Origin of the sequence: Burkholderia cepacia, from assembly GCF_001039005.1 — a bacterium.
GTDB classification, from domain to species: domain Bacteria; phylum Pseudomonadota; class Gammaproteobacteria; order Burkholderiales; family Burkholderiaceae; genus Burkholderia; species Burkholderia theae.
Genome location: NZ_LDWR01000033.1, coordinates 57672 through 159403, shown reverse-complemented (window position 1 = coordinate 159403; position 101732 = coordinate 57672). Strand labels below are relative to the sequence as shown.

The 101732-nt window shown below is 65.7% G+C and carries 96 protein-coding genes and 1 tRNA gene (1 of these 97 only partly in view); 47 read left to right on the top strand and 50 right to left on the bottom strand.

What is annotated here, in order from left to right:
- Positions 1 to 498: 498 nt before the first annotated feature.
- Together VL15_RS19920 and VL15_RS19915 are read right to left on the bottom strand one after the other, a co-directional pair.
- Positions 499 to 1029: a cytochrome b gene (locus tag VL15_RS19920; RefSeq protein ID WP_048248017.1), complete on the bottom strand. Its 531-nt coding sequence runs from the start codon at positions 1027 to 1029 to the stop codon at positions 499 to 501.
- The gene (locus VL15_RS19915; protein WP_048248016.1) at positions 1029 to 2120 is read right to left on the bottom strand and encodes a catalase family peroxidase; all 1092 of its coding nucleotides are present in this window, start codon (positions 2118 to 2120) and stop codon (positions 1029 to 1031) included. Before VL15_RS19915 ends, VL15_RS19920 begins: the two co-directional genes overlap by 1 nt.
- Positions 2121 to 2277: 157 nt before the next feature.
- On the opposite strand from VL15_RS19915, the gene VL15_RS19910 reads away from it, so the two are divergent.
- On the top strand, positions 2278 to 2799 hold the full coding sequence (locus VL15_RS19910) for a sigma-70 family RNA polymerase sigma factor (RefSeq protein WP_048248015.1): 522 nt from the start codon (positions 2278 to 2280) through the stop codon (positions 2797 to 2799).
- Positions 2796 to 3554, top strand: a complete 759-nt coding sequence (locus tag VL15_RS19905) for an anti-sigma factor family protein (RefSeq protein WP_048248014.1) — start codon at positions 2796 to 2798, stop codon at positions 3552 to 3554. The genes VL15_RS19910 and VL15_RS19905 overlap by 4 nt, the downstream gene beginning before the upstream one ends.
- A gap of 815 nt (positions 3555 to 4369) precedes the next feature.
- On the opposite strand, the gene VL15_RS19900 is transcribed toward VL15_RS19905, so the two are convergent.
- The 8 genes from VL15_RS19900 to VL15_RS19870 form a co-directional block, all read right to left on the bottom strand.
- Entirely contained in the window at positions 4370 to 4585 is a 216-nt protein-coding gene (locus tag VL15_RS19900; RefSeq protein WP_230684487.1) for a hypothetical protein, read from the bottom strand.
- A gap of 117 nt (positions 4586 to 4702) precedes the next feature.
- The gene (locus VL15_RS40365; protein WP_329955955.1) at positions 4703 to 4966 is read right to left on the bottom strand and encodes an Imm72 family immunity protein; all 264 of its coding nucleotides are present in this window, start codon (positions 4964 to 4966) and stop codon (positions 4703 to 4705) included.
- 47 nt (positions 4967 to 5013) lie between these two features.
- Positions 5014 to 5331 carry a hypothetical protein gene (locus VL15_RS19895; protein WP_048248029.1) on the bottom strand — a complete coding sequence of 106 codons (318 nt, stop codon included), beginning with the start codon at positions 5329 to 5331 and terminating at the stop codon, positions 5014 to 5016.
- A gap of 44 nt (positions 5332 to 5375) precedes the next feature.
- On the bottom strand, positions 5376 to 10121 hold the full coding sequence (locus VL15_RS19890; protein ID WP_053077677.1) for an RHS repeat-associated core domain-containing protein: 4746 nt from the start codon (positions 10119 to 10121) through the stop codon (positions 5376 to 5378).
- Between the two features lie 50 nt (positions 10122 to 10171).
- Positions 10172 to 13342 carry a type VI secretion system Vgr family protein gene (tssI, locus tag VL15_RS19885; protein WP_048248012.1) on the bottom strand — a complete coding sequence of 1057 codons (3171 nt, stop codon included), beginning with the start codon at positions 13340 to 13342 and terminating at the stop codon, positions 10172 to 10174.
- A 191-nt stretch (positions 13343 to 13533) separates the two neighbouring features.
- Positions 13534 to 14088, bottom strand: a complete 555-nt coding sequence (locus tag VL15_RS19880; protein ID WP_155420262.1) for a hypothetical protein — start codon at positions 14086 to 14088, stop codon at positions 13534 to 13536.
- A 234-nt stretch (positions 14089 to 14322) separates the two neighbouring features.
- Entirely contained in the window at positions 14323 to 14577 is a 255-nt protein-coding gene (locus VL15_RS19875; protein WP_048248010.1) for an Imm74 family immunity protein, read from the bottom strand.
- An 18-nt stretch (positions 14578 to 14595) separates the two neighbouring features.
- Positions 14596 to 15036: a hypothetical protein gene (locus VL15_RS19870; protein WP_048248009.1), complete on the bottom strand. Its 441-nt coding sequence runs from the start codon at positions 15034 to 15036 to the stop codon at positions 14596 to 14598.
- A gap of 562 nt (positions 15037 to 15598) precedes the next feature.
- Between VL15_RS19870 and VL15_RS19865 the strand changes: the two genes are divergently transcribed.
- Positions 15599 to 15675 (top strand) — tRNA-Val (locus tag VL15_RS19865).
- A gap of 306 nt (positions 15676 to 15981) precedes the next feature.
- Entirely contained in the window at positions 15982 to 16497 is a 516-nt protein-coding gene (locus VL15_RS19860) for a DUF2628 domain-containing protein (protein ID WP_048248008.1), read from the top strand.
- Between the two features lie 100 nt (positions 16498 to 16597).
- On the opposite strand, the gene VL15_RS19855 is transcribed toward VL15_RS19860, so the two are convergent.
- Both VL15_RS19855 and VL15_RS19850 read right to left on the bottom strand, forming a co-directional pair.
- Positions 16598 to 17479 (bottom strand): sigma-70 family RNA polymerase sigma factor, encoded by an 882-nt coding sequence (locus VL15_RS19855; RefSeq protein ID WP_048248007.1) that lies wholly within the window; start codon positions 17477 to 17479, stop codon positions 16598 to 16600.
- On the bottom strand, positions 17479 to 17955 hold the full coding sequence (locus tag VL15_RS19850; protein ID WP_048248006.1) for a carboxymuconolactone decarboxylase family protein: 477 nt from the start codon (positions 17953 to 17955) through the stop codon (positions 17479 to 17481). The genes VL15_RS19855 and VL15_RS19850 overlap by 1 nt, the downstream gene beginning before the upstream one ends.
- 562 nt (positions 17956 to 18517) lie before the next feature.
- Here VL15_RS19850 and egtB point away from each other — a divergent pair.
- The 5 genes from egtB (at position 18518) to VL15_RS19825 (ending at position 22205) form a co-directional block, all read left to right on the top strand.
- Complete coding sequence (egtB, locus tag VL15_RS19845; RefSeq protein ID WP_048248005.1) at positions 18518 to 19744, top strand: ergothioneine biosynthesis protein EgtB; 1227 nt, start codon at positions 18518 to 18520, stop codon at positions 19742 to 19744.
- Entirely contained in the window at positions 19728 to 20741 is a 1014-nt protein-coding gene (egtD, locus tag VL15_RS19840; protein WP_048248004.1) for an L-histidine N(alpha)-methyltransferase, read from the top strand. The genes egtB and egtD overlap by 17 nt, the downstream gene beginning before the upstream one ends.
- A gap of 286 nt (positions 20742 to 21027) precedes the next feature.
- Positions 21028 to 21333: a hypothetical protein gene (locus VL15_RS19835; RefSeq protein ID WP_048248003.1), complete on the top strand. Its 306-nt coding sequence runs from the start codon at positions 21028 to 21030 to the stop codon at positions 21331 to 21333.
- A gap of 37 nt (positions 21334 to 21370) precedes the next feature.
- Positions 21371 to 21625, top strand: coding sequence for a glycine zipper 2TM domain protein (locus VL15_RS19830; protein WP_048248002.1), 255 nt, complete (start codon positions 21371 to 21373; stop codon positions 21623 to 21625).
- A gap of 205 nt (positions 21626 to 21830) precedes the next feature.
- Complete coding sequence (locus tag VL15_RS19825; RefSeq protein ID WP_048248001.1) at positions 21831 to 22205, top strand: hypothetical protein; 375 nt, start codon at positions 21831 to 21833, stop codon at positions 22203 to 22205.
- 257 nt (positions 22206 to 22462) lie between these two features.
- On the opposite strand, the gene VL15_RS19820 is transcribed toward VL15_RS19825, so the two are convergent.
- The 17 genes from VL15_RS19820 to VL15_RS19740 all read right to left on the bottom strand — a co-directional run bounded on the left by VL15_RS19820 (position 22463) and on the right by VL15_RS19740 (position 40340).
- On the bottom strand, positions 22463 to 25489 hold the full coding sequence (locus VL15_RS19820; protein WP_048248000.1) for a type III restriction-modification system endonuclease: 3027 nt from the start codon (positions 25487 to 25489) through the stop codon (positions 22463 to 22465).
- Positions 25489 to 27507 carry a site-specific DNA-methyltransferase gene (locus tag VL15_RS19815; protein ID WP_048247999.1) on the bottom strand — a complete coding sequence of 673 codons (2019 nt, stop codon included), beginning with the start codon at positions 27505 to 27507 and terminating at the stop codon, positions 25489 to 25491. The genes VL15_RS19820 and VL15_RS19815 overlap by 1 nt, the downstream gene beginning before the upstream one ends.
- Positions 27508 to 27842: 335 nt before the next feature.
- A complete protein-coding gene (locus tag VL15_RS19810; RefSeq protein WP_048247998.1) occupies positions 27843 to 28973 on the bottom strand; it encodes a porin in 1131 nt (376 codons plus the stop codon).
- 282 nt (positions 28974 to 29255) lie between these two features.
- Positions 29256 to 29933 carry a response regulator gene (locus tag VL15_RS19805; protein ID WP_048247997.1) on the bottom strand — a complete coding sequence of 226 codons (678 nt, stop codon included), beginning with the start codon at positions 29931 to 29933 and terminating at the stop codon, positions 29256 to 29258.
- Positions 29934 to 30020: 87 nt separating this feature from the next.
- Positions 30021 to 31388 (bottom strand): sensor histidine kinase, encoded by a 1368-nt coding sequence (locus VL15_RS19800; protein WP_048247996.1) that lies wholly within the window; start codon positions 31386 to 31388, stop codon positions 30021 to 30023.
- 88 nt (positions 31389 to 31476) lie between these two features.
- Positions 31477 to 32334, bottom strand: coding sequence for an ABC transporter permease (locus tag VL15_RS19795; RefSeq protein ID WP_129513323.1), 858 nt, complete (start codon positions 32332 to 32334; stop codon positions 31477 to 31479).
- A 38-nt stretch (positions 32335 to 32372) separates the two neighbouring features.
- Complete coding sequence (locus tag VL15_RS19790) at positions 32373 to 33170, bottom strand: ABC transporter ATP-binding protein (protein WP_048247995.1); 798 nt, start codon at positions 33168 to 33170, stop codon at positions 32373 to 32375.
- A gap of 113 nt (positions 33171 to 33283) precedes the next feature.
- Positions 33284 to 34288 carry an ABC transporter substrate-binding protein gene (locus tag VL15_RS19785; protein WP_048247994.1) on the bottom strand — a complete coding sequence of 335 codons (1005 nt, stop codon included), beginning with the start codon at positions 34286 to 34288 and terminating at the stop codon, positions 33284 to 33286.
- A 165-nt stretch (positions 34289 to 34453) separates the two neighbouring features.
- Positions 34454 to 35236: a flagellar biosynthetic protein FliR gene (gene fliR, locus VL15_RS19780; protein WP_048247993.1), complete on the bottom strand. Its 783-nt coding sequence runs from the start codon at positions 35234 to 35236 to the stop codon at positions 34454 to 34456.
- Positions 35237 to 35259: 23 nt separating this feature from the next.
- Complete coding sequence (gene fliQ, locus VL15_RS19775) at positions 35260 to 35532, bottom strand: flagellar biosynthesis protein FliQ (RefSeq protein WP_048247992.1); 273 nt, start codon at positions 35530 to 35532, stop codon at positions 35260 to 35262.
- Between the two features lie 19 nt (positions 35533 to 35551).
- Positions 35552 to 36313: a flagellar type III secretion system pore protein FliP gene (gene fliP / locus VL15_RS19770; protein WP_048247991.1), complete on the bottom strand. Its 762-nt coding sequence runs from the start codon at positions 36311 to 36313 to the stop codon at positions 35552 to 35554.
- A 36-nt stretch (positions 36314 to 36349) separates the two neighbouring features.
- Complete coding sequence (fliO, locus tag VL15_RS19765; protein ID WP_048247990.1) at positions 36350 to 36907, bottom strand: flagellar biosynthetic protein FliO; 558 nt, start codon at positions 36905 to 36907, stop codon at positions 36350 to 36352.
- The gene (gene fliN / locus VL15_RS19760) at positions 36904 to 37395 is read right to left on the bottom strand and encodes a flagellar motor switch protein FliN (protein WP_048247989.1); all 492 of its coding nucleotides are present in this window, start codon (positions 37393 to 37395) and stop codon (positions 36904 to 36906) included. Before fliN ends, fliO begins: the two co-directional genes overlap by 4 nt.
- Positions 37388 to 38386: a flagellar motor switch protein FliM gene (gene fliM / locus VL15_RS19755; RefSeq protein WP_048247988.1), complete on the bottom strand. Its 999-nt coding sequence runs from the start codon at positions 38384 to 38386 to the stop codon at positions 37388 to 37390. The genes fliN and fliM overlap by 8 nt, the downstream gene beginning before the upstream one ends.
- A gap of 22 nt (positions 38387 to 38408) precedes the next feature.
- The gene (gene fliL / locus VL15_RS19750) at positions 38409 to 38945 is read right to left on the bottom strand and encodes a flagellar basal body-associated protein FliL (RefSeq protein ID WP_048247987.1); all 537 of its coding nucleotides are present in this window, start codon (positions 38943 to 38945) and stop codon (positions 38409 to 38411) included.
- 182 nt (positions 38946 to 39127) lie between these two features.
- Positions 39128 to 39850, bottom strand: coding sequence for an LrgB family protein (locus VL15_RS19745; RefSeq protein WP_048247986.1), 723 nt, complete (start codon positions 39848 to 39850; stop codon positions 39128 to 39130).
- A gap of 13 nt (positions 39851 to 39863) precedes the next feature.
- Positions 39864 to 40340: a CidA/LrgA family protein gene (locus VL15_RS19740; protein ID WP_048247985.1), complete on the bottom strand. Its 477-nt coding sequence runs from the start codon at positions 40338 to 40340 to the stop codon at positions 39864 to 39866.
- 139 nt (positions 40341 to 40479) lie between these two features.
- Between VL15_RS19740 and VL15_RS19735 the strand changes: the two genes are divergently transcribed.
- On the top strand, positions 40480 to 41406 hold the full coding sequence (locus VL15_RS19735) for a LysR family transcriptional regulator (RefSeq protein ID WP_048247984.1): 927 nt from the start codon (positions 40480 to 40482) through the stop codon (positions 41404 to 41406).
- Between the two features lie 60 nt (positions 41407 to 41466).
- Here VL15_RS19735 and VL15_RS19730 read toward each other — a convergent pair whose 3' ends face one another.
- On the bottom strand, positions 41467 to 43029 hold the full coding sequence (locus VL15_RS19730) for a DHA2 family efflux MFS transporter permease subunit (RefSeq protein WP_048247983.1): 1563 nt from the start codon (positions 43027 to 43029) through the stop codon (positions 41467 to 41469).
- A 177-nt stretch (positions 43030 to 43206) separates the two neighbouring features.
- The gene (locus VL15_RS19725; protein WP_048247982.1) at positions 43207 to 43695 is read right to left on the bottom strand and encodes a MarR family winged helix-turn-helix transcriptional regulator; all 489 of its coding nucleotides are present in this window, start codon (positions 43693 to 43695) and stop codon (positions 43207 to 43209) included.
- Between the two features lie 174 nt (positions 43696 to 43869).
- Between VL15_RS19725 and VL15_RS19720 the strand changes: the two genes are divergently transcribed.
- The gene (locus VL15_RS19720) at positions 43870 to 44154 is read left to right on the top strand and encodes a multidrug ABC transporter ATPase (protein ID WP_080970892.1); all 285 of its coding nucleotides are present in this window, start codon (positions 43870 to 43872) and stop codon (positions 44152 to 44154) included.
- A 258-nt stretch (positions 44155 to 44412) separates the two neighbouring features.
- Positions 44413 to 45957 (top strand): efflux transporter outer membrane subunit, encoded by a 1545-nt coding sequence (locus VL15_RS19715; RefSeq protein WP_048247979.1) that lies wholly within the window; start codon positions 44413 to 44415, stop codon positions 45955 to 45957.
- Between the two features lie 21 nt (positions 45958 to 45978).
- Here VL15_RS19715 and gspN read toward each other — a convergent pair whose 3' ends face one another.
- Genes gspN through gspG form a run of 8 tightly spaced genes read right to left on the bottom strand, consistent with a single transcriptional unit; the run spans position 45979 to position 51958 of the window.
- Complete coding sequence (gspN, locus tag VL15_RS19710; RefSeq protein WP_048247977.1) at positions 45979 to 46767, bottom strand: type II secretion system protein N; 789 nt, start codon at positions 46765 to 46767, stop codon at positions 45979 to 45981.
- 31 nt (positions 46768 to 46798) lie between these two features.
- A complete protein-coding gene (gene gspM / locus VL15_RS19705) occupies positions 46799 to 47305 on the bottom strand; it encodes a type II secretion system protein GspM (protein WP_048248026.1) in 507 nt (168 codons plus the stop codon).
- Complete coding sequence (gene gspL, locus VL15_RS19700) at positions 47302 to 48681, bottom strand: type II secretion system protein GspL (protein ID WP_048247975.1); 1380 nt, start codon at positions 48679 to 48681, stop codon at positions 47302 to 47304. The genes gspM and gspL overlap by 4 nt, the downstream gene beginning before the upstream one ends.
- Positions 48682 to 48707: 26 nt before the next feature.
- Positions 48708 to 49838: a type II secretion system minor pseudopilin GspK gene (gene gspK / locus VL15_RS19695; RefSeq protein ID WP_048248025.1), complete on the bottom strand. Its 1131-nt coding sequence runs from the start codon at positions 49836 to 49838 to the stop codon at positions 48708 to 48710.
- A gap of 2 nt (positions 49839 to 49840) precedes the next feature.
- Complete coding sequence (locus VL15_RS19690) at positions 49841 to 50530, bottom strand: PulJ/GspJ family protein (protein WP_048247973.1); 690 nt, start codon at positions 50528 to 50530, stop codon at positions 49841 to 49843.
- Complete coding sequence (gspI, locus tag VL15_RS19685; protein WP_048248024.1) at positions 50508 to 50909, bottom strand: type II secretion system minor pseudopilin GspI; 402 nt, start codon at positions 50907 to 50909, stop codon at positions 50508 to 50510. The genes VL15_RS19690 and gspI overlap by 23 nt, the downstream gene beginning before the upstream one ends.
- Positions 50910 to 50911: 2 nt before the next feature.
- On the bottom strand, positions 50912 to 51466 hold the full coding sequence (locus tag VL15_RS19680; protein WP_048247971.1) for a GspH/FimT family pseudopilin: 555 nt from the start codon (positions 51464 to 51466) through the stop codon (positions 50912 to 50914).
- Positions 51467 to 51505: 39 nt separating this feature from the next.
- Positions 51506 to 51958 (bottom strand): type II secretion system major pseudopilin GspG, encoded by a 453-nt coding sequence (gene gspG / locus VL15_RS19675; protein ID WP_048247969.1) that lies wholly within the window; start codon positions 51956 to 51958, stop codon positions 51506 to 51508.
- A gap of 177 nt (positions 51959 to 52135) precedes the next feature.
- Here gspG and VL15_RS19670 point away from each other — a divergent pair, with 177 nt between their 5' ends.
- Positions 52136 to 52546: a general secretion pathway protein GspC gene (locus VL15_RS19670; RefSeq protein ID WP_048247967.1), complete on the top strand. Its 411-nt coding sequence runs from the start codon at positions 52136 to 52138 to the stop codon at positions 52544 to 52546.
- A 31-nt stretch (positions 52547 to 52577) separates the two neighbouring features.
- On the opposite strand, the gene gspF is transcribed toward VL15_RS19670, so the two are convergent.
- From gspF to gspD, 3 genes are read right to left on the bottom strand one after another with little or no spacing between them, the layout of a single operon-like run.
- Positions 52578 to 53795, bottom strand: a complete 1218-nt coding sequence (gene gspF / locus VL15_RS19665; RefSeq protein ID WP_048247965.1) for a type II secretion system inner membrane protein GspF — start codon at positions 53793 to 53795, stop codon at positions 52578 to 52580.
- Between the two features lie 4 nt (positions 53796 to 53799).
- The gene (gene gspE, locus VL15_RS19660) at positions 53800 to 55299 is read right to left on the bottom strand and encodes a type II secretion system ATPase GspE (RefSeq protein WP_048247963.1); all 1500 of its coding nucleotides are present in this window, start codon (positions 55297 to 55299) and stop codon (positions 53800 to 53802) included.
- The gene (gene gspD / locus VL15_RS19655; protein WP_048247961.1) at positions 55296 to 57614 is read right to left on the bottom strand and encodes a type II secretion system secretin GspD; all 2319 of its coding nucleotides are present in this window, start codon (positions 57612 to 57614) and stop codon (positions 55296 to 55298) included. The genes gspE and gspD overlap by 4 nt, the downstream gene beginning before the upstream one ends.
- A 366-nt stretch (positions 57615 to 57980) precedes the next feature.
- On the opposite strand from gspD, the gene VL15_RS19650 reads away from it, so the two are divergent.
- Together VL15_RS19650 and VL15_RS19645 are read left to right on the top strand one after the other, a co-directional pair.
- Entirely contained in the window at positions 57981 to 58430 is a 450-nt protein-coding gene (locus VL15_RS19650) for a lytic transglycosylase domain-containing protein (RefSeq protein WP_048247960.1), read from the top strand.
- A 146-nt stretch (positions 58431 to 58576) separates the two neighbouring features.
- Positions 58577 to 59890, top strand: coding sequence for a GTP-binding protein (locus tag VL15_RS19645; protein ID WP_329955956.1), 1314 nt, complete (start codon positions 58577 to 58579; stop codon positions 59888 to 59890).
- A gap of 117 nt (positions 59891 to 60007) precedes the next feature.
- Here the strand turns inward: VL15_RS19645 and VL15_RS19640 are convergent, their stop codons facing one another.
- On the bottom strand, positions 60008 to 60286 hold the full coding sequence (locus tag VL15_RS19640) for an HU family DNA-binding protein (protein WP_006401505.1): 279 nt from the start codon (positions 60284 to 60286) through the stop codon (positions 60008 to 60010).
- Between the two features lie 388 nt (positions 60287 to 60674).
- Here VL15_RS19640 and mnmC point away from each other — a divergent pair, with 388 nt between their 5' ends.
- From mnmC to VL15_RS19605, 7 genes are all read left to right on the top strand, one after another.
- Positions 60675 to 62627 (top strand): bifunctional tRNA (5-methylaminomethyl-2-thiouridine)(34)-methyltransferase MnmD/FAD-dependent 5-carboxymethylaminomethyl-2-thiouridine(34) oxidoreductase MnmC, encoded by a 1953-nt coding sequence (gene mnmC / locus VL15_RS19635; protein WP_048247955.1) that lies wholly within the window; start codon positions 60675 to 60677, stop codon positions 62625 to 62627.
- Positions 62628 to 63299: 672 nt separating this feature from the next.
- A complete protein-coding gene (locus tag VL15_RS19630; RefSeq protein ID WP_048247953.1) occupies positions 63300 to 64514 on the top strand; it encodes a cation:proton antiporter in 1215 nt (404 codons plus the stop codon).
- A 14-nt stretch (positions 64515 to 64528) separates the two neighbouring features.
- Entirely contained in the window at positions 64529 to 65644 is a 1116-nt protein-coding gene (locus VL15_RS19625) for a YbdK family carboxylate-amine ligase (RefSeq protein ID WP_048247951.1), read from the top strand.
- 507 nt (positions 65645 to 66151) lie between these two features.
- The gene (locus VL15_RS19620) at positions 66152 to 66790 is read left to right on the top strand and encodes a MarR family winged helix-turn-helix transcriptional regulator (RefSeq protein ID WP_043184842.1); all 639 of its coding nucleotides are present in this window, start codon (positions 66152 to 66154) and stop codon (positions 66788 to 66790) included.
- 28 nt (positions 66791 to 66818) lie between these two features.
- Positions 66819 to 67529 carry a glutamine amidotransferase gene (locus VL15_RS19615; protein ID WP_048248023.1) on the top strand — a complete coding sequence of 237 codons (711 nt, stop codon included), beginning with the start codon at positions 66819 to 66821 and terminating at the stop codon, positions 67527 to 67529.
- Between the two features lie 209 nt (positions 67530 to 67738).
- Positions 67739 to 68851 carry an NADH:flavin oxidoreductase/NADH oxidase gene (locus tag VL15_RS19610; RefSeq protein ID WP_048247949.1) on the top strand — a complete coding sequence of 371 codons (1113 nt, stop codon included), beginning with the start codon at positions 67739 to 67741 and terminating at the stop codon, positions 68849 to 68851.
- 179 nt (positions 68852 to 69030) lie between these two features.
- Positions 69031 to 69561 carry an SET domain-containing protein gene (locus VL15_RS19605; RefSeq protein ID WP_048247948.1) on the top strand — a complete coding sequence of 177 codons (531 nt, stop codon included), beginning with the start codon at positions 69031 to 69033 and terminating at the stop codon, positions 69559 to 69561.
- Positions 69562 to 69702: 141 nt separating this feature from the next.
- Here VL15_RS19605 and VL15_RS19600 read toward each other — a convergent pair whose 3' ends face one another.
- Together VL15_RS19600 and VL15_RS19595 are read right to left on the bottom strand one after the other, a co-directional pair.
- The gene (locus VL15_RS19600) at positions 69703 to 71187 is read right to left on the bottom strand and encodes a sensor histidine kinase (RefSeq protein ID WP_048248022.1); all 1485 of its coding nucleotides are present in this window, start codon (positions 71185 to 71187) and stop codon (positions 69703 to 69705) included.
- Positions 71188 to 71303: 116 nt separating this feature from the next.
- The gene (locus VL15_RS19595; RefSeq protein ID WP_006401494.1) at positions 71304 to 71996 is read right to left on the bottom strand and encodes a response regulator transcription factor; all 693 of its coding nucleotides are present in this window, start codon (positions 71994 to 71996) and stop codon (positions 71304 to 71306) included.
- 121 nt (positions 71997 to 72117) lie between these two features.
- On the opposite strand from VL15_RS19595, the gene VL15_RS19590 reads away from it, so the two are divergent.
- On the top strand, positions 72118 to 72348 hold the full coding sequence (locus tag VL15_RS19590) for a DUF3717 domain-containing protein (RefSeq protein ID WP_034183818.1): 231 nt from the start codon (positions 72118 to 72120) through the stop codon (positions 72346 to 72348).
- 92 nt (positions 72349 to 72440) lie between these two features.
- Here the strand turns inward: VL15_RS19590 and VL15_RS19585 are convergent, their stop codons facing one another.
- Positions 72441 to 72749, bottom strand: a complete 309-nt coding sequence (locus VL15_RS19585; RefSeq protein ID WP_048247945.1) for a 4a-hydroxytetrahydrobiopterin dehydratase — start codon at positions 72747 to 72749, stop codon at positions 72441 to 72443.
- Between the two features lie 145 nt (positions 72750 to 72894).
- Positions 72895 to 73821, bottom strand: a complete 927-nt coding sequence (gene phhA / locus VL15_RS19580) for a phenylalanine 4-monooxygenase (RefSeq protein WP_080970885.1) — start codon at positions 73819 to 73821, stop codon at positions 72895 to 72897.
- Positions 73822 to 73927: 106 nt separating this feature from the next.
- Between phhA and VL15_RS19575 the strand changes: the two genes are divergently transcribed.
- Entirely contained in the window at positions 73928 to 74413 is a 486-nt protein-coding gene (locus tag VL15_RS19575; protein ID WP_006408082.1) for an Lrp/AsnC family transcriptional regulator, read from the top strand.
- 51 nt (positions 74414 to 74464) lie between these two features.
- Here VL15_RS19575 and VL15_RS19570 read toward each other — a convergent pair whose 3' ends face one another.
- Entirely contained in the window at positions 74465 to 74998 is a 534-nt protein-coding gene (locus tag VL15_RS19570) for a class IV adenylate cyclase (protein WP_048247943.1), read from the bottom strand.
- 162 nt (positions 74999 to 75160) lie between these two features.
- Entirely contained in the window at positions 75161 to 76060 is a 900-nt protein-coding gene (locus VL15_RS19565) for a LysR family transcriptional regulator (protein WP_048247941.1), read from the bottom strand.
- A 355-nt stretch (positions 76061 to 76415) separates the two neighbouring features.
- On the opposite strand from VL15_RS19565, the gene VL15_RS19560 reads away from it, so the two are divergent.
- From VL15_RS19560 to VL15_RS19535, 6 genes are all read left to right on the top strand, one after another.
- Entirely contained in the window at positions 76416 to 78101 is a 1686-nt protein-coding gene (locus tag VL15_RS19560) for a GMC family oxidoreductase (RefSeq protein ID WP_048247940.1), read from the top strand.
- Between the two features lie 449 nt (positions 78102 to 78550).
- Positions 78551 to 79330 (top strand): ABC transporter ATP-binding protein, encoded by a 780-nt coding sequence (locus VL15_RS19555; protein ID WP_021160426.1) that lies wholly within the window; start codon positions 78551 to 78553, stop codon positions 79328 to 79330.
- Positions 79327 to 80082: an ABC transporter ATP-binding protein gene (locus VL15_RS19550; RefSeq protein WP_048247938.1), complete on the top strand. Its 756-nt coding sequence runs from the start codon at positions 79327 to 79329 to the stop codon at positions 80080 to 80082. Before VL15_RS19555 ends, VL15_RS19550 begins: the two co-directional genes overlap by 4 nt.
- Positions 80083 to 80160: 78 nt before the next feature.
- Complete coding sequence (locus tag VL15_RS19545) at positions 80161 to 81360, top strand: ABC transporter substrate-binding protein (RefSeq protein ID WP_048247936.1); 1200 nt, start codon at positions 80161 to 80163, stop codon at positions 81358 to 81360.
- Between the two features lie 128 nt (positions 81361 to 81488).
- On the top strand, positions 81489 to 82373 hold the full coding sequence (locus tag VL15_RS19540) for a branched-chain amino acid ABC transporter permease (RefSeq protein WP_031397096.1): 885 nt from the start codon (positions 81489 to 81491) through the stop codon (positions 82371 to 82373).
- Positions 82373 to 83347 (top strand): branched-chain amino acid ABC transporter permease, encoded by a 975-nt coding sequence (locus VL15_RS19535; protein ID WP_048247934.1) that lies wholly within the window; start codon positions 82373 to 82375, stop codon positions 83345 to 83347. Before VL15_RS19540 ends, VL15_RS19535 begins: the two co-directional genes overlap by 1 nt.
- A gap of 494 nt (positions 83348 to 83841) precedes the next feature.
- Here the strand turns inward: VL15_RS19535 and VL15_RS40345 are convergent, their stop codons facing one another.
- A complete protein-coding gene (locus VL15_RS40345) occupies positions 83842 to 84240 on the bottom strand; it encodes a hypothetical protein (protein WP_155420260.1) in 399 nt (132 codons plus the stop codon).
- Positions 84241 to 84468: 228 nt separating this feature from the next.
- On the opposite strand from VL15_RS40345, the gene VL15_RS19530 reads away from it, so the two are divergent.
- The 17 genes from VL15_RS19530 to atpD form a co-directional block, all read left to right on the top strand.
- Complete coding sequence (locus tag VL15_RS19530) at positions 84469 to 85626, top strand: ABC transporter substrate-binding protein (RefSeq protein WP_048247932.1); 1158 nt, start codon at positions 84469 to 84471, stop codon at positions 85624 to 85626.
- A 199-nt stretch (positions 85627 to 85825) separates the two neighbouring features.
- The gene (locus VL15_RS19525; RefSeq protein WP_048247930.1) at positions 85826 to 86881 is read left to right on the top strand and encodes a branched-chain amino acid ABC transporter permease; all 1056 of its coding nucleotides are present in this window, start codon (positions 85826 to 85828) and stop codon (positions 86879 to 86881) included.
- A 4-nt stretch (positions 86882 to 86885) separates the two neighbouring features.
- Positions 86886 to 88670 (top strand): ABC transporter permease subunit, encoded by a 1785-nt coding sequence (locus VL15_RS19520; protein ID WP_053077676.1) that lies wholly within the window; start codon positions 86886 to 86888, stop codon positions 88668 to 88670.
- Positions 88670 to 89425: an ABC transporter ATP-binding protein gene (locus tag VL15_RS19515; protein WP_048247928.1), complete on the top strand. Its 756-nt coding sequence runs from the start codon at positions 88670 to 88672 to the stop codon at positions 89423 to 89425. Before VL15_RS19520 ends, VL15_RS19515 begins: the two co-directional genes overlap by 1 nt.
- A gap of 594 nt (positions 89426 to 90019) precedes the next feature.
- Positions 90020 to 91990 carry a tRNA uridine-5-carboxymethylaminomethyl(34) synthesis enzyme MnmG gene (gene mnmG, locus VL15_RS19510; RefSeq protein WP_048247926.1) on the top strand — a complete coding sequence of 657 codons (1971 nt, stop codon included), beginning with the start codon at positions 90020 to 90022 and terminating at the stop codon, positions 91988 to 91990.
- Positions 91987 to 92673: a 16S rRNA (guanine(527)-N(7))-methyltransferase RsmG gene (gene rsmG / locus VL15_RS19505; RefSeq protein ID WP_048247924.1), complete on the top strand. Its 687-nt coding sequence runs from the start codon at positions 91987 to 91989 to the stop codon at positions 92671 to 92673. Before mnmG ends, rsmG begins: the two co-directional genes overlap by 4 nt.
- A 50-nt stretch (positions 92674 to 92723) precedes the next feature.
- Positions 92724 to 93503 carry a ParA family protein gene (locus VL15_RS19500; protein ID WP_048247923.1) on the top strand — a complete coding sequence of 260 codons (780 nt, stop codon included), beginning with the start codon at positions 92724 to 92726 and terminating at the stop codon, positions 93501 to 93503.
- Between the two features lie 31 nt (positions 93504 to 93534).
- On the top strand, positions 93535 to 94428 hold the full coding sequence (locus tag VL15_RS19495; RefSeq protein WP_048248019.1) for a ParB/RepB/Spo0J family partition protein: 894 nt from the start codon (positions 93535 to 93537) through the stop codon (positions 94426 to 94428).
- Between the two features lie 10 nt (positions 94429 to 94438).
- The gene (locus VL15_RS19490; protein WP_048247921.1) at positions 94439 to 95569 is read left to right on the top strand and encodes an SLC13 family permease; all 1131 of its coding nucleotides are present in this window, start codon (positions 94439 to 94441) and stop codon (positions 95567 to 95569) included.
- A gap of 564 nt (positions 95570 to 96133) precedes the next feature.
- Positions 96134 to 96670: an ATP synthase subunit I gene (locus VL15_RS19485; protein ID WP_048247920.1), complete on the top strand. Its 537-nt coding sequence runs from the start codon at positions 96134 to 96136 to the stop codon at positions 96668 to 96670.
- A 113-nt stretch (positions 96671 to 96783) separates the two neighbouring features.
- On the top strand, positions 96784 to 97635 hold the full coding sequence (gene atpB / locus VL15_RS19480) for a F0F1 ATP synthase subunit A (protein WP_048247918.1): 852 nt from the start codon (positions 96784 to 96786) through the stop codon (positions 97633 to 97635).
- Between the two features lie 78 nt (positions 97636 to 97713).
- On the top strand, positions 97714 to 97983 hold the full coding sequence (gene atpE, locus VL15_RS19475) for a F0F1 ATP synthase subunit C (protein ID WP_025990054.1): 270 nt from the start codon (positions 97714 to 97716) through the stop codon (positions 97981 to 97983).
- 127 nt (positions 97984 to 98110) lie between these two features.
- Positions 98111 to 98581: a F0F1 ATP synthase subunit B gene (locus tag VL15_RS19470; RefSeq protein ID WP_048247917.1), complete on the top strand. Its 471-nt coding sequence runs from the start codon at positions 98111 to 98113 to the stop codon at positions 98579 to 98581.
- 2 nt (positions 98582 to 98583) lie between these two features.
- On the top strand, positions 98584 to 99123 hold the full coding sequence (locus VL15_RS19465) for a F0F1 ATP synthase subunit delta (RefSeq protein WP_048247914.1): 540 nt from the start codon (positions 98584 to 98586) through the stop codon (positions 99121 to 99123).
- A gap of 48 nt (positions 99124 to 99171) precedes the next feature.
- Positions 99172 to 100713 carry a F0F1 ATP synthase subunit alpha gene (atpA, locus tag VL15_RS19460; protein ID WP_048247913.1) on the top strand — a complete coding sequence of 514 codons (1542 nt, stop codon included), beginning with the start codon at positions 99172 to 99174 and terminating at the stop codon, positions 100711 to 100713.
- Between the two features lie 71 nt (positions 100714 to 100784).
- Positions 100785 to 101660, top strand: a complete 876-nt coding sequence (atpG, locus tag VL15_RS19455; protein WP_048247911.1) for a F0F1 ATP synthase subunit gamma — start codon at positions 100785 to 100787, stop codon at positions 101658 to 101660.
- 66 nt (positions 101661 to 101726) lie between these two features.
- Positions 101727 to 101732: the start of a F0F1 ATP synthase subunit beta gene (gene atpD / locus VL15_RS19450; protein WP_048247909.1), read on the top strand. It continues 1389 nt past the right edge of the window; 6 of the gene's 1395 nt are visible here — the first part of the coding sequence; the start codon lies at positions 101727 to 101729; its stop codon lies off the right edge, out of view.

Sequence of the window (101732 nt, the reverse complement as noted above, 5' to 3'; positions counted from 1 at the left end):
CCTGACTTACTTTAGTGTGAGACTCTTGATACTTTTGCTATCTGATCCGAGGATCAGCTCGCTTCCATCAAGCGCCCACACTTATCGGCTGTTAATTTTTAAAGAGCAATCTGCGAGGAACTTCGTATTTCCCGGCAGCGCTGCGTTTTCAGCAGCAGAGAAGCGAGATTATTAACCGTTTTTTAAAACTCGTCAATAACTTTTTTTAACTACTTCGTTTCGACGACTGCGGTTTAATTTCGTGTGCGCCAGGGTCGCTATAATCGACCTCAACAGCACCGCTTCCCTTCTTCCCCCCGCGCCGTGTTTCCGTTAGCGCGAAAGAGGCGAGATTCTAAGCATCTGCCCCGATCTCCGCAACCCCCTTTGTGAAATTTTTTTGACGTGCAGTTCCGCGGGCCGCCGAGCCTCCCTCGCGGTCATATATAAGCGACACGACAGGAGTGGCCTCGGTCGCCCGTGAACAGCCCCGCCGTATCGAAACCAACCCTCCATCGCTCACCGCCCCACCATCGCCCTCACCACGCCGTCACGCCGGATCAACCCGTGATACAGGGCGGCCGCGAAGTGCGCGAGGAACGTCGCGAAGAACAGGTAAGCCAGCACCCGATGCGCGACCCTGAGCCAGGCGAACGTCACCGGGTCGGCCGAAACGAGCGCCGGCAGCTGCACACCACCGCCCAGCGTCACCGGATACCCGCCGGCCGAAAGCATCGCCCACCCGATCAGCGGCATCGCGACCATCAGCGCATACAGCACGAGATGCGACCCATGCGCGGCAACCTTCTGCCACCACGGCAGATCCTCAGGCAACGCCGGCGGCTTCGACACCATCCGCACCACGATCCGCACACACACCAGCACCAGCACGGCCACACCCAGTGGCTTATGAATCGCCACCAGAAACGCATGTCGCTCGGAGACAGACGACACCATCCCCACCCCAATAAACAGCATCGTGACAATCATCGCGGCCATCACCCAATGCAGCACCCGCGCCGGCAAACCAAACGTCGTAGAAGTCTTCATCACCGCCCCTCCGAACTCAACCTGGCCACGCCTGCCACCCCGGCCTCTTCACTCGTCCTGCGCAGATACGAATCCGCATAAGCGGCCGACCGCGCCGCCAGCAACGGATCCCCCGATACCTGAATTCCCTGCGGCAGCACCGTCGGGTCGTAATTCACGTCCCGGCACGGCCCGCTGTCCTGCGCCTCCACCCGGTCGAGCACGAGCGTCCCCGCATCGATCGTCGCCCGCTGCGCGGGCCAGACCTTCGTCGCGTCGTCCACCGGATCGCCAGGCTCCGCCAAGGTGACCAGCAGCTTCCACTTCTGCGCACCGGCCGCGATGCGCTGCGTCACGTCCTGCTGCAACACGTTCGGATCCGCGGCCGTCGCGACATCCCCGGCGCCGGCCGTCTGCTCCGGCACGACGCGCCACCGCACCGGCTGCCGCTTGCCCGTCGCGTCGACGAAGTAAAACGCGTTCAACCCGTAATAACTCTCGGTGACGTAACTCGCGCTCGGCTTCGCACCCTTCACCCACTGCAGGAACGCGGCCGTCTCCGGATGCGCGCCGAAAAACGCCTTCACCTTCGCCGGATCGGGCTTGCCCGTCTTCGGATCGGGCCGGGTCGCCAGCGTCTGCTGATAAAACGCCTGCGGCGTCGCCACCGGAAACACGGGCATCGCGTTCATGCCGGTCCGCCATTGCTCGCCGTCCGGCGCGGTGAGCTTCAGCGCGAGACTGCGGATCGGCACGCTGCTGTCGGGCGCATACGGATTCCCGCCCGGCAGCGCGAACCGCCCGACCACCGGCGTGCGCACCGCCTTGAAGAACGGCGCGACCGAATACGCGCTCGCGGCCCCGTTGCCTTCGAAGTAACCGGTCACGCACACGCCCTTCGCGTGATTGCGCCGGTAGCCGGGATGGATGCCGCTGTTGGTCTGCAGCGCGTCGACGAGCCGCTGCGGGGTCAGACGCGCCGGCGCGAGCCACCCGCCGGCATACCCGAACGCGACGGCCACGCCGGCCACCGCGCCGCCGATCGCGGCCCAGCGCCACCACCCGCGCCCGGGCTCGCGCTGCGGCGAAGAAGAGGAAGAAGATCGCTCCATGAATGTGCTCCCGATCGTCAGATCATTGTCGAACCCGCGTAGGACGCCACCCGCGCCGCTTTATTCCACGAAAATTTTTTTCCTATGCTTGATGGAATAATCGGTGCCGACCGGCGTCCTACGCGGCATCTCGACCCTTTCGGCAACCGGCCCGGCCATGCCCTCCACCGCCCTCGACGACGACGCGTTGCGCGAACTCCTCCCCAGGCTGCGACGCTTCGCGCTCTGGCTGGCGCGCGACGTCCACGCGGCCGACGATCTCGTCCAGTCGACGCTCGAGCGCGCACTGTCGCGCTGGACGAGCCGTCGTGACGACGCGTCGCTGCGCAGCTGGCTCTTCACGATCCTGTACCGGCAGTTCCTCGACGGGAAACGCAGCGCGAAGCGCTACAGCTGGCTGCTCGGCCGCATTCGTGACGACGACGAAGCACACTGGCCGTCCGCCGAACGCGAATTCACGGCGCGCGCGACGCTCGAAGCGTTCGGCCGGCTCTCGGACGAGCAGCGCAGCCTGCTGCTGCTCGTCGCGGTCGAGGGCTTCACCTATCAGGAAGTCGCCGACCTGCTCGAGGTGCCGATCGGCACCGTGATGTCGCGGCTCTCCCGCGCGCGCCAGGCGCTGCGCCAGCTCAGCGACGGCGAGCTTCCTGCTCCTTCTTTGCGCTTGATGAAAAAATGAACACGCCTCCGAACGAACACGACCTTCAGGCCTATGTCGACGGCCAGCTCGACGACGAGGCGCGCGCCGCGGTCGAGCGCTATCTCGCGCTGCATCCGGAGCGCGCGGAACAGGTGAAGCGCTGGCAGCAGGATGCGCAGCGGTTGCGGGCCGCGCTCGAAAGCGTGCGGATGCCGGCCGATAACCCTGCGCTCGATCCAGCGGCGATTCGCGGCCGGCAGGCGGAACGCTCGCGGATGCGGTTCGCGATGGCGGCCTCGTTCGTGTTCTGCGTCGGGCTGGGGACGTTTGGCGGGTGGCAAGCGCGTGGGTGGAATGCGGCGCCGGCTGTCGCGCCGATGAGCGATGCGGTCGAGGCTTACCGGATGATGGTGGTCGATCAGACGGCGAAGGTGGATTACCGGCCGACGGGTGCGGGTGATTTGCAGGGGTGGCTCACCCAGCGCGTCGGCGCGTCGGCGAAGCTGCCGGATTTGAGCACGGCGGGGTTCAGGCCGGTCGGCGGACGGTTGTTCACGACGGACAGCGGGGCCACGGCTGCGATGGTGCTCTATGAGGACGGTGCCGGGCGAACGCTGAGCTTCTATCTCCGGCCGGCGGAATCGAAACATCGCCTGCTGCCGGCCGGGCAACGCGTGGATGGTGCGTTGCTGGCACGGTATGGGTCGGTGAACGGGCTCAACTATGCGGTGGTCGGGCCGGCCGGGAGTCTTGGGGAGAAGGCGGTCGTACAGGCGCTCGATCAGCAGACTTGAGTGGTACGATGCGCGCCGCGGTGGGGGTCCTCGGTTGCCGCCAGGGCCTCTGATCGCGGGGCTTGGCCGGCTTGAGCGTGCTCACGCTCACCGCTCGAATGCACAGCGTTTCGAGTGACTTTGCTGGGCGGTTGTCCACATCGATACGATGCTCGGCGCCCTCACCTTGGAAATCACAGGGTTTTGAGTCGGCGCGGAACAGGATATCCACATCGGTCATGGCGATGACGCTTGCCGCCATCGGTCGACTCGCTCACCCTTGGTCAGCACAGTGTTTCGGGTTGTTTTGGCGTGCGATATCCACAACCCGTGAGATAACGCGAACATCTGCACCGAATTCAATTACCCTCACCCATTGGGTGCACAGGCCTTCGAGTGCTTTGACTCCTCGATATCCACAAGGCATTCAATCACGACGGATCGCTCGAAAACTATCCGCATCAACTGCTCCGTTCCGGCAAAGCCCCACCAGACAAGGCATTCGGGCTGATTCGTGTGGTCGAATGCAAGGTACTCACCTGTTCAGCGCACAGCGATTCAACTGATTGGGTGTGCGAGTTGTCCACATGTGGCCCGCAGGCAATTGCACGAAACGCGATGCACATTCCGCAAACGCTCACGTCATAGAGCCTGCTGCCCTCCGCCCAGTCGTGTGCTTACGCATTCGGATCGGCTTGTCACGGTCCGAATTCGCGGGGATCCGCACCCAGCTTGCGATCCGGCCGCATGCTCACCTTTTGCTCGCACAGCGTTTCGTGTCGCTTTTTGCCGGGTTATCCACATACGAAGGCTGACCACCTTCACCGCGTCCGAAGTCACTTGGTCAGATAAACCTTGGGAATTTCGCCGGTTTCCGGCGAAACAACATACTCGATCGACGTTCCGAGCGGACTCGCGTTGCCGAGCCCGCGCATGCCGGGAGGCATCTTCGCCAGGAACGTCACGCCGATGACGGCATTCTCGGGCTTCGGATCGACCCTGGCGGCACTTTCGTCCGTGATGCAGATCTCGAAGTTGCGCAGATCCTGCACGGTCTTCGCAAAATCCTCATAGGCGGCCTTCAGGCCGAGCAGCGTCGCGGTATCGAGCTGGACGGAACATCGCTCGATCGCGCCGAAACTCAGCTTGCTCTTGGTGTTTTCCAGGTATCACGGGTTCATGCTCGTCTGCGGCGCTTGCCGCGGCTCGAGGAAATACTGCGATTCGTCGGGAACGACGCCGTTCACGTAACGCCGGTCTTCCCACAGCAATCTCCAGCACGTCGGGATGAGCAATCCCGGGAAATCATCCGTGAGATTCGGCGCACGCGTGCCCCGGGTGAAATAATTGAAGCAACCTCCATTACGCAGCAAGGCGCCGTGGACTTGCCTCCAATGTATTCGCGGATGAGCAATCCTTCGGCCACCATTCACACGACGCGTTGAATTCAGATCAACAAAATACGTTCATTGCACGATCGCTACTTGATCCCGTAGACCCTGAGAATCTCTCCGCTCTCCGGCGAAATCACGTAGCCAACTGACTCGCCAAGCCTATTGGCGTTGCCGAGCCCTCGCTTTCCCGGGATCAGTTTCGCGATGAACGTCACGGAAATGGCATCTTTTCCATCTTGCCCTTCCCCGTCAGCCGCTTTCCGTTCGTCGATACGAATTTCGAAATTTCCGAGATTCTGTCCGCTTTTCGCGAAGTCCTCGTATGCGGCCTTCAAACCGACAACCGTCGCAGTATTGAGGGTGACGCTACTTCTTTCTGCTGTACCGAAAATCGATTCACTCATGGCAAATATAGGAAACACAAGTAGGAAAAACAGTGCGCCGTATCTCATAGACGATAGACCTTGTCCGTCGCGGCTTCGTAGCCCTTATGTCCGTCACTCGGTGTGCCGACATACCCTCGATAGTCAGGATCTTCGTCCAGCCCCATCTTGGCGGCATCCTTGTCCGGCTGCGAGAAGTTGTTGCTGTCGTAGTAATCCTTGTCCTTCGTTGTCCGATTTCCGCGTCGGTCTGAATGATCTCCGTGCGTGTGCCAATATCCGACTTCCTGCGAGCATGCCGGCGGTTGCGGAGCACGCGGATCCCATGGGTTCACGGCGTCCCCCTCACCCTTGATCGCCTTCGTATAGTCGTATCGACCGTCCGGCGTTCGGTATATCAGGCCACCGTATTCGACGTTGTCACGAATCGACTTGTCGTTATATCGGAGCAAGGCGGCCTTTGCCGCACCATCCGGCGTCGCAAACCGGCCGGACCTGAACTTCTTGCAGGTCGTGCCCAACGGATCGATCCAGCCCGTGGGATTGGGGCCGTACCGATACGTATTCAGTCCTCCCTGCAAGCCGACAGGATCCTTCGAAATGAAACGTCCGCTCTCTGGAGCGTAGTAACGATGCCGGTTGTAGGCAAGCCCGGTCTCGTCATCCAGCTGCTGCCCCTGGAACCGGATCGGATTGCGCACTGTCAAGCCCGTGGCACGCGATACGCGCTCGATGACTTCTCGCGCGTCACCCCAAGCCTTGTAGCTGGCCTCCCACACCACGTCCCCAAGCTCGTCGGTCAACAACTGCGGCGTGCCGATCTGATCGCAGTGGTAGTAGTACACCCCCGCCTTCGACTTCGGTTCCGGAATTCGCCGCAGTGGATCATCCTCAGGCGTATGACGCATCACGGCATCGTGGCTCGGCGTTTCCACACCCTCGACCGCCGCGCCGACATACTGGGCGAGCGGCACGAACGAATCAGCCTCGTACACGTAATGCGTACTGCTCGTGGCGCCGCTTTCGTATGCGAGCGCGTTGCCTTCCCAGCCATACGTCGTCACAACTCCATCGACTTCCTTCGCGATTCGTCGCCCGAACGCATCGTAGAAATAACGTGCCTCGCTGCGGCGTGCCTCGGTTTCAGTCAGGGCCCGTGCCAGTCGATTGAATCCGTCCCACTCGAAGCGCTGCAGGCTGCCCACCGCTCGGGTTTCGACGAGGTTACCCTGCGGGTCATACTCGAGTTGCTTGCCCGCATACGCACGAAGCAGGTTGCCGAGCACCTTCGACACCTGCGGTGGCAACGTGCTTTCAGGCCGAACCGGGCTCGCCGGCGTGCGCGCTTGACGATGATCAGGACTCCGTGCGTCGATCACATTGCTCGCCGGATCGAACGCAAACCGCTCCGTGCCTCCGGGCCCGATCGACTCGATCAATCGTCCGATCGGATCGTATCGGTAATCGCTCAATCCGCGCCGACTGTCTTCGACATGCGTCAGCTGACCCGCGAGATCGTAGCGGTAATGTCTGCCGCTCAGCGGCGCGGGCGCATGTTCGCGCCGGAGAGTCTGGCTCCGGATCAGGCCCGCCGGATCGTAATCCGTGCTCTGGATCAGTTTGCTCGGCAGCACACGCCGGACCTCACGGTGCAGATCGTCCCGCTCGAACTGCATCCGTTCGTCGCCATCGAGCAGCATCCCATGGACATGCCCGGAACCGTAGGTCAACCAGTCGATCACGTGGCCATCGGGTCGGATCGTCCGCTTGCGGTTGCCCAGCTCGTCATACGTGTGATGCCATACGTAGCTGCGCTTGACACCGAACAAGTCGTATGCATGATGTTCGCGAACCAGATTGCCGACCGGATCGAAGAAATGCTGCACCCGGCTGAATGCATTTTGCGCGTCGGCCAGACGACCGAACGCATCGTAAGCGAAGCGCTCGTCGGCATCGCCGCTTGCGCGGCGTGTCAGCCGGCCTGCTCCATCGTATTCGACCCGTGTGACCTTTCCCGCAACGTCGATGGTCGACAGGCGACTCGTTTCGTCATCGAAGCCGTAACGCGTCACTATCCCGTCAAAATCCACCGTTTCGAGCAGCCGGCCGACAGGGTCATAGGTGAATCGATAGCTGGCCTGATTCGCATCGATCAGACTGACCAGCCGGCCGAGGCGATCGTGGCCGTAGTTCAGCGTGTGGCCGAGGGCATCGCTGCGCGTATGCAACCGGCCCGCCGCATCGTAGCCGTAGCGCGTCGTGCGGTTCATTGGATCGGTGTAATTCAGCAGGCGCCCTTCGGCGTCGTATTGAAAGCGTTCGACGCCCGCTGGCGTCCGCACCTCACTCAGCCAGCCGTTTGCGCCATAGCCGAACGCTGTCGCGATACCCATCGCATCCGTGGCTTCGACCAAACGACCTTGCGCGTCATATTTCCACTGCGTCGTCTTACCCGAACAATCGGTATGCGCAGTCAGTCGTCCAGCCTCATCGTATGCCATGACCGTCGTGCCGCCCTTCGCATCGGTCACTTCACTCGGCAGCCCCTGCGCGTTGTAGCTGTATTTCGTCTCGTGGCCGAGCGGGTCCGTCTCCAGCTCGACGTTCCCCGCTTCGTCATAGCCGCGTTTCCATGCATGCCCCTGCGGATCGACAATGCGGATCATCTGATCCTTCTCGTCATATTCCATCTCGATCACGCTGCCGTCGACACGCTGGTGGCGCACCATATTGCCGCGGGCGTCGTACGCCATCTTCTCGTTGCCGCCATCCGGATACGTATGCTGCACGAGATTGTGGTGCACATCGCGATACATCCACTCCTCGCGGCCTTCCGGATAGATGATTCTGAACGGATAGCCGTAACGGTCGTAGTAGTGTCGCGTGACGTTGCCGAGCGCATCGGTCACGCTCACCATCCGGAAGTCGGGGTGCCACGCGAAGCGAGTCTCATCGCTGCCACCATCCGCGTATTCGCGAACACATTTCGCCTTCGGTCCGGTTCCGTTCCATTCAAGATTGGTGCCACGACCGGTGCGGTCCGTATAGCGCGTGATCAGATGATGACGGTACGCATATTCACGGCGGTTGCCGTTGCGATCCGTTGCTGCGACGAGATCGTTGTCCTCGCCGTATTCGTAGCGCGCAAGCGTGCCGACCCGTGTTCCTTCGCTATCGTGATGCAGCACCTCGGCGATGCGATGCTTGTCGTCGTATGCGAACGCAACAATCGCTTGTGGCGCGATGATCCGAGAGAGGCGTTGCTGCGCGTCGTAGTCGAGTGTCAGCTGATTGCCGGAGCGATCCTTGATGAATGCGAGACGAAACGCGTCGCCACGCTTCTCGTATGCTTCAAGCAATTCGTGGCCTCGCGTGACAGTCATCCACGACTCGTCCAGCCGCAACAAGGTCAATCCTTCGCCGCGATCATCGTGCGCGTCGCCCGGGGAAAGCAGCGGATAGTCGATGCTGCGACCGGTCGCATCGTGATACACGAGCTTCGATGCATGCATGTCGATGCGCGTCGTCAATGATGTGATCCATCGGGCGCCGAGCTCGCCATGCACGTCATTTGCGTCGAAGAAAGACCGATAGGTGCGGCTCCATATGATCGGCATCACGCCGGGAAGGACGAAATCCTGATGGGTCACCCGTTCGTCGCCCAGCGCAAATCCGACTGAACGTCTCGTCGCCGCCGCGGGCGTCGACGCCGGACATCCGAGCTTGCAGTCGTTCGGGCCGGGATGCTGCGCCTCTTCCGTATGCCGGACCGATTCCTTCTGGCCTTCACCCTCCTGGCGGTGCACCTTGGTGCTGCCTTGCTCCTTGATTCCGGTCTGGTGTTTGCGCTGACGATGCAAAAAGTCGCGCTTCTTGTCGATGGCGACCTGGATAAGGTTGATCAACCAGCCGATCTTGCCGGCATCGATGCCGCCCAGCGCGAGGATTTTCTCCTTGACCACCGGGATCATCGTGCGCAATGTCTTCGCCATGTTCAGCAGCGGCTCGCGATACTTGAGATCGAGCACTTTCGCCGCCTGCGTCCCCGTGTTGATGAGCTCTTTCGCCTCGATCTTCACGAAGTCGACGATCATATGACCGAGCCCGGCAAATGTCTTGCGAGCGTCATGCGCCGCGAAGCCCGATGCAACCTGGCCCGCATGCTGCCCAACCGCCCGCACATTGTGCGCGACGCTCAATTGCTTCTCGCCCGCCACCTCCTCGAACAGGCGCGCGAAGCCGACCATGAATTTTTCGATGTAATCGGCGCAGGTCTTGAGCAGGTTGTCCAGCTCTTTCTTCACGCCATCGACGAAACTCTGAATACGGCCGGCGAACTGCTCGCTCAGACTGTCGATGAGTGCCTGCAGCAGTGCGGTCTGCATGACCTGCAATGTCGCTTCACCAAGTGCCTTGCCGCTTTCGACGACCTTCTGCCGCACGAGCTTCATCACCGGGCGCACACCCATCCGGAATTCGGCAGTACCGGGTGGAATCGGGATGATGCCGATCAGGTCGAGACCGAGGTTCAGATAATCGAACACATCGGGATGCTTGCCGCTCTGCCCATGCTCGATCATGTCCTTGATATCGAGCACGAGATCGACGGCTGCCATGATGTTCGCCACCACCGGCAGCGCATTGGCAACCATTTCGAGCCGCTCGATGGTGATGAAGTCGTGGCTGATCGCACGCAACCAGCGATCACACGCCTTGACGCCCGCCTTGACGTCGACGGTTTCGATTTGCAGCAGCGGCGCGACGTAGACCTCAGTCGGCTTGGGAAGAATGACGCCCGAAGAAGCGGTCATGGTTGTTCTTTATTCGAAAGTGATGGGGCGCGCCTTGCGCGAGCGGATACTCAGAGAACCTTCAGCGCAGGTACGGCACTTCGCGCGGCTTGGGCGAGCGCACCGACCTGCTGGGCTGCGGCGCCGAGTTGGCCGGCCTGCGAAAGGGCCGCACCGGCACCAGACGGCAACGCGCTGGCAAGGGCACCTTTGGCGAGGCTCATCGCCTGACCGCTCAACGCCTGACCAACACCTCCCTGGGCAACCTGCCCCGCCATGCCGGCCAGTTGAGTCGCCCCCGATACTGCCTGCATCGCGCCCGACGGCAACACGTTCGCGAGCGCCCCCTGCGCGAGCCCCATCGCCTGTCCGCTCAACGCCTTCCCGATGCCGCCTTGTGCGGCCTGCCCCGCGATGGCCGCCAACTTTGTCGCACCCGGTAGCGCCCCGGGTGGCAACAGACCGCCGAGTTGAGACATCGCCGTCGCGGTCGGATCCGCTTCCTGCATCGGTTTCGCTGGCCATTGCGCCGTCTTGAATACGCTCGACGGATCGTACTGATTGCGCGGATCCTCGCCGAACTGGACCTGCACAGCGCCGGCCGGCAAGCCGCTCACGATCGTATGCCCCTTTGCATCCAGCGCACCTTCTCTCAACACGCCACCGCTGGCGTCCAGCACCGTGAACTTGCCGCCCTTGAAACCCTCGCCATTCGCATACTGGTGCAGCAATTCCAGTTGCCCCGGCTGATCCGGCCGCGGACTCGGCAACGGATACCCCATGCTCGCCGGCCCCGCGAACGTATGCGACGCGCCCTTCACATCGATCTTCCCGGGGGCATGAACTTCGACGTTTCCATCCTTGATCCGAATGTATGCCCCACCGCTCGTCAGCAGAATCCCCTGATCAGCCGCGATCTCGATCCGATCCGTCGCCGACACGACCTTCACCGCCTTCTGCGCGGTCACCTCGACGTTGTCCGACTGCGCCTGGATCTCGACCTTGCCCTTGCCCGCGAACAGCTTCATCCCCGCGTTCTGCGCGAACAGGCTCAGCTTCTGCCCGATACTCGCCAGCAAAGACTTGCCCGCGGCAACGTGCACGCTCTGCCCGCTCGCAACGTTCACGTGATCGTTCGCGACCACATGCACCGACTGCTGCGTCGACATCCCGATCCCCGACGGGCTGCCGAACAGCATCACCGGCTCCTTGAACGCGTTCGCGTTGCCGGTGCCACCACCTGCCGTACGTCCGCCGGACGCGCTGCCCGATGCGCTGTCCTGCGTCGCGTCGGTGAACGCGCGCATCGTATCCTGCGCGTCCTTCAGGCTTTCCGCCTGATGCTGCTCGCTCACGCCCGACATCGCCTCGACGAGGCTCTCGCCCGTCACGAGTTGTTGCTGCGCTTCCTTCACGTCGAGCGGCTGGCTATTGGCCGACTTCGGATGCGTCGTCACGTACAGGCCCTGGCTCGCCCGCACCGCGCCATACGCATCGGAGCGCAAGTCGAACCCGCTACCGAGATACGACCCGCGCGAATTGCCGCTGTGGTCGATGATGTAGCCGAGATGCAGCAGGCTGTTCGCGCTACTGCTCATCAGCTGCACGCGGTTCTGCCCGGTCGCGTCGTCCATCACGAGCTGGTTGTAGCCGCCGCCCGAATACTCTTTCGACCGATATCCGGACAGGATCCCGTCGGTATGCCATTGCGGCTGGTTCGCGCCGTTGTACACGCGCCCGACCGCCAGCGGCCGGTCGCAGTCGCCGCCGACGTAGTCGATCAGCACTTCCTCGCCGATGCGCGGCACGTGCACGCCGCCGTAGCCGCCGCCCGTATCCGACTGCACGACGCGCACCCAGCACGACGCGTTCTCGTTACCCGGATTGAGACGATCCCACACGAACTGCACGCGAATCCGGTTCAGTGCGTCGGTATAGACTTCCTCGCCCTGCGGCCCGACGACGATCGCCGTCTCGAGATGCATCTCGGGCTTGTGATGTTCGAACGGGCTGCGATACGGCACGTTCACGCGTTGCGCTTCGACTTCGACGAGATAGAAACCGACCGAACCATCGTCATGTGATACCTGAAGCCCAGGCGTGTTTTCGTAACGTGCTCGCGTCCGGTCAAGCGAGCGTTTCAAGCTATGCGGGAAATCCGAATCGCTACCGGGTACGGGCAGGTTGTTCTCGATCCACCACGCCACCTCGATCGCCGCAAACTCGCGCTGATCGGCGGGATCGCGATCGTGCTCGGGATGGTCTGCCAGCGTGAAGCGTCGGCCGGCATCGATCGCGCGCCCGCCGCCCGCGGCATGGAAGCGCTTTGCCTGCGACTCCCACCCCTCCATCTTGACCTTCGCCAGATGATCACCACGGGCTTGGTCCAGATACGTATAAGCGCCGGTGTACTCGTAGACTTCGAGTTGATCCGGCAACTCGCCCTGGCCGGCCATCGTCGGCAACGACGTGCCCTTCGGGTTCGACGGCTGTGCAGGATTCTTGTAATCGAATGTGCGCGTCGTGAGCGTCACACTCTGCAGCGTGCGCGTGCCTGACCATTGCGTGAACGCGTCCGCTTCGCCTGCCGTACCGCCGCGGTAGAAGCGCACGATTTCCGGCGACAGCGGCGCGAACGCCTGCAGGTTGTCGGTGATCACGAGCGTATGCGACTTGCCGTCATCGGCCTGCTGCCATGCGCAGTAAAGCCCCTCGTCTTCCATCAACCGATGTACGAGGTTCCAGTCCGTCTCGCTCTGTCGCGTGTACGAACGGTTCGCCAAAGGCTGAGACAACGCAAAGCGGAACCGCCCGCGCGCTTCCGGATGCATGCCAAGTACGTCTGAAATGATTTCCTCGACGTTCTTGTCGATCCAGATCTTCTCGTCCCGGCGAAACCGGAGCACGTGCATCCAGGCGCGCAACTCGAGCTGATAGGTCGTCAACCCACCGTTCGCGCCAAGCCGGCGCGCGGTGTAGACGTAGCCGCTGACCGGCCGATATGCCTTGTTCCCGAGCTGAATCCAGAGCGTCGCAGGCTGAGCGATCAGCTTCTTGAGTTCAAGACTGTCATTGCTCGATACGACGTCGAGCGTGAACGAATAGTCCCTGCCGATCTGCGATCGGCCGACCACGCGCTGTACGGCAAGTGCGTTGCCCCCCAGCGGGGTGTCCAACTTGAGCAAACGATCCTGCTGAAGCAAGCCGCCGCGAAGCGCGGCGCCGATGTCCGGCATGTTCATGATGCAGCCCTTTTTTATTTCAGCACCCTCGGATGGTGTCTGTGACTCTGTCGGGCGAGATTCTACCGTTTAATCAAGGCACTAAGATTATTCGTCCGATCATGAGAAAGGACACGGCTGGAACACGCGCTCTGCGATCCGTCATGCGGATCAGTCGACCGTCGTCGTGTTGCTGCGTTCACGCCGGCGTGTCATCGATCATCGCTCAAGCCACTTCGCTTCAACACCTCCCGCAGGCACACCGGACACACGTACTCACCGGCATCCCACAGCTTCACGAACGTGGCCCGATCGTCGATCCGGAACGCCGATTCGACGATGTCGATATCCGGCCCGAGCACCTTGCGCAAAAACGCTTCGTCAAACCAGTGCTTCGGTTCGTGCTTCATCGTGCCATCGGTCACCTGCACGACGTGGCAATCGCGAATCACGTCGATCGTCAGGATCGCGGCCTCGATATCCGGCGACGTGCGCGTCGGCCAGATCAGCCCGTGAAGCTCGCATCGCGCGTGATTGCGAGGCCACTTTGCATTCGCCGCGACGACGGACGTGTCGAACGCCTGCTCTTTCGTCGTCGGTTGATAAGGCGTTTCGCCGGAGCGCACGAGCAGTTCGTCCAGGCACGCCAAACACTCATACGCACGCAAGCGCTCCAGCGCCGCGATCTTCGGAAATGCCTTCACGTGCGCGACCTGATCGACAAAGGTCGCATCGACCTCGTGCTCGTCGAGCTCGGCGCGCAACATCCACATCTCCCGGCTGTATCTCGGCCGGTCGAGCGAGACCTTCACGAGTTCGCCGGGCACACACTGCCCGCGCAGCCTGATGCGTGCGGCAACGCCCGTCGACGTTGTCGCCGTGGAAGCACGTCCGTGCCGATGGCAAACGATCAGTCCCATTACTTGCCCCAGTTGCGAGCGCCGCTCGCATCACCCTGCTCTTTCTTCGGTTTCATCGCGTCGGTTTTCATCGTCGCTAACTCAGGATTCAAAGTCGACCGTCGTCCGTCGCGACGAGAAATGCGCAGTAATCGCCGAAATCACGGCCTGTCGCGTGACGACATCGATCGCCTCGTCGTGTCTCGGCTCCGCGTACTTCATTGAATCGACGTAGACGACGAATGCGGGACCGTTGTCCGCGACCGGCAGCAGCGCTTCGCCAAGCACCCGGACCGGCCGCTCGCCATCGGACAGCTCAATCGCACCGCGCGACACCGTCAGGACCTTGTACGTCATCGCTTTGCCTCGCGTGATTCAGTCGTTACGGAACTGCACCTCGAAACTCAAATCCCCTTGCCTCGGATCGTAGCGAAACTCGGCAACTCCCCACGCACGCGGTTCAAGCTGTGCTACCGCAGGATGCTCGCTCACCACCGTCAAGCCCGCTGACTTCGCAATCGACCGCACGATCTTCGACTCGGTGATGCTTTTGTCGAAAAAGCGGATCGTATCGAACAGGATCGTCACGCTCGCGAGTCGCCCTTCATTCACGTCGATCACGCATTCGCCTGCGTGACCGCCGAAGGTGACCTTCTCCGACACGCGATAACGAACCGCACCGTTCGCCGCTGGCTGCGCCGACGAACACAAGCGACGAATGTCCTCACCCAACTGCCCGTCGCTTCCGACCTCGATGCGAGCACGGTCCGCATGAACCGCACCGCTTTGCCAGTCAACCCGAATCGCCAGTGCCATGTCGCGAGGCCTTCACATCCTGAATGCCGGCGATTCTACAGACACGACGGTTCGCGCCTCGTCCGCATCCCTCACGGCCTGCCGCTTCGTCCATCCGTTCACCGCACGCAGTGCATATCCCGCGCGAATCACAGTCGATGGACTGTGCTTATCCAAAGGTGTTAACAGGGTTCGTATACATACGTAGTGATAGTTAACAAGCCCTGTGCCTCACAGTGGATAACCTCCGTAACGCACTGAATTATCAACACGAAGCAGGATGCATAACCATGGGCACCTCACGTGAACAGCTCCGCGGAGCACAGAACAACTTTTCGTTGATTCGCAGTCGCGACGACATATCCTCAATCGCTCCACTGTGAATCCAGAGGCTTGCAAGACGGTTATCCAGAGGGGAATGTGGATAACTTCGCCACACCGACACGTTTCGCTGTGACACGAGACATCACGCCCGCGCAGCAACAAACACGATCGCTCGCCCGCACCTGCGCCCCCGATTCAAAAAAATTTCACGAAGGGGCTTGTGCTCCTCAAAAACCCTCTCTATAATTCGCGGCTTCTTAGGCTCGTAGCTCAGTTGGTTAGAGCACCACCTTGACATGGTGGGGGTCGTTGGTTCGAATCCAATCGAGCCTACCAACGAACAAAATGAAGGGGTCCGGCAGCACACATTGCCTACAGGTAATGCGGCTCGCCAAACATACAAACGCCACGCGGCAACCTCGCGTGGCGTTTTTCTTTTTCCGGCCGAAACAGCGCATGTTGCCCCGATGTGTTGCGCGATCCACGGCATCGCATCCTTACCCGCCTATCGACCCGCAATTCACACCGAGTAGAATCGTGTGCGCATCGAAGCGCGCTGCGCGGCAAGCCTCCTGATCTCCAGCGCACCCAAACCGCATCAGAACAACGACGCGCGATCCGCGCGACTGAGAGCAAACGACCATGTCCGAGGTCACGACCACCACGCCGTCCGCGAGCAACGACGAAATTGCCGCTTACGTCGGCAAGAAAGCCGCCTGGTACGAGCGGAAATGGACGATCGCCGAATCGCGCAAAAGCCGGCAGTCGTGGAACTGGGCAGCGTGCTTCCTGGGTCCGGTCTGGATGGCGTATCGATGCATGTACTGGCAAGCGGCCGCCGTGCTGGGCGTCACGCTCGGCATCACGCTGGTCGAACTGCTGTACTTCCCGAAATACTTCGAATCGAGCACGCTCGACCCGGTCACGATCGCGATCGCGGTCTCGCTCGGCTGGTACGGGAACGGCATCTACAAGACACACGTCGAACGCAAGATCGACAAGCTGCGCCCGAACGCGACGTCCGGCGAATCGTTTCTCGCGCTGCTGGAGGCGCAAGGCGGCACGAACTGGCTCGCGGCAACCGGGTTCGCCGTCGCAACGCCGCTGCTCGGTTTCCTGATGATCATGGTCCGCAATCTCGTGGTCGGGACGTATTGATTACGGTAACCGGCGACCGGGAAAGCAGGGCGGAAAGAAGCGGGCGGAGAGCGCCGTCGCCATGCATCCGCACGGCACGCGGCGCACGATTCCGCCGCCTTCAATGCAGATGCTTCAACTTGTCAGGATTCCGCACGACATAGATCGCGACGATCTTCCCGTCCTCGATCTCGAGCGCAGTAGTCTGCAGCTCGCCGTCGGATTCCAGCGTGACGAAACCCGGCAGCCCGTTGATGAACCCTGCCCGCACGAGTTTCGACGCGTGCGTGGCGAACAGCTCGGCCAGATATTCGTGCACCTTCATCACGCGCTCGAAGCCGAACACCGGCTTGCCGGCAGCCGTGCGCTTGCCGCCGCCGTCCGAATGCAGGCTCACGTCCTCGGCGAGCATCGCGCCGAGCGCGCGCATGTCGCCGCTGCGTGACGCCGCGAAGAATGCTTCGGCCAGCTCGATCCCGCGTTGCTTCTCGACATGAAAACGCGGCCGCGCCTCGCGCACATGCGTGCGGGCCCGCGCGGCGAGCTGCCGGCACGCGGCCGGGTCGCGCTGGATCGTCGTGGCGACTTCGTCGAATTCGAGGCCGAACACGTCGTGCAGCAGGAACGCCGCGCGTTCGAGCGGCGAGAGCCGTTCGAGCGCGAGCATCAGCGGCAGCGTGACGTCCTCCTGTTCATCTTCCTCGACGACCGGCTCGGGCAGCCACGGGCCGATATAGGTCTCGCGCTGGTGCCGCGCGGACTTCAGCTGGTCGAGGCACATGCGCATCACCATGCGGCGCAGGAACGCCTCGGGTACGCGCACCTCGGTGCGGTCAACGTCCATCCAGCGGATGAACGCTTCCTGCACCGTGTCCTCGGCATCCGCGACGGAACCGAGCATCCGGTACGCGACGCGGATCAGCGTGCGACGCAGCGGATCGAAGCTCGCCGCCGCGTCGGCCCGTTCTTCAGGGCTGCCCTTGGCCGGATCGAGGTTGGTCATCAGGCCACCATCTGCGCGGCGGCGGCCTTCGCGTCGGCCGGATCGATCCACAGCCCGAAGCCGACGGCAAGCCGGTTCCAGCCGTTGATCACGTTGATCATCAGCGTGAGTTTCACCTGTTCCTCCTGGCTGAAGTGGTCGTTCAGCGCCGCATACGCCGCTTCGTGCGCCGCGTGGCCCTCGGACAGCCGCGTCAGTGCATCGGTCCAGCCGAGCGCCGCGCGTTCGCGGTCGGTATAGCAGGGCGCTTCGCGCCACGCGGACAGCAGATAGATGCGCTGCTCGGTCTCGCCTTGCTCGCGGGCTTCGACGGTGTGCATGTTAATGCAGTTCGCACACGCGTTGATCTGCGATGCGCGGATCTTGACCAGCTCGATCAGCGTCGGCTCGAGGCTCTTCGCGGCGGCGACCGACACGGTCATCCAGTTCTTCATCAGTGCGGGAGCGGCAGCAAACGGATTGAGTTTCGCAGTCATGGTTCCTTCTCCTTTCGTGTGGGTTCCGGTGATATGACGAGCGAGCCCCCCGCGTGTGTGACATCGACGCAAAAAAATTTTTCGAAGTGCGCGTGGATGCGGATCGCGGGTGAAGGGTGGGGCGGTTGCCGCGCCGATGACGGCGCACGGTCGCGTTCGTCAGACAAACTGCGCGTCGCGGAGCCGTCGCTCACGATCGCCGCATGGATGTCATGGGTCGTCAGTAGCCGTGCGCGCGGGCAAGCGCGTTGTGAACGCCTTCATCCGCACGCCCCGACAGGCATCGCCGGCTTGTCACGCATGCGACACGCGCTCGGTCGACACTTTCATTTTTCTTTCGAACGCGCTGCATCGACATCCCGATTCGCAGCATTCACATTTCTGGCCCATACTGTTCTGCACGGGCAGATGAAGTGACGCCGCATCCGCGGCCCGGCGCGCGCGCCGGCTGCCCGACGACGCAGCAGCAGGTCGCACGTCAGCCGCGCGCATCACGCGCAAGGCTTTCCTTTTTCCGGCAACGCAACGCAACGCAGCGAATCGCGACGTGGACGGTTAACCGATGAGCCTCCTTGCATCACGGCTTCAGCGCCGTTTCCAGGACGTGCGCGCCCATAGCGTCGCATTGACCGCGACGCTGTCCGCCGAAGACCAGGCCGTGCAGTCGATGCCGGATGCAAGTCCGACGAAATGGCATCTCGCGCATACGACCTGGTTTTTCGAGACCGTCGTGCTGATGCGCCGCGTGCCCGGCTACGCGCCGTTCAACGACGCATTCCAGTTCCTGTTCAATTCCTATTACGAAGCGCTCGGCCCGCGCCATCCGCGGCCGCAACGCGGGTTGCTCACGCGTCCGTCGCTCGACGACGTGCACGCGTACCGACAGCACGTCGACGACGCGATGCTGCGTGCGCTGGCCGGCGCCGATCCGGCGCTGCTCGATGCGATCGCGCCCGAGGTCGTGCTCGGCCTGCATCACGAGCAGCAGCACCAGGAATTGATCGTCACGGACATGCTGCATGCGTTCTCGTGCAACCCGCTGAAGCCGGCGTTCCGGCCGCGCAACGGGACGGACGGCAACCAGGCGATGGCCGCGGGCGATGCCGGCGCGTCGCGCTGGCTGCATCAGCCGGGCGGGCTCGTCGAGATCGGCCACGACGGCGACGCGTTCTCGTTCGACAACGAACGCCCGCGCCACACCGCGCTCGTGCAGCCATACGAAATCGCGAACCGCCTCGTGACGAATGCGGAATTCGCGGCGTTCGTCGCCGACGGCGGCTACACGCGCCCCGAATACTGGCTGTCCGACGGCTGGGCGACGGTGCAGCGGGAAGGGTGGCAAGGGCCCGCGTACTGGATGCCCGACGACGACGATGCGGCAGCCACGCGCGTGCGGCGCACGTTCGGCCTGCACGGTGTCGAACCGCTCGCACCCGACGCGCCGGTGTGCCACGTGAGCTTCTACGAAGCGGCCGCGTATGCGGAATGGGCCGGCGCGCGGCTGCCGACCGAGTTCGAATGGGAAACCGCGTTCGCGGCGGAAGGCATCCAGCAGATGCTCGGTCACGTGTGGCAGTGGACGCGCTCGTCCTACGAGCCGTATCCGGGCTTTCGGCCGCTCGCGGGTGTCGCGGCCGAATACAACGGCAAGTTCATGGTCGGCCAGCAGGTCCTGCGCGGCAGCAGCATCGCGACGCCGCCCGGGCACGAACGGCCGACGTACCGTAATTTCTTTCCGCCGGCCGCGCGCTGGCAATTCACGGGGGTGCGACTTGCGCGAGACGTCTGACCTCACGGCCACGAGCGGTGGCCAGCAACCCGCCCGCGATTCGCGGCCGAGCGCGTTCGAGCGCGACCTGATCGACGGACTATCGCGCACGCCGCGCAGCATTTCGCCGAAATACTTCTACGATGCGGCCGGCTCCGAGCTGTTCGACCGCATCTGCGAGCTACCCGAGTACTACCCGACGCGCACCGAGCTCGGCATCCTGCGCGATCGCGCGGCCGAGATCGTGCGGCGCGTCGGCCCGCATGCGGACATCGTCGAATTCGGCGCGGGCTCGCTCGAGAAGATCCGCGTGCTGCTCGACGCGTTCGCGGGCAACTACGCGAACGCGCCGGCGCGCTACGTGCCGGTCGACATCTCGGCCGACTACCTGCACGGCGCGGCCGCGCGGCTGCGTTCCGCCTATCCGTGGCTCGACGTCGCGCCGATCGCGGCGGACTACACGAAGGCCGAGCAGTTGGCCGAGCTGACCGCAACGCCGCGGCGGCGCATCGGCTTCTTTCCGGGCTCGACGATCGGCAACTTCTCGCCGGAAGAGGCCGACGCGTTCCTGCGCGACGCCGCGCGGCTGCTGCGCGGCGGTGGCCTGCTGGTCGGCGCCGATCTCGTGAAGGACGACCGCACGCTGCATCACGCATACAACGACGCGCAGGGCGTGACCGCGCAGTTCAACCTGAACCTGCTGGTGCGCGCGAACACCGAGCTCGGCGCGGATTTCGATGTCGACGCGTTTTCGCATTGCGCGTTCTACGACCGGGAGCGGCAGCGCATCGAGATGCATCTGGTGAGCGACATCGCGCAAACGGTACACGTGCGCGGCCACGCGTTCCGCTTCGAAGCCGGCGAGCGCATCCACACGGAGAACTCGCACAAGTTCACGATCGACGGCTTCCAGGCGATCGCGCGCCGCGCGGGATTCGAGCCCGATACCGTGTGGACCGACGCCGACAACCTGTTCAGCGTGCACTGGCTGCGCAGCGTCGACGATATCCGCGCGTAACGCCCGCTCTCGCGAACCGCTCGCGGATGGTGCGGGCGGTTCGCTTCCCGCGCACGCCGGTGCGTTCCGACCGCCCGGTTTCGTGCCGAAAATCCTCGTTTTACCGGCTCGATGCGCCGTTGCAACGGTGCGTGGAGTGCTGTCTCCGCCTTGTCCCGCAAGGCTTTGCGGACGGCCGTAAACGTCCGTTACCGGTCTCGCATACCGGTTTCACCTGTGTCGGCACCGCGTGCCTAGACTCCGAACCGTATTCACATGACGCACGACACGTGCAGGGAGTCGCGAGATGAACAAGAAACTTATTCTCGGTGCAGTTCTCGGTGTAGCGGCGCTGGCAGCTTCGGGCGTCGCATCGGCCCACGTCGACCTGTCGGTCGGCATCGGCGTGCCGGGCGTCTACGCGGCGCCGGCACCGGTCTACGTGGCGCCGCCTCCGCCGGTCATGTATGCGCCGGTCGGCTATCGCGACTATGGCTATCGCGATGACGGCTGGCGTGCGCGCGAATGGCGCGAACACGAGTGGCGCCGCCGTGAATGGCGCGAACACGAGTGGCACGATCGCGGCGGCTGGCGCGGCGGCCGCTGGGACTAAGCGGTTCGGCTGATCACAACAAGGGGAGAATGAAAACATGATGCCTATTCGACACATCAGGCTGTGCGCAACCGCCGCCATCGTTGCGCTCGCAACGATCGGCAGTGCGCACGCGGCGGGCTGCATGAAGGGTGCGGTGGTCGGCGGTGTTGCCGGCCACTACGCCGGGCACCACGCCGTCGTCGGCGCGGTCGGCGGCTGTATCGTCGGCCACCACATGGCCAAGAAGCACGCGGAAGAGCAGGCCGCGCAGCACAAGGCCGCCGTGCAGGGCATGCAGCCGGCGCAGTAAGCGCCATCGCCACCGGGGCGGCGCTGCGGCGCCGCGCCCGCCTGCTTCGTTTCCCTGTTCACGCATGACCGGATCGAGGTGTCGTCCGGATTGATCTGACGAATGCATGCCGCGCGCATCGTTACGATCATTTACAACGTCGTGTGGCGCGAAGGCCGCGCGTTCTTAGAATGCAATCACACGAACGCGCTCCAGGGAGCACAAGATGAAACATCAACGATATCTGTCCGTACTGACGGCCGCGCTGCTCGCGCTCGGCACGGTTTCCGCGTATGCGGCGGCCGGCGGCAATGGCGGGGGCAACGGCGGCGGTCATGGCGCAGGCGGCTCGGGCGGCAATGCGGGCGGCATGTCCGGCGGCCACATGAGCAGTTCGGCATTCGGCAACTCGAACAGCATGCATGCGGGCGACCGCGACAAGGGCCTGTCGCGCGCGGCCGACCGTTCCGATACGATCGCCGATCGCGCCGGCGTGCAGCCGGGCCACGGTCACACGCGCGGGCATGCGCATGGCCATACCACGCATGCATCGACATCCACGCATCATTCGCATCACAACGCATTCGGCCGCACGCTGTAAGCGCGGCATGCGAATGCGACAGAAGGGCGCTTCGGCGCCCTTTTTTCATGGTGGCGGCGTCACGCGGCTGTCGCGCGAAAACATCGTGCCGACCCGATTTGCAACCAGCCGTAACCGCGCCGCAAATGCGCGAGAAGACGAATCGCTTTCACGCGGTTAACAGACGGAAATTCGACGCGTGGAGCAGGTGTCGCAACGATGCCCGCGCACGGTCCTCCGGTCGATAAAAAAAGGGCGGCTCATCGCCGCCCTTCGTTTCAGCGCCCGGCGCCCGCCAGCGGCGCCGCAGGTTCGAACAACGCGTCCGCCTGCCTGACGCGCACGAAGCGCGCCGCGCCGTCGCCGTCCACCAGCGCGCGGAAATGCGCTTCGCCGCACGCGAGCTTCGCCCGCTCGTGCTCGCTCGGCACGTTGCCGTCCGCATTCGGCGTATCGACGACGAAGTACAGCCGCTCGCCGCCGTCCTGTTCCGCGAGCACGGCCCAGTCCGGGTGATAACTGCCGAGCGGCGTCGGCACGCGGAACCACGCGGGCAGCTTCGCGTACAGCTTCACGCCGTCGTGCGCTTCGAGCGCATCGGCGAACGCGCGCTCCGCATCCGTCTCGCACACGACCGCTTCGTGGATCGACTTCCGCGCATCGGGCCGCAGGTTGCGCAGATAGCCGGTCAGCGCCTCGCTCTCGAACGATTCGAGTGCATGCACGTGGCGCTCGCCGAGCCTGCGGTACGCGATGCCCGCGACGAGCGCGAGCCGCTTGCAGCGGTTGATCGCCTCGGCCGCGACCGTGATGAACTGCTGCGGGTTCACGCGGAAATCGTCGAGCCGGCCGCTGTCGGCCAGGATCGTCGCGAGAGAACGGCGCGTGAGCTGCGTGCGGTCCTGCAACTCGGTGAGCAGGTCGGGCAGCGGCAGCTCGCCTTCGTCGATCAGCACCGTGCCAGCGCCGGCCACCTCGATCGCCTCGATGCCGGCCTTGCCGATGTCGATCTCGGCCTTGCGCCACTGCAGCCGCGCACGCGCGATATCCGGCGCGTCGTGCAACGCGGCCGTGCAGTCGCGCACGAGCTTCGCGTTGTCGAACTCGACGCGGTACACGGTGCGATGGCGAATCCGGTCCCACAGCGCGCGGAAGTCCTCGCCGAACACGACGGCCTTGCCCGACGCATCGCGCCGCAACGCGATCTCACGGCGCTCGTCCGCGTTGCGCACCGCGAAGCGGCCCGACAGCTTGCGCAGCGTCGCGACAATCGGCGCGCGCAGCATCTCGAACGCATCCGGCAGCACGAGCGCGCTCTGGCGCAGCGCATCCTTCAGCCGGTCGAGCACCTTGCCTTGCGCGTCGACGTAGCCCTGCTCATGCAGATGGGTCCACAGCACGCGCGACAGCTCGATGCCGAGCGCATGCGCGGGCCCGTCGCCTTCCTGCACGGGCAGCGCCGCGAACTGGTGTTCCTCGACGATCCCGAAACGGATGCCCGTATCGGCCTCGATTTCCTTCTGCAGGTTCTCCGCGAAAGACTCGTAGCGCTCGGTCGCGATCACGGTGAGCGTGTTTACGCCCGCATCGCGCACGCGGTCGCCGTCCTGGTCGACGGCGAGGCGCAGCCCGCGGCCGAGCGTCTGGCGGCGCTCGCGCTCGGTCTGGATGTCGCGCAGCGTGCAGATCTGGAACACGTTCGGGTTGTCCCAGCCTTCCTTCAGCGCCGAGTGCGAGAAGATGAACTTCAGCGGCGTGTCGAACGACAGCAGCGCTTCCTTCTCGCGCATGATGAGGCCGTACGCGCGCTCCGCGTTCTCGCGGGCCGCGGCGCTGCTCTCGCTCGTGTCGGTCCAGCCGCCCTTGCGGTCGATCGAGAAGTAGCCGTTGTGCGCGCGCTCGACCTCGAGCGCCACGTCGACGCCGTCGAACAGCGCACGATAGGCCGGCACGCGTGCCGCGCGCGCATATTCCTCTTCGAAGATCAGCGCATAGTCGCCCTTCACGGGCATCCCGCTCTCGTCGTACCGGCGATAGCGCTCGACCGAATCGACGAAGAACAGCGACAGCACCTTCACGCCGCGTTCCGCGAGGCGCAGTTCCTTGTCGAGATGCTCGCGGATCGTGCGGCGGATCATTTCGCGCTGCACGGCGAGCGTATCGATGTCGCCGAACGCTTCCCCAAGCGACAGGAACGCCTCGCCTTCCGGATGACGCAGCTCGACGTATTCGGCGCCCTTCAGCGCATGGACTTCGCCGACCCGCAGCCCCGCGTACAGCACGCGCTTGGTCAGGCGCTCGAGGTCGTCGCCGTCGGTAACCGACACGATCTGGCGCTTCACGCCGGCCACCGTCGCCACGTCGAGCTCGACGCGCGCACTGATCGCGCCGCGCCGGTTCGACACGCCGACGAGCCGCACGTACGGCTTGTTGTGCGCATCCTCGACGATCGCGGACGCAATCTCGATCTGCTTGACGAGCTTGCGCTCGTACGCGTCGACCGCGTCGAGCCGGTACACCATGTGGTGACGGTCGACGTGGGTCGCCGAATAACGCAGCGTGCAGAGCGGCGCCATCGCGGCGAGCGCTTCGCGCCCGCGGCCTTCGAGCCCGCCGTCGACGCTTTGCGGCTCGTCGACGATCACGATCGGCCGGGTCGCGCGGATCAGGTCGATCGGCTTTTCACCGCCGGTCTTCTCGCTGTCCTTGTAGAGGTTGTTGATTTCCTTCTTGTTGATCGCGGCGACGGTCATCACCATCACCTGGATCGCCGCGCTCGCCGCGAAGTGGCGCACCTGGCCGAGCTTCGCGGAGTCGTACAGGAAGTAGTCGTACGGGACACCCGCGTACAGCGCGCGGAAATGGTCCTCGGTGATCGCGAGCGTCTTGTGCACGCCTTCCTTGATCGCGATGGACGGCACGACGATCACGAACTTCGTGAAGCCGTAGCGGCGGTTCAGCTCGAAGATCGTGCGCAGATATACGTAGGTCTTGCCGGTGCCGGTCTCCATCTCGACGGTGAAGTCGCGCGAGCCGGGCAGGCCGGACGGCGGCAGCCCGCCGCGCAGCTGCACGTCGGCGAGATTGCGCGCGAGCGCGTCGTCGGTCAGCGACAGCCGGTTGCCGACCCCCTGTTCCGACACCGCGAAGCCGAGCGAGCCTTGCGCCGCGGCAGTCGTGCCGGGCGCGGCGTTCGCGAGCACGCTGAAATCGCCGCGATACGATTCCTGGCCGCGAAACAGGTCGCAGACGGCGTCGATCGCCTCGCGCTGATAGTCGAGATCCGCTTCGAAATGCAGCCGCATCACAGGCTCCGCACGCGCTTCACGCCGTGCTGTTCGAGCAGCGCGGCGAGATTGAGCTTCGCGACATCGTCGACGAAACCGCTGTCGCGGAACAGGCACGTGACGTCGCGCGACGCGCCGGTCGCGTCGAGCAGCGCGACGATGCCGTCGGCGAGCGGGCCCGCGTCGTCGCGCGAGATCCGCGCGTCGAAGCACGCGACGATCGCGCGGCCGATCAGGTGCACGGCCTTGCCGGCCACCTGGTGATGCTCGACCGGCGTGCACAGGTCGAGGCCGAGCTTCAGCGTCAGCTCGGCGAGCAGGTCGTCCTCGGTGCGGCCGGTCTTCACGTGCTCGACGGACGCGAACAGCGCATGGTCGAAGTCGTCGCGGCGCGGGTCCCACTCGATCACGTTGGTCGTGTCGAGCCGGTACACGCGGAAGCCGAGGTCGCCATAGCTTTCCGGATAGTCGCGCGCGACCTGCTGCGCGGCGCGGCGCAGGCGCTCCTTGGTGACTTCGGCGAGCGTCGCGGGCTTCTTCAGCTTCGCGCAGAAGTCGGCCGCGCTCTGCTGCGTCTTGTCGCGGCGGTCGAGCGCTTCGGGCAGTTGCACGAGCACGTAGCGGCGCGCGCCGCCGTCGGTCGCATTCACCTGCATCACCGCGTGGCCGGTCGAACCGGAACCCGCGAAGCAGTCGAGCACGATGTCGTCGCCGCGCGTGCACCAGCCGATCACGGCCGCCGCGAAATCGACCGGCTTCGGCAGGTCGAACGGGATCCCGAGCGTCTTCAGCAGCGCATCGTCGGAGCCGGCGAACGGCAGCACCGACGGCACGTTCTCGTACATGTTCTCGTCGAGGTAGTAGATCCGCTGCGGCTGCGTGCTTTCGTCCGCGCCGAATTCGATCTGGCCGCGCTCGATCAGCGCCTGCATCGTCGCGGGCGGGTTGCGCCAGCCGCGTGCGGGCATCGCGCACGGCTTGCCGGTGACCGGGTGGATCAGCGGCGTGAAATACTCTTCCGGCGCCTTCTTCTTGTTCGGCCAGGCCATCGACACGAGGCGGTACACGCGGCCGTCTTCCGACAGCCGGTCGTACATCACCTCGCCGCCGGACAGGTTGGTCTGCGCCTTCATCCACGCGCGATACGCCTTTTGCGCGTCCTTCGGGTTGCCACTGCGGTACACGGCGTCGTGCGCGGCGTCGAGCATGCGCTGCGCATTGCGCTTCGGGCGCTTGAGCGGCGCCTGTTCGAGCAGCGTCTCGGCGTTGCGCGCGAACAGCACCAGCGATTCGTGCTGGTACGCGACGCCGCGCGCGTCGCCCTTCGGGTTGCGCTTGTCCCACACGGCGACGCCGAGCTCGTTCTCCTCGCCGAAGATCTCGCGCAGCATCAGCACGAGCGCATGCACTTCGTGCTCGTCGATGTGCACGGCGATCAGCCCTTCGTCCGACAGCAGCGCGTGCGCGAGCTTCAGGCGCGGATACATCATGTTCAGCCAGTCGGTGTGGAACCGGCCGTTCGCCTCGGTGTTGGTGCTGCGCTTCACGCCGCCCTGGGTCTGCCCGGTCATCGCCAGGTAGTGGCGGATGCTGTCGCTGAAGTCGTCCGGGTAGACGAAATCGCTGCCCGTGTTGTACGGCGGGTCGATGTAGACGAGCTTCACCTTGCCCGCGTAGCTCTTGTGCAGCAGCTTCATCACGTCGAGGTTGTCGCCCTCGATCACGAGGTGGCGCGTGTCGTCCCATGCGACGCTGTCGTCGGGGCAGGGCCGCAGCGTGCCCGTCGACGGCGTGAGCGCGGCCTGGCGCGCGCTGCGCTTGCCGTGCCAGTGGAAGCCGTAGCGCTCGTCGGCGTCGCCGACCGTGCGTTCGCCGATCAGCGCCTTCAGCACGTCGACGTCGACCGACGCGCCGCCGGGGCCTTCGGTCACGAGTTCGGGGAACAGCGCCTTCAGGCGCGCGACGTTGTCGGCGGTGAAATCCGTCGACATCGCCTGCGGGCTGGCCGCATCGAGTTTCTGCATCGTCTTTTCCATCGGAGCCCGGCCGCGCGCGCCAGGACGTCGGGCGCGCTCACGGCACCGGCGGCAATGGCCACCCGGGCAAACCCGAAACGCTATCGAGTCGGTCGGCGCAGGTCAAGCGCCGATATGAGCCGAACGCGTGCGCATCGGCCGCGATCGCCCGTCCCACGGGCCGCAAGCGGCTTCGGGCCAGTTCTCGCACGGCCGGCCGGCGGCGGTTTTCCGGGCATCCCGCGGCGCCGCGGAAAGGACGAAAAAAAGGGCACGGTCGGCGCAAAGCGCCGGCGTGCCCGCATGGAGAATCCCGGACGGAGGGAATGGCGGGGCGCAACCCGCCCCGCTTTACGTCAAAAGCGCGTACGGATGCCCGACGTCAGTTCGAGCTGGTTCTTCGCGCCGAACGTCGACGACACCGTGTAGCCGCCGTGCAGCTTCATGTAGTCGCCGGCCAGGTACACCTCGGTGCGCTTGCTCAGGTGATAGAACACCGACCCGTAGATCGTCTCCTTGAAGCCGTTGCTGACGCCGTTGGTCAGGCTGAACGCGCCGAGGTTCGCGTTCGGCGTGAAGCCGTCGGCGTTGTTCGCGGCGTTCTTGATGCGCATCTGCTGGTAGCCGAGCTCGTAGTCGAGCGCGCCCTTCGGCGCGATCTTCATCGACACCGTCCACGAATCGTCGTGACGCTGGCCGAGCGCGCCCTGGTCGCCGTTGTAGCGGAAGTAGCCGGCATTCAGGCGCACGATGTCGAACGTGTAGTTGCCGCCGACCGAGAACGTCTGGTTCGTGTAGCCACCGTTGTTCACGTGGTTGTAGAAACCCGACACGTTGAACGGCCCGCCGTTGTAGCCGAGCGCGAGCTGGTACGCGGAGCCGGTCGCGAACTGCGTCGAATTGCTGAACTGGTAGCCGGCGCTCGCGAAGATGCCGTTGTTGAACAGCTTCTTCCACGCAATGCCGTTGTTGTAGCGCGTGCCGGTCGGGCCGGCCGCGTAGAAGATCATCTGCTTGAAGTTGTTCGAGTTGGTCCAGCCGCCTTCCTCGGTCGTCAGTTTCGCGGTGCCGTACGGATCGCCGTAGATCGCCGCCGCGTCGCGCGCGATCGTGTTCTGGAAGCCGGCCGTCAGCTTGCCGAAGCGCTCGTCCTCGACGCCGACCCATGCATCACGGTCGAAGATCTGGCCGCTGTCTTCCATCTGGCCGTTCGCGACTACGAATTCGCTTTCGAGGCGGAAGATGATCTTCGTGCCGCCGCCGATGTCTTCGGCACCGCGCAGGCCCCAACGGCTGCCGCTGAACCACGGCTCGCCTTCGTTGCCCATCCCGATGACGTGATTGCCGTTCGCGTCGGCGTGGGTCCGGTAGGTCGGAAAGCTCAGGTCCATCAGGCCGTAGAGCTGCACGCTCGACTGCGCATGCGCCTGGGTGCCGGCGCACAGGCCTGCCGCCGCGATGGAAAGGGCAAGGGTTTTTCGTTTCAAGATCGTCTCCTCCGAGCTGCCGCATTGAAATCTGGTCGTTGGCAGTACGCAATGTATGCCGACTCTTGCCGGCCACAGCGAGAGGGCCGACGCGTAGCATCGTAGAGCGTGCAATCCTTCACGACGCTTTCCCGGACGCAAGAATCGGATCGGTGAAAACACCGAACGCGCAACAATCACGAATCGTGCAGGCGCGAGAAAGCGCACCCGCCGGGCAGCCGGCAGGCGTCCGGGGGCATTTCGTGCTACGAATCGACGATCGGGACTGCGGAAGAACGCCGGTCAGTCCTGCGCGCTCTTCATGCGCAGGATGTAACCGAGCCCGCGCAGCGTGATGATCTCGGCCGTGCTGCCGGCGAGATGCTTGCGCAGCCGGTGGATGTAGATGTCGATCGCGTCGGCGCTCGGTTCGTCGTCGAGCGCGAACACGCTGTCCATCAGGCGCGCCTTCGACACGGTCTTGTTCTGCTGCAGCATCAGCGTTTCGAGGATCGCGTGCTCGCGACGGCGCAGCGCGAGCACCGCTTCGCCGCAACGGAATTCGCGCGTGCCGAATGCATAGACGAGATCGCCGCACACGAGCTGCGTTGTACCGACCCCGGCCTGCCGGCGGATCAGCGCGCGAATCCGCGCGACCAGCTCGCGCGACTCGAACGGCTTCACGACGTAATCGTCGGCGCCCGCGCCGAAGCAGTCGACCTTGTCGTCGACCGAGCCGTGCGCGGTCAGCATCAGCACTGGCACGTTGTCGTTGCGGCGCCGCAACCGCGCGAGTACTTCCTTGCCGCTGATGCCGGGCAGCCGCATGTCGAGCAGCACCGCGTCGTAGCGCTCGGTCTTCAGCACCGTGTCGGCGCGTTCGCCGTCGCCGACGCAGTCGACCGCGAAATCCTCGCCGCGCAGCAGGTTCACGATCCAGTGCGCGAGTTCGGCGTTGTCTTCGACCAGCAGGAGTTTCATGACGACATCTCTATGGGGCCGTTCTCGTGGCAACCCCAAATAAAAAATTCATGTCACGGGAATGCCCGCTCCATATGGAAACAGCCCCTAATCATAGGCGGGCAACCGCACAGTTACGACGATACCGCGATTGCCGGGCCCCGGCGCAAGCGACGCGCTGCCGCTGTGCGCCTGCGCGATCTCGCGGACGATGGCAAGCCCGAGGCCCGAGCCTTCGGTATCGGCCGACACGCGGTAGAAGCGCTTGAATACGTGCGGCCGCGCCTCGGCCGGGATGCCGGGGCCGTTGTCGACCACGTCGAGCACGATCGCATCGCCGTCGCGTCGCGCGGCCACCGTCACGCAGCCGCCCGGCTGCGTGTAGCGTACCGCGTTGTCGACGAGGTTCATCACCAGCGCGGTCAGCAGGCTGTCGCTGCCCGCGACGTCGAGCCGTTCGCCGAGATCGGCGCCAAGGTCGATATCGCGCCGCTGCGCGAGCACGATCGTTTCCTCCAGCACGCTCGACACCACGGCCGCGAGATCGACGCGATGGGTCAGGAGCGTCGACGGCGTCGCTTCCGCATGCGCGAGCAGCAGCAGCTTGTCGGTCACGTCGGCCATCTTGCGGCTGCTGCGCTGCATGCTGTCGAGCACCGACGCGAGTTCCGGATCGTCGTGGTCGCGCCGCTGCGCATACTGGATCTGTGTGTCGAGCACCGCGATCGGCGTGCGCAGCTGGTGCGCGGCGTCCGCGATGAAGCGGCGCTGCGTGGCCGTGTGCATGTTGAGCCGTGCGATGCACTGGTTGATCGCGTCGACGATCGGCCGCAGTTCGTGCTGCAGCCGCTCGGGGCGGATCGGCTCCAGCTCCATCGGCCCGCGGTCGGCGACATCGTCCTTCAGCTTCATCAGCGGACGCAGCTCCAGCGTCAGGCCGAGGTAGACGAGCACCACCGCGAGCATGAGCATCAGCGACAGGCGCACGAGTTGCGGCCGCCAGATCGTGTCGACCATCGCGTTGCGCGAGCCCATCGTCTTCGCGACGACGACCGTGACCGTCTCGACCTGACCCTCGTCGTACAGCTGGCGATCGTAGGCCACCGCGCGCAACGGCACGCCGTCGAGCGCCGTGTCGTACAGCGTCGGCTCGACGCCGTGGCGCGCGGGCAGGTCGAGCGCCGGCGTGCCGGCGAGCAGGCGGTCGTGGCCGTCGATCACCTTGTAGAACACCGAATCGCGCGACGGCGATTCGAAGATCTCCAGCGCCGCCGGCGGCACGTCGGCGACCGGCAGCCCGTTGCGCCATTCGACGTCCTCGCCGATCGTGCGCGCGGACGCGACGAGTGCGCTGTCCTGCACGAGCCCGGCCGTGCGCCGCGCGGTGTCGTACGACATCGCGCCCGCGATCAGCACAAAGGCCGCGAGCGGCAGCAACAGCCACCACAGCAGCCGCCCGCGCAGGCTGTGCGCCATCCTGTTGCGCTCCTTCTCGGAAATGCCGAACCGCGCCGGGGGCGCCGGCGCGGTCGGGGGTGTCATGTCATGCGTCCGGCGGCCGCGTTCAGAACGCGGCGGGGCGCCACTTCAGAAGCCGCTTCTCGAGCCAGGTCAGCAGATAGTCTGCGGCCAGCGCGACCACGGCCAGCACGATCATCGCCGCGAACACGCCGCTCGCGTTGAACGCACCCTGGGCGGTGGAGATTAGCAGGCCGATGCCCTGCTTGGAACCCAGGAATTCGCCGACCACCGCGCCGACCAGCGCGAAGCCGAAGCTCACGTGCAGGCTCGCGAGAATCCAGCTCAGCGCGGACGGGATCACGACCGCCGTGGTGATCTGCCGGCGCGACGCGCCGAGGATCTGCGCGTTCGCGATCAGGTAGCGGTCGGCTTCGCGCACACCCTGGAACGCGTTGCCGAACACCACGAAGAACACCATCACGACGGCGAGCGCGATCTTCGACGCCATTCCGAGGCCGAGCGCGATCACGAAGATCGAGCCGAGCACGACACGCGGAATCGAGTTCGCGATCTGGATATACAGGCCGAACACGTCGGCCATCAGCTTGTTGCGGCCGAGCACGATCCCGCAGATCACGCCGGCAACCGAGCCGATCACGAAGCCGATCCCGGTTTCCTCGAGCGTGACCCACACCTGCGTGAGCAGCGGGCCTTGCGATGTGCCGTTCACGAACCAGTCCTGGATCTGTTCGAAGATCAGCGACGGCATCGAGAAGAAGAACGGATCGATCCACTTGAGCCGTGCGGCGAGTTCCCACCCGCCCAGCACCAGCACAAGCACGGCGATCCGCAGCCCGACGATCAGGTTGCGCCGGCGGCGCAGCCGGCGTTGCGCGGCGCGCTCGTCGTCCTCGAGCGTCGTCGCCGGAAGGGCGGTGGGGGGAAGCGTCATGTCGGTCATGCTCCTGTCCTTGCTGTTCTTTGCGTGCGGCGTATGCGTCAGCCGATCTGCACTTCTTCGCGCAGGTCGTGCCAGATGTCCTTGGAAATTTCGATGAAGCGCGGGTCGTAGCGAATCTCCGACGTGACGCGCGGGCGCGGCAGGTCGATCTCGTACACGCGCTTGAGCGTCGCGGGGCGCGCGGTCAGCACGAACACGCGATCGGCGAGCGCGATCGCCTCCTCGAGATCGTGCGTGACGAACACGACCGAGCCCTTGTTCGCCGACCACAACTGCAGCAGCTCGTCCTGCATCAGCGTGCGCGTCTGCATGTCGAGCGCGGAAAACGGCTCGTCCATCAGCAGGATTTCAGGCTGGTTGATGAAGGTCTGCGCGAGCGCGACGCGCTTGCGCATCCCGCCGGACAGTTGATGCGGGTAGTGCTTGGTGAACTTGTCGAGGCCGACCTTGCGGATCCATTCCTCGGCCTGCGCGTACGCGACGTCCTTCGAGCGGCCGCGAAACAGCGGGCCCGCCGCGACGTTGTCGATCACGTTGCGCCACGGGAACACGGCGTCGGCCTGGAACACGAAGCCGATGCGCGGATCGATCCCGTCGACCGGACGGCCCATCACACGCACTTCGCCCGACACGGGCTTGAGCAGCCCGGTGATCAGGTTGAGCGTCGTCGACTTGCCGCAGCCGGTCGGCCCGACGATCGCGATGAACTCGCCGCGCGCGACGCTCATGCTGAAGTCGCGCAACGCGACGGTGGCCTTGCCTTCCGGCGAAATGAAGCGGCACGACACGTTGCGAAACTCGATCGCCGGTGTGCTCGGGGAGACTGCCTGATTCATCTCATTCGTCCTGCGGGTGAGGAAGGCGTCGCGTCGTGACGCAACGCCGGGCCGGTCAGCGGGCCGGAACGGGGAGCGCCCGGCGGCGGGATCGCCGCCGCCGGCGCCGATGCTTACTTCGCGTTCACGAAATCGTTCGTGTAGGTACGCGCCAGGTCGATGTGCTTGCCCTTCACCGACGGGTTGAACGCCGACAGCACCTTCAGCACGGTCGCCGGGCCGTCGGCCGGCATCTTCGCGTCGGCGGTGTACATCGGCAGCGACGCCTTCAGTGCCGTGACGTACAGCGCCTTGTCCTTCTGGTAGTCGGCCGGCATCTTCGCGGCGATGTCCTCGGCGCTGTGCGTGTGGATGAACTGCATCGTCTTCGCGAACGCGTGCGCGAGCTTGGTCGCCTGCTCCTTGTGCGAATCGGCCCATGCCGACTGCACGTACAGGCTCGCGGCCGGGTAGGTGCCGCCGAGCGCCGCACGCGTGCCGTCGACGGTGCGCATGTCGACCAGCACCTTCGCGTCGCCCATCTTCTCGAGCGCGGACACCGTCGGTTCGGTCGTCATCCCGGCGTCGATGCGGCCCTGCTTGATCGCGGCGATGAAGCTCGCGTCGGCGCCGACCGGCAGCATCGTGTACTGCGTCGACTGCACGCCGTGCGCGAGCGCGAGGTATTGCGTGAGGAAGCTCGTCGACGAGCCGAGGCCCGTCACGCCGAGCGTCTTGCCCTTCGCGTCGGCCATCGACTTGAAGGTCGGTGCGGCCTTGGTCGACACCATCTCGACTTCGCCCGGCACCTGGCCGAACACGGCGATCGCCTTGACGTCCTTGCCCTTGCTCTGCAGATCGATAGTGTGGTCGTAGAAGCCGACGACGCCCTGCACAGCGCCCGCGAGCAACTCGTTCTCGGCGTCGACACCGGCCGGCTGCGACAGCAGCTCGACGTCGAGCCCTTCGGCCTTGAAGTAGCCGAGTTCCTGCGTGAGCCGCGCGGGCAGGTAGATCAGCTTCGCGATCCCGCCGACCATGATCGTGATCTTGCCGCCGTCGTCGGCGAAAGCGGGGGCAGCAGCAAGCGCGCAGCTCAGGCTGGCTGCAACGGCGAGGGTGCGCAGGATGGGTCGCATCGGGTCGTCTCCGTTCGTTGTATTCGTATGGCGCGATGCTTGCTGCATCGTCACGACGAGTATAGGGAGACGAAACCTTCTGCAACCTTTCGCGGGGTGGTGGTTCCTTTAGGGGTTTTCCAGCAACGGGGGGCCGGAACGGGCGGGGTACGGGGCCGGACTCGGCTAGCGCCAACCGATCAACACGCGCCCCATCGCGTCGAGCCCCATGTCGTACAGGTGCGACACGAACGGCACGAGGTTCGGCACCATCAGTTGCACGAGCAACAGCCCGACCAGCATCGTGACGGGAAAGCCGATCTGGAACACGCCGATCTGCGGCGCCGCGCGGTTCAGGATGCCGAGCGCGAGGTTCACGATCAGGAGCGCCGCGACCACCGGCAGCGCGAGCAGCAGCCCCATCTCGAACACGGCAGTGCCGAACGCGGCGAGCGTGCGCCAGCCGGGCGCATGCAGCAGGTCGGCCGACACCGGCAGCGACTGGAACGACGCAGCGAGCGCGGCGAACACCTGCAGATGGCCGTCCAGCGCGAGGAACGCGAGCATCGCGACCGCGTTCAGGAAGCGGCCCATCACGGGCGTCGCGCCACTCGTGTGCGGATCGAAGAAGGTGGCGAAGCCGAGGCCCATCGACAGCCCGATGAAGTCGCCGGCCGCCTCGACGGCCGCGAACACGATCTGCATCGTGAAGCCCATCGCGACGCCGATCAGGAACTGCGTGACGACGATCCAGATGCCCTGCGCGGAGAACACCGTGACGTCCGGCATCGCGCCGAGGGTCGGCGCGACGACCAGCGCCATGAACGCGGCGAGGCCGATCTTCACGCGCACGGGCACCGCCGCGTGGCCCACGACCGGCGCGGTCGCGACGAGCGCGAGCATCCGCACGAACGGCCACAGGAAGGCGGTGAGCCAGCCATTGAGCTGCGCGTAGGTAACCGAGAACATCGCCGCCGGGGGGTGAGCGCGGCTCAGCCGACGCCGAGCGTCGCGACGTGCAGCAGCGTCTGCCGCAGGTAGTCGAGCATCGTCGTCAGCATCCACGGGCCGGCGATCACGAGCGTCGCGGCGACCGCGAGCAGCTTCGGGATGAACGACAGCGTTGCCTCGTTGATCTGCGTCGCGGCCTGGAACAGGCTCACGACGAGGCCGACCGCAAGCGCGACCAGCAGCAGCGGGGCGGAGAGCAGCAGGCCGACCATCATCGCCTGGTGCGCGAGGGTCATCACTTGTTCGGGCGTCATCGCGCGATTCCTCCGCGGCTCAAGTAAAGCTTTGCGCGAGCGAGCCGATCAGCAACTGCCAGCCGTCGACCAGCACGAACAGCATCAGCTTGAACGGCAGCGACACGGTGGACGGCGACACCATCATCATCCCCATCGACATCAGCACGCTCGCGACGACCATGTCGATGATCAGGAACGGAATGAAGACCGTGAAGCCGATCTGGAAACCCGTCTTCAGCTCGCTCGTGACGAACGCGGGCACCAGCAGCGACAGCGGCACGTCCTCGGGCCCCTGCATCGGCGCGGCCTTCGAGATCTTCGCGAACAGCGCGAGATCGGTCTCGCGGGTCTGCTTCAGCATGAAGGTCTTGAACGGCGCGACGCCGCGCTGCACGGCCTGCTCCATCGGCATCGAGCCGTCGGAGAACGGCTTGTAGCCGTCGTTGTAGGCACGGTCGAGCACCGGCGACATCACGAAGAAGGTGAGGAACATCGCGAGGCCGACGAGCACCTGGTTCGGCGGCGTCGTCGCGGTGCCGAGCGCCTGGCGCAGCAGCGACAGCACGATGATGATGCGCGTGAAGCTCGTCATCATCAGCAGCATCGCCGGCAGGAACGACAGCATCGTGAGCAGCAGCATCGTCTGCACGCTCAGCGAATAGGTGGTACCGCCGTGCGGGCCGGGGCTCGCGTTGAACGCGGGCAGGCCGTTCGCCTGCGCGCATGCGAGCGCGGGGGCCAGGCAGAGGATCAGCGCGGGCGCGAAACGCGCCGCGCGACGCAGGAATTCGTGTTTCATCGGAATGCGGGAACGGAAAGAGGGCGCGGCGCCATGTCAGCGGTCCTTGCCGCGACCGAGGCGTTTCGCGGCTTCGCCCGCGAGCGCGTCGCGGAACCGCGAGCCGAACGTGCCGGGCAGGCCGGCGCCGGCGGGTGCGTCGGCCGATGCCGATGCCGCCGTCACGGTGGCCGCCGCCGTGCCGGCCGGCAGCGTATGCAGCAGCCGCACGTTGCCCGGCGCGACGCCGAGCACGAGCCAGGTGTCGCCGATCTCGACGATCGTCGCGCTTTCCTTCGCGCCGAGCCCGACGCTCGACACGACCTTCAGCGGGCCGCCGCGTCGCGCGGGCTGGAAACCGAAGCGGCGCGCGAGCCACGCGCACGCGAACACGAGACCGATTACGACCGCGAGCCCGACGAGCGTCTGCAGCACCGCGCCGATGCCGAGCGACGGCGCGGCCGAACCGACCATCACGCTCGACGCGATCGAACCGGCGTTGTTCACCGCGTTCATGTCGGCGGCGCCGGCCGGCGCGCAAGCGAGCGGCGCGACGACGGCAGCAGCAGCCGCGATCGCGATGCGCACGCGGCGGCCGGGCTTCGCGACGTTCATCGATTCAGCTTCCGGATACGTTCAGCCGGGGTGATGATGTCGGTGAGACGGATGCCGAACTTGTCGTTGACGACCACGACCTCGCCCTGCGCGATCAGGCAGCCGTTCACGAGCACGTCCATCGGCTCGCCGGCCATGCCGTCCAGCTCGACCACCGAGCCCTGCGCGAGCTGCAGCAGGTTGCGAATCGCGATCTTCGTGCGGCCGAGTTCCACGGTCATCTTGACCGGGATGTCGAGAATCATCTCGATGTCGTTGTGCGTCGAGCTCGCCGCGGCCTTCGACAGCGGCTGGAACACGCCGGCGCCCGTCGCGCCCGGCTGCACCGGCTGCTGGTTCTGCTCGGCGAGCGCGGCGGCCCAGTCGTCGATGCCCGGATCCTCTTCCGCCGCGGCCGGTGCCGCCTGAGCGGCGGCGGCCGATGCCGCGAGGGCCGCATCGGCCATCGCTTGCACGTCGTCCTCGGGCGTCTGGTTCAGCTCACTCATATCCACCTTCCTTCATCGTATCGCCCGCGCTGATCATCTTCTGCACGCGCAATGCATATTGACCATTGAAAATTCCGTAGCCGCATTCCATCACCGGCACGCCGTCGACCTTCGCGGTGATCGTGTCGGCGATCTCCAGCGGCAGCACGTCGCCCGCGCGCAGGTTCAGGATCTTCTCGAACGTCGACGAGATCTCGGCGAGATTCGCGCTCAGCTCGACCTCGGCGGCCTGCACCTGCTGCGACAGCACGCGCACCCAGCGGCGGTCGACTTCGAGCGCCTCGCCCTGGATCGGCGAACTGAGCACGTCGCGGATCGGCTCGATCATCGAGTACGGCATGCAGATGTGCAGCGTGCCGCCCGTCGGCCCGAACTCGATCGAGAACTGCGTGACGATCACGATCTCGTTCGGCGTCGCGACGTTCGCGAACTGCGTGTGCATTTCCGAGCGCACGAATTCGAACTGCAGCGGCCGCACGCTTTTCCACGCGGTCGCGTAGTGCTCGAACACGAGGTTCAGCAGCTTGCCGATGATCCGCTGCTCGGTGGCCGTGAAATCGCGGCCCTCGACGCGCGTGTGAAAGCGCCCGTCGCCGCCGAACAGGTTGTCGACGACGAAGAACACGAGGTTCGGGTCGAACACGAACAGCGACGTGCCGCGCAGCGGCTTCACGTGCACGAGGTTCAGGTTCGTCGGGATCGGCAGGTTGCGGGTGAACTCGCTGTACTTCTGCACCTTCACCTGGCTCACGGAGATTTCCGCCGTGCGCCGCATGAAGTTGAAGATGCCGATCCGCAGCAACCGCGCGAAGCGGTCGTTGATGATCTCGAGGCCGGGCATCCGGCCGCGGACGATTCGCTCCTGCGTGGCGATGTTGTAGGGGCGGACGCCCGATGTGTCGCGCTGCTCGTCGACTGCATCGGTTTCGCCCGTGACGCCCTTGAGGAGGGCATCGACCTCCTCCTGGGACATGAACTCCTGGTGGCCCATGCGCGCTCCTTTCGCGGCCGCGTTACTGGACGACGAATTCGGTAAACAACACGTCGTCGACCTTCGCGCGCTGGTTGCCCGGCTGCGTCGGCTGCTCGATCAGGTCCCGCAGTTCCTTCGCGAGCGAACGTTTGCCGTCCGGCGTCGCGAGTTCCTCGGGATGCTTGTTCGACAGCGCGAGCAGGATCCGGCTGCGGATCTCCGGCATCCGCGCGGTCAGTTGCTCCTGCGCCTTCGGGTCGGTGAGCTTCAGCGACAGGCCGACGCGCAGGTAATGCTGCGCGCCGTCGTCCGACTGCAGGTTCACGGTCAGCGGGTCGAGCGGGAAGAACACCGGCGCGGCAAGCGGTGCCGGCTCGGCGGGCGCGCTCGCACGGCCGACGCCTTCCTTGCTCAGGAACACGTACATGCCGCCGGCGGCGGCAGCGGCCGCACCCAGCGCGATGACGGCGATGAGCGCGATGCGCTTGAACTTGCCGGAGGAAGCCGGCTTGTCGGCGGTCGGGTTTGCGGTCGTGGAGGCCATGTGAATGCGTGCGTGATGTCTCGTAGCATGCATTGTTCGGCATCCGGGCCGAGCCCGATGGGCGGAAAAGAGGGGGGATTTGCGGCTATCTCAGCCGATTGTCGGCCGCGTGTCGGCTCGATGCAGGGTGCGGGCGGCGGCGCAACGCGTCATGCCGGGCGCGGCCGAGGGCGGCCCGGCATGCCAGGCGGGCGTCGGCCGCCCGGCGCGGGCCGTCAGATCGGCAGCAGCGTCAGCAGCGGCGCGATCAGCACCATCGCGACGCCGGCGATCATCATCGTGAGGCTCGACACGACGCCTTCCTCGTTGCCGATCTCGCGCGCCTTCGCGGTGCCCACGCCATGGGCGGCCGCGCCGAACAGCGCGCCGCGCGCGAGCCGCGTGCGCATCGGCACGAGCGCCAGCACGATCTCGCCGAGCAGCATCCCGCAGATGCCGGTCGCGATCACGAACAGGGCCGTGAGGTCCTTCGGCGCATGGATCTTGTCGGATACGGCGAGCGCGAACGGCGTCGACACCGAGCGTGTCATCAGCGAGCGCTGCAGCTCGGGCGACAGGTGCAGCAGCTTCGCCAGCAGCAGCGATCCGCACACGCCCGCGCCGATCCCGACCGCGACGCCGACCGACAGCGACAGCCAGTGCCGGCGGATCAGGTCGCGATATTCGTAGATCGGCACCGCGAACGCGATCGTCGCCGGGCCGAGCAGCCACATCAGCCAGCGCGTGTCGCGGAAGTAGACCGAATACGGGATGCCGGTCAGCAGGACGAGCAGCACCAGCACGCCCGGCACGAACACGAGCGGCGAGAACAGCAGCGTCTTCTTGTACGCGTAGAGCCGCTTCGACGCGACATACAGCACGACCGTCAGCACGAAGCAGCCGAACGAGATCGCTGTATTCACGTGGTCGGCGGACAGGTTCGACAGCAAGGCAGGCATGCGCGGCTCCGGCTCAGTGGGCGGGCGCGGCGCTCAGGCGCGCACGGCGGCGTTCGGCGAACACGCGCTGCACGGCCAGCCGGCGCTCGAGCTTCGCGGCGAGATCGACCGCGACGGCCACCGCGACCATCACGAACGCGGTGCCCGCGAGCATCACCAGCGCGATGCGCCAGCCGTCCTCGCGGAACAGCCCGCCGTACTGGACGGCCGCGACGGCGGCCGGCACGAAGAACAGCAGCATGTCGGACAGCAGCCAGTTCGCGCCGTCCTTCACCCACGCAGGCGCGACGCGGCCCGAGAACAGCAGCACGAGGAGCACCGCGAGGCCGACCACACCGGACGGAATCGGCAGCCCGATCGTCCGCACGGCCCAGTCGACGGCCATCCACAGCGCGCCGAGCGCGGCGGCCTGCAGCGCGATCCGGCCCGCGCGCGTCATGCTGCCCGAGGCGGCGGGGCGGGCGGCGGCAGTAGCGGTCGGCTTGGTCATGGCAGGCTCCATACAGATATTCCGTTGATGGTGCGAGTATAGGGTTTCCCCTAACCATAAATAAAATGACTTGTCTCTATCCTTTACATTCCAGTTTGGAATTCCGTTTGGATCGTTGCACCAACTTGGGGAGTTTTCGATGGAATTGCGCGCGCTGCGGTACTTCGTCGAGGTGGTCCGCCAGCAGAGCTTCACCGCGGCGGCCGACCGGCTGTTCGTGACCCAGCCGACCATCAGCAAGATGGTGAAGGCACTCGAGGACGAGATCGGCTCGCCGCTGCTGCTGCGCGACGGCCGGCAGATGGTGCTCACCGATGCGGGGCGCATCGTATTCCAGCGCGGCCAGGACGTGCTCGCCGCGCAGGCGCAGCTGCAGTCGGAGCTGAACGATCTCGGCACGCTCGGGCGCGGCGAACTGACGATCGGCGTCCCGCCGCTGGGCGGCTCGCTGTTCACGCCGATCATCGCCGCGTACAAGCAGCGTTATCCGAACATCGAGCTGAAGCTGTTCGAGCAGGGCGCGCGGATGATCGAGGCCGCGCTGATGTCGGGCGAGCTGGAGCTTGGCGGGCTGCTGGAGCCGGTCGACCCCGGCACGTTCGAGCGGCTGCCGATGGTGCGCGCGCCGCTATGGCTCGTCGCGCCGCGCGAGTCGCGCTGGGAGGATCACGCGGCCGTGCCGCTCGCGGATCTCGCGCGCGAGTCGTTCGTGTTCTATGCGGAAAGCCTCGCGCTGCACGACGCGGTGCTCGATGCGTGCCGGAAGGTCGGCTTCACGCCGTCGATCGTGAGCCGCAGCGGCCATTGGGATTTCATGGCCGCGCTCGTGCATGCGGGGGTCGGCATCGCGCTGCTGCCCGAGCCGTATTGCCGGCGGCTCGATGCGGGGCAGTTCACGTGCCGGCCGATCGTCGAGCCGGAAATCACGTGGGCGATCGCGCTCGGCTGGCTGAAGAAGGGTTACCTGTCGCACGCGGCGCGTGCTTGGCTCGACGTCGCGCGGGCGACGCTGCCGGTCGCGCCCGTCGACGATCTCGCGTTCGGCGGGTTGCGGGCGCGGGAGTGACGGCTGAGGCGCCCGGCGGGCACGCGGAACGGACGGGCGCAATGGCCGCCCGCCACGCGTTCAATGCCCCATCGCCGGCCCCGCCCCCTTCTTCGGCTTCGTGATCCACACGAGCGCCGCGAGCGCGCCGAACATGAACGCCGACAGCAGGAAGAAGTCGTTGGTCGCCATCATGAAGCCCTGCTGCGTGACGAGCTGGTTGAGCTGCGCGTTGGCCGTCTGCCCGACGATGCCGAGCTGCGCCAGCGCGCCCTGGTAGTCGGTCGTGTTCTGCGCGTAGATGCTCACCGATTCCGAGAGCCGCGCGTGGTGGTAGATCGCGTCGTTCTCCCAGAACGTCGAGCTGGCCGCGGTGCCGATCGCGCCCGACAGCGTGCGCAGGAAGTTCGACAGCCCCGACGCGCTCGCGAGCCGCTCGTCGGAGATGCTCGACAGCGTGATCGTCGTCATCGGCACGAAGAAACACGCGACGCCGATCCCCTGCACGAGCCGCGGCAGGATCACGTGGTTGAACGGCACGTCGAGCGTAAACGTCGAGTTCCAGATCGACACGCCGGCGAACACGATGAACGCGAAACTCGCGACCATTCGCAGGTCGAGCCGGTGCATGTTGCGGCCGATCAGCGGCGACAGCACGAGCGCGAGCAGCCCGACCGGCGCGGTCGCGAGGCCGGCCTTGCCGGCCGTGTAGCCCATCACCGTCTGCAGCCACAGCGGGAAGATCACGACCGAGCCGAAGAACGCCATGAAGCCGAACGAGATGATCAGCGCCCCGAGCGCGAAATTGCGGTCCTTGAACAGCGACAGGTCGACCACCGGCTCCTTCTCGGTCGTCTCCCACACCAGCATGAACGCGAGCGACACGACCGCGATCAGCGCGAGCGCGACGATGAACGACGAGTTGAACCAGTCGCGGTCCTTGCCGAGGTCGAGCATCATCTGCAGGCACGACACGCCGATCACGAGCAGCGCGAGGCCGACCGCGTCGATCCGCTGCTTCGTCGTCTTCGTCTCGCGGCCGCGCAGCAGGAAGTACGCGCAGACCGCCGAGAACACGCCGATCGGCAGGTTGATGTAGAAGATCCACGGCCATGTGTAGTTGTCGCTGATCCAACCGCCCAGCAGCGGGCCGAAGATCGGCGCGACGATCACCGTCATCGCCCATAACCCGAGCGCAAGCCCGCGCTTCGCGGGCGGGTAGCTGCGCATCAGGATCGTCTGCGACAGCGGCACCATCGGCCCCGACACGAGGCCCTGCAGCAGCCGGAACGCGATCAGCGTCTCGAAGTTGTTCGCGAGGCCGCACAGTGCCGACGCGATCGTGAACGCGAGCACCGACAGCGTGAAGAGCCGCACTTCGCCGACGCGCCGCGCGAGCCAGCCGGTCAGCGGCACCGCGATCGCGGACGCGACCGAGTACGACGAGATCACCCAGGTGCCTTCGCTCGTCGCGACGCCGAGGCTGCCCGAGATGGTCGGCACCGCGACGTTCGCGATCGACGTGTCGAGCACCTCCATGAAGGTGCCGAGCGCGAGCCCGACCGTGAGCAGCGCGAGCGCGCCGCCGGTGAGCGGCGCGGGTTGGGCGGCGGGGGAGGCGGCGGATGCCGTGGTGGCGGACATCGGAATCTCCTAGACGCGGCGCGCGCGACGCGCCGGCGCAACGCACGGGTGCGCAACGCAGCGCGGCCCGGCCGGGTGGAACGGATAAGGAAAAAAGTGAAGCGCGTGCCTTGTCATCTTCTGCCCAGACAGAGAAATAAGCGAATGCTTAACCTAGACATGGGGCCTCCGCGCGCATCAGTTGTCCGCGTCGTCGGGTTTCGGGCAATCGGTCGTGCCGGGCCCGTTGGCGATGAAGCGCTGCAGCAGGCCGGTGAGCGTCGCGAGTTCGTCGGCCGAGAAACCGTCGAGCTGCGCGTTGAGCGCGGTCGCGATCAGCGACGGCAGCGCGCGGGCCGCCTCGGCGCCGCGTTCGGTCAGCGTCAGCTCGATCATCCGGCGATCCTGCTCGCTGCGCGAGCGCGCGACCAGCCCCTTGCGTTCGAGCCGGTCGAGCATCCGCGTCATCGACCCGCTGTCGTACGACATCTTGCGAGACAGCTCGAACGGCGTGCTCGCGTAACCGCGCGACAGCAGCAGGATCACGCCGATCTGCTGCGCGGTGAGGTCGAGCGGCTCGAGCGCGCGATCCATCCGCTCGACGAGCGCCTGCTTCGCCTTCGACAGGTAATAGCCGAGGCTCGTTTCCAGCGCGATGTTCTCGGGATCGTAGAGGCCGCCGGTCATGCGATTGCGCACACAGCAATAGTGCGTTTCAGGTTAAAACGCGCCCAGTATCTTGAAAAATGATTGCTTAGTCAATATTATTTGAGGCAACCAGTTACGACGTGCATGTTGCACTGCCGGAGACGATGTTCTGACCGATTCGCCCGCACTGCCGGGCCCCCGAGGATGTTCGCGATGCTGTTCCTGAAAAATGCCGCCGGCGCGCTGCGCCGCAACCTGACCGATACCGCTCATCATGTGTTTTCCGGGCCGCACCGCGGCTGGAAGATCGCGCTGTACGTGACGATGCTGGTCGTGCCGGGCGGCTCGCTCGCGGCGCTCGGGTTCGCGTGGTTCGATCATCGCCGGCAGCGCAACGGGAAGGGCGGCGCACGCCGCACGAGCCAGCCGGCCGCGACGGAGCCGTCGTCATGGCGGTCCGCCGCCGAACCCGTCCCGGTACCCGTGCGCTGCCACTGACGCCGCACCGCTCCCGCCATCCCGACTGACCGCCGGCCGCGCCCCCCGCGGCGGCCGGCACGCACCTGTCTCCGCGCAAGCGATCCGTAATGGCCGGTAAACCGGCCGCTCGCACCGGTAACACATTCAGGCCCCCTGGCACCGTACCCTTAGGGCTGCGCAGCTTCCCCACCGTCAGTTACCATTTGTCCGCCAGCGGCAACGACCGCATCGCGCGGCGCCGCCCGCCGGCCGTCGCGCCCAGACAGGAAAACCACGATGCCGTACGCCTCCCTCCCGCGCGCCCTTCGCCCGCTGAGCGCCGCCGTCGCCGTTGCGACGGCCGTGCTGCTCGCCGGCTGCGCCGTCGGGCCCGACTATCACCGGCCCGACACGTCGATCCCTGCCGCATTCAAGGAAGCGCCGGCCGGCTGGAAGGTCGCGCAACCCGCCGACCGCACCGACCGCGGCGCGTGGTGGACGGTCTACAACGATCCGCAACTCGATGCGCTGATCGGCAAGCTCAACGCGTCGAACCAGACCATCGCGCAATCGGCGGCCGCCTACCGGCAGGCGCGCGCGCTCGTGACCGAGGCCCGTGCCGCGTATTTCCCGACCGTCGGGCTGACCGCGTCGGGCTCGCGCGCCCGCACGCCGCGCACGTCGCTGTCGTCGGGCTCGTCGTCGAGTTTCGGCAGCGGTTCGTCCGGATCGATCAACAACAGCTACAGCGTCGGCCTCGACGCGAGCTGGGAACCCGACCTGTGGGGCAAGGTGAGCCGCACCGTCAGCGCGCAGCGCGCCGGCGAAGCGGCGGCTGCGGCCGATCTCGCGAACGCGCGGCTGTCGCAGCAAGCGCTGCTCGCGCAAACCTATTTCCAGCTGCGCACATCCGATGCGCTGCAAAAGCTGCTCGACGACACCGTGAAGTCGTACCAACAGTCGCTGCAGCTCACGCAGAACCAGTATGCGCAAGGTGTCGCCGCGCGCGCCGACGTGATCCAGGCGCAGACGCAACTGCAAAGCGCGCAGGCGGCGTCGATCGACAACGGCGTCGCACGCGCGCAGTACGAGCATGCGATCGCAACGCTGATCGGCGAACCGGCATCGACCTTCTCACTGCCGACGAACCCGCTCACGGCCGAGCCGCCGATCACGCCGGTCGACGTGCCGTCCGCGCTGCTCGAGCGCCGGCCCGACATCGCGGCGGCCGAGCGCCGCGCGGCGGCCGCGAACGAGCAGATCGGCGTCGCGATTTCCGCGTTCTTCCCGACGCTCACGCTGTCGGCCACCGGTGGCGTCCAGAGCTCGGTGTGGTCGCAGCTGTTCACGCTGCCGGCGCGTTTCTGGACGGTCGGCCCGCAGCTTGCGGCGACGCTGTTCGACGCGGGTCTGCGCGCCGCGCAGACCGACGCCGCGCGCGCGACCTACGACCAGGATGTCGCCGCGTATCGCCTCGCGGTGCTCACCGCATTCCAGGACGTCGAGGACAACCTCGCGTCGCAGCGCATCCTCGCGCAGGAAATCGACGTGCAGCGACAGGCCGTCGACAGCGCCGAGCACGCGCTCGCGATCGTCACGAACCAGTACAAGGCCGGCACGGTGGCGTACCTGAACGTGCTGACCGCGCAGACCACCGCGTTCACCGCGCAGCAGAAGCTCTCGACGATCGCCGGGCAGCGGATGGCGTCGTCGGTCGGGCTCGTGAAGGCGCTCGGCGGCGGCTGGGATGCGTCGGACATGGCGCGCGAGAACGGCGACATGGCAGCGCCGGCACCCGTGCCGGCGTCCGGTGCGGCTGCCGCGCCGCTCGCGCAGAAGTAACGGAAGAGGGCGCCGCGCGCGTCAGCGCTGCGCGTCGCCGAAGACCAGCGACACCTCGTTGTTCCCGATCGGGTGGCCGAGCAGGTTCAGCAGCCCGGCGAGGTTTGCCTGCTGCTCGGGCGCCGCATGCGCGGTGCCGCGGAACGATCCCTGACCGGCGCCGAAGTTGCCGTGCCCGTCGAGGAACAGCGGGCCCTGCGTCGTCGACAGATCGAGATCGGCGCCCGCCCCCTTCGCCTGCAGCACCGCGCGATACGAGCCGAGCGGCTTCACGCGCGACACGCGCGAACTCATCGAATCGATCGTCACCGTCAGCTGGCCGAACGCGTTGTTGCCGAACAGTCGCCAGTCGCTCCAGCCGACCCGCACGTCGCCCTGCAGATCGAGCGTATTGAACGGCGTGCCGAGCCCCGCAAGCAGCGACGCCGGCACGGCCATCGTGCCCGCCGACAACACCGCGCCGCGCCACGTCGCATCGAGCGTGACGGCGTCGGGCATCGCCTCGGTCTGCCGCATGCGCATCTGTACGCGCCCGGTCAGCAGCGGCCAGAAGCCCGTGGTCCATTCGACCCGGCCCGGCAGCAGCGTCGCCGCGCCCTGGTCGGCGCCCGGCGCGAGCATCAGCGTGCCCGAGCCGTGCCACAGCGACCCGTCCGGATCGACGAGATTCACGTGCCCGTCGGTCGCGCGTGCGAATTGCGGCGCGATCCACGCGGCCGGCGCGAGCGCGACGAGCGTCACCGCCGTCGCCAGTCCGCCCGCCAATACCCACGGCAATGCGGTGGCGAGCCGCTTCGTCCACGGCCTCATCGGCCGACCGCCACTTGCGTCATCCACTGCGTCATTTCTGCGTCGACGGCTGCATCACGGCCGTCAGGTCGACCTGGCCATCTTCCTTCAGCGCGGTCGCGTGCGACTCGCCAACCTGCACCTTGAACTGCCGGCGCGCGTCGTCGAGCCACTGCGTCCACGCCGGGAACGACACGTTCTTCATCTGGACCTGCACGCCGTTGCCGACGATCTGCACCTGCGCGCCCTGCAGCCCATGATCGGACAGCGACGCGGTCAGCGCGTCCTTCAACGCCAGGCCGGTCGGCGCGACGCCCTGCGCGGCAGCGGTCAGCGACTTCGCTTCGTTCGCCTGCGCGGTCATCTGCGCGAGTTCGCGGCGCATCGTCGGCAGCTCGCGCTGGATCCGCGCGCGGCCTTCCTGCGCGGGCGACCACAGCACCGAATAGGCGATCACGACGGCCAGCACGGCGCCGCCCCAGCCGAGCAGCATCTTCTCGCGCTGCGAGCGCTCACCCCAGAACTGGGCCAGCGTCTGGTTCAGTTGTTCGGTTTTCATGAGCGGCTCCGGATCGTCCATTTGCCCGTGTTGCTGTCGACTTCGCCGGACAGTCCGTTGCGCGCGAGGCGCTGCGGGAAATCGGGATCGACCTTGACCTCCGGCTTGAAGCCGACGTCGAGCCGCCGGTCGTGATAGTCGAGCGACGCGATGCCGTTCAGCGGCAGCGCGCCCATCGAGCGCGTCAGCCCGCTCGACAGCGCGAGGAAATCGTTCGGCGACAGCTCGCCGGCCGCGAGGCGCAACTGGTCGAGCTGGCGCTGCATCTGCGCGGGCGGATCGAGCACCGTCGTCGTCTTCGGGAACGCGGACAGCAGCGTTTCGGTGATCTGCGCCGACAGTGCATCGCGCTCGCGCGACAGCTTCCACCAGTGCAGGTTCATCCCGATCACCGCGACGCCGAGCGTCGCCGCGACGAGTGCGAGCGGCACGCGCAGGCGCTTCACCGTCGCGCGGTCGAAGCGCCACGGCTGCGACTCGAATTCGAACTGGCACAGATCGAACCGCTCGGTCAGCGCGCGCCGTGCGAACGTGTCGAACGACAGCGGCGCGGCACCCGGCAGCAGCGGGCCGTCGGTGCGGCCGACCGACGCGAGGCGCGGCTCCGCGCCCGGTTCGCCGAGTTCGTACAGTTCGACGTCGCCGCCGCCCGCAAGCGCGGCCAGCGTGCCGGCCGCGCGCGACGCGGGCGCCGCGAAGCCTTCGCCGAGCGCGCCGCGCGCGACCGCAAGTTCGAGGCGCGGCGCACCGGCCGCGGCCGGCAGCGCGCCGGCCTCGACGAGCGCCGGTTCGACCGCCGCGGCGAGCCCGAGCACCGCGGCAACCGCGGGCGGGTGGGCAGGCGGCTCGACGGCGCCCGCGGCTAGCGCGGCATCGGCAAGGTTCGCGACCTCACCGTCGGCCGGCGCGGCGGCTGCGGCCTCGGCCGAAGTGCGCGGCGCCGGCAGGCAGCGGGTCGCGGGCACCGCGCTCAGGTGCCGGTGGCCGGCCGCCGTGAACGCGTCGCAGATCGTGCGGAACCACGCGCGATCGACGATGGCCAGCACGCGGCGCCCGTCGGGCAGCGCGGCCGGATCGAGCGCGATGTGGCAGCCGAGCGGATCCTGGATCAGTTGATCCTCGACGATGTTGGGCAGCGCCTGGCGCAGCTTCGGTCCCTTGAGCGGCGGCACCATCGCGGCCAGCAACAGCACGTCGCGCGCGGCGACGATCAGTACCGTCGCACTCGCGCGCGGCAGCAGCGCAAGCGCGGCGCGACCCGCGCGCTGCACGTGGCCGGCCTTGTCGACGAGCGTGAACGGCAGCTCGGGCCACTGCCATTCCTGCAACGGCACGGCAGGCTCGCGCGGCGGCAAAGAAACAATCAACGTGCTCACAAGAGCTCCTCTCCCGAATGGCGTCGTTATAGCTGGTCGCGGATGCGCACGACCCGCGTCGAGTGCGTGGTCGGATCACGATACACGAGCGAGGTGCGGTCGACCTCCGCGCGATCGTGCTGGATCCGGCCATGCACGATGAAATAACTCGAATTGACGTCGACGAGGTTCGAGTCGATCGTCACGTTCGGCGCGCCGGCACCGCGCAGCGCGAGCTGCACGTCGCCGACGTTGCGGAAAAACACGGTCTCGCGGCGCGACACGAGCGCCTGCGCGGACGACACGCTCATCCCCGGCACGAGCGCCGCGATCACCTCGGCCGGCGCGGTATTCATGTTCACGGGCGTCGTGGTCGGCAGCACGGTGACGAACGGGCGCAGCCGCGCGACCATCTCGGGCGTCACGCCGTCGACGTCGAGCAGGCTGTCGACACCCGTCATCATCAGCGGCGCGGGCCCGCGGTCGCCGCCGGTCATGCCGGGATCGTCGGTGAAGCCGCCGCCGCCCTCCTGGTCGGTGGTCACCGGCGCGATGGCCGGCGCCGTGCCGCCGCCGCCCGGCAGCGTCGGCATCTGGAAGCGCGTCGCCGAATGCATGAGGCCCGCGCGCACCTGCAGCGCGATGCGCTTCGCGAACGCGCCGTCGAAGCCGAGCGTCGTCAGCAGGCGCTGGAACGCCTGCAGCTGCGTGACGTTCAGTTGCAGCACGCCGGGCGCCGGCGACGCCACGAGGTTGCGCAGGTTGAACTTCGCCTGCGCGTCCTCGATCGAGCCGGAGATATAGGTGTCTTCGCCGCCGTTGTCGTTCGGCGCGCCGATCCGGCCGAGGAAGTCCGACAGCTTCGTCTTCGCGATCGGCACGCCCCAGATCCCGCCGAGATACGTGATGCCGGGTGCGGTGTCGCCTTCCGAACGCAGGATCATCCGCGTCCAGTCGAGCGCGCCGCGCGCGACCCACTGCGCCTGCGCGATCACGCGCTGGTTCTCGATGCGGCGGATCTGCACCTGCTGGCGCCACAGCATCCCCGAGACGAGGATCGCCGACAGCGCGACGACGAGCAGCGCGGTGATGATCGCCGCACCGCGCTCGCGGCGGCGTTCACGTGTGCGCACGGCAGCGCGGTTGGTGAGCAATGAATGGTGACGGCGCGCGCGCATCGTCATTCCCCGACGAGGAAGATGCGCGTGACCGGCACGCGCAGCGACGTCGCGCCGATGCTGACCTGCAGCCCCGTCACCGCACGCGCCGGCGGCGCGTTGCCGATCTGCGGCACCTTGAGCGCATCGTTGTTCTGCGCGAGCGCATCGTCGGCCGTCTGCAGGTTGGTGGTCCAGCCCACGCGCGGCACGTACAGTTTCGCGTCGATCGCGCCGACGCCGCCCATCAGCGCGACCCAGCTCCAGCCTTCGACGCTGCTGTCCTTCAGCGTGCTGCGCAGCCGATTCGCGTCGTCGATCGGCGGCGACGCATAACGCACGACGCGCCCGCCGGCGATCCGGTAGCGGACCACCTGTAGCCGCGGCGCGGCGCCCGGCACCTCGAATTCGCGGACGATCTGCAGCGTATTGCCGGCGACGCCGATCGCCGGCTGGCCGGCCTCGTCGTCGGTCGCGGCAAGCCGCGCGTCGATGCGCATCTGGTCGAACATCTGCGCGAAGACGCGCTCGTCTTCCATCGCGGCCGCCACCTTGTCGCGGCCGCGCATGATCTGGTCGAGCCCGCGCCACGCGAGGATCGCGACCACCGCGAGGATCGCGATCGCGATCATCAGCTCGATCAGCGTGAAGCCGCGGGCGGAGCGGGTGGGCGAGCGTCGCATCGGCGCGTCAGAGCGGACGGCTGGTTTCATTCGCGACCACCGTCACCATCTGCGCGAGCACGCCGGAACGCCCGGGCATGCTCACCGAAACCCGGACGCGCCGGAACACGGGATTCGGCGTGGTGCTCACGCGCTGCGTGCAGACGAGCTGCACGTTGCCTTGCGAGCAGTCGAAACTCTGCTCGCCGATCTCCGGCCACGCATGCGTGAGCCGCAGTTGCGCGAGCGCGTTGTCGGCGCTCCAGCCGGCGAGTAGCCGGCGATGGAGGTCGGACGCGTTGGTTGCCATCGTGCCGACCGCGCGGATCGACGCGGCGAGCGCGACCGCGATGATTGCGAGCGCGACGAGCACCTCGATCATCGTGAAACCGCGGGATGAGGAAACGGGGAAGGGCAGGCGACGACGCATCGTCATTGCACCTCGTAGCGGCCGTTGCCGGTGCCGACGATCGTCGCGCTGCCGACGGCCGAATGCAACGTCACGCGCACCGGCGTGTCGATGCTCTCGGTACCGAACACGACCCGGCTCACGCGCGTGTCGGAACCCGGGTAGTCGATGTCGGCGCCCGTGACGCCGCCATCCCAGTCGCGCGGGCGCAGCAGGTCGTCGCGCAGCGTGCGCCAGCCGTCGGGCGAACTCACGTCGAACCGGAAGCCGTGCGCGGTCGGTTGCCACGCGATCGGGCGCGCACGCACCTGCGCTTCGTCGCCAGCGGTCTCGAACAGCAGCGCGACGCGTTGCGCTTCCTCGCGCAGGTCGGTGCGCGGATTGCGCGTCAGCGACAGCGACGCGAGCGACACGAGCAGCCCCGCGATCACGAGCACGACCAGCATTTCGAGCAGCGTGAAGCCGCGCGCGCCGCGCTTCAGCGGCCCACTATCGGCACGCGCCGGGACGAACGGCGCCGCACCGCGACGCACACGGCAATCGCGGCCGCAGCGGGAGGTCGTGCGAATGGCGAGCATGAAGAACGGGAACGAAGCGGCGGGCCGATCAGCGACGGCTTATTGCCACGACCCGATGTCGGTATCGTTGCCTTCGCCGCCTTCCTTGCCGTCGGCGCCGTAGCTGAACACGTCGATCTCGCCGTGCACGCCCGGGTTCAGGTACTTGTAGCCGTTGCCCCACGGGTCGTTCGGCAGGCGCTCGAGGTAACCGCCGTCCTTCCAGTTATTCGGGATCGGATCGGTGGACGGCTTCTGGATCAGCGCGTTCAGGCCCTGCTCCTGGGTCGGATAACGGCCGTTGTCGAGACGGTACAGCTTGAGCGCCTGCATGACCGTACCGATGTCCTGCTTCGCGGCGATGCGGCGCGCTTCGTCCGGGCGGCTCATGATCTTCGGCACGATCAGTGCCGCCAGGATCCCGAGGATCGCGACCACCACCATGATCTCGATCAGCGTGAAACCGCGCTGACGACGCACGGCCGCGTTGCGGCGAGTGATCCACGTTTGCATGACTGACTACCTCTTTCCAAAAAAATGTCGTTGGTTGAGTGACGCACCCGGCACACCCGGACGATGACCTGACGGCAACCTTCCGAACCCGCGGGCGCGGAGCACGCATTGTAAGGCGCGCATTGCCGAGGGCTTTCACCCAACGCAAATTTCATATACATCCGTACAATAGCGCGCATGAACGCGCTCTCGATCCGGATCCTTTCCCTAGCCCTCTTCGCGGGTTTGTGCGCGACGGCCACCTACTGGGTCGTCACGCTATCGGCCCGCGAAGCGCCGCTGCCCGCCGCCGCCGCGCGGCTGCCGATCCGCACCGAGGACGCCGCGGCGCTCTTCGGCGGTCAGCTCGACAAGAATCCCGTGCAGGACATCCACCTGTTCGGCATTCTCTCGCTCGACCGCGGCGCCGCCGCGATCGTCGGCATCGGCGGCGAACCGCCGCGCGCCGTGTCGCTCGGCGCGGACGTCACGCCCGGCGCGAAGCTCGCCGAAGTCCGCCCCCGCTCGATCATCGTCGACCGCAACGGCGCCCGCGCCGAAATCCAGCTCCCGGCGAACACGCCGTCCCCCGCGATCTACATGCGTTGAACGGTGACGGCCCGACCCACTGGTCAGGCCGTTACTGCACCATGTTGTTCAGCTCGATGATCGGCAGCATCACGGCCAGCACGATCACGAGCACGATGCCGCCCATCGCCAGGATCAGCAGCGGTTCCAGCAGGCTCGTCAGGAACATCGTGCGGCGTTCCAGCTCGCGCGCCTCGCCTTCGGCCGCGCGGTCGAGCATCGTCGTCACGTCGCCCGTCGCCTCGCCGGAACGGATCAGGTGCACGAGCACCGGCGGAAACGTCTTCACGTTGTTCAGCGCGCGCGACAGCGCGGAGCCTTCGCGCACGCGCACGATCGCGTCGTCGATGTTCGCGCGCATCGCACGGTTCGACAGCGTCTCGCCGGCCGCCTGCAAAGCGCGCAGGATCGGCACGCCGGCCGCGGTCAGGATGCCGAGCGTGCTCGCGAAGCGCACCGTGTTGTAGCCGCGCACGAGCTTGCCCGCGAGCGGCGCGGTCAGCACCCAGCGGTCGAACGCGAGCCGCGGCCCGTCGCGCGACAGCGTCGCCTTCACGAACCACACCACCAGCGCGACCGCGATCAGGATCGCCCACCACCAGTGCCGCACGAAATCCGACAGCGCCATCATCACGATCGTCAGCATCGGCAGCTGCTGTTTCGTGCTCGCGAACACGTTGACGACCTGCGGCACGACATAGCTCAGCAGGAACGTGACGATGCCGAACGCGATCAGCGTGACGATCCCCGGATACGTAAACGCCAGCAGGATCTTCTGCTTCAGCGCGTTGCTCTGCTCGATGTAGTCGGCGAGGCGCGACAGCACGATGCCGAGCTTGCCCGTGTGTTCGCCGGCCGCGACCAGCGCACGGTAGATTTCCGGGAAATCGCGCGGATGCTGGCCCAGCGCATTCGCGAGCGAATGGCCGCCGAGCACCTCGGCGCGGATCGCGGCCATCAGTTCGCGGATGTAGTCGCGTTCAGACTGCTCGGTCAGCACGCCGAGCGCCTCGTCGAGCGGCAGCCCGGCGATCAGCAGGCTCGCGAGCTGGCGCGTGAGGATCGCCTGTTCGCGCTGCGACAGCTTGCGGCCGAACGCGAGCCGCTGCGAACGCGCGCCGCGCGTCGCGCTGGCGGCCGGCTCGACGACGAGCGGCGTGAGCCCCTGCGTGCGCAACTGGCCACGCGCGGACCGCGCGCTGTCGGCATCGATGACGCCTTTCTGCGCGCGTCCCGCCGAATCGATTGCTTCGAAACGGAATGCCGGCATCGCGCTATGCGCCTCCCGTCACGCGCAGCACTTCCTCGAGCGACGTCGCACCGGCCGCAAGCCAGCGCTCGGCGTCGTCGCGCAGCGTGCGCATCCCCTCCGCGCGGCCGGCGGCCAGAATCTCGGCATCGGCCGCGTTGCGATGGATCAGCGCGCGGATCGAGTCGTCGACCAGCAGCAGTTCGTATACGCCGCGCCGGCCCGAGTACCCGGAATGCCCGCACTTGTCGCAGCCGACCGGATGCCACACGGTGCGGCCATCCTCGTGCCGCTCTTCCTTGCAGACGGGGCAGAGCTGCCGCACCAGACGCTGCGCGAGCACGCCGAGCAGCGACGACGCGAGCAGGTAAGGCTCGACGCCCATGTCGGTCAGACGCGTGACGGCCGATGCCGCATCGTTCGTGTGCAGCGTCGCGAGCACGAGGTGGCCCGTCAGCGACGCCTGCACCGCGATCTGCGCGGTTTCGAGGTCGCGGATTTCGCCGATCATGATCACGTCCGGATCCTGGCGCAGGATCGAGCGCAGCGCACGGGCAAAGGTCATCCCGATCCGCTCGTTCACCTGCGTCTGGCCGATGCCGCCGAGATCGTATTCGATCGGGTCCTCGACGGTCATGATGTTGGTCGTCGCGGTTTCGAGCCGCGACATCGACGCATACAGCGTCGTCGTCTTGCCCGAACCCGTCGGGCCCGTGACGAGCACGATACCGTGTGGGCGGGCGATCAGCTTGTCGAACTCGCGCAGCGTGTCGCGGCCCATCCCGAGCGCTTCGAGGTTCAGGCGCTGCGCATCCTTTTCCAGCAGACGCAGCACCGCGCGCTCGCCGTGGCCGGTCGGCAGCGTCGACACACGCACGTCGACCGGCCGGCCGCCGACGCGCAGCGTGATGCGGCCGTCCTGCGGCAGGCGTTTCTCCGCGATGTCGAGCTGCGCCATGATCTTGATCCGCGAGATCAGTGCGCCGTGCAGCGCCTTCTTCGGGCGCACGACGTCGCGCAGCGTCCCGTCGACGCGAAAGCGCACGACCGACGCATTCTCGAACGGCTCGATGTGAATGTCCGATGCGTGTTCGCGCGCCGCTTGCGTGAGCAGCGCGTTGATCATCCGGATGATCGGCGCGTCGTCTTCCGATTCGAGCAGATCCTCGACTTCGGGGATGTCCTGCATCAGCCGCGACAGGTCGACTTCGCCTTCGACCTCGCCGACCACCTGCGCGGCGCTGCCGTCATGACGCGAGTAGGCCTGGTTGATCGCCTGCGCGAGTTCGTCGACCGGCACGCGGTGCACGGAAATCGAGCCGAAATTGCGCGCGATTTCCGCGAGCGCGGCGTCGCTCGTGCGTTCGCTGATCCACACCTCGAGCGTGTCGTCGAGCTGATGCGCGATCAGCACCTGGCCGCTCTTCGCGAAGCCGTACGGCAACAGGCGCGCGGCGAGCGGCGACGGCGGCTGCCGTTCGGCCGGCGCGCCGTCGTGGGCGGAAGACGCGAGCACGTCGCTCACTGCGAGGCTCCCGGCGTGGCGGTCAGCGGCTGTTGCGGCACCGCCTGCAGCGGTACGCCCTGCGGCTGCGCGGGCGCCTGTTCGGCCGGCGGTGCCACCTGGCGCTGCATCTGCTGGCGGCGCATCTTGTCGAGATCGAACAGGTTTCCGGCCGGCGTGCCGCCCTGGCTCGGGCCCAGCGGCATCGGCGGGACGACCGGATCGTCCTTGTCGCGGATCACGTTGTTGTCCGACTTGTATGCGCCCGTCACACCCTGGATGTAGTCGTAGCGGTTGGCCGTGACTTCCTGCGCGGTACTGCGATCCGAAATGATCACCGGACGCAGGAACACCATCAGGTTGGTCTTCTGGCGCTGCTTCGATTCCGAACGGAACAACTGGCCGATCCACGGGATGTCGCCGAGCAGCGGTACCTTGCTGTTCGCCACCTGGTAGTTGTCCTGCATCAAACCGCCGAGCACGATGATCTCGCCGTTGTCCGCGAGGATCGTCGACTGGATCGAGCGCTTCGTGAAGGTCGGGCCGGTCTGCGCGTTCGTGGTACTGCTGACGACCGCCGAATCCTCCGTGTAGAGCTGCAGCTTCAGGATTCCGCCTTCGGTAATTTGCGGCTTCACGTGCAGCGTCAGGCCGACGTCGCGACGGTCGTAGGTATTGAACGCATTGCTCGTCGTGCCGCTCGTCAGGTTCGAATACGACCCGGTCGCGATCGGCACGTTCTGGCCGACGACGATCTTCGCCTCTTCGTTGTCGAGCGTGATCAGGTTCGGCGTCGACAGCACGTTCGCGTCGCTCACGCCCGCGAAATATTGCAGCAGCGCGCCGAGCCCCTGCACGCCGAACATGTTGTGCAACCAGCCGATGTTGAGGCCCTGGTTCAACCCCGCGATGTTGGCCGCCAGCCCAGTGGTGGCCGCCGTACCGCCGGTCGTCAGGTTGATGATGCTGTTGCCCGCCACGCTGCCCGCCGTGGCCGCCAGGTTCGTACCGCCGAGAAACTGGCCGCTCGCCACCTGCCACTGGATGCCGAGGTTGCCCTGCGTCGTCGAGTTCAGCTCGACGATCAGCGCTTCGATATAGACCTGCGCGCGCCGCGCGTCGAGCTGGTCGATCACCGAGCGCAGGTTCCGGTAGACCGGATCGGACGCGGTGATGATCAGCGAGTTGGTCGCCGCATCAGCCTGGATCATCCCGCCCGGCTGGTTGTCGTCGCCCTTGTCCTTGTCGCCGCCGAGCAGGCCGGCGGTGCCGAGACCACCGCCGCTGCCCGACGAACCGCCGTACCCGGACGACGATGACGACGAGCCGCCGAGGCCGCCCGACGGCAGCGGCGGGGTGCCGGACGTGCCGGTCGAGAAGTTGCCGCTCGACGACGAGCCGCCGCTCTGGTTGAAGCTGTTCGCATCGTTCGACGACGCCGACGAGCCGCTGTCGTTGCCGCCCTTGCCGAGCATCCCGCGCAGCGTCTTCGCGAGCTTGGTCGCATCGGCGTTGCGCAGCGGCACGACGTGCATGTTGCCGGGCACCGCGCTCGGTGCGTCGAGCTGCTGCACGAGGCGCTTCGCGGCCGCGAGGCGCGCACCGTTCGACGCGCGCAGCATCAACGAGTTGGTACGCGGATCGGCCGTGACCGACACCTTCAGCGTCGCGTCGCTGTTGCCGATCGCGCCCGGGTCGAGCATTTTCTGCAGTTGCGCGGCGAGGTCGATCGCGTTCGCGTTGCGCAGCGGCACGACCTGCACCTGCGCACCCGCGGCGCTGTCGACGCCCGCGATGATCTGCGCGATGCGACGCACGTTGTCCGCGTAATCGGTCACGACGAGCGTGTTGTTCGCCGGGTAGGCCGTCACCGTGTTGTTCGGCGAGATCAACGGCCGCAGCACGGGCAGCAGGTTGTTCGCCGATTCATTGTGCAGCTCGAACACCTGCGTGATCACCTGGTCGCCGCGCGCCTGCGGCGCATTGCCGACATAGGTCGGCACGCCCTGCAGCTTCGCGTCGGCCTCGGGCACGACCTTCAGCACGCCGTGATCCTGCACGAGCGCGAAGCCCTGCATGCGCAACGCCGACTGCAGCGTCTTCAGCGCCTGGTCTTCCGGCACCGGGCGTTCGGCAACGAGGTTGAGCTGCCCCTTCACGCGAGGGTCGACGATGATGGTCTTGCCGGTCGCGGCGCCGATCGCCTTGGCGACCTGGTCGATATCCGCGTTGACGAAGTTGAGCGTGACCTGAGCGTAGGCGGCCTGCGAGACGATGATGCCGGCGACGATCAGGGTCGTGGCAACGCGCCGCATAACGAAGCGATTTCTTGTCATGGATGAATGGGTCGATGCCGGCTCAGGCCACTTCCGGCGGTAGTGCTGGGATCCAAGTCCGAAAGAGGCGACATTAGCAGTTTTTCATGTCCGAAATATCACATTGATCAGAGGACTGTCTCACATACGACATGTGATCGGCCAACCGTATGCAATATGTAATATTTTGAGCTACCCTCGGCATGCCGGCCATCGCCCCGTTTCTCGATGAACCGACATGGAAATACGGTATAACCGGACTGCTGCATGCATGCCTGTCGCAACCTGACGGACTGTCGGTATGATACGGGCGGCGCGTTTCTCGCCGTACTGGTAATAGACACGGGTTTTCCCGACCTTCGCGCAATTCCTTTTCGTTTCCGCACCATGAACAGACGGTTCGCTTCGATCGTGTTGATCGCCGCCGGCGCGTGGTTCGCCAGCGCAAACGCACGCGCGGATTGTTTCGACGAGGCGGCCAAATACCAGCAGGTCAATCCGCTGATCCTGCGCGCGATCGCATGGCAGGAGTCGCATAACCGGCCCGACGCGCTGAACAAGAACACCAACGGCTCGGTCGACTACGGCCTGATGCAGATCAATTCGATCCATCTGCCGACGCTGTCGCGCTACGGAATCGGCCGCGACACGCTGATGGAACCGTGCAAGAACGTGTACATCGCCGCGTGGCATCTCAAACAGAAGATGAACCGCTACGGCAACACGTGGCAGGCCGTCGGCGCCTATCATTCGGAAACACCGTCGCTGCGCGACAAGTACGCGCGGCAGATCGCCGGCATCCTGTCGCAATGGAAGCTGCTGCCGCCCGTGCAATGACGCTGCGCCGCATCGCGGCCTGACGCCGTGCCGGCCGGCCGGCGCGCGTTTGATGCACAATGCGGGCTCACGCCGCAACTTCGCCCGTTCGCGGGCCGATCGCGCCCCGGAAGGGCGCCGCGGCCGCTTTTTCATTTTTTCCGTTGGTGCGTACCGCAATGAACCAGCCGTTGCCCGTCACCGTGCTGTCCGGCTTCCTCGGCGCCGGCAAGACCACGCTGCTCAACCATATCCTCGCGAACCGCGCGGGCCTGAAAGTCGCCGTGATCGTCAACGATCTCGCGGCGGTCAACATCGACGCGTCGCTCGTGCGCGACGCGCAGGCGCTGTCGCACGTCGAGGAACGCCTCGTCGAAATGTCGAACGGCTGCATCTGCTGCACGCTGCGCGACGACCTGCTCGTCGAGATCCGCAACCTCGCGTCCGAGGGCCGCTTCGACGCGATCATGATCGAATCGACCGGTATCGCGGAACCGATGCCGATCGCCGAAACCTTCACGTTCGTCGACGACGACGGCACGTCGCTGTCGAAAATCGCGCGGCTCGACACGCTCGTTACCGTGGTCGACGCATACAACTTCCTGCGCGACTACGGCTCCGACGACGCGCTCGCGACGCGCGGCATCGCCGCGTCGGAAGAAGACGACCGCACGCTCGTCGAGCTGCTGATCGAGCAGATCGAATTCTGCGACGTGCTGGTGATCAACAAGGCCGACCTCGTCGCTGCCGACGAACTCGCGCGCCTGCAGCACATCCTCGCGCGACTCAATCCGCGCGCGCATCAGGTCGTGTCGACGTTCGGCAACATTCCGCTGACTGAAGTGCTGAACACGGGCCGCTTCGATTTCGACGAGGCTGCGAATGCGCCGGGCTGGCTCGCGTCGCTCGATCACGATCACACGCATTGCGACGACCCCGACTGCCACGATCAGCATCACGCGCATGTGCACGGCGAAGCCGACGAATTCGGGATCGGCAATTTTGTTTACCGCGCACGCCGGCCGTTTCATCCGGCGCGACTCTGGGCGCTGCTGCATCAGGAGTGGCCGGGCGTGTTGCGCAGCAAGGGCTTCTTCTGGCTCGCGACGCGCAACGACATCGCGGGTTCGCTGTCGCAAGCGGGCGGCGTATGCCGGCATGGCCCGGCGGGTCTGTGGTGGGCCGCGCAGGATCGCTCGGAATGGCCGGACGACGACGATCTGCTCGGCGAAATCCGCGCCGAATGGCAGGGCGATCTCGACGATCGCACGGTCGGCGATCGCCGGCAGGAACTCGTGCTGATCGGCATCGCGCTCGACGCCGATGCATGGCGCGAGAAACTCGATGCGTGCCTGCTGACCGATGCGGAATTCGCGCTCGGCGCGGCGGGATGGAGCGCGTTCGACGATCCGTTCCCGGCGTGGGATGTCGATTCGCACGACGACGACGATCACGGCGACACGCAGATCGTGCACGCGTAACGGCTTGTAAAACAACCGTTAAATCTTGCAAGAGCGGCGCGGACTGTGGCGAAAATGCCGCGCGCGCCCAACAAAAAACCCGCCGAGAGGCGGGTTTTTTCTGGAACAGGCGCTGGTTTAACGCTTGTTGACGGCGTCCTTGAACGCCTTGCCAGCCGTGAACTTGACCGTCTTGGCTGCCGGGATCTTGATGGTTTCGCCGGTCTTCGGGTTGCGGCCCGTACGTGCTGCGCGCTTGCCCGAACCGAAGCTGCCGAAGCCGATCAGCTGAACCGCATCACCCTTCGACACGGCCTTCTTGATGACTTCGAGCAGCGTGTCCAGCGTTTCGCCGGTTTGAGCCTTGCTGGCGCCCGTTTGGGCGGCGACGGCGTCGATCAGTTCCTGTTTGTTCATTAAGGTTCCTTTATCAGGTTAGGTTGACACGAACAGCGCGAACGCGCCGATTATACGTGCGCGAACCGTGCCGTCGAGAGTCAGACTCCGACGACACAGCGCCGAATCCTGGCCCGCGCGACGCGCCCTCCGGCTTGCCGGCGGCCACCCCGCGGTACGGCGTTGCTATGATAGCGCAGCGCAAACCCAATAACGACAAGGGTTTCAAAGATTTTCATCGGTATTTCGCCGAATGAATCGTCGATTGCCCGTTTTTTGACCTGCGCCAACCGGACAGGATACGCAGCGCGGTCCGCCCGTGCGCCGCCCCGTTGGCCTTTTCCAACGGCCGCTCGGACGACCCCGCGCAATCCCTTGCCAGGCTTGGCTGCCACGTTTTTTGTTTCGCATGCCCGACCGACTTGTTCCCGCCACGCTCGCGCTTCGCGACGACGGCACGCTCGTTTCGCCCGAGTTCGGCGACCTCCATCGCGGCGCGTCAGGCGCACTCGCGCACTCGCATCGCGCGTTCGTCGCGGGCAACGGGCTGCCGGCGCGCTGGCACGGCCGCCGCACGTTCACGATCGTCGCGACGCGCTTCGGCGCGGGCGACAGCTTCCTGTCGACCTGGGCCACGTGGCGCGACGACCCCGCACGCTGCGAGCGGCTGCATTTCGTCGCGGTCGAGCCGCGCCCGTTCTCGCGCGACGACCTGCGCCGCGCGCTTTCCCATATCGTTGCGAACACAACCATATCGGCGGACGTCGATGCGCTCGTCGACGCATGGCCGATGCTCGTGCCGGGCCTGCACCGGCTCGAATTCGATGCGGGGCGCGTGGTGCTCACGCTCGCATTCGGCGATGCGATCGACAGGTTGACGAAGCTCGTCGCGCGCGCCGATGCATTCTGTCTCGACGGCGTCGCAGCATCGGACGACACGGATCAGTGGTCGAACGACGTGGTCCGTGCATGCGCGAAGATCGCCGGCGAAGGCGCGACGTTTGCGACGCATGTGCATTCCGACGCCATGAAGCATGCACTCGGCGAAGCAGGCTTCACGTATAGCGAAGTCGACGATCTGCTCGTCGGCGAATATGCGCCACGCTGGCGCTCACGCCGGCACGAGCCGCCGCGCGCACTGCCCGTCGCGACGCGCCGCGCGATCGTGATCGGCGCGGGCCTGGCGGGCTGCGCGGTCGTCGAACGTCTGGTCGCGCGCGGCTGGGACGTCACGCTGATCGAGCGGCACGAACGGATCGCAAGCGAAGCGTCGGGCAATCCGGCCGGTGTATTCCACCCGCTGATGACGCGCGACGACAACGTCGCGAGCCGGCTCACGCGCAGCGGCTTCCTGCACGCGATCGCACGCTGGCGTGCGCTCGAACGTGCAGGTCATGCGTTCGCGCGCAGCACGCACGGGATGATCCATCTCGCCGAATCTGCTGACGATTTCGCGCGGATGCGCGACGCATTCGATGCGTTCGGCGCGCCGTCCGACTATGCATCGCTGCTCGATGCCGATGCCGCGCGCGCCCATCTGAACCTGCCGGTCGCGCATGGCGGCCTGCTGTTTCCGCATGGCGGCGCCGTCTGGCCGGCGGGGCTTTGCGCGGCGCAATGCGCGGCGGCCGGCGAACGCGTGCGATTGCTCGCCTCCACCGGCGTCGCGCGGCTCGAGCGGCGGGGCGACACGTGGCATGCGCTCGACGCGGCGGGTAGCACGCTGGCCGAAGCCCCCGTCGTGGTGCTCGCGAACGCAGGCGACGCCGTGCGTCTCGCCGGGCTGCAGCATGTCGCGCTGCAACCGGTGCGCGGCCAGCTCACGCTGCTGCCGCCCGGCAGTGCGGCGCCGCTGCCATGTCCGACGATCGGCGACGGTTACGCGGTGCCGCTCGACGACGGCACGCTGCTAATCGGCGCGACGTTCGAACCCGACGACGTCGATCCCGCGATGCGTACGGCCGGCCACGTCGAAAATCTCGACCGCGTGCGGCACCTGCTGCCGGGCCTGATCGGCGACCTGCCGGACGTCGGCACGCTGGGCGGCCGCGTCGCATTCCGCTGGGTCGTCGCCGACCGTCTGCCGCTGATCGGCCCGCTCGCCGACGAAGCGCAGGCCGTCGCGAACGCACGCGCGCTGAGCGGCGCCAAGGCGCGCGACCTGCCGCGCATGCCCGGCCTCTACGGCGCCTTCGGCTTCGGCTCGCGCGGCCTCGTATGGGCCGCCCTCGGCGCCGAACTGATTGCATCGCAACTCGAAGGCGAGCCGTGGCCGCTCGAGCGCGAACTCGCCGAAGCCGTCGACCCGGCACGCTTCCTGATCCGCGCACTGCGCGCTCGCCGCATCGCCTCGGCCGGCTGACCGGCCGCACGCATCCGTCACAGTTTCCCGATTTTCCTGTGCAAGGTTATCCACCCGTTGCTGTGGATAACCTTGCGAAATCCACACGCACTTCGTGTGTAATCACAGTGGACGTAAACTGGGTAACTCCACACAGCTGTGAGAGGGGCCAAAAGTTGCTCAACTCAAACCTCTGTGCACGAACAGCCTGTGCAACGGGTTATGGCTTCTGCAAAGCATTGATCCGTCAGCGTAAACTGAAGTTATCCACAGAACTGTGCCGGCCTTGTTAACTTCTACTACGTATATATACAAGTAAACCTTTGAAACCAAAGACCTGTGGTGCCGCACAGCGCCGCGAGTCGATTCAATGGGTTCCAGACCGAAAAAGCTGTGGCACAATCGGTGTCCTTCGCGTTCGTTCGGCCAGGCGCCGGACATGCTTCAATGGAACGGTCGGCACGTTTTCGAATCTGAATCTTCGAGACTGCGCTGTCCGTTCACACACCAGGCCGACAATCCAGATCGGCAATCTGTGCGACGTTCCGCCGAGTGGCGGAACAGGCGGATCCCATGTCCCGCCGTCGTCGACCACAACAATCAAATTCGGGGCGACACCCAGCCGGCGCGCATCCATTTCTGACGTTTGACCCTGCGTCGCTGGCGGTTGCTTCCAAAGGAGAAGTCACCACGATGAAGTCGGCGTTCTCATTTCTGCCCAACTGGCCGCTTGCGCCGGATGCCGTGTTCTGGGCCGGGCTCGCGTTGTTCGCGGCCGGCCTGTGCGGCGAGCTGTGCTATCGCGCGTGGCGCCTGCCGCGCATTACCGGCTATGCGGTGATCGGTTTGATCGCCGGTTCGTTCGGGTTCGGCGTGATCGACGCGAGCACCGACGAAACCTCGCGGCTGCTGATCGACGTCGCGCTCGGCCTGCTGCTGTTCGAGCTCGGCAGCCGCCTCGACCTGCGCTGGATCCGGCGCAATCCATGGCTTATCGCGTCGAGCCTTGCCGAAGCCACGCTGACGTTCGTGCTCGTGCTGTTCGTGATGCTCGCGCTGGGCGTATCGGGGATGGTCGCGCTGGTGCTGTCGGCGATCGCGATCGCGACGTCGCCGTCGATGGTGATCCAGCTCAAGACCGAACTGCGCGCGGAAGGGCAGGTGTCGCAGCGGCTCATCACGCTCACAGCGCTCAACAGCGTGTACGCGATCGTGCTGACCAAGCTCGTGACCAGCTGGCTCCACCAGGAAGCGTACGGCAACGTTTTCGCGACGATCCTGCAGCCGCTCTACCTGATCGCCGGCTCGTTCATCGTCGCGTACCTGGTCGCGCGTTCGTGCAATTTCCTGTTCCGCCACATGACGTCGACGATGCGCGACGAGCATTCATTCGTCGCACTGTTCGGGCTCGTGATGCTTGCGATCGCGGTGGCACAGGCGCTGAAGCTGTCGACGCTGCTCACGCTGCTGCTCGCCGGCATCATCGTGAAGAACCTCGAAGCGCGTCCGCAGCTGTGGCCCGAGCACTTCGGCACGGCCGGCTGGCTGCTGACGGTGGTCCTGTTCGTGCTGACGCTCACGTCGTTCACGTGGGGCGACCTCGCGCTCGGCGGGCTGCTCGCGATCGTGCTGATCGTCACGCGGCTCGTCGCGAAGCTGGCCGGCGTCGTCGCGTTCGCGAAGCCGAGCGGCATCGGGATGAAGCAGGGCGTCGCGCTCGGCATCGCACTCACGCCGATGTCCGCGCTGTCGTACCTGCTCGTCGACGACACCTACCAGCTGTATCCGAATTTCGACCCGCACCTGCGCGCGATCGTGATGTGCACGATCGTGGTCTTGCAGCTCGTCAGTCCGTTCGTCGTCTACCGATGCCTGTCGGCGGTCGGTGAACGCAGCGACAGCAACTGATTCAGGAACCTGCCATGGCACTCGAAACCTTCGTCAATTCCGAACCGTTCACGTTCGGCGTCGAACTGGAGATCCAGGTCGTCAACACGCACAACTACGACCTGACCAAGGCTGCATCCGACCTGATGCGCCTGATCCAGGGCGAGACCTTTCCGGGCAACATCACGCCGGAAATCACCGAGAGCATGATCGAGCTGTCGACCGGCATCTGCCATACGCACGAGCAGGCGGTCAGCGAGCTCCATGCGATCCGGGACGTGCTCGTGAAGGCGGCCGACCAGCTCAACGTCGGGCTCGCCGGCGGCGGCACGCACGCGTTCCAGCAATGGAGCGACCGGCAGATCTACGACGCGCCGCGCTTCCAGTACATCTCCGAGCTGTACGGCTATCTGGCCAAACAGTTCACCGTGTTCGGCCAGCACGTCCACATCGGCTGTCCCGATTCCGACAGCGCGCTGTTCCTGCTTCACTCGATGTCGCGCTTCATTCCGCACTTCATCGCGCTGTCCGCGTCGTCGCCGTTCGTGCAGAACGTCGACACGGGCTTCCAGTCGGCACGCCTGAATTCGGTGTTCGCGTTCCCGCTGTCGGGCCGCGCGCCGTTCGTGCTGACCTGGGACAGCTTCGAGGAGTACTTCACGAAGATGGTGAACACGGGCGTCGTCAACTCGATGAAGGACTTCTACTGGGACATCCGCCCGAAGCCCGGCTTCGGCACGATCGAGGTGCGCGTGATGGATACGCCGCTGTCGGTCGACCGTGCGGCGGCGATCGCCTGCTACATCCAGACGCTCGCGCGCTACCTGCTGACCGACCGGCCGCTGAAGCTGTCGGAGGACGACTACCTCGTCTACACGTTCAACCGTTTCGAAGCGTGCCGCTTCGGGCTCGAGGGCACTTGCGTGAATCCTCAGACGGGTGAACGCCGCACGATCGCGGAAGACATCCTCGACACGCTCGACCGGATCGCGCCGCATGCGGCCGCGCTCGGCTCGCGCGCGGCGCTCGACGAGATCGGCGCGCTGGCAAAAGCGCGCGTGAACGACGCATCGTGGTTGAGAACCGTTTTCAAACAGGAAAAATCACTGAACGAGACGGTCCGCCAGCAGTGCTTACGGTGGCGTGAATGAAAAAATGTTTTGCAGATTGCAGGCTCGACCGCATCGCGATTCGCTGAACGACGCTCGGCCCGGATTCAGGCCGAAATCGTTGCCAGTCGTCCTGAAAATCTGTGGATAACTCAATATTCTGCTGCAAAGTCAATGGTCTGCGGGTGGGATAACCCGGTGGATCATTGCCATTCCCCCGATGGCCGATCCGAACAGGAAAATGTTTGCGCGCCCCGTTCCGCGGGCGCGCGGCATTGCAGGCACAACGAAAAATTTCAGTTATCCAGCGATTTTCCACAGAATGCAGGGGATAACTTAGCTGTGCGATTTTCCACTGTCGCTTAGAATGTCGGCTTTGCGGACACCGGAACGACGCGTGTCTCACCGGTCGCCGCGAACGCGACCGCCGCGTGTGCCTCGCGACGGCCGTGCTGACGCACTCGCAAGAGCGCGTCTGATTTGAGATAGACATTTGATCTCCACACTACGGCCGCTCGGCAATCCGGGCGGCGGCAAAGCGAAAAGACTATGAGCGAAGGCGTTTACGGGAACCAGGCTTCGGGACGTGTCACCCACAGCCTGCTGCGGTTGAGTACGGCCATGCGAAGCCAGGCATGGGATTGGGCGGAAGGCGCGGGCCTTACGCCGACGCAGGGCGAGATTCTCGTGCTGCTGCTGCAGCGCAAGGGTCCGATGCGGCTCGGCGAGATCGCGCGCGAGACGCAGCTCACCGCGGCCACCACGAGCGATGCGGTCAGCACGCTCGAGACGAAGGGGCTCGTCGAGAAGCGCCGTGCGCTGGACGATGGCCGCGCGCTGGCCGTGCGCCTGTCGGCCCGCGGCCGTACGGCCGCGAAGAAGGCGCTGCAATGGCCGGAATTCCTGACGAAAGCGGTCGGCAAGCTCGGCGCGGACGAGCAGGGCGCACTGTATCGCGCGCTGCTGAAGACGCTGCGCGAGCTGCAGGTGGCCGGTGCGACGCCGCCGCAGCGCATGTGCGTGACGTGCGCCCACTTCCAGCCGGGCAAGTTGTCGAAGAAGACCGTGCATCACTGCGCGGCGCTCGACATCTCGATGTCCGACAGCGACTTGCGTCTCGACTGCTCGGTGCAGGAAGAGGCCGACGCGGCGACGCAGAAGAAGACCTGGAAGATTTTCGCCGGCTGACGTCCGTCGATCGACCGGGAGGCCGATGATGAACGCTGAAGTCGTGGCGATCCGCCACGTGCATTTCGAGGATCTCGGGAGCTTCGAGCAGGTGCTCGGCGAACGGGGCCGGCGGGTGCGCTACGTCGATGTCGGGTCGTCGCGGGTCGAGGTGCTCGACGCGCTCGCGCCGTCGCTGTTCGTCGTGCTCGGCGGGCCGCTCAGCGTGTACGACGATGCGCAGTATCCGACGATCGCGCCGCTCGCGGCGCTCGTGCGTCAGCGCATCGACGCGGGGCTGCCGATCCTCGGCATCTGCCTCGGCGCTCAGTTCATCGCCCGTGCGCTCGGCGCGCGCGTCTATCCGGCTGCGCAGCACGAACTCGGCTGGGCGCCGCTGACGCTCACCGATGCCGGCCGCGCGTCGCCGCTGCGCCATCTCGATGGCGCGGCGACGTCGATGCTGCACTGGCACGGCGACACGTTCGACCTGCCGGGCGGTGCGATTCATCTCGCGTCGACGCCGGCGTGCCGCCACCAGGCATTCGCGTGGGGGCAGCACGTGCTGGCGCTGCAGTGTCATCCGGAAATCCGCGCCGACCGTTTCGAACCCTGGCTGATCGGGAATGCGGGCGAAATCGCCGCGACGCCCGGCATCGACGCGCGCCAGTTGCGCGCCGATACCGCGCAGCACGGCCCCGCGCTCGAGACGGCCGCGCGGCGCATGTTCGCGGAGTGGCTCGACAGCGTCGGGCTCTGACGTCGCGGGCGGCGCCGGTCGCCGCGAACCTGTTGCCCGGCCTGCATCCGTTGCAGGCCGGCGTGTCGCTGCGTTCCCGGCGTTTCCAGCATCGCCGGCAAGCTGCCGGCCGCACCTGACCATCCCCTTACTGCCGCCCACGGCACCTGCACGCTTCGGGCCTGCGTGCTACGCTCGTTCGCTCTTTCCCTTCCTGGCGAGCGGCCTCCATGACTGCGCTGTTTTCCCCGTTCACGCTGCGCGGCGTGACTCTTCCGAACCGGATCGTGATCTCCCCGATGTGCCAGTATTCGGCCGAGCGCGGCGAAGCGACCGACTGGCACATGATTCACCTCGGCCATCTCGCGCTGTCCGGCGCGGGGCTGCTCTGCATCGAGGCGACCGCGGTCGAACCCGACGGGCGCATCACGCATGGCGACCTCGGCCTGTGGGACGACGTGACCGAAGCCGCGCTGAAGCCCGTGCTGGCCGCGATCCGCAAGCATTCGCCGATCCCCGTTGCGATGCAGTTGTCGCATGCGGGGCGCAAGGCGTCGAGCGCCGGGCCGTGGGAGGGCGGCCAGCTCGTGTCCGTCGCCGACGGCGGCTGGCTGCCGCACGGGCCGTCGGCCGTGCCGCACAAGGACGGCGAGACGCCGCCGCTCGCGCTCGATGCCGCGGGCCTGAATCGGATCCGCGCAGCGTTCGCGGCCGCCGCGAAGCGCGCGGCGCGGCTCGGCATCGACGCGATCGAAGTGCACGCGGCGCACGGCTACCTGCTGCACCAGTTCCTGTCGCCGCTCGCGAACCAGCGCACCGACGAATACGGCGGCTCGCTCGAAAACCGGATGCGTTTTCCGCTCGAGATCTTCGAGATCGTGCGCGCGGCGTTTCCGGAAGATCGGCCGGTCGGCGTGCGCGTGTCCGCGACCGACTGGGTCGAAGGCGGCTGGGAGCTCGACGACACGATCGCGTTCGCGCACGAACTGAAGCGTCGCGGCTGCGACTGGATCGACGTGTCGTCCGGCGGCGTATCGCCGCTGCAGAAGATTCCGCTGTCGCCCGGCTATCAGGTGCCGTTCGCGCAGGCCGTGAAGCGCGCGGTCGGCATGCCGACGATGGCGGTCGGCCTGATCAACGAGCCCGCGCATGCGAACCGGCTCATCGAGTCCGGCGATGCCGATTTCGTCGCGATGGCGCGCGCGATGCTGTACGACCCGCGCTGGCCGTGGCATGCGGCGGCCGAGCTCGGCGCGCAGGTGACGGCGCCGCCGCAGTACTGGCGCTCGCAGCCGCGCGAGCACAAGGCGTTGTTCGGTGACATCGCCTTCGGCCAGCGTTGAGTGTCAAGCGCGCAATATTGAGCGCGATGTTGAACGAAGCAATCGTGAACGTGTAGGATGCGGGTGATTCGCCGCATGCCCCGACGCGGCACCAACCGGTGCCGCGTTTTCGTTTCGCGCGACGCCAGGCCGCGATCGCGGTCGTCTTCCATTCATTCGTCTTCACAAGGATTCGTTCGATGAGTTCACGCAGGATCGCGGTGCGCCGCTCGGGAGTACACGGCAAGGGCGTGTTCGCCGTGGCGCCGATCAAGGCCGGCGAGCGCGTAGTGGAATACAAGGGCGAACGAATTTCGTGGAAGGAAGCGCTGCGCCGCCATCCGCACGACCCGAGCGAGCCGAACCATACGTTCTACTTCGCACTGGACGAAGGCGGCGTGATCGACGGCAAGATCGACGGCAACAGCGCGCGCTGGATCAACCATTCGTGCGCGCCGAACTGCGAAGCCGAGGAAGTCAAAGGCCGCGTGTACATCCACGCGCTGCGCGACATCGGGTCGGAGGAGGAGTTGTTCTACGACTACGGCCTCGTGATCGACGCGAAGCTGACGAAGACGCTGAAGCGCGAATACGCGTGCCATTGCGGCGCGGCCGCGTGCCGCGGCACGCTGCTCGCGACGTCGGACGACGGCGAAAAGAAGAAAAAGAAGAAGGACAAGAAGGACGGCAAGTCCGAGTCCAAATCGAAGGACAAGAAAAGCAAGAAGTAACGCAGGCGGCGGCGCACCGTGCGCCGTCGCTGCCGTTTCAGCGGACGGTTGCCGCACTGCGCAGCCGTTGTTCCTGCTTCTTGATCCGGCGGGCGAGCCGGCCAACGGTCGCCCGCCCGTCGTAAATCGCCGGGTGATCGCTCAGTGCGTCGACGCGGCCGCCGGCGTTTCGCTGGCCGGCTTCTCCGTGTGCCCGGCGAGCGGTACCCTCACCACGAAGCGCGAGCCGCCTCCCGACGCATCCTCGTACGACACGGTGCCGCCATGCATCGCGATGATGTCGTGCACGATCGCGAGACCGAGCCCGGCGCCGGTCTCGACGCCGTTGCCGCTTTGCGCGTCGCCGCGGAAGAAGCGCTTGAACAGGTCGGCCTGCTGGTTCGCGGGGACGCCCGGGCCGTTGTCCTCGACGACGATTTCGGCAGCCGGCTGGCCGTCCTCGAGTGCGCCGCGCGCGACGTTCACCGTGATCCGCGCGCCGTCCGGCCGCGCGAGCGGCACGTATTTCAGCGCATTGTCGAGCAGGTTCGCGATCACCTCGCGCAGCAGCACGGGGTTGCCACGCACGGTCAGCTTATGGTCGTCGCCGGGGTCGTCGCTGCGCTGGAAGCCGAGGTCGACATGCGATGCGAGCGCGCGCGGCACCCATTCGGCGCCCGTCTCGAACGCCATTGCCGCGAGGTCGACGTCGACGAAACGCGCGGCCTGTTCGCCCGGTTCCGCACGAGCGAGCGACAGCAGCTGGTTCGACAGCCGCACCGCGCGGTCGGCGGCCGCGCGCAGCTCGCGCACCGCGGCGAAGGTCTGGTGCGGATCGCGCGCGACGGCCGCCTGCTCGGCATGCAGCTTCACGGCCGTGAGCGGCGTGCGCAACTGGTGCGCGGCATCGGCGATGAACTTGCGCTGCGCGTCGAGCGCGGTCTTCAGGCGGCCGAGCAGCGCGTTCATCGCGCTCGTCAGCGGCCGGATCTCCAGCGGCACTTCAGTTTCGTCGACTGGCTCCAGCGACGTGTGGGTCTGCCGGTTCAGCGAATCGGCGAGATGCGTGAGCGGGCCGAGCTGCTGGTTCACGACGCGCCAGACAATGCCCCAGCCCGCGAGCAGCAGCAGCAGCAGCGGCATCATGATCGCGACGAGGAATTCGGCCGCGATCCGGTAGCGGTGCCGCACCGGCTGCGCGACCTCGACGACCATCGGCTTGCCGCCCTCGACGTCGTCGACGCGCACCTGCGCGACCCGCACCGCGCGGTTGTCGTACTCGGCCTCGAACACGTACGCATGATGCATGCGGCGCACGTTGATGCCCTGCAGCGGCAGCTTCGGATCGCCGGCGAGTTCCTGTTCGCCGTCGCTGATCCGGTAGATCAGCGCCTCGGCGGGATCGGAGAACATCGCCTGCGCGAGCGGCGGCACCGTGAACGGCGCGTCGGGGCCGGCGATCTGGATCTGTTTCGAGATGGCGGTCGCGAGATCGGCGAGCGAGCGGTCGATCACGTGCTGCGTGTATTGCCACGCGAGCCAGTAGGCGATCAGGCCGCTCATCAGCGCGAGCATCGACAGCGGCGCGGCGAGGCGCCGGAGCAGCGAGCGGCGCAGGCTGGTGGTCACAGCCGGATCAGGAGACATTTCGACGGGCAAATGGATAAGCGCCGCTCACGGGGAGCGGCGCGGTCGTGCGCCGGGCGACGACGCGGGGCAGGGCGTGGACGCCGGCGGCACGCGGCCGGCCGGTGCGGCGCCGCTCAGACGCTCGCCGTCTGGCGGATTTCCTGCAGCAGGTAGCCGAAGCCGCGCACCGTGACGATTTCGACACGGCACTGCTCGAGTTTCTTGCGCACGCGATGCACATAGACTTCGATCGCGGTATCGCCGAGATCGCCGCCGAAGTGCGTGAGGTGATCCTGCAGCTGGGCCTTGCTGACGACGCGGCCGTGACGCAGCAGCAGCATCTCGAGCACCGCGAATTCGCGCGGCGACAGTTCGAGCGGCTTGTCGTCGTTGAAGATGCGGCGGTCGACGCCCGACAGGCGGACGCCGCCGAGCGACACTTCCGGACGCGGCATGTCGCTGTGCGGGCCGCTGCGGCGCATCACCGCGCGGATGCGCGCTTCGAGTTCGGCCGGCTCGAACGGCTTGAGCATGTAGTCGTCGGCGCCCGAATTCAGGCCCTGGATCCGGTCGTTCAGCTCGTCACGCGCGGTCAGTACGATCACGGGCGTGTGGCGGTTGGTCTGGCGGAAGCGCGTGAGCAGCGTCATCCCGTCGATGCCCGGCAGGCCGAGGTCGAGGATCACGAGTTCGTGGCGGTTCTGTGCCAGCGCCTGTTCGGCAAAAATGCCGTCATGCACCATGTCGACGGTGAAGCCAGCCTGCTCGAGGCTGCTCTGGATACCGCGTGCGATGGGGCGGTCGTCTTCGATCAGAAGGAGTCGCATGAAGTTCGCTCAAGTACAATGGGTTGGCGGTTCAGGCACGCGGACAGCACGACGCCGTTTCCACAGGGGCGCCGCATCACCGACATCAAGCGTGGCGGCCAGCGAACGATTAAATCCAAACATGTCCGATATCTCGATCAACGACCTTGAAGCCGCGATCAATTTCTGGCGCGCCCGCTCGCCGTCGAGCGGCGACGAACTCAAACTCTGCGAAGAGGCCAGCGCGCTCTCCAAGCCGTATGCGCTGCTGATTGTACAGCGCGAAAGCGCGCTGCAACTGGAAGGTTTGGACCCCAAGGCGCGGAAAGCGTACGAGACTTACGTGCGCCTTAAGGATGGCTTGGAAAGCTGAAGGCTTTCGCTGACTACATCCTAGAAAACGTTCATCGAAATGAAAAGTTGACGCGCCGCGCATCGAAAGATGCGCGGCGGTAGAGGAAGGCCTCAGGCGGCCGGGTGCGCGTGCGCGCCGGCACGGTCGATGAACAGCGCCAGTTCGATGTCGCGTTCGGTCAGGCCGTCGGCGTCGTGGGTCGACAGCGTGACGTCGACGCGGTTGTACACGTTGAACCATTCCGGATGGTGGTTCATTTCCTGCGCCTTGATCGCGACGCGCGTCATGAAGCCGAAGGCTTCGTTGAAATCGGCGAAGCGCAGGCTGCGCTGGATCGCATCGCGGCCCGGCACGGCCGTCCAGAGCGGCAGGCCTTCGAGCCGGGTCTTGCGTTCTTCTGATGTGAGCTTGTGGATCATGTTGCACCTCGTTTGGTAACGGCGCCCGCGCACGGCAGGGGCCGCGCGGCGAAGCCGGCGCCGTTCATTGTTTCATAGTTGTGCGACGGGCATCCGGGGATGGGCATCCGGGGACGGAGGCCGGAATGCGGCGCGGCTTGGCGCGTTACGCGTCGGCGTCGTCGGGCCAGCCTTCGCCCGTGCCGCGGTGCAGCACGCGGTCGGTCGCGAGCACCGCGCCGGCCGCGAATTCGGGCAGCGCCGCCAGCCGGTCCGCCAGCGCGCGGCTGTCGACATCGGCGAGCGCGAACAGCTGCGCGAAATCGTCGATCACGAAGTAGGTCTTCTGGAACGTATCGATCCGGTACTTCGTGCGCATCACGCGCTCGAGATCGAAGCCGAGCCGGTTCGGCGCCGCGCTTTCCAGGCTGTACAGGCTTTCACCCTTGCTCGACACGATCCCGGCGCCGTAGATCGACAGCCCGTTCGTGCCGCGCGGGTCGCGGATCAGCCCGAATTCGACCGTATACCAGTAGAGCCGCGCGAGCCGCGCCAGCGCCGCTTCGTCGTCGGCAACCGCGAGTGCGGTGCGCCCGTATGCCTGCATGTAGTCGGCGAACACCGGGTCGATCAGTAGCGGCACGTGGCCGAACAGGTCGTGGAAGCAGTCGGGTTCCTGCAGGTAGTCGAGCTGGTCGGGACGGCGCATCCACCAGGTGACCGGGAAACGCCGGTTCGCGAGGTGCTCGAAGAATACGCGGTCGGGCACGAGGCCCGGCACCGCGACGATCTCCCAGCCCGTTGCCGGCTTCAGCTGGCGGTTCACGTCGGCGAACGACGGCACGCGATCGGCCGGCAGGTCGATCTTCCCGAGCCCCGTGACGAACGCATCGCATGCGCGCCCGCGAAGCAGCGCCGACTGGCGCGCATAGAGCTGCTTCCACACCGCATGGTCGACCTGGCCGTAGCGGGCCAGCGGCTGGTCGATGGTGAAATCCGCGCGGGTTTCGAGGCCCGCGTCGAACTGCTCCTGCAGTTTCGCGGTGACGACGGTGGGCATGATCAGGCTCTGCACGCTGTGGTTGGGAACCATGCAAGTGTAGAGCGGCCTGCGCGCGGAATGGGCGCAATATTGGCGTTGATTCGCCGGATGATGCGATAATCGTGCATCAAATCACGAATCAATGCGGAGAATGCTCATGCTGGAACTCGATCACTTCGATCTCGCGCTGCTGGACGTGCTGCAGCGCTTCGGTCGCGCGACGCATCAGCAGCTCGGCGAGGAGGTGCCGCTGTCGCCGTCGCAGATCGGCCGGCGGCTGCAGCGGCTCGAGGCGGCGGGCGTGATCGAAGGCTACCGCGTGATGCTGCGCCCCGAAAAGCTCGGGCTCGGCGTTACCGCGTTCACGAGCCTGAAGCTGAAACACCATGGCGACTCGATCATCGAGCAGTTCCAGCAGCAGATCGACGTGCTGCCCGAAGTGCTCGAATGCCATGCGGTGGTGGGCGATGCCGATTATCTGCTGCGGATCGTCGCGCCGGACCTGAACGCGCTGTCGCAGTTCGTGATGAAGAAGCTGATGCGCGTGCCGGGCGTCGACAGCGTGCGCTCGAACATCGTGCTGACGACCTTCAAGCGCAACGGCGCGCTGCCGCTCGCGCACCTGGCGCCCGGCGCCGCGTGACGCGGCGACGGGGCTAGGGCCGCCGCGCGCTGCGCCGCCGGCAGGGCCGGATCAGGCTGCCTCGTGCGGCGTGTCCGCGTTCAGCAGGTCGACGTACGCGACCGCGACGAGATCGTCCTGCGACACGCCGAGCTTGGCGAACACGTCGTGCGCTTCGGCTTCACCGCCGGCTTCGTCGTCGTCGGGGCCGAGCACGACTTCCAGTTCGATGAAGTCGCCGAGGCCGTCGACGCGGTCGAGGTGGATGCGCGTGCGGCCCGCGAGGTATACATGCCGTTCCTTCGTCACGATCCCGCGGGTGGTCAGCGCGGTGGCGAGCAGCGCGTGCATCGCGTCGGGATTCGTCACCGGGCTGCGGGTGTAGTACGACGCCTTCGGGCCGTCGCGATCGTCGCGCTGGTAGAAGATCAGTTCGGCCGGCGTGCCGTCCTCGAAGCGGCGCAGCTTCAGCCGACCGCGCGGCACGTCATAGAAGAAATCCTGCTGGCGGTAGAACAGCGGCGCTTCGGTCGCGAGCGTCGCAGCGCGTTCGCGCAACTGGTCGAATGCGCGGGCGCGGGCTTTGATCTCGATGTTGCGGGCCATGCGGGTCTCCTTCGATAAGGGGTCTCGCGGTGTGCGAACGCACAATCTAGCAAAAAGGCGGGGATGGTGGCGTGACGGCGGGCGGGGGGCGTGGCGAGATGACGCGTGTTGCGCGCGATACCGGCGCCCGGTGCGTGGCGGCCGCGCCTTCATCAGCAGCGCTCATATCGCCCACTGGGCTTCGATCAGCCGCAGCGCGGCCGCGATCGCCGGTTCGTCGCGCCGCTCGGCGAGCGTCACGAACGTCAGTTCGGTCGGCACGGTCACGCGCTCGACGATCGTCAGCGCATGTGCGTGCGCTTCGGCCAGCGCGGTCGAGTCGCGTGCGAGTGTCAGCCCGATTCCCGACTTGACGAGGTCGAGCATCGACTGCTCCTGATCGACCTCGGCGACCTTCACGGGCTGCGCGCCGGCGTTCGCGAAGCGCCGCGACAGCAGCCGGTGGTGCGCGGACGCCGGCGGCGTCCAGATCCACGGCAGCGCGGCGAGCGCGCGCCAGTCGTGCGCGCGCTGCACGCGCTCCTTCCAGCCGGCCGGTGCGAGCACGCGGTACTGGAAATGCGTGAGTGTGACGGTATGGAACAGTGCGCCGTCGAGCGGGTCGTCCTCGCCCGGCCGGCCGATGTAGTAGCCGACGTCGAGCGCCTGCGCGCGCACCTGTTCGATCACCCAGCCCGACATCCCGTGCCGCAGCGCCGTCTCGATCTGCGGATGGGTCTCGACCAGCGCGCGCAGGAAGCCGCCGAGCCGCAGGAAGCCCGGATCGAGGATCGTGCCGATCCGCAGCCGGCCGCGCACTTCGTGCCGCAGCGCAGCAGCGGCGCGCTGCACGTCGGCGGCCGCGGCGAGCGCACGTTCCGCGTGCGGCAGCAGCGTCTGGCCGTCGCGCGTGAGCGCGAGCCCGCGCGACGTACGGGTGAACAGCGCGACGCCGAGCGTTTCCTGCAGATGCTTGATCTGTAGGCTGACGGCTGGCTGCGTCAGGTGCAGTTGCGCGGCGGCGCGTGTCAGGTTGCCTTCGCGCGCGACCGTCGCGAACGCGCGGAGCAGGGTGAGATCCATCGTCGTGATATGAGCGCGGCTTATAACGCAGTTCAGCATAACTCATTGGATCGGCGGCCGGCTGCCGGAGTACGCTTCAACGGTCGTGGCGCGTGGGGCCGCAAGCGCGGCGCGCGACGCACTATGCTGGAATTGATGCGCGGCACACAACAACGAGATTTGGATGGGCCGGAGGAAGGGCTGAGGCGGTAACTCTATCCAACCACGCCATGGGGTCCGAGTAAGCGCTGAAGCGCTAACTCGGGCCGACCGCCGTGGGGGTGGAGTAAGCGCTGAAGCGCTAACTCCACCCAACCACGCCATGGGGTCCGAGTAAGTGCTGAAGCACTAACTCGGACCGACAGGAGACAAACAAGTGACTACTCAACGCACGCTCGAAGGCGAATTCGATTACGTGATCGTCGGCGCGGGCACCGCGGGCTGCGTGCTCGCGAACCGCCTGACCGAGGATCCCGACATCCGCGTGCTGCTCCTCGAAGCGGGCGGCAAGGACGACTATCACTGGATCCACATCCCGGTCGGTTATCTGTATTGCATCGGCAACCCGCGCACCGACTGGCTGTACAAGACGCAGCCCGAAGCGGCGCTCAACGGCCGCGCACTGTCGTATCCGCGCGGTCGCGTGCTCGGCGGCTGCTCGTCGATCAACGGCATGATCTACATGCGCGGCCAGCGCGAGGATTACGACAGCTGGGCGCAGGAAACAGGCGACGCCGGCTGGTCGTGGGACAGCGTGCTGCCGATCTTCAAGCGCAGCGAGGATCACCACGCGGGCGCGAGCGACGCGCACGGCGCGGGCGGCTACTGGCGCGTCGAGAAGCAGCGGCTGCGCTGGGAGATCCTCGAATCGTTCGCGCAGGCCGCGCAGCAGACAGGCATCCCGGCGACCGACGATTTCAATCGCGGCGACAATTCGGGGGTCGGCTATTTCGAGGTGAACCAGAAGCGCGGCGTGCGCTGGAATACGTCGAAGGCGTTCCTGCGGCCCGCGATGGCGCGCCCGAATCTGACCGTGATCACCGGCGCGCAGGCGCAGCGCGTGATCTTCGAAGGGCGGCGCGCGGTCGGCGTCGAATATCACGGCGGCGGCACCGATTACGTCGCGCGGGCGAGCGCGGAAGTGCTGCTGACGTCCGGCGCAGTGAATTCGCCGCAACTGCTCGAACTGTCGGGCGTCGGCTGCGGCCGGCGGCTGCAGGCGCTCGGCATCGACGTCGTGCAGGATCTGCCCGGCGTCGGCGAAAACCTGCAGGATCACCTGCAATTGCGGATGGCGTTTCGCGTCGAAGGCGTGCGTACGCTCAACACGCTGTCCGCGCACTGGTGGGGCAAGCTGATGATCGGCGCGGAATATGCGCTGCTGCAGCGCGGGCCGATGTCGATGGCGCCGTCGCAGCTCGGCGCGTTCGCGAAATCCGATCCCGACGATCCCGCGCTCACGCGGCCCGATCTCGAATACCACGTGCAGCCGCTGTCACTCGATCGCTTCGGCGAGCCGCTGCACAGCTTCAACGCGTTTACGGCGTCCGTCTGCCATCTGCGGCCGACGTCGCGCGGCAGCGTGCATATCGCGAGCGCCGATCCGGGCATGGCACCCGCGATCGCGCCGAACTATCTGTCGACTGAGCACGATCGCCATGTCGCCGCGAACGCGCTGCGGCTCACGCGCCGGATCGCGTCGGCGCCGGCACTCGCGCGCTATCGTCCCGAGGAAATCCTGCCGGGCGCGCAGTACCGGACCGAGGCCGAGCTGATCGAGGCGGCCGGCGCCGTCGGCACGACGATCTTCCATCCGGTCGGCACCTGCCGGATGGGGCGTGCCGAAGACGAACGCGCGGTCGTCGACAGCCGGCTGTGCGTGCGCGGCATCGCCGGGCTGCGGATCGTCGATGCATCGGTGATGCCGTTCATTACATCGGGCAACACCAATTCGCCGACGCTGATGATCGCCGAGCGCGCGAGCGACATGATCCGTGCCGATCGCCGCGCGGCGCGCGAAGCGACGACGGTGCGAACCGACGCGGCGGTGACGGCCGCGTGACGGAACGCTGACGCGCGCGACAGCGGGCCGTCATGATGGCGTCCGCTGATTCGATATGCGAAACAAGCTGCCGTTGCGTCGCTCGTGTCGATTGCGGCGGTTCGAACGGCAAGTTCCATGCAAGCCGCGCGGTTGCGCGGCTTTTTTCGTTGCGCGCGTGCAGGGCCGTGCGGATGGTCAACGGACGATGATGCACGTGTCAAAAAAGCGTGGCGAAAAACCGTGCACAACCCATGCGGCATGGCGGCCAGCCCTATAAGTGCAAATCCCGATGATTGCACTGCACCAACGGCGCGACAATGTTGCGCAATGTGCATACGCGTCGGCGCGGGAGACCACCCTCGAGGCGTACCACGGCGCCCGGGGGCAGCCGGCTGATCCGCTGACCTGTTCGCGGGCGCTTGCGCCACGCTTCCCGGTGCTTCGCCTGACTTCGTACGGAAGGGAACATGATTCTCGGCGACACGATTCTGGAAACACGCGGACTGACAAAGGAATTCAGGGGTTTCACCGCCGTAAACGGCGTCAACCTGCGTGTGCGTCGCGGCGCGATCCATGCGCTGATCGGGCCCAACGGCGCGGGCAAGACGACCTGCTTCAACCTCCTCACCAAGTTCCTGACACCGACGGCCGGCCAGATCGTCTTCAACGGGATCGACATCACCGACGAGCGGCCCGCGCAGGTTGCGCGGCGCGGCATCATCCGTTCGTTCCAGATCTCGGCCGTGTTCCCGCACCTGACCGCGCTGCAGAACGTGCGCATCGGCCTGCAACGCGCGCTCGGCACCGAATTCCATTTCTGGCGCAGCGAACGCACGCTGAAGCGGCTCGACGATCGCGCAATGGACCTGCTCACGCAGGTCGGCCTCACCGATTTCGCGCAGGTACCGACTGTCGAGCTTGCATACGGCCGCAAGCGCGCGCTGGAGATCGCGACGACGCTCGCGATGGAACCCGAATTGATGTTGCTCGACGAGCCCACGCAGGGGATGGGCCACGAGGACGTCGACCGCGTGACCGCGCTGATCAAGAAGGTCGCGAGCGGCCGCACGATCCTGATGGTCGAGCACAACATGAACGTGATCGCGGGCATCTCCGACACGATCACCGTCCTGCAACGCGGCGAGGTGCTGGCCGAAGGCTCGTATGCGGAGGTGTCGAAGAATCCGCTCGTCATCGAGGCCTACATGGGCAGCGCCGACGCAGCGCTCGCGGGGGCGCACGCATGAAGCACAGCGAACGGGAGGAACGCGAATTGAGCGGCGTCGAGAGCGGTACGCCCGCGCTGGAGATCACGGGCCTGGAGGCCTGGTACGGGGAATCCCACATATTGCACGGTGTCGACCTGACGGTGCACCGCGGCGAGGTCGTCACGCTGCTCGGCCGCAACGGCGCGGGCCGCACGACGACGCTGCGCGCGATCATGGGCCTCACGGGCCGCCGCAGCGGGTCGATCAAGGTCGCGGGCAACGAGACGATCGGCCTCGCGACGCACCGCATCGCGCATTTCGGCGTCGGCTACTGCCCGGAGGAACGCGGGATCTTCTCGAGCCTGTCGTGCGAGGAGAACCTGATGCTGCCGCCGCCGATCGGGCCGCGCGAGCATGCGATGTCGCTCGACGAGATCTACGCGATGTTCCCGAACCTCGCGTCGCGCCGGCAGAGCCAGGGCACGCGGCTGTCCGGCGGCGAACAGCAGATGCTCGCGGTCGCGCGGATCCTGCGCACCGGCGCGAGCCTGCTGTTGCTCGACGAAATTTCCGAAGGCCTCGCGCCGGTTATCGTGCAGACGCTCGCACGGATGATCGTCGCGCTGAAGGCGCGCGGCTACACGATCGTGATGGTCGAACAGAATTTCCGCTTCGCCGCGCCGCTCGCCGACCGCTTCTACGTGATGGAGCACGGCACCATCGTCGAGCATTTCCGTGCGTCCGAACTGGAAGGCAAGATGCCGACCCTGCACGACCTGCTCGGGGTGTGACGCCGCCCCGTATCTTTTGCCGCTAGCCGTGGCGGCCCTCGAACAACCACAACGCATCAGAACAACAAGGAGACGTCAATGAAAATGAAGACCCTCGCACACGCTTGTCTCGCGCTCGCGACCGCCGCGTTCACTGCCGGCGCCGCCCAAGCCGCGGATACCGTGAAGATCGGCTTCATCACCGACATGTCGGGGCTTTACGCGGACATCGACGGGCAGGGCGGCCTCGAGGCGATCCGCATGGCGGTCGCCGACTTCGGCGGCAAGGTGCTCGGCAAGCCGATCGAGGTCGTCTATGCCGATCACCAGAACAAGGCCGACATCGCCGCGTCGAAGGCGCGCGAATGGATGGATCGCGGCGGGCTCGACCTGCTGGTCGGCGGCACGAACTCGGCGACGGCGCTGTCGATGAACCAGGTCGCGGGCGAGAAGAAGAAGGTCTACATCAACATCGGCGCGGGGGCCGACACGCTGACCAACGAGCAATGCACGCCGTACACCGTTCACTACGCGTACGACACGATGGCGCTCGCGAAGGGCACCGGTTCGGCGGTGGTGAAGCAGGGCGGCAAGAGCTGGTTCTTCCTGACCGCCGACTATGCGTTCGGCAAGGCGCTCGAGAAGAACACGTCGGATGTCGTGAAGGCGAACGGCGGCCAGGTGCTCGGCACGGTGCGTCACCCGCTGTCCGCGTCGGACTTCTCGTCGTTCCTGTTGCAGGCGCAAGCGTCGAAGGCGCAGATCCTCGGCCTCGCTAACGCGGGCGGCGACACGATCAACTCGATCAAGGCCGCGAAGGAGTTCGGCATCACGAAGACGATGAAGCTTGCCGCGCTGCTGATGTTCATCGACGACGTGCACAGCCTGGGCCTCGAGACGACGCAGGGCCTCGTGCTGACCGACAGCTGGTACTGGAATCGCGACGCGGCGTCGCGCCAGTGGGCGCAGCGCTACTTCGGCAAGATGAAGAAGATGCCGTCGAGCCTGCAGGCGGCCGACTACTCGTCGGTGACGACCTACCTGAAGGCGGTCCAGGCCGCCGGTACGACCGATTCCGACAAGGTGATGGCCGAGCTGAAGAAGATCAAGATCAACGACTTCTACGCGAAGGGCTACATCCGCACGGACGGCAGCATGATCCACGACATGTACCTGATGGAAGTGAAGAAGCCGTCGGAATCGAAGGAGCCGTGGGACTACTACAAGGTGCTCGCGACGATTCCGGGCGAGCAGGCGTTCGGGACCAGGCAGGAGACGCGCTGCGCGCTGTGGAAGTAAGCGAAACGTAGCGGCGCGCGCGGGCGCGCCGCGCAGTGGCGGCTGCGGCGATGTGCCCGCTGCGCCGCCCGCGTGCGCAATGCATGAAGGTTGCGCACGCAACGAAACTCATTCTGACGGCTAAGTCGATGGAAATCTTTGGCATTCCGTTGCCGGCGATGCTGAGCCAGTTGCTGCTCGGGCTCGTCAACGGCTCGTTCTACGCGATCCTGAGCCTCGGGCTCGCGGTGATCTTCGGGCTGCTCAACGTGATCAACTTCGCGCACGGCGCGTTGTTCATGCTGGGCGCGATGCTCGCGTGGATGGGCCTGTCGTATTTCGGGCTGCCGTACTGGGCGATGCTGGTGCTGGCGCCGCTGGTCGTCGGCGCGTTCGGGATCGTGATCGAGCGCTCGATGCTGCGCTGGCTGTACAAGCTCGATCACCTGTACGGGCTGCTGCTCACGTTCGGCCTCACGCTGGTCGTCGAAGGCGTGTTCCGGTCGATCTACGGTTCGTCCGGCCAGCCGTACGACGTGCCGTCGCAGCTTTCCGGCGCAACCAACCTCGGCTTCATGTTCCTGCCGAACTACCGTGCGTGGGTCGTCGTCGCATCGCTCGCGGTGTGCCTTGCGACGTGGTTCGTGATCGAGAAGACGCGCCTGGGCGCCTACCTGCGCGCGGGCACCGAGAACCCGAAGCTGGTCGAGGCGTTCGGCGTGAACGTGCCGATGATGATCACGCTCACCTACGGCTTCGGCGTCGCGCTCGCCGCGTTCGCGGGCGTGCTGGCCGCGCCGGTGATCCAGGTCTCGCCGCTGATGGGCCAGCCGATGATCATCACCGTGTTCGCGGTGGTCGTGATCGGCGGGATGGGTTCGATCCTCGGCTCGATCGTCACGGGCCTGCTGCTCGGCGTGATCGAGGGCTTCACGCGCGTGTTCTATCCCGAAGCGTCGGCCACCGTCGTGTTCGTGATCATGGCGATCGTGCTGCTGTTTCGCCCGGCGGGCCTCTTCGGCAAGGAAAAATGATGCAGAGAAAAGTGCTCTACGGCGCGCTGCTCGCCGCACTGCTCGCGGCACCGTTCATCGGCGCGTATCCGGTGTTCGTGATGAAGGTGCTCACGTTCGCGCTGTTCGCGGCCGCGTTCAACCTGCTGATCGGCTATACGGGGCTGCTGTCGTTCGGCCATGCGATGTTCCTCGCGACCGCCGGCTACGCGACCGGTTATTCGATACAGACGCTCGGTTTCACGCCGGAACTCGGCGTGCTCGCGGGCACCGTCGCCGCGACGCTGCTCGGGCTCGTCGTCGGGCTGTTCGCGATCCGCCGGCAAGGCATCTACTTCGCGATGATCACGCTCGCGTTCGCACAGATGGTCTACTTCATCTACCTGCAGGCGCCGTTCACGCACGGCGAGGACGGCCTGCAGGGCGTGCCGCGCGGCCACCTGTTCGGGCTGCTCGACCTGTCGAACGACGTCGCGCTGTACTACGTCGTGCTGGCGGTGGTGGTCGCCGCGTGCGCGTTCATCGTGCGGGTCGTCCATTCGCCGTTCGGCCAGGTGCTCGTCGCGATCAAGGAGAACGAAGCGCGCGCGATCTCGCTCGGCTACGACACCGATCGCTTCAAGCTGCTCGCGTTCATCCTGTCGGCCGGGCTCGCGGGGCTGGCGGGCTCGCTGAAGGTGCTCGTGCTGGGCTTCGAGACGCTCTCCGATGCGTACTGGACGATGTCGGGCCTCGTCGTGCTGATGACGCTCGTCGGCGGGATGGGCACGCTGTTCGGACCGCTGCTGGGGGCCGCGCTGATCGTCGCGCTGGAAGACCGGCTCGGCGACATCGGCGAATGGCTCGCGTCGACGACGGGCGTTGCGTGGTTCCACTCGCTCGGCGAATCGGCGACGATCGTCACGGGGCTGATTTTCATCGCATGCGTGCTGGCATTCCGGCGCGGCATCGTCGGCGAAATGGTCGCGCGGATCAAGCCGCTCAGGGCATCCTGAGCGCGGGTCCGCACGCGTCGCGTGCACGTTGATGCGAAGCACCATCCGGCACGCTTCGGAAGGGTGCCGCAGCGGGCTCGGGCCGGCGCCGCGCGGCAGACTGGTGCCCCATTTTCGTGCGGCGATGCACCATAGGGGTAAATGCTAAGTTGTCGCTCGGTGAAAGGTCCTTTAATCTTCGTCCTAGTTCTGATGCACCGCGAAACGAATTTGCAGGTGGAGAACGAGGAGACAATCGAGGCACAAAGTGCCCGGACCCCAAAGCGCTGTTGGACGGAATCCAACAGCGCTTTTTCATTTGCGTGCACGAATTTGCGTCGATGGTGCATCGAGCGGCGCCATTGCCGTGTTCCACGCTACCGTTCGCGCCGCGCATTTTCCGCGCTTCACCGCGTCCCTCCGCTTTTCCATTCTCCGCAATCCATTCGCAGACGACGCGCAGCCATGCGCATACCGTCCGGGCTTACCCGGTTGGCGTGCGCGAAAAGCGTCCGTTACACTTGGCTTTCGCCGACCGTGCGGTCGGGAATATCGGTCGGCAGTTCTCCTACAAGCAGAATGCAGAAGAGGGAGTACGGTTGGATGAGAAGCGCGGGACGTTGGATCGGGGCAGGAAGGGCGGCTGGCGCTGCTCGTTCGTCGTGGGGTGCGAGTGGTGCCATCGCGGCTTTCCCGGGCCGTTCTGCAGCCTGTATGGGCGTTCCGTCGCGATTCCGGGTCGTTGCGTTCGCATCCGTATCCGCAGCCGCGTTGGCATCCGCATGAGCTGCCGGTTTTTCGATCGTTTGCCGCTCGCGTATCAGGCCGAACCAGGCCGGATCGACGCACCTTCCGACCATCGTTGCGTACGCATCGATCGCCCGCACGATTCCGCATTTCTTCGCTTCCTTCATCCTGACGACACTGCCGCTGCGCATCGTGGCGGTCGAACGACCGCTCCGGGCGGTATCCGGCGCGCGCGTGCGGGGTCCCGACCGGGCGCTGTCGCGCACGCGATGCTTCACGGGAAAACGAGCGTAGGCGCGGTAAGGCGAGATAGTTAAATTATTAACTTGTTTTGGGGACCGGGAGCCGCCCGAGCGACCCGTGGCTTTTTCGAGCAGCGTTTGGAGACAACGTAAATGAAGATGAATCGATGGATGGAGGCCGTGCTTGCCGCGGGCCTCGTGTGCGCGGCGGCAACGGCGTCGGCGCAGGTGAAGATCGGCGTGACGCTGTCGGCCACCGGGCCGGCCGCATCGCTCGGGATTCCGGAAAAGAACACGATCGCGCTGCTGCCGAAGGAAATCGCGGGCAAGAGCGTGCAGTACATCGTGCTCGACGATGCATCCGACACGAGCCGCGCGGTGCAGAACGTACGCAAGCTGATCGACGAGGACCACGTCGACGCGATCATCGGCTCGTCCGTCACGCCGAACTCGCTCGCGATGCTCGACCCCGTGTCGCAGGGCAAGACGCCGACGATTTCGCTCGCGGCGAGCGCGCAGATCATTGCGCCGATGGACGCGAAGCGTGCGTGGATGTTCAAGGTGCCGCAGAACGACCAGCTGATGGCGGACGCGATCGCCGGTTACATGGCGAAGCACGGCGTGAAGACGGTCGGCTTCATCGGCTTCGCCGATGCGTACGGCGACAGCTGGTACAACACGTTCAACGCGGCGGCCGCGAAGAACGGCCTGAAGGTCGTGTCGAACGAGCGCTTCAACCGTACCGACGCGTCGGTGATGGGGCAGGTGCTGAAGCTGATGGGCTCGAATCCCGATGCGGTGCTGATCGCCGGGTCCGGCACGCCGGCGGCGCTGCCGGCCAAGACGCTGAAGGAGCGCGGCTACAAGGGCAAGGTGTACCAGACGCATGGCGTCGCGAACAACGACTTCCTGCGCGTGTGCGGCAAGGATTGCGAAGGCGAGATCCTGCCGGCCGGCCCGGTGCTCGTGACCGACCAGCTGCCCGATTCGAATCCGGTGAAGAAGCCGGCGCTCGGGTACAAGGCCGCGTACGAGAAGGCCTACGGCGCGGGCTCGCTGGCGACGTTCGGTGGCCATGCATGGGATGCGGGGCTGCTGCTGCAGCGTGCGATTCCCGAGGCGCTGAAGAAGGGCCAGCCGGGCACGGAAGCGTTCCGCGAAGCGCTGCGCGCGTCGCTCGAAAGCGTGAAGGATCTACCGGTGTCGCACGGCGTGATCAACATGACGCCGACCGATCACAACGGCTTCGACACGCGTGCGCGCGTGATGGTGCAGATCGTCGACGGCAAGTGGAAGTTGCAGGCCGAGTAAGCATCACGTGAAACCGGCGTGCGCGGCGCGAACGGTGCCGCGCGCGCCGTCGGCAGGGCGCCGGGCCTGACGGGCGGCGCCCGTGCCGCATGGAACCACCGGGTACGCCGCGTGGCGCCTGACGCGCCGATCTTGCGGTCCGTGCACCCCGGCCGTTCCCGTCGCCGTTTCTCCGCAACATTCTCGATACACGAAACGTATGGATTTCTCGATTGCGGCGATCCTCGCGCAAGACGGCATCACGACCGGCGCCATTTATGCATTGCTGTCGCTGGCGCTCGTGCTGGTGTTTTCCGTCACGCGGGTGATCTTCATTCCCCAGGGCGAATTCGTCGCCTACGGTGCGCTGACGCTTGCAGCGTTGCAGGCGCAGAAATTTCCCGCCACCTGCTGGCTGCTGTTCGTGATGGGCATCGCATGCTTCCTGCTCGAAGTCGGCGGCCTGATCCGGCATCGCGAACGCCGCCATCAGCTCGGCCGCACGCTCGCGACGCTCGGCAGCCGCTACATCCTGCTGCCGCTCGCGGTGTTCGCGATTACGCACAGTGTTGCCGCGCAGCCGTTGCCGATGCTCGCGCAGATCGCGCTGACGCTTGCGATCGTCGTGCCGATGGGGCCGTTCGTCTACCGGCTCGTGTACCAGCCGATCGCCGAAGGCACGACGCTGCTGCTGCTGATCGTGTCGGTCGCCGTCCATTTCGCGATGGTCGGCCTCGGGCTCGTGATGTTCGGCGCGGAAGGCTCGCGCACCAACGGGTTCTCGGATGCATCGCTGTCGATCGGCAGCATGACGGTGTCGGCGCAGAGCATCCTGGTCGTCGTCACCGCACTCGTGCTGATCGGCGCGCTCTACGTGTACTTCGGCCGCACGATCGCGGGCAAGGCGCTGCGCGCGACGTCGGTGAACCGGCTCGGCGCGCAGCTCGTCGGCATCGGCACGACCGACGCAGGGCGGCTCGCGTTTACGTTCGCGGCGGGGCTCGGCGTGCTGTCCGGCATCCTCGTCGGCCCGCTGACGACGATCTACTACGACTCGGGCTTCCTGATCGGCCTGAAGGGCTTCGTCGGCGCGATCATCGGCGGGCTCGTCAGCTATCCGCTCGCGGCCGCCGGGTCGCTGCTCGTCGGCGTGCTCGAATCGTATTCGTCGTTCTGGGCGAGCGCATACAAGGAGGTGATCGTGTTCACGCTGATCATTCCGGTGCTGCTGTGGCGGAGCTTCGCGACGCCGCACGCGGAAGAGGAAGAGGAGTGACACGATGAAGACGATGGTACGCAACAAGACCTTCTGGGTGTTTCTCGTGGTGCTGTTCTCGCTGCCGGTGTTGCCGGGCGTGCTGCAGGTGCCCGAGTACTGGATCACGCTGCTGAACTACATCGGCCTCTATGCGATTGTCGCGATCGGGCTCGTGCTGCTGACGGGCGTCGGTGGGATGACCAGCTTCGGGCAGGCCGCGTTCGTCGGTATCGGCGCGTATGCGACCGCGTTCCTGACGACGCGGTACGGCGTGTCGCCGTGGCTCGCGCTGATCGTCGGTGTCGTGCTGACGGCGCTCGTCGCGCTCGTGCTCGGCGCGGTCACGATGCGGCTGTCCGGGCACTTCCTGCCGCTCGGCACGATCGCGTGGGGCCTCGCGCTGTTCTACCTGTTCGGCAACCTCGAACTGCTCGGCAAGTACGACGGGATCAACGGGATTCCGGCGCTGAACCTGTTCGGCATCGCGCTCGAAAGCGGCCGCAGCCTGTACTTCCTGATCTGGGCCGTCGTGCTGGCCGCGATCGTGTCGGTGCAGAACCTGCTGAACAGCCGCCCGGGCCGCGCGATCCGCGCGCTGCGCGGCGGCGGCGTGATGGCCGAGGCGATGGGCGTGAACACCGCGTGGATGCGCGTCGTGATCTTTGTCTACGCGGCCGTGCTCGCGGCCGTGTCGGGTTTCCTTTACGCGCACCTGCAGCGTGCGGTGAATCCGACCCCGTTCGGCCTGAACCACGGGATCGAATTCCTGTTCATGGCCGTGGTCGGCGGCGTGTCGCACGTGTGGGGCGCGGTGCTCGGCGCGGCGATCCTCACCGTGCTGCAGGATTACCTGCAGACGCTGCTGCCGAAGCTGCTCGGCTCGGAAGGCAACTTCGAGATCATCGTGTTCGGCGTGCTGATGGTGCTGCTGCTGCAGTACGCGCGCCAGGGCGTATGGCCGTTCGTCGCGAGGCTGTTCCCGCGCGGGCCACGCGCACATGTGCCCGCGCACGCCGATCCGTTGCCGCAGCGTGCGAAGCCCGCGACCGGCGAGCCGCTGCTCGTCGTCGACAACGCACGCAAGCAGTTCGGCGGGCTCGTGGCCGTCAACGATGTCAGCTTCGACGTGAAGGCGGGGCAGATCATCGGGCTGATCGGCCCGAACGGCGCCGGCAAGTCGACCACGTTCAATCTCGTCACAGGCGTACTGAAGCCGACGAGCGGCACGATCACGTTCCGCGGCGAGCGTATCGACGGACTCACGTCGCGCCAGATCGTCCGCCGCGGCATCGGCCGCACGTTCCAGCACGTGAAGCTGTTGCCGGCGATGACGGTGCTCGAGAACGTCGCGATCGGCGCGCATCTGCGCGGCCATACGGGTGTCTGGCGCAGCATCGCGCGGCTCAATGCACACGAGGAGGCGCAGTTGCTGGCTGAAGCCGCGCGCCAGATCCGCCGCGTCGGGCTCGAAAAGCACATGTACGACGAAGCAGGCAGCCTCGCGTTGGGGCAGCAGCGGATACTCGAAATCGCGCGGGCGCTGTGCTGCGATCCGACACTGCTGTTGCTCGACGAGCCAGCCGCCGGGTTGCGTTACCAGGAGAAGCAGCAACTCGCCGACCTGTTGCGGCGGCTGAAGGCGGAAGGCATGAGCGTGTTGCTTGTGGAACATGACATGGATTTCGTGATGAACCTCACCGATCGGCTGGTGGTGATGGAATTCGGCACGCGGATCGCGGAAGGGCTGCCGCAGGACGTGCAGCAGGATCCGGCGGTGCTCGAAGCGTATCTGGGCGGGGTGGAGTGATGACGGACACGACGATGCCGATTCTCGAAGTGCGCGGGCTGGCGGTCCGGTACGGGAAGGTGGAGGCGCTGCACGGCGCGGCGATCAAGGTCGGCGCGGGGCAGATCGTCAGCGTGATCGGCCCGAACGGCGCCGGCAAATCGACGCTGCTGAACGCGATCATGGGGGCGCTGCCGGTGACCGGACATGCGTCGGGCGCGGTCGTGTATCGCGGCAACGACGTCGGCGCATTGCCGGTCGAGCAGCGCGTCGCACGCGGGATGTGCCTCGTCCCGGAAAAGCGCGAGCTGTTCAGCACGATGACGGTCGAGGACAACCTCGTGCTGGGCGCGTATCGGCGCAAGCGGGCCGGGGAGGCGAACTTCCTGGACCAGCTCGATCACGTGTTCGCGCTGTTTCCGCGGCTGAAGGAGCGGCGCAAGCAGGCGGCCGGCACGCTGTCGGGCGGTGAGCGGCAGATGCTTGCGGTCGGGCGAGCGCTGATGGGCAAACCTGACCTGCTGATGCTCGACGAGCCGAGCCTCGGGTTGGCGCCGCTGATCGTGAAGGAGATCTTTCATATCATCAGTGCGTTGCGCGGTACGGGCGTTGCGACGTTGCTGATCGAGCAGAATGCACGGGCCGCGTTGCAGATCTCCGACTACGGTTATGTGCTGGAGACGGGCGAGTTTGCGCTGGAAGGGCCGGCAGCCGAACTCGCGCAGAATCCGCGCGTGATCGAGACGTACCTCGGGCTGGCGAAGAAGACGGCCTGATTGTTCGAGTGGTTGGCGGGAAACGGGCGGCGTGTTTCACGTGAAACACGCCGTTTTTGTTTGGAGGATCGGGCGATGCCTCGAAGGCCCGAGGCCGGGGGATAAGTATCGGGCGAATAGTCGGAAGTTCTGTGCGGTGCTGGCGGATAAGCCGTGCACAGCGTGACGGGTGATCCTGGGTCTAGCGCCACTGGTCAAGTTCATGGCGCATTGATTTCTGCACAGACCAACGATGTGCTGGTTCTCGGTGGATAAGTGCCGGATCAATAGCTGGGAATTCTGTGAGGACGAGGGCGGGCGCGGCAGGCACAGGGTGCCGCGTCGGCCACAGGCTTTGATTGCTGCATGTGTTCCTCGTGCTGCTTTCCCGATGCGGCGGTCTTTGCACAGCCGCTGCGATGTGCGGCGAACTGACCGAGAACATTGCCGGAGCAGGCCTAACCCCGCGAATTCGCCTGTCTTCCGTCGAAAAATCGACGAAATGCACAGACCCTACCATTCGGACGGCCTTCGGGTGAAAAGCGAACCCGCTATAATTCCGCCCATACATTTCTCAGATAGGTTCGTGCGCAGTCCTGCGTACGGAATCCCACCATGCTTTTTCCCACAGAATTTGACGTCATCGTCGTCGGTGGCGGTCACGCCGGCACGGAAGCAGCGCTGGCGTCCGCCCGAATGGGCGCGAAGACACTGCTGCTGACCCACAACATCGAAACACTCGGGCAGATGAGCTGCAATCCGTCGATCGGCGGCATTGGCAAAGGCCATCTGGTCAAGGAAGTCGATGCGCTGGGCGGCGCGATGGCAGCCGCGACGGACGAGAGTGGTATTCAGTTTCGGATCCTCAATTCGTCGAAAGGCCCGGCCGTGCGCGCGACGCGGGCGCAGGCCGATCGCATCCTGTACAAGGCCGCGATCCGCCACCGGCTCGAAAACCAGCCGAACCTGTGGCTGTTCCAGCAGGCTGTCGACGACCTGATGGTCGAAGGCGACCGTGTGGTGGGCGCCGTCACGCAGATCGGCATCCGCTTCCGCGCGCGCGCGGTTGTGCTGACCGCCGGCACGTTCCTCGACGGCAAGATCCACGTCGGCCTGAACAACTACACGGGCGGCCGTGCGGGCGATCCGGCGGCCGTGTCGCTGTCGTCGCGCCTGAAGGAGCTGAAGCTGCCGCAGGGCCGCCTGAAGACCGGTACGCCGCCGCGTATCGACGGCCGTACGATCGACTTCTCGAAGCTGGACGAGCAGCCGGGCGACCTCGATCCGATCCCCGTGTTCTCGTTCCTGGGCCGTGCGGAGCAGCATCCGCAGCAGTTGCCGTGCTGGGTTACGCACACGAACGAGCGCACGCACGACATCATTCGCGGCGGCCTCGACCGTTCGCCTATGTATACAGGCGTGATCGAAGGCGTCGGGCCGCGTTATTGCCCGTCGATCGAGGACAAGATCCACCGGTTTGCATCGAAGGAATCGCATCAGATCTTCCTCGAGCCGGAAGGGCTGACGACCAACGAGTTCTACCCGAACGGGATCTCGACGAGCCTGCCGTTCGACGTCCAGCTCGAGCTCGTGCATTCGATGCGCGGCCTCGAGAACGCGCACATCCTGCGCCCCGGCTACGCAATCGAGTACGACTACTTCGACCCGCGCGCGCTGAAGGCGTCGCTCGAGACGAAAGCGATCAACGGGCTGTTCTTTGCGGGCCAGATCAACGGGACGACCGGCTATGAAGAAGCGGCGGCGCAGGGCCTGCTGGCCGGCCTCAATGCGGGCCGCTACGTGCAGGAGAAGGACGCATGGTGCCCGCGTCGCGACCAGGCCTATCTGGGCGTGCTGGTCGACGACCTGGTGACGCGTGGTGTGGCCGAGCCGTACCGGATGTTCACGAGTCGTGCCGAGTATCGTCTGAGCCTGCGTGAAGACAACGCCGACATGCGCCTGACCGAGATGGGTCGCGAACTGGGGCTCGTCGACGACGCGCGCTGGGATGCATTCAGCCGAAAGCGCGACGCTGTTTCACGTGAAACCGAACGCCTGAAGTCGACGTGGGTCACGCCGAAGACGCTGCCGCCGGAAGAGGCAACCGCGCTGCTCGGCAAGGCGATCGATCACGAATACAGCCTCGCCGAGTTGCTGCGCCGCCCGGGGATCAGCTACGACGGCGTATGCGGCTTGAAGGGTGGCGAATGCGGCCCCGCGGAGCCGCTGGCTGACGATCCGGTGATGCTCGAGCAGATCAAGGAACAGGTCGAGATCGGCATCAAGTATCAGGGTTATATCGAGCGCCAGGCATCCGAGATCGAACGCAACGATGCGAACGAGAACACACGCCTGCCGGACGGCATCGATTACCGCGAAGTTCGCGGCCTGTCGTTCGAGGTGAGCCAGAAGCTCAACGAGTTCCGACCGGAAACGATCGGGCAGGCGTCGCGCATCTCGGGCGTCACGCCGGCGGCCATCTCGCTGCTGATGGTGCACCTGAAGCGCCGCGGCCTGGGACGTCGTAATGGCACTGCCGCAGAGGCAACGGAGCAGGGGGACGGTGCCGTCCCGACGCAACAATGACGGCGCGTCGCGCGCCGGCGGTTAATCGGGACGTACTGGAACAGATGCTCGTCGACGGCACGACTGCGCTCGACATCTCGCTGACGGATGCACAACGCGACCAGCTGCTCGACTATGTCGCGCTGCTCGGCAAATGGAACGCGGTCTACAACCTGACTGCGATCCGCGACCCGAAGCAGATGCTGATTCAGCACATCCTCGATTCGCTTTCCATCGTCCCGCATCTGCGCGGCCGTGCATCGGCCCGCGTGCTCGACGTCGGTTCGGGGGGCGGGTTACCGGGTATCGTGCTGGCGATCGTCGAGCCGGACTGGCAGGTCACGCTGAACGATATCGTGCAGAAGAAGTCTGCATTCCAGACGCAAATGCGTGCGGAGCTGAAGCTCGCGAACCTGTCGGTAGTCACCGGGCGGGTCGAATCGCTGCAGCCGGGTGTCGAAGTGCCGGAAAAATTCGACATGATCGTCTCTCGCGCCTTCGCTGATCTGTCCGACTTCGTTAAACTTGCTCGACATCTGGTTGCGCAGGGCGGATCGATCTGGGCGATGAAGGGCGTACACCCGGACGACGAGATTGCACGGTTGCCGGAAGGCAGCCGCGTAAAGCAGACGATGCGGCTGGCGGTGCCGATGCTCGATGCCGAACGGCATCTGATCGAAGTGGCCGTCGACGAAGCGAATTGAAGGCGCGTTGTAGCGCGCCGATTGTTTGAAGTAAGAGGAACACACCTACGATGGCAAAGATCTTCTGCGTTGCAAACCAGAAGGGGGGCGTCGGCAAGACGACGACATCGGTCAATCTCGCCGCAAGCCTTGCAGCGCAGGAGCAACGAGTCCTGCTGATCGATCTCGACCCGCAGGGCAACGCGACGATGGGTAGCGGGATCGACAAGGCCGCGTGCGAATCGACCGTGTACGAAGTACTGATCGACGGTGTGTCGGTGACCGACGCACGTGTGCGCCCGGAAGGCGTCACCTATGACGTGCTGCCCGCGAACCGCGAGCTGTCCGGTGCCGAGATCGAACTGATCAGCATCGACAACCGCGAGCGCCGGCTGAAGGCCGCGCTCGAGTCCGTCGCCGACGACTACGATTTCGTGCTGATCGATTGCCCGCCGACGTTGTCGCTGCTGACGCTGAACGGACTATGCGCGGCGCATGGCGTCGTGATCCCGATGCAGTGCGAGTACTTCGCGCTGGAGGGGTTGTCGGACCTCGTCAACACGATCAAGCAGGTTCACGCGAACATGAACCGCGACCTGAAGATCATCGGCTTGCTGCGCGTGATGTTCGATCCGCGCATTACGCTGCAGCAGCAAGTCTCCGATCAACTGAAAGCGCACTTCGGCGACAAGGTGTTCGACGCGGTGATTCCGCGCAACGTGCGCCTGGCGGAAGCGCCGAGCTACGGGCTGCCGGGCGTCGTGTTCGACCGCAGCTCGCGCGGTGCGCAAGCGTATCTCCAGTTCGGTGCCGAGATGATCGAACGCGTCCGCGCGTTCGAGGTGTCGTGATCCGGACATGAGCGAAGCGAGGAAGAAAGACATGAACGCGGTACCAAAGAAGAAGGGCTTGGGACGTGGCCTCGAAGCGCTGCTTGGTGGCAGTGCCGATATCACCGAAGCGGTGAAGATCGAAGGGGCGCCGAACACGCTCGCGCTCGGCAAGCTGCAGGCCGGCAAGTACCAGCCGCGGACGCGGATGGACGAAGGCAGCCTGCAGGAGCTGGCGGCAAGCATCCGCGCACAGGGCGTGATGCAGCCGATCCTGGTACGGCCTATTTCATCAGACAAATACGAGATCATCGCGGGTGAGCGGCGCTTCCGCGCGGCGCGCCTGGCCGGCCTCGACGAAGTGCCGGTGCTCGTGAAGGACGTGTCCGATCAGGCCGCCGCGGCGATGGCGCTGATCGAGAACATCCAGCGCGAGGATCTGAACCCGCTTGAAGAAGCGCATGGTATCCAGCGCTTGCTCGACGAGTTCGGTTTCACGCACGAGCAGGCGGCCGAATCGGTCGGCCGCTCGCGCAGCGCGGTGTCGAACCTGCTGCGTCTGCTGAACCTCGCGTCGCCGGTGCAGACGATGCTGCTGGCCGGCGATCTCGACATGGGGCATGCGCGCGCGCTGCTCGCCGTCGATGCGGCAACGCAGATCACGCTCGCCCATCAGGTCGTCAACAAGCGCATGTCGGTGCGTGAGACCGAGAAGCTCGTCGCGCACACGACGAAGGAAGCGCCGACCGTGAAGGCGCGCGCGAAGGACGACGGCGGCCGCGATACGCGCCGTCTCGAAGAGGAGTTGTCCGACTTGCTCGCGTCGACGGTGAAGATCAAGCTCGGCCGCCGCGGGCGAGGGCAGGTGATGATCGACTTCGGCAGCCTCGACTCGCTCGAGGGTATTCTCGCGCGGCTGCGCGGCAACGTGGCGACCGAAGAGTAACGGGTTGCCGATGGAGAAGACGGGCGCATCGGCGCCGCGCCGGTGGCTCGGATGGCTTGCGCAGGAGCCGGTACTATCGGTGCTCGCGCTTGGCCTGATCGTGCTGCAATGGGTGCGTCCGCAACCATTTTCCGTGCTGGCTGGTCTTGTCGACTGGCAGACGGTCGCGACGCTCGCGGGCCTGCTGATACTGACCAAGGCGCTCGAGTTGTCCGGCTGCCTGATGTGGCTCGCGCATCGTATCGTGCATCACGTGCACTCCGAGCGCGGGCTCGCGATGCTGCTCGTCGTGTTCGCCGCGGTGCTGTCGATGTGGCTCACCAACGACGTCGCGCTGTTCGTCGTCGTGCCGTTGATGGTGTCGCTGCGTGCGCTGACGCCGCTGCCGTTCCGGCGGCTCGTGATCGTCGTCGCGCTGGCCGTCAATGCGGGGTCCGTCGCGACGCCGCTCGGCAATCCCCAGAACCTTTTCCTGTGGCAATTGAGCGGCGTGTCGTTCGGCCACTTCGTGGTCACGCTCGGGCCGCTCGCGATCGCGTTGATGGTGCTGCTGCTCGCGCTGACCGCGTGCGCGTTTCGCGCGAAGCCGCTCGACCTGTCGGGCGACGTTGTCGCACTTCCGGTGCAGCGCATGCATGCGTTGATCGCCGCGGTACTGTTCGCCGCGTTCGTGCTGCTCGCCGATGCGCACCATCCGCTGCCGGGTCTGGTCGCGGTCGCGATCATGCTGCTCGTCGTAAAACGTGATGCAGTCCTCAGGATCGACTGGCTGCTGCTGCTGATTTTCGTGCTGATGTTCATCGTGCTGCGCAGCGCGGCTGCGCTGCCCGCCATCCATGACGCGATTGCGCGCGCCCAGCTCGATTCGCCGCTGCGTGTCTTTGCGGCCGGCGCCGTGCTGTCGCAGGGGATCAGCAACGTGCCGGCGGCCATCCTGCTGTCCGAATTCACGCGCGACTGGCGCGCGCTTGCATTCGGCGTATCGGTCGGCGGCTTCGGTTTCGCGATCGGTTCGCTCGCGAACCTGATCGCGGTGCGTCTCGCGAAGGAGCCGCGCATGTGGCTGCCGTTCCACCTCGTCTCGATTCCGTTCGCGCTCGCGAGCGCGGCACTGGGTGCGTGGCTGCTCGTGCACGGCTGAGCGATGCGGGCGTGTGCGGCACAGGCGCGCCGTTCGGGTGGCGGGGTAGGGGCACAGCGTTCGCGGTGGTTGCGGGGCTGTTGATAAGTGCGGTCATCCACAGTCGATCGTCTGTGGTGGCATGACAACTGATTGGATGGATCGACGCACCAGCGTCCGATCGAATTTCGCACATCGGGTGCGGCGGATCGGTTGTCGCGTCTTGCTTGTTCCGGTGCGTCGCACAGGACGATTCCAGCCGGCTGCGCCGCGGCGAATTTCTCGCGGGGATCGCACCGCATCACCGACACGCGCGCCCAGCATCGTTTGCGCGCCATTGCATCGTCGACGCATTTTTCCCGGCAAGAAATACCTGCGCGAAAAACCGACCTTACAACTGTCATCGTACGTCGTCGGTTCGCCCGTTTTTCACATGATGAGGCGACGTTTTACGCAGATTTTTGTCGCGTCTAAAGCCTTGAATCACCTGCAACTATCGCTTACAATCGCCCGGATTTGTTAGCTAGGCACCCCCGAAAGCTTTCGGAAAGATTGGGGCGGATTGGGATTTTGCGGAAGGTTGCGATGGCGGGTCAGGAGGAGCCGAACAATGGGCACGACAAGCACAGCGCACACCGCAATACCGCACCGGTTGTCGAGACGCGGCACGTAGCCGACGACGATTGGGATGCCGAGCAGCAAGACGACACAACAATCGTTCCGCTTACGCGGGCCGAAGCGGAAACGCTGTTCGGGCCGGATGTAAGCCGACCCTCGCGGGTCACGCCCTACCGGGTGGTGATCGCGCAAGTGGTCTTGTCCTTAGTTGCAACGCTGGCGTGGTGGCTGTTTTCCTCGAAGCCGCCGGGCGCCGCTGCGCAATCTGCATTTCTGGGCGGAGCGATTGGCTGGGTGCCGAGCGCATTGTTTGCGGCGCGTTTGAGGCGAGGCGGTGCCGACACCGTGATGGGTTGGGTGGTCGGCGAAGTACTCAAGATGGGTGCGACGATCGCGCTGTTCGTGGCGATCGCCGTGTGGTACCCCGGTGTGCACTGGGTGCCGTTGCTCATTACGTACTTGCTCGTGCTGAAAACGTACTGGATTGCGTTGGCCTGGCGATAGGCTGTGAGACCTTGCGCAGTTCGACAGGAACATGCGCAGGCGCGTTCCCGCAATAAATTGTTGCGGCGAAGCGGATAGACCGATTTTCGACAATTTGGGTGGCACTAACGATTATGGCAACCAGCGAAGGCTCGCGTGCTCTGGATCCGTCCGAGTACATTGCGCACCACTTGCAGAATTTCTCCACCGCGCATCAGACGTCGATTTTCGATATTCACGTCTGGAATCTCGACACGCTGTTCTGGTCGATCGTCTGCGGTCTCGTTACGATCCTCATCCTGTACATGGCTGCCCGCAAGGCTACGCCGGGCGTGCCGGGTCGTTTCCAGTGCATGATCGAAATGATCGTCGAGATGGTGGAAGACCAGTCGAAAGCGGTCGTTCACGGCAATCGTACCTTCATTGCTCCGCTCGCGCTGACCGTGTTCATCTGGGTCGCGCTGATGAACTCCCTCGACTTTCTCCCCGTCGACCTGCCGGGCCGCGTGATCGGTCTGCTGGGCCTGTCGGAAGTCATCCCGCATCATCGCATCGTCCCGACGGCCGACCTGAACGGCACGCTCGGCATTGCACTTGGCGTCTTCGTGCTGATGATCTACTACAGCATCAAGATCAAGGGCGCGGGCGGCTTCGTGCATGAACTCGTGTCGGCTCCGTTCGGTGCGCATCCGCTGCTGTGGATCCCGAACCTAGGCCTGAACATCGTTGAATATGTCGCCAAGACCGTGTCGCTCGGCATGCGGCTGTTCGGCAACATGTACGCAGGCGAACTGCTGTTCCTGCTGATCGCGTTGCTCGGCAGCATGTGGGGTTTCGGCGCGGACGCGTCGGTGCTCGGCTTCATCGGCCACATCCTCGCGGGCAGCATCTGGGCGGTCTTCCACATCCTGATTGTTTTGCTGCAAGCGTTCATTTTCATGATGCTGACGCTGGTGTATCTCGGCCAGGCTCACGAATCGCACTAAGCAGCCGGACAATCAAGCAGGTTTGTTTTTAGTTTTTCTTTTAATTCCAGTTCCAAGTCTTTTCACAAAGGAGTGATCATGCAAGCTTTCATCGCCAACATCCAAGGTCTGACCGCTATCGGTATCGGTATCATCATCGGCCTCGGTGCGATCGGCGCCTGTATCGGTATTGGTCTGATGGGTGGCAAGTACATCGAAGCATGCGCGCGTCAGCCCGAGCTGATCAACCCGCTGCAAACGAAGATGTTCCTGCTGGCTGGTCTGATCGATGCGGCGTTCCTGATCGGTGTCGGCGTGGCAATGCTGTTTGCATTCGCGAACCCGCTCCTGTCGAAGCTCGCAGGCTAAGGTTCCTCGGAAGATTTGCGCCAGCGATCGCCGGCGCAGGGTGGAACGGATGACGAGCGCCAATCGAATTCACATTCGACGCGCTCCTCCTCGTTTCAATTTCCGGAATAGCAGATAAGGAAACACCGTGAATCTTAACGCAACCCTGTTTGCGCAAATGGTCGTGTTCCTGATCCTCGCGTGGTTCACGATGAAGTTCGTGTGGCCGCCGTTGATCAACGCCCTCGACGAGCGCTCGAAGAAAATTGCCGATGGCCTCTCGGCCGCGGAAAAGGGTCAGGCGGAACTCGCAGCGGCGCACAAGCGCGTCGACCAGGAACTCGCGCAGGCCCGTAACGACGGTCAACAACGCATTGCCGACGCTGAAAAGCGCGCGCAGGCCGTTGCCGAAGAAATCAAGGCTCAAGCCCATGCCGAAGCCGCCCGCATCATCGCTCAGGCGAAGGCGGACGCGGATCAGCAAATCGTGAAGGCGCGTGAAACGCTGCGCGGCGAAGTCGCCACGCTGGCGGTCAAGGGCGCCGAGCAGATCCTGAAGCGCGAAGTCGATCAAACGGCCCACGCCGAACTGCTGAATCAACTGAAAGCCGAGCTCTGATCATGGCCGAACTTGCAACCATCGCCCGCCCTTACGCAGAAGCGCTGTTCCGCGTGGCCGAGGGTGGTGATATCGCCGCCTGGTCCACGCTCGTGCAAGAGCTGGCTCAGGTTGCGCACCTGCCCGAAGTGCTGTCTGTCGCGTCGAGTCCGAAAGTGAGTCGCGCACAGGTCAACGAGCTGCTGCTCGCCGCGGTGAAATCGCCGCTCGCGACCAGCGCGGAAGCGAAGAACTTCGTGCAGATGCTGGTCGAAAATCACCGTATCGCGCTGCTGCCGGAAATCTCCACGCAGTTCGACGAGCTGAAGAATGCGCGCGAAGGCGCGGCAGACGTGCAGATCGTCAGCGCGTTTCCGCTCGAAGGCGCACAGCTCACCGACCTCATCGCCAGCCTCGAACGCAAGTTCAAGCGCAAACTGAAGCCGACGGTCGAGACCGATGCGTCGCTGATCGGCGGCGTGCGCGTGACGGTCGGCGACGAAGTGCTCGATACCTCGGTCCGCGCGCGGCTCGCCAGCATGCAGACAGCCTTGAGCGCTTGAGCGCCCAGGCAGTCGGCACGCAACAGAATTGACTATCAGGAGCGAATAATGCAACTCAATCCCTCTGAGATCAGCGAGCTGATCAAGAGCCGGATCCAGGGCCTTGAAGCGAGCGCAGACGTTCGCAACCAGGGCACCGTGATCTCCGTGACCGACGGTATCGTGCGTATCCACGGCCTGTCGGACGTGATGCAGGGCGAAATGCTCGAGTTTCCGGGCAACACGTTCGGCCTCGCGCTGAACCTCGAGCGCGACTCGGTCGGCGCGGTGATTCTCGGCGAATACGAACACATCTCGGAAGGCGACATCGTCAAGACGACGGGCCGCATTCTGGAAGTCCCGGTTGGTCCGGAACTCATCGGCCGCGTGGTCGATGCGCTCGGCAACCCGATCGACGGCAAGGGCCCGGTCAATGCAAAGCTGACCGACGCGATCGAAAAGATCGCTCCGGGCGTGATCTGGCGTAAGTCGGTGTCGCAGCCGGTGCAGACGGGCATCAAGTCGATCGACGCGATGGTGCCGATCGGCCGTGGCCAGCGGGAGCTGATCATCGGCGACCGTCAGTGCGGCAAGACCGCGGTGGCGCTCGACGCGATCATCAACCAGAAGGGCAAGGACCTGATCTGTATCTACGTCGCGATCGGCCAGAAGGCTTCGTCGATCATGAACGTGGTTCGCAAGCTCGAAGAAACGGGCGCGATGGAATACACGATCGTCGTCTCCGCTTCGGCATCGGATTCCGCCGCAATGCAGTACCTGGCACCGTACGCCGGTTGCACGATGGGCGAATACTTCCGCGACCGCGGCCAAGACGCGCTGATCATTTATGACGACTTGACCAAGCAAGCCTGGGCATACCGTCAGATCTCGCTGCTGCTGCGCCGCCCGCCGGGCCGTGAAGCGTACCCGGGCGACGTGTTCTATCTCCACTCGCGTCTGCTCGAGCGTGCGGCTCGCGTGTCGGAAGAGTACGTCGAGAAGTTCACGAACGGCGAAGTGAAGGGCAAGAGCGGTTCGCTGACGGCACTGCCGGTCATCGAAACGCAGGCAGGCGACGTGACCGCGTTCGTTCCGACGAACGTGATCTCGATTACCGACGGCCAGATCTTCCTGGAAACCGACCTGTTCAACGCAGGCATCCGCCCGGCAATCAACGCCGGCGTGTCGGTGTCGCGAGTCGGTGGCGCCGCTCAGACGAAGGTCGTGAAGAAGCTGTCGGGCGGTATCCGTACCGACCTCGCGCAGTACCGTGAACTCGCCGCATTCGCGCAGTTCGCATCGGACCTCGACGAAGCGACCCGCAAGCAGCTCGAGCGTGGCCGCCGCGTGACGGAACTGCTGAAGCAGCCGCAGTACCAGCCGCTGCAGGTGTGGGAACTGGCCGTGTCGCTGTACGCCGCAAACAACGGCTACCTCGACGACCTCGACGTCAAGCAAGTGCTGGCGTTCGAGAAGGGCCTGCGCGACAACCTGAAGACCAGCCACGCTGACCTCATCAAGCGCATCGAAGACACCAAGGATCTCTCGAAGGACGACGAAGGCGCGCTGCGCGCGGCGATCGAATCCTTCAAGAAGTCCGGTGCCTATTGATCCGCGAGTGACACACTGAGGCCGCGCGGGTTGCGTGATGCGCCCGCGCCGCTTCGGTCAAGGAGCAAGCTATGGCTGGAATGAAGGAAATTCGCGGCAAGATCAAGAGCGTGCAAAACACGCGCAAGATCACGAAGGCGATGGAGATGGTGGCCGCATCGAAGATGCGCCGCGCGCAGGAACGCATGCGCGCAGCGCGTCCGTACGCGGACAAGGTCCGTGCCATCGCCGCGCACATGAGCCGCGCGAACCCGGAGTACCGCCACCCGTTCATGGTGGCGAACGAAGGCGTGAACACGGCCGGCATCATCCTTGTCACGACGGACAAGGGTCTGTGCGGTGGTCTGAACACCAACGTGCTGCGTGCGACGGTGCAGAAGTTCAAGGAGCTGGAAGAGAAGGGCCAGAAGGTCGAAGCCACCGCGATCGGTAGCAAGGGCCTCGGGTTCCTGAACCGCTTCGGCGCGAAGGTGATGTCGCAGGTCGTGCACCTCGGCGACACCCCGCACCTGGACAAGCTGATCGGCGCCGTGAAGACGCAGCTCGATCTGTACTCGGAAGGCAAGCTGTCGGCGGTCTATATCGCGTACACGCGCTTCGTCAACACGATGAAGCAGGAATCCGTGATCGAGCAACTGCTGCCGCTGTCGTCGGAACACTTCGAAACGGATGACGGCACGCCGTCGACGTCGTGGGACTACATCTACGAGCCGGACGCGCAGGCAGTCGTCGACGAACTGCTCGTGCGTTACGTCGAGGCGCTGGTGTACCAGGCCGTCGCGGAGAACATGGCGTCCGAGCAATCGGCGCGCATGGTCGCGATGAAGGCCGCGTCCGACAACGCGAAGACGGTGATCAGCGAACTGCAGCTCGTGTACAACAAGAGCCGTCAGGCCGCGATTACGAAAGAACTGTCGGAGATCGTCGGCGGCGCAGCCGCTGTTTAAGCGCGCGCCCGGGACGACAACTGCGCCTTTGCGCGAGTAAAGAATCAGGTATTTAAAGGAAAAGCGATGAGT

Excerpts from the sequence above, each read along its gene's own strand:
- VL15_RS19920 (WP_048248017.1), bottom strand. The coding sequence starts at position 1,029 with ATGAAGACTTCTACGACGTTTGGTTTGCCGGCGCGGGTGCTGCATTGG.
- VL15_RS19915 (WP_048248016.1), bottom strand. The coding sequence starts at position 2,120 with ATGGAGCGATCTTCTTCCTCTTCTTCGCCGCAGCGCGAGCCCGGGCGC.
- VL15_RS19910 (WP_048248015.1), top strand. The coding sequence starts at position 2,278 with ATGCCCTCCACCGCCCTCGACGACGACGCGTTGCGCGAACTCCTCCCC.
- VL15_RS19905 (WP_048248014.1), top strand. The coding sequence starts at position 2,796 with ATGAACACGCCTCCGAACGAACACGACCTTCAGGCCTATGTCGACGGC.
- VL15_RS19895 (WP_048248029.1), bottom strand. The coding sequence starts at position 5,331 with ATGAGTGAATCGATTTTCGGTACAGCAGAAAGAAGTAGCGTCACCCTC.
- VL15_RS19890 (WP_053077677.1), bottom strand. The coding sequence starts at position 10,121 with ATGACCGCTTCTTCGGGCGTCATTCTTCCCAAGCCGACTGAGGTCTAC.
- tssI (WP_048248012.1), bottom strand. The coding sequence starts at position 13,342 with ATGAACATGCCGGACATCGGCGCCGCGCTTCGCGGCGGCTTGCTTCAG.
- VL15_RS19880 (WP_155420262.1), bottom strand. The coding sequence starts at position 14,088 with ATGTTGCGCGCCGAGCTCGACGAGCACGAGGTCGATGCGACCTTTGTC.
- VL15_RS19875 (WP_048248010.1), bottom strand. The coding sequence starts at position 14,577 with ATGACGTACAAGGTCCTGACGGTGTCGCGCGGTGCGATTGAGCTGTCC.
- VL15_RS19870 (WP_048248009.1), bottom strand. The coding sequence starts at position 15,036 with ATGGCACTGGCGATTCGGGTTGACTGGCAAAGCGGTGCGGTTCATGCG.
- VL15_RS19860 (WP_048248008.1), top strand. The coding sequence starts at position 15,982 with ATGTCCGAGGTCACGACCACCACGCCGTCCGCGAGCAACGACGAAATT.
- VL15_RS19855 (WP_048248007.1), bottom strand. The coding sequence starts at position 17,479 with ATGACCAACCTCGATCCGGCCAAGGGCAGCCCTGAAGAACGGGCCGAC.
- VL15_RS19850 (WP_048248006.1), bottom strand. The coding sequence starts at position 17,955 with ATGACTGCGAAACTCAATCCGTTTGCTGCCGCTCCCGCACTGATGAAG.
- egtB (WP_048248005.1), top strand. The coding sequence starts at position 18,518 with ATGAGCCTCCTTGCATCACGGCTTCAGCGCCGTTTCCAGGACGTGCGC.
- VL15_RS19835 (WP_048248003.1), top strand. The coding sequence starts at position 21,028 with ATGAACAAGAAACTTATTCTCGGTGCAGTTCTCGGTGTAGCGGCGCTG.
- VL15_RS19830 (WP_048248002.1), top strand. The coding sequence starts at position 21,371 with ATGATGCCTATTCGACACATCAGGCTGTGCGCAACCGCCGCCATCGTT.
- VL15_RS19825 (WP_048248001.1), top strand. The coding sequence starts at position 21,831 with ATGAAACATCAACGATATCTGTCCGTACTGACGGCCGCGCTGCTCGCG.
- VL15_RS19820 (WP_048248000.1), bottom strand. The coding sequence starts at position 25,489 with ATGCGGCTGCATTTCGAAGCGGATCTCGACTATCAGCGCGAGGCGATC.
- VL15_RS19815 (WP_048247999.1), bottom strand. The coding sequence starts at position 27,507 with ATGGAAAAGACGATGCAGAAACTCGATGCGGCCAGCCCGCAGGCGATG.
- VL15_RS19805 (WP_048247997.1), bottom strand. The coding sequence starts at position 29,933 with ATGAAACTCCTGCTGGTCGAAGACAACGCCGAACTCGCGCACTGGATC.
- VL15_RS19800 (WP_048247996.1), bottom strand. The coding sequence starts at position 31,388 with ATGGCGCACAGCCTGCGCGGGCGGCTGCTGTGGTGGCTGTTGCTGCCG.
- VL15_RS19795 (WP_129513323.1), bottom strand. The coding sequence starts at position 32,334 with ATGACCGACATGACGCTTCCCCCCACCGCCCTTCCGGCGACGACGCTC.
- VL15_RS19790 (WP_048247995.1), bottom strand. The coding sequence starts at position 33,170 with ATGAATCAGGCAGTCTCCCCGAGCACACCGGCGATCGAGTTTCGCAAC.
- VL15_RS19785 (WP_048247994.1), bottom strand. The coding sequence starts at position 34,288 with ATGCGACCCATCCTGCGCACCCTCGCCGTTGCAGCCAGCCTGAGCTGC.
- fliR (WP_048247993.1), bottom strand. The coding sequence starts at position 35,236 with ATGTTCTCGGTTACCTACGCGCAGCTCAATGGCTGGCTCACCGCCTTC.
- fliQ (WP_048247992.1), bottom strand. The coding sequence starts at position 35,532 with ATGACGCCCGAACAAGTGATGACCCTCGCGCACCAGGCGATGATGGTC.
- fliP (WP_048247991.1), bottom strand. The coding sequence starts at position 36,313 with ATGAAACACGAATTCCTGCGTCGCGCGGCGCGTTTCGCGCCCGCGCTG.
- fliO (WP_048247990.1), bottom strand. The coding sequence starts at position 36,907 with ATGAACGTCGCGAAGCCCGGCCGCCGCGTGCGCATCGCGATCGCGGCT.
- fliN (WP_048247989.1), bottom strand. The coding sequence starts at position 37,395 with ATGAGTGAGCTGAACCAGACGCCCGAGGACGACGTGCAAGCGATGGCC.
- fliM (WP_048247988.1), bottom strand. The coding sequence starts at position 38,386 with ATGGGCCACCAGGAGTTCATGTCCCAGGAGGAGGTCGATGCCCTCCTC.
- fliL (WP_048247987.1), bottom strand. The coding sequence starts at position 38,945 with ATGCATGCTACGAGACATCACGCACGCATTCACATGGCCTCCACGACC.
- VL15_RS19745 (WP_048247986.1), bottom strand. The coding sequence starts at position 39,850 with ATGCCTGCCTTGCTGTCGAACCTGTCCGCCGACCACGTGAATACAGCG.
- VL15_RS19740 (WP_048247985.1), bottom strand. The coding sequence starts at position 40,340 with ATGACCAAGCCGACCGCTACTGCCGCCGCCCGCCCCGCCGCCTCGGGC.
- VL15_RS19735 (WP_048247984.1), top strand. The coding sequence starts at position 40,480 with ATGGAATTGCGCGCGCTGCGGTACTTCGTCGAGGTGGTCCGCCAGCAG.
- VL15_RS19730 (WP_048247983.1), bottom strand. The coding sequence starts at position 43,029 with ATGTCCGCCACCACGGCATCCGCCGCCTCCCCCGCCGCCCAACCCGCG.
- VL15_RS19725 (WP_048247982.1), bottom strand. The coding sequence starts at position 43,695 with ATGACCGGCGGCCTCTACGATCCCGAGAACATCGCGCTGGAAACGAGC.
- VL15_RS19720 (WP_080970892.1), top strand. The coding sequence starts at position 43,870 with ATGCTGTTCCTGAAAAATGCCGCCGGCGCGCTGCGCCGCAACCTGACC.
- VL15_RS19715 (WP_048247979.1), top strand. The coding sequence starts at position 44,413 with ATGCCGTACGCCTCCCTCCCGCGCGCCCTTCGCCCGCTGAGCGCCGCC.
- gspN (WP_048247977.1), bottom strand. The coding sequence starts at position 46,767 with ATGAGGCCGTGGACGAAGCGGCTCGCCACCGCATTGCCGTGGGTATTG.
- gspM (WP_048248026.1), bottom strand. The coding sequence starts at position 47,305 with ATGAAAACCGAACAACTGAACCAGACGCTGGCCCAGTTCTGGGGTGAG.
- gspK (WP_048248025.1), bottom strand. The coding sequence starts at position 49,838 with ATGCGCGCGCGCCGTCACCATTCATTGCTCACCAACCGCGCTGCCGTG.
- VL15_RS19690 (WP_048247973.1), bottom strand. The coding sequence starts at position 50,530 with ATGAAACCAGCCGTCCGCTCTGACGCGCCGATGCGACGCTCGCCCACC.
- gspI (WP_048248024.1), bottom strand. The coding sequence starts at position 50,909 with ATGCGTCGTCGCCTGCCCTTCCCCGTTTCCTCATCCCGCGGTTTCACG.
- VL15_RS19680 (WP_048247971.1), bottom strand. The coding sequence starts at position 51,466 with ATGCTCGCCATTCGCACGACCTCCCGCTGCGGCCGCGATTGCCGTGTG.
- gspG (WP_048247969.1), bottom strand. The coding sequence starts at position 51,958 with ATGCAAACGTGGATCACTCGCCGCAACGCGGCCGTGCGTCGTCAGCGC.
- VL15_RS19670 (WP_048247967.1), top strand. The coding sequence starts at position 52,136 with ATGAACGCGCTCTCGATCCGGATCCTTTCCCTAGCCCTCTTCGCGGGT.
- gspF (WP_048247965.1), bottom strand. The coding sequence starts at position 53,795 with ATGCCGGCATTCCGTTTCGAAGCAATCGATTCGGCGGGACGCGCGCAG.
- gspD (WP_048247961.1), bottom strand. The coding sequence starts at position 57,614 with ATGACAAGAAATCGCTTCGTTATGCGGCGCGTTGCCACGACCCTGATC.
- VL15_RS19650 (WP_048247960.1), top strand. The coding sequence starts at position 57,981 with ATGAACAGACGGTTCGCTTCGATCGTGTTGATCGCCGCCGGCGCGTGG.
- VL15_RS19640 (WP_006401505.1), bottom strand. The coding sequence starts at position 60,286 with ATGAACAAACAGGAACTGATCGACGCCGTCGCCGCCCAAACGGGCGCC.
- mnmC (WP_048247955.1), top strand. The coding sequence starts at position 60,675 with ATGCCCGACCGACTTGTTCCCGCCACGCTCGCGCTTCGCGACGACGGC.
- VL15_RS19630 (WP_048247953.1), top strand. The coding sequence starts at position 63,300 with ATGAAGTCGGCGTTCTCATTTCTGCCCAACTGGCCGCTTGCGCCGGAT.
- VL15_RS19625 (WP_048247951.1), top strand. The coding sequence starts at position 64,529 with ATGGCACTCGAAACCTTCGTCAATTCCGAACCGTTCACGTTCGGCGTC.
- VL15_RS19620 (WP_043184842.1), top strand. The coding sequence starts at position 66,152 with ATGAGCGAAGGCGTTTACGGGAACCAGGCTTCGGGACGTGTCACCCAC.
- VL15_RS19615 (WP_048248023.1), top strand. The coding sequence starts at position 66,819 with ATGAACGCTGAAGTCGTGGCGATCCGCCACGTGCATTTCGAGGATCTC.
- VL15_RS19610 (WP_048247949.1), top strand. The coding sequence starts at position 67,739 with ATGACTGCGCTGTTTTCCCCGTTCACGCTGCGCGGCGTGACTCTTCCG.
- VL15_RS19605 (WP_048247948.1), top strand. The coding sequence starts at position 69,031 with ATGAGTTCACGCAGGATCGCGGTGCGCCGCTCGGGAGTACACGGCAAG.
- VL15_RS19600 (WP_048248022.1), bottom strand. The coding sequence starts at position 71,187 with ATGTCTCCTGATCCGGCTGTGACCACCAGCCTGCGCCGCTCGCTGCTC.
- VL15_RS19595 (WP_006401494.1), bottom strand. The coding sequence starts at position 71,996 with ATGCGACTCCTTCTGATCGAAGACGACCGCCCCATCGCACGCGGTATC.
- VL15_RS19590 (WP_034183818.1), top strand. The coding sequence starts at position 72,118 with ATGTCCGATATCTCGATCAACGACCTTGAAGCCGCGATCAATTTCTGG.
- VL15_RS19585 (WP_048247945.1), bottom strand. The coding sequence starts at position 72,749 with ATGATCCACAAGCTCACATCAGAAGAACGCAAGACCCGGCTCGAAGGC.
- phhA (WP_080970885.1), bottom strand. The coding sequence starts at position 73,821 with ATGGTTCCCAACCACAGCGTGCAGAGCCTGATCATGCCCACCGTCGTC.
- VL15_RS19575 (WP_006408082.1), top strand. The coding sequence starts at position 73,928 with ATGCTGGAACTCGATCACTTCGATCTCGCGCTGCTGGACGTGCTGCAG.
- VL15_RS19570 (WP_048247943.1), bottom strand. The coding sequence starts at position 74,998 with ATGGCCCGCAACATCGAGATCAAAGCCCGCGCCCGCGCATTCGACCAG.
- VL15_RS19565 (WP_048247941.1), bottom strand. The coding sequence starts at position 76,060 with ATGGATCTCACCCTGCTCCGCGCGTTCGCGACGGTCGCGCGCGAAGGC.
- VL15_RS19555 (WP_021160426.1), top strand. The coding sequence starts at position 78,551 with ATGATTCTCGGCGACACGATTCTGGAAACACGCGGACTGACAAAGGAA.
- VL15_RS19550 (WP_048247938.1), top strand. The coding sequence starts at position 79,327 with ATGAAGCACAGCGAACGGGAGGAACGCGAATTGAGCGGCGTCGAGAGC.
- VL15_RS19545 (WP_048247936.1), top strand. The coding sequence starts at position 80,161 with ATGAAAATGAAGACCCTCGCACACGCTTGTCTCGCGCTCGCGACCGCC.
- VL15_RS19540 (WP_031397096.1), top strand. The coding sequence starts at position 81,489 with ATGGAAATCTTTGGCATTCCGTTGCCGGCGATGCTGAGCCAGTTGCTG.
- VL15_RS19535 (WP_048247934.1), top strand. The coding sequence starts at position 82,373 with ATGCAGAGAAAAGTGCTCTACGGCGCGCTGCTCGCCGCACTGCTCGCG.
- VL15_RS40345 (WP_155420260.1), bottom strand. The coding sequence starts at position 84,240 with ATGAAGGAAGCGAAGAAATGCGGAATCGTGCGGGCGATCGATGCGTAC.
- VL15_RS19530 (WP_048247932.1), top strand. The coding sequence starts at position 84,469 with ATGAAGATGAATCGATGGATGGAGGCCGTGCTTGCCGCGGGCCTCGTG.
- VL15_RS19525 (WP_048247930.1), top strand. The coding sequence starts at position 85,826 with ATGGATTTCTCGATTGCGGCGATCCTCGCGCAAGACGGCATCACGACC.
- VL15_RS19520 (WP_053077676.1), top strand. The coding sequence starts at position 86,886 with ATGAAGACGATGGTACGCAACAAGACCTTCTGGGTGTTTCTCGTGGTG.
- VL15_RS19515 (WP_048247928.1), top strand. The coding sequence starts at position 88,670 with ATGACGGACACGACGATGCCGATTCTCGAAGTGCGCGGGCTGGCGGTC.
- mnmG (WP_048247926.1), top strand. The coding sequence starts at position 90,020 with ATGCTTTTTCCCACAGAATTTGACGTCATCGTCGTCGGTGGCGGTCAC.
- rsmG (WP_048247924.1), top strand. The coding sequence starts at position 91,987 with ATGACGGCGCGTCGCGCGCCGGCGGTTAATCGGGACGTACTGGAACAG.
- VL15_RS19500 (WP_048247923.1), top strand. The coding sequence starts at position 92,724 with ATGGCAAAGATCTTCTGCGTTGCAAACCAGAAGGGGGGCGTCGGCAAG.
- VL15_RS19495 (WP_048248019.1), top strand. The coding sequence starts at position 93,535 with ATGAACGCGGTACCAAAGAAGAAGGGCTTGGGACGTGGCCTCGAAGCG.
- VL15_RS19490 (WP_048247921.1), top strand. The coding sequence starts at position 94,439 with ATGGAGAAGACGGGCGCATCGGCGCCGCGCCGGTGGCTCGGATGGCTT.
- VL15_RS19485 (WP_048247920.1), top strand. The coding sequence starts at position 96,134 with ATGGCGGGTCAGGAGGAGCCGAACAATGGGCACGACAAGCACAGCGCA.
- atpB (WP_048247918.1), top strand. The coding sequence starts at position 96,784 with ATGGCAACCAGCGAAGGCTCGCGTGCTCTGGATCCGTCCGAGTACATT.
- atpE (WP_025990054.1), top strand. The coding sequence starts at position 97,714 with ATGCAAGCTTTCATCGCCAACATCCAAGGTCTGACCGCTATCGGTATC.
- VL15_RS19465 (WP_048247914.1), top strand. The coding sequence starts at position 98,584 with ATGGCCGAACTTGCAACCATCGCCCGCCCTTACGCAGAAGCGCTGTTC.
- atpA (WP_048247913.1), top strand. The coding sequence starts at position 99,172 with ATGCAACTCAATCCCTCTGAGATCAGCGAGCTGATCAAGAGCCGGATC.
- atpG (WP_048247911.1), top strand. The coding sequence starts at position 100,785 with ATGGCTGGAATGAAGGAAATTCGCGGCAAGATCAAGAGCGTGCAAAAC.